This is a genomic window from Enterobacter sp. DVT3837, assembly GCF_056238685.1.
The window spans coordinates 1-115,343 of sequence record NZ_JBWDLA010000001.1 but is presented as its reverse complement, the minus strand read 5'-3'; the positions used below and the strand labels follow the sequence as shown (position 1 = coordinate 115,343).

The 115,343-nt window shown below is 54.7% G+C and carries 101 protein-coding genes, 5 tRNA genes, 4 pseudogenes and 1 riboswitch (1 of these 111 running past the window's edge); of the genes and pseudogenes, 63 read left to right on the top strand and 47 right to left on the bottom strand.

The window, feature by feature from the left end; all coding sequences use genetic code 11:
* Both sucC and sucD read left to right on the top strand, forming a co-directional pair.
* On the top strand, window positions 1–640 hold the 3' portion of the coding sequence (gene sucC / locus AC0XWG_RS00550) for an ADP-forming succinate--CoA ligase subunit beta (RefSeq protein WP_006809579.1). Its footprint begins 527 nt before the window's first position; only the last 640 of its 1,167 coding nucleotides appear in the window; its start codon lies beyond the left edge, outside the window; it ends in the stop codon at window positions 638–640.
* Window positions 640–1,509, top strand: a complete 870-nt coding sequence (sucD, locus tag AC0XWG_RS00545) for a succinate--CoA ligase subunit alpha (RefSeq protein ID WP_008501094.1) — start codon at window positions 640–642, stop codon at window positions 1,507–1,509. The genes sucC and sucD overlap by 1 nt, the downstream gene beginning before the upstream one ends.
* An 84-nt stretch (window positions 1,510–1,593) precedes the next feature.
* Here sucD and AC0XWG_RS00540 read toward each other — a convergent pair whose 3' ends face one another.
* From AC0XWG_RS00540 to AC0XWG_RS00525, 4 genes are read right to left on the bottom strand one after another with little or no spacing between them, the layout of a single operon-like run.
* The gene (locus tag AC0XWG_RS00540; protein ID WP_028019434.1) at window positions 1,594–1,917 is read right to left on the bottom strand and encodes a cupin domain-containing protein; all 324 of its coding nucleotides are present in this window, start codon (window positions 1,915–1,917) and stop codon (window positions 1,594–1,596) included.
* 47 nt (window positions 1,918–1,964) lie between these two features.
* Window positions 1,965–3,899: a heparinase II/III domain-containing protein gene (locus tag AC0XWG_RS00535; RefSeq protein WP_475680273.1), complete on the bottom strand. Its 1,935-nt coding sequence runs from the start codon at window positions 3,897–3,899 to the stop codon at window positions 1,965–1,967.
* Between the two features lie 28 nt (window positions 3,900–3,927).
* Entirely contained in the window at window positions 3,928–5,160 is a 1,233-nt protein-coding gene (locus tag AC0XWG_RS00530) for an alginate lyase family protein (RefSeq protein WP_475680272.1), read from the bottom strand.
* A gap of 30 nt (window positions 5,161–5,190) precedes the next feature.
* Window positions 5,191–6,447 (bottom strand): MFS transporter, encoded by a 1,257-nt coding sequence (locus AC0XWG_RS00525; protein WP_080351345.1) that lies wholly within the window; start codon window positions 6,445–6,447, stop codon window positions 5,191–5,193.
* A 416-nt stretch (window positions 6,448–6,863) separates the two neighbouring features.
* Here AC0XWG_RS00525 and AC0XWG_RS00520 point away from each other — a divergent pair, with 416 nt between their 5' ends.
* Window positions 6,864–7,619, top strand: coding sequence for an oligogalacturonate-specific porin KdgM family protein (locus tag AC0XWG_RS00520; protein WP_032667020.1), 756 nt, complete (start codon window positions 6,864–6,866; stop codon window positions 7,617–7,619).
* Window positions 7,620–7,677: 58 nt separating this feature from the next.
* Here AC0XWG_RS00520 and AC0XWG_RS00515 read toward each other — a convergent pair whose 3' ends face one another.
* Complete coding sequence (locus tag AC0XWG_RS00515) at window positions 7,678–8,394, bottom strand: GntR family transcriptional regulator (protein ID WP_028019430.1); 717 nt, start codon at window positions 8,392–8,394, stop codon at window positions 7,678–7,680.
* A 171-nt stretch (window positions 8,395–8,565) separates the two neighbouring features.
* On the opposite strand from AC0XWG_RS00515, the gene mngA reads away from it, so the two are divergent.
* The 20 genes from mngA (at window position 8,566) to pnuC (ending at window position 25,343) form a co-directional block, all read left to right on the top strand.
* Window positions 8,566–10,482, top strand: a complete 1,917-nt coding sequence (gene mngA / locus AC0XWG_RS00510; protein WP_475680271.1) for a PTS 2-O-a-mannosyl-D-glycerate transporter subunit IIABC — start codon at window positions 8,566–8,568, stop codon at window positions 10,480–10,482.
* 22 nt (window positions 10,483–10,504) lie between these two features.
* Window positions 10,505–13,138 carry a mannosylglycerate hydrolase gene (mngB, locus tag AC0XWG_RS00505; RefSeq protein ID WP_475680270.1) on the top strand — a complete coding sequence of 878 codons (2,634 nt, stop codon included), beginning with the start codon at window positions 10,505–10,507 and terminating at the stop codon, window positions 13,136–13,138.
* A gap of 675 nt (window positions 13,139–13,813) precedes the next feature.
* Window positions 13,814–15,382, top strand: a complete 1,569-nt coding sequence (gene cydA / locus AC0XWG_RS00500) for a cytochrome ubiquinol oxidase subunit I (RefSeq protein ID WP_028019427.1) — start codon at window positions 13,814–13,816, stop codon at window positions 15,380–15,382.
* A 15-nt stretch (window positions 15,383–15,397) separates the two neighbouring features.
* Window positions 15,398–16,537 (top strand): cytochrome d ubiquinol oxidase subunit II, encoded by a 1,140-nt coding sequence (gene cydB / locus AC0XWG_RS00495; protein ID WP_028019426.1) that lies wholly within the window; start codon window positions 15,398–15,400, stop codon window positions 16,535–16,537.
* 14 nt (window positions 16,538–16,551) lie between these two features.
* Entirely contained in the window at window positions 16,552–16,665 is a 114-nt protein-coding gene (gene cydX / locus AC0XWG_RS00490; RefSeq protein ID WP_003858598.1) for a cytochrome bd-I oxidase subunit CydX, read from the top strand.
* On the top strand, window positions 16,665–16,955 hold the full coding sequence (ybgE, locus tag AC0XWG_RS00485) for a cyd operon protein YbgE (protein WP_028019425.1): 291 nt from the start codon (window positions 16,665–16,667) through the stop codon (window positions 16,953–16,955). Before cydX ends, ybgE begins: the two co-directional genes overlap by 1 nt.
* A 148-nt stretch (window positions 16,956–17,103) precedes the next feature.
* Window positions 17,104–17,508, top strand: a complete 405-nt coding sequence (gene ybgC / locus AC0XWG_RS00480) for a tol-pal system-associated acyl-CoA thioesterase (RefSeq protein ID WP_003858593.1) — start codon at window positions 17,104–17,106, stop codon at window positions 17,506–17,508.
* On the top strand, window positions 17,505–18,197 hold the full coding sequence (gene tolQ, locus AC0XWG_RS00475) for a Tol-Pal system protein TolQ (protein ID WP_008501101.1): 693 nt from the start codon (window positions 17,505–17,507) through the stop codon (window positions 18,195–18,197). Before ybgC ends, tolQ begins: the two co-directional genes overlap by 4 nt.
* Window positions 18,198–18,200: 3 nt before the next feature.
* Window positions 18,201–18,629, top strand: a complete 429-nt coding sequence (gene tolR, locus AC0XWG_RS00470; protein ID WP_003858589.1) for a colicin uptake protein TolR — start codon at window positions 18,201–18,203, stop codon at window positions 18,627–18,629.
* Between the two features lie 28 nt (window positions 18,630–18,657).
* Window positions 18,658–19,959: a cell envelope integrity protein TolA gene (gene tolA / locus AC0XWG_RS00465; protein ID WP_028019424.1), complete on the top strand. Its 1,302-nt coding sequence runs from the start codon at window positions 18,658–18,660 to the stop codon at window positions 19,957–19,959.
* A 134-nt stretch (window positions 19,960–20,093) separates the two neighbouring features.
* Complete coding sequence (gene tolB / locus AC0XWG_RS00460) at window positions 20,094–21,386, top strand: Tol-Pal system beta propeller repeat protein TolB (protein ID WP_028019423.1); 1,293 nt, start codon at window positions 20,094–20,096, stop codon at window positions 21,384–21,386.
* A 35-nt stretch (window positions 21,387–21,421) separates the two neighbouring features.
* A complete protein-coding gene (gene pal / locus AC0XWG_RS00455) occupies window positions 21,422–21,943 on the top strand; it encodes a peptidoglycan-associated lipoprotein Pal (RefSeq protein WP_003858578.1) in 522 nt (173 codons plus the stop codon).
* 9 nt (window positions 21,944–21,952) lie between these two features.
* Window positions 21,953–22,753 (top strand): cell division protein CpoB, encoded by an 801-nt coding sequence (cpoB, locus tag AC0XWG_RS00450; RefSeq protein ID WP_108090576.1) that lies wholly within the window; start codon window positions 21,953–21,955, stop codon window positions 22,751–22,753.
* A 161-nt stretch (window positions 22,754–22,914) separates the two neighbouring features.
* Window positions 22,915–22,990 (top strand) — tRNA-Lys (locus tag AC0XWG_RS00445).
* A 27-nt stretch (window positions 22,991–23,017) separates the two neighbouring features.
* Window positions 23,018–23,093 (top strand) — tRNA-Val (locus AC0XWG_RS00440).
* Between the two features lie 3 nt (window positions 23,094–23,096).
* A tRNA-Lys gene (locus AC0XWG_RS00435) sits at window positions 23,097–23,172 on the top strand.
* A 46-nt stretch (window positions 23,173–23,218) separates the two neighbouring features.
* Window positions 23,219–23,294 (top strand) — tRNA-Lys (locus AC0XWG_RS00430).
* Between the two features lie 24 nt (window positions 23,295–23,318).
* Window positions 23,319–23,394: transfer RNA gene (locus AC0XWG_RS00425), tRNA-Lys, on the top strand.
* A 163-nt stretch (window positions 23,395–23,557) separates the two neighbouring features.
* Window positions 23,558–24,601, top strand: coding sequence for a quinolinate synthase NadA (nadA, locus tag AC0XWG_RS00420; RefSeq protein ID WP_128347826.1), 1,044 nt, complete (start codon window positions 23,558–23,560; stop codon window positions 24,599–24,601).
* Window positions 24,602–24,623: 22 nt separating this feature from the next.
* Window positions 24,624–25,343 (top strand): nicotinamide riboside transporter PnuC, encoded by a 720-nt coding sequence (pnuC, locus tag AC0XWG_RS00415; protein ID WP_475680269.1) that lies wholly within the window; start codon window positions 24,624–24,626, stop codon window positions 25,341–25,343.
* On the opposite strand, the gene zitB is transcribed toward pnuC, so the two are convergent.
* Window positions 25,340–26,269: a CDF family zinc transporter ZitB gene (gene zitB / locus AC0XWG_RS00410; RefSeq protein WP_049005796.1), complete on the bottom strand. Its 930-nt coding sequence runs from the start codon at window positions 26,267–26,269 to the stop codon at window positions 25,340–25,342. The two genes, pnuC and zitB, sit on opposite strands and share 4 nt — an antisense overlap.
* 183 nt (window positions 26,270–26,452) lie before the next feature.
* Between zitB and aroG the strand changes: the two genes are divergently transcribed.
* On the top strand, window positions 26,453–27,505 hold the full coding sequence (gene aroG / locus AC0XWG_RS00405; protein WP_134707325.1) for a 3-deoxy-7-phosphoheptulonate synthase AroG: 1,053 nt from the start codon (window positions 26,453–26,455) through the stop codon (window positions 27,503–27,505).
* A gap of 61 nt (window positions 27,506–27,566) precedes the next feature.
* Here aroG and gpmA read toward each other — a convergent pair whose 3' ends face one another.
* The 7 genes from gpmA to modE form a co-directional block, all read right to left on the bottom strand.
* The gene (gene gpmA / locus AC0XWG_RS00400) at window positions 27,567–28,319 is read right to left on the bottom strand and encodes a 2,3-diphosphoglycerate-dependent phosphoglycerate mutase (protein WP_028019417.1); all 753 of its coding nucleotides are present in this window, start codon (window positions 28,317–28,319) and stop codon (window positions 27,567–27,569) included.
* Window positions 28,320–28,525: 206 nt separating this feature from the next.
* Complete coding sequence (gene galM / locus AC0XWG_RS00395; RefSeq protein ID WP_475680268.1) at window positions 28,526–29,566, bottom strand: galactose-1-epimerase; 1,041 nt, start codon at window positions 29,564–29,566, stop codon at window positions 28,526–28,528.
* Complete coding sequence (gene galK, locus AC0XWG_RS00390; protein WP_475680267.1) at window positions 29,560–30,708, bottom strand: galactokinase; 1,149 nt, start codon at window positions 30,706–30,708, stop codon at window positions 29,560–29,562. The genes galM and galK overlap by 7 nt, the downstream gene beginning before the upstream one ends.
* A 4-nt stretch (window positions 30,709–30,712) precedes the next feature.
* Complete coding sequence (gene galT / locus AC0XWG_RS00385; protein WP_128347830.1) at window positions 30,713–31,759, bottom strand: galactose-1-phosphate uridylyltransferase; 1,047 nt, start codon at window positions 31,757–31,759, stop codon at window positions 30,713–30,715.
* A gap of 9 nt (window positions 31,760–31,768) precedes the next feature.
* Window positions 31,769–32,785, bottom strand: coding sequence for a UDP-glucose 4-epimerase GalE (galE, locus tag AC0XWG_RS00380; protein WP_128347831.1), 1,017 nt, complete (start codon window positions 32,783–32,785; stop codon window positions 31,769–31,771).
* A 201-nt stretch (window positions 32,786–32,986) separates the two neighbouring features.
* Window positions 32,987–34,459: a molybdate ABC transporter ATP-binding protein ModF gene (gene modF / locus AC0XWG_RS00375; RefSeq protein WP_208593813.1), complete on the bottom strand. Its 1,473-nt coding sequence runs from the start codon at window positions 34,457–34,459 to the stop codon at window positions 32,987–32,989.
* Between the two features lie 67 nt (window positions 34,460–34,526).
* Complete coding sequence (gene modE, locus AC0XWG_RS00370) at window positions 34,527–35,315, bottom strand: molybdenum-dependent transcriptional regulator (RefSeq protein WP_108090569.1); 789 nt, start codon at window positions 35,313–35,315, stop codon at window positions 34,527–34,529.
* Window positions 35,316–35,442: 127 nt separating this feature from the next.
* Here modE and AC0XWG_RS00365 point away from each other — a divergent pair, with 127 nt between their 5' ends.
* The 4 genes from AC0XWG_RS00365 (at window position 35,443) to modC (ending at window position 38,294) form a co-directional block, all read left to right on the top strand.
* Window positions 35,443–35,592: an AcrZ family multidrug efflux pump-associated protein gene (locus tag AC0XWG_RS00365; protein WP_008501118.1), complete on the top strand. Its 150-nt coding sequence runs from the start codon at window positions 35,443–35,445 to the stop codon at window positions 35,590–35,592.
* A gap of 178 nt (window positions 35,593–35,770) precedes the next feature.
* Window positions 35,771–36,544 carry a molybdate ABC transporter substrate-binding protein gene (modA, locus tag AC0XWG_RS00360; RefSeq protein WP_475680266.1) on the top strand — a complete coding sequence of 258 codons (774 nt, stop codon included), beginning with the start codon at window positions 35,771–35,773 and terminating at the stop codon, window positions 36,542–36,544.
* Window positions 36,544–37,233: a molybdate ABC transporter permease subunit gene (modB, locus tag AC0XWG_RS00355; RefSeq protein WP_028019409.1), complete on the top strand. Its 690-nt coding sequence runs from the start codon at window positions 36,544–36,546 to the stop codon at window positions 37,231–37,233. Before modA ends, modB begins: the two co-directional genes overlap by 1 nt.
* Before the next feature lie 2 nt (window positions 37,234–37,235).
* Window positions 37,236–38,294: a molybdenum ABC transporter ATP-binding protein ModC gene (modC, locus tag AC0XWG_RS00350; RefSeq protein ID WP_475680265.1), complete on the top strand. Its 1,059-nt coding sequence runs from the start codon at window positions 37,236–37,238 to the stop codon at window positions 38,292–38,294.
* On the opposite strand, the gene AC0XWG_RS00345 is transcribed toward modC, so the two are convergent.
* Complete coding sequence (locus AC0XWG_RS00345; RefSeq protein ID WP_475680264.1) at window positions 38,295–39,113, bottom strand: pyridoxal phosphatase; 819 nt, start codon at window positions 39,111–39,113, stop codon at window positions 38,295–38,297. It abuts the gene before it with no gap.
* 140 nt (window positions 39,114–39,253) lie between these two features.
* On the opposite strand from AC0XWG_RS00345, the gene pgl reads away from it, so the two are divergent.
* Together pgl and tisB are read left to right on the top strand one after the other, a co-directional pair.
* Window positions 39,254–40,249: a 6-phosphogluconolactonase gene (gene pgl / locus AC0XWG_RS00340; RefSeq protein WP_028019406.1), complete on the top strand. Its 996-nt coding sequence runs from the start codon at window positions 39,254–39,256 to the stop codon at window positions 40,247–40,249.
* Window positions 40,250–40,692: 443 nt separating this feature from the next.
* Window positions 40,693–40,782, top strand: a complete 90-nt coding sequence (gene tisB / locus AC0XWG_RS00335) for a type I toxin-antitoxin system toxin TisB (RefSeq protein WP_023332440.1) — start codon at window positions 40,693–40,695, stop codon at window positions 40,780–40,782.
* Between the two features lie 52 nt (window positions 40,783–40,834).
* Here the strand turns inward: tisB and AC0XWG_RS00330 are convergent, their stop codons facing one another.
* The gene (locus tag AC0XWG_RS00330; protein WP_475680263.1) at window positions 40,835–42,118 is read right to left on the bottom strand and encodes a putative acyl-CoA thioester hydrolase; all 1,284 of its coding nucleotides are present in this window, start codon (window positions 42,116–42,118) and stop codon (window positions 40,835–40,837) included.
* A gap of 224 nt (window positions 42,119–42,342) precedes the next feature.
* Between AC0XWG_RS00330 and hutI the strand changes: the two genes are divergently transcribed.
* The 5 genes from hutI (at window position 42,343) to hutH (ending at window position 48,588) form a co-directional block, all read left to right on the top strand.
* Window positions 42,343–43,566, top strand: coding sequence for an imidazolonepropionase (hutI, locus tag AC0XWG_RS00325; protein WP_475680262.1), 1,224 nt, complete (start codon window positions 42,343–42,345; stop codon window positions 43,564–43,566).
* A complete protein-coding gene (gene hutG, locus AC0XWG_RS00320; protein ID WP_475680261.1) occupies window positions 43,563–44,501 on the top strand; it encodes a formimidoylglutamase in 939 nt (312 codons plus the stop codon). Before hutI ends, hutG begins: the two co-directional genes overlap by 4 nt.
* A gap of 19 nt (window positions 44,502–44,520) precedes the next feature.
* A complete protein-coding gene (locus AC0XWG_RS00315; protein WP_336212808.1) occupies window positions 44,521–45,255 on the top strand; it encodes a histidine utilization repressor in 735 nt (244 codons plus the stop codon).
* Window positions 45,256–45,382: 127 nt separating this feature from the next.
* Complete coding sequence (gene hutU, locus AC0XWG_RS00310; protein WP_049005771.1) at window positions 45,383–47,071, top strand: urocanate hydratase; 1,689 nt, start codon at window positions 45,383–45,385, stop codon at window positions 47,069–47,071.
* The gene (gene hutH / locus AC0XWG_RS00305) at window positions 47,068–48,588 is read left to right on the top strand and encodes a histidine ammonia-lyase (protein ID WP_475680260.1); all 1,521 of its coding nucleotides are present in this window, start codon (window positions 47,068–47,070) and stop codon (window positions 48,586–48,588) included. The genes hutU and hutH overlap by 4 nt, the downstream gene beginning before the upstream one ends.
* Before the next feature lie 84 nt (window positions 48,589–48,672).
* Here hutH and AC0XWG_RS00300 read toward each other — a convergent pair whose 3' ends face one another.
* Both AC0XWG_RS00300 and bioA read right to left on the bottom strand, forming a co-directional pair.
* Window positions 48,673–49,149: a kinase inhibitor gene (locus tag AC0XWG_RS00300; RefSeq protein ID WP_108090560.1), complete on the bottom strand. Its 477-nt coding sequence runs from the start codon at window positions 49,147–49,149 to the stop codon at window positions 48,673–48,675.
* Between the two features lie 48 nt (window positions 49,150–49,197).
* Entirely contained in the window at window positions 49,198–50,487 is a 1,290-nt protein-coding gene (gene bioA / locus AC0XWG_RS00295) for an adenosylmethionine--8-amino-7-oxononanoate transaminase (RefSeq protein WP_475680259.1), read from the bottom strand.
* 86 nt (window positions 50,488–50,573) lie between these two features.
* On the opposite strand from bioA, the gene bioB reads away from it, so the two are divergent.
* Genes bioB through bioD form a run of 4 tightly spaced genes read left to right on the top strand, consistent with a single transcriptional unit; the run spans window position 50,574 to window position 54,201 of the window.
* Window positions 50,574–51,614, top strand: a complete 1,041-nt coding sequence (bioB, locus tag AC0XWG_RS00290; protein WP_108090558.1) for a biotin synthase BioB — start codon at window positions 50,574–50,576, stop codon at window positions 51,612–51,614.
* On the top strand, window positions 51,611–52,768 hold the full coding sequence (gene bioF, locus AC0XWG_RS00285) for an 8-amino-7-oxononanoate synthase (RefSeq protein ID WP_407220339.1): 1,158 nt from the start codon (window positions 51,611–51,613) through the stop codon (window positions 52,766–52,768). The genes bioB and bioF overlap by 4 nt, the downstream gene beginning before the upstream one ends.
* Entirely contained in the window at window positions 52,752–53,507 is a 756-nt protein-coding gene (gene bioC, locus AC0XWG_RS00280; RefSeq protein WP_049006461.1) for a malonyl-ACP O-methyltransferase BioC, read from the top strand. Before bioF ends, bioC begins: the two co-directional genes overlap by 17 nt.
* Window positions 53,500–54,201 carry a dethiobiotin synthase gene (bioD, locus tag AC0XWG_RS00275; RefSeq protein WP_407220340.1) on the top strand — a complete coding sequence of 234 codons (702 nt, stop codon included), beginning with the start codon at window positions 53,500–53,502 and terminating at the stop codon, window positions 54,199–54,201. Before bioC ends, bioD begins: the two co-directional genes overlap by 8 nt.
* Here bioD and AC0XWG_RS00270 read toward each other — a convergent pair.
* Window positions 54,164–54,886 carry an ABC transporter ATP-binding protein gene (locus tag AC0XWG_RS00270; protein ID WP_028019393.1) on the bottom strand — a complete coding sequence of 241 codons (723 nt, stop codon included), beginning with the start codon at window positions 54,884–54,886 and terminating at the stop codon, window positions 54,164–54,166. The genes bioD and AC0XWG_RS00270 overlap by 38 nt on opposite strands.
* A 753-nt stretch (window positions 54,887–55,639) precedes the next feature.
* Between AC0XWG_RS00270 and uvrB the strand changes: the two genes are divergently transcribed.
* On the top strand, window positions 55,640–57,655 hold the full coding sequence (gene uvrB, locus AC0XWG_RS00265) for an excinuclease ABC subunit UvrB (RefSeq protein WP_049006456.1): 2,016 nt from the start codon (window positions 55,640–55,642) through the stop codon (window positions 57,653–57,655).
* 41 nt (window positions 57,656–57,696) lie between these two features.
* Here the strand turns inward: uvrB and yvcK are convergent, their stop codons facing one another.
* The gene (yvcK, locus tag AC0XWG_RS00260) at window positions 57,697–58,605 is read right to left on the bottom strand and encodes a uridine diphosphate-N-acetylglucosamine-binding protein YvcK (protein WP_028019391.1); all 909 of its coding nucleotides are present in this window, start codon (window positions 58,603–58,605) and stop codon (window positions 57,697–57,699) included.
* 225 nt (window positions 58,606–58,830) lie between these two features.
* Window positions 58,831–58,965: riboswitch (molybdenum cofactor riboswitch) on the top strand.
* Here yvcK and moaA point away from each other — a divergent pair.
* The 6 genes from moaA to AC0XWG_RS00230 all read left to right on the top strand — a co-directional run bounded on the left by moaA (window position 58,953) and on the right by AC0XWG_RS00230 (window position 62,432).
* Window positions 58,953–59,942: a GTP 3',8-cyclase MoaA gene (gene moaA / locus AC0XWG_RS00255; protein WP_032667018.1), complete on the top strand. Its 990-nt coding sequence runs from the start codon at window positions 58,953–58,955 to the stop codon at window positions 59,940–59,942. (Overlaps the previous riboswitch by 13 nt.)
* Window positions 59,943–59,966: 24 nt before the next feature.
* Complete coding sequence (gene moaB, locus AC0XWG_RS00250; protein ID WP_475680258.1) at window positions 59,967–60,479, top strand: molybdenum cofactor biosynthesis protein B; 513 nt, start codon at window positions 59,967–59,969, stop codon at window positions 60,477–60,479.
* Window positions 60,480–60,482: 3 nt separating this feature from the next.
* Window positions 60,483–60,968 (top strand): cyclic pyranopterin monophosphate synthase MoaC, encoded by a 486-nt coding sequence (gene moaC / locus AC0XWG_RS00245; protein ID WP_049008689.1) that lies wholly within the window; start codon window positions 60,483–60,485, stop codon window positions 60,966–60,968.
* Window positions 60,961–61,206 (top strand): molybdopterin synthase sulfur carrier subunit, encoded by a 246-nt coding sequence (moaD, locus tag AC0XWG_RS00240; protein ID WP_023310854.1) that lies wholly within the window; start codon window positions 60,961–60,963, stop codon window positions 61,204–61,206. Before moaC ends, moaD begins: the two co-directional genes overlap by 8 nt.
* Window position 61,207: 1 nt before the next feature.
* The gene (gene moaE / locus AC0XWG_RS00235) at window positions 61,208–61,660 is read left to right on the top strand and encodes a molybdopterin synthase catalytic subunit MoaE (RefSeq protein WP_475680257.1); all 453 of its coding nucleotides are present in this window, start codon (window positions 61,208–61,210) and stop codon (window positions 61,658–61,660) included.
* A 64-nt stretch (window positions 61,661–61,724) separates the two neighbouring features.
* Window positions 61,725–62,432, top strand: a complete 708-nt coding sequence (locus AC0XWG_RS00230) for a Bax inhibitor-1/YccA family protein (RefSeq protein WP_475680256.1) — start codon at window positions 61,725–61,727, stop codon at window positions 62,430–62,432.
* 77 nt (window positions 62,433–62,509) lie between these two features.
* On the opposite strand, the gene AC0XWG_RS00225 is transcribed toward AC0XWG_RS00230, so the two are convergent.
* The 3 genes from AC0XWG_RS00225 to AC0XWG_RS00215 are packed head-to-tail and all read right to left on the bottom strand — an operon-like array spanning window position 62,510 to window position 65,468.
* On the bottom strand, window positions 62,510–63,472 hold the full coding sequence (locus AC0XWG_RS00225) for a lysylphosphatidylglycerol synthase transmembrane domain-containing protein (RefSeq protein WP_407220343.1): 963 nt from the start codon (window positions 63,470–63,472) through the stop codon (window positions 62,510–62,512).
* Window positions 63,472–64,710, bottom strand: a complete 1,239-nt coding sequence (gene clsB, locus AC0XWG_RS00220) for a cardiolipin synthase ClsB (RefSeq protein ID WP_475680255.1) — start codon at window positions 64,708–64,710, stop codon at window positions 63,472–63,474. The genes AC0XWG_RS00225 and clsB overlap by 1 nt, the downstream gene beginning before the upstream one ends.
* Complete coding sequence (locus AC0XWG_RS00215; protein WP_028019383.1) at window positions 64,707–65,468, bottom strand: endonuclease/exonuclease/phosphatase family protein; 762 nt, start codon at window positions 65,466–65,468, stop codon at window positions 64,707–64,709. Before AC0XWG_RS00215 ends, clsB begins: the two co-directional genes overlap by 4 nt.
* 133 nt (window positions 65,469–65,601) lie before the next feature.
* Here AC0XWG_RS00215 and AC0XWG_RS00210 point away from each other — a divergent pair, with 133 nt between their 5' ends.
* Window positions 65,602–66,012 carry a YbhQ family protein gene (locus AC0XWG_RS00210; protein WP_014883088.1) on the top strand — a complete coding sequence of 137 codons (411 nt, stop codon included), beginning with the start codon at window positions 65,602–65,604 and terminating at the stop codon, window positions 66,010–66,012.
* On the opposite strand, the gene AC0XWG_RS00205 is transcribed toward AC0XWG_RS00210, so the two are convergent.
* Genes AC0XWG_RS00205 through cecR form a run of 5 tightly spaced genes read right to left on the bottom strand, consistent with a single transcriptional unit; the run spans window position 65,974 to window position 71,614 of the window.
* Window positions 65,974–67,080, bottom strand: a complete 1,107-nt coding sequence (locus AC0XWG_RS00205) for an ABC transporter permease (RefSeq protein ID WP_028019382.1) — start codon at window positions 67,078–67,080, stop codon at window positions 65,974–65,976. The genes AC0XWG_RS00210 and AC0XWG_RS00205 overlap by 39 nt on opposite strands.
* A 9-nt stretch (window positions 67,081–67,089) precedes the next feature.
* The gene (locus tag AC0XWG_RS00200) at window positions 67,090–68,223 is read right to left on the bottom strand and encodes an ABC transporter permease (protein ID WP_028019381.1); all 1,134 of its coding nucleotides are present in this window, start codon (window positions 68,221–68,223) and stop codon (window positions 67,090–67,092) included.
* Entirely contained in the window at window positions 68,213–69,952 is a 1,740-nt protein-coding gene (locus tag AC0XWG_RS00195; RefSeq protein ID WP_049008680.1) for an ATP-binding cassette domain-containing protein, read from the bottom strand. Before AC0XWG_RS00195 ends, AC0XWG_RS00200 begins: the two co-directional genes overlap by 11 nt.
* Complete coding sequence (hlyD, locus tag AC0XWG_RS00190) at window positions 69,945–70,940, bottom strand: secretion protein HlyD (RefSeq protein ID WP_108090551.1); 996 nt, start codon at window positions 70,938–70,940, stop codon at window positions 69,945–69,947. Before hlyD ends, AC0XWG_RS00195 begins: the two co-directional genes overlap by 8 nt.
* A complete protein-coding gene (gene cecR / locus AC0XWG_RS00185) occupies window positions 70,937–71,614 on the bottom strand; it encodes a transcriptional regulator CecR (RefSeq protein ID WP_049008677.1) in 678 nt (225 codons plus the stop codon). Before cecR ends, hlyD begins: the two co-directional genes overlap by 4 nt.
* 236 nt (window positions 71,615–71,850) lie before the next feature.
* Here cecR and rhlE point away from each other — a divergent pair, with 236 nt between their 5' ends.
* Together rhlE and dinG are read left to right on the top strand one after the other, a co-directional pair.
* A complete protein-coding gene (gene rhlE, locus AC0XWG_RS00180; RefSeq protein ID WP_475680254.1) occupies window positions 71,851–73,230 on the top strand; it encodes an ATP-dependent RNA helicase RhlE in 1,380 nt (459 codons plus the stop codon).
* Window positions 73,231–73,327: 97 nt separating this feature from the next.
* Entirely contained in the window at window positions 73,328–75,505 is a 2,178-nt protein-coding gene (gene dinG, locus AC0XWG_RS00175; RefSeq protein ID WP_475680253.1) for an ATP-dependent DNA helicase DinG, read from the top strand.
* Here the strand turns inward: dinG and AC0XWG_RS00170 are convergent.
* The 8 genes and pseudogenes from AC0XWG_RS00170 to rhtA all read right to left on the bottom strand — a co-directional run bounded on the left by AC0XWG_RS00170 (window position 75,492) and on the right by rhtA (window position 83,072).
* Window positions 75,492–75,995: a fimbrial protein gene (locus tag AC0XWG_RS00170; protein ID WP_028019375.1), complete on the bottom strand. Its 504-nt coding sequence runs from the start codon at window positions 75,993–75,995 to the stop codon at window positions 75,492–75,494. The two genes, dinG and AC0XWG_RS00170, sit on opposite strands and share 14 nt — an antisense overlap.
* Complete coding sequence (locus tag AC0XWG_RS00165; RefSeq protein ID WP_028019374.1) at window positions 75,992–76,978, bottom strand: fimbrial protein; 987 nt, start codon at window positions 76,976–76,978, stop codon at window positions 75,992–75,994. The genes AC0XWG_RS00170 and AC0XWG_RS00165 overlap by 4 nt, the downstream gene beginning before the upstream one ends.
* Window positions 76,979–77,000: 22 nt before the next feature.
* The gene (locus tag AC0XWG_RS00160) at window positions 77,001–79,544 is read right to left on the bottom strand and encodes a fimbria/pilus outer membrane usher protein (RefSeq protein ID WP_475680252.1); all 2,544 of its coding nucleotides are present in this window, start codon (window positions 79,542–79,544) and stop codon (window positions 77,001–77,003) included.
* Between the two features lie 27 nt (window positions 79,545–79,571).
* Window positions 79,572–79,673, bottom strand: a pseudogene (locus AC0XWG_RS00155) (long polar fimbrial chaperone LpfB); the annotation flags it as partial.
* Between the two features lie 57 nt (window positions 79,674–79,730).
* Window positions 79,731–80,699 (bottom strand): IS5 family transposase, encoded by a 969-nt coding sequence (locus AC0XWG_RS00150; RefSeq protein WP_000654811.1) that lies wholly within the window; start codon window positions 80,697–80,699, stop codon window positions 79,731–79,733.
* A 32-nt stretch (window positions 80,700–80,731) separates the two neighbouring features.
* Window positions 80,732–81,019: pseudogene (locus AC0XWG_RS00145) on the bottom strand (transporter substrate-binding domain-containing protein); the annotation flags it as partial.
* A 362-nt stretch (window positions 81,020–81,381) separates the two neighbouring features.
* The gene (dps, locus tag AC0XWG_RS00140; RefSeq protein WP_010428924.1) at window positions 81,382–81,885 is read right to left on the bottom strand and encodes a DNA starvation/stationary phase protection protein Dps; all 504 of its coding nucleotides are present in this window, start codon (window positions 81,883–81,885) and stop codon (window positions 81,382–81,384) included.
* Window positions 81,886–82,184: 299 nt separating this feature from the next.
* The gene (rhtA, locus tag AC0XWG_RS00135; protein ID WP_128347857.1) at window positions 82,185–83,072 is read right to left on the bottom strand and encodes a threonine/homoserine exporter RhtA; all 888 of its coding nucleotides are present in this window, start codon (window positions 83,070–83,072) and stop codon (window positions 82,185–82,187) included.
* Between the two features lie 354 nt (window positions 83,073–83,426).
* On the opposite strand from rhtA, the gene ompX reads away from it, so the two are divergent.
* Window positions 83,427–83,945 (top strand): outer membrane protein OmpX, encoded by a 519-nt coding sequence (gene ompX / locus AC0XWG_RS00130; protein WP_028019363.1) that lies wholly within the window; start codon window positions 83,427–83,429, stop codon window positions 83,943–83,945.
* A 106-nt stretch (window positions 83,946–84,051) separates the two neighbouring features.
* On the opposite strand, the gene AC0XWG_RS00125 is transcribed toward ompX, so the two are convergent.
* A complete protein-coding gene (locus AC0XWG_RS00125) occupies window positions 84,052–85,635 on the bottom strand; it encodes a phosphoethanolamine transferase (RefSeq protein ID WP_028019362.1) in 1,584 nt (527 codons plus the stop codon).
* A 283-nt stretch (window positions 85,636–85,918) separates the two neighbouring features.
* Entirely contained in the window at window positions 85,919–86,047 is a 129-nt protein-coding gene (mntS, locus tag AC0XWG_RS00120) for a manganase accumulation protein MntS (RefSeq protein WP_032667017.1), read from the bottom strand.
* Window positions 86,048–86,230: 183 nt separating this feature from the next.
* Between mntS and mntR the strand changes: the two genes are divergently transcribed.
* The 6 genes and pseudogenes from mntR (at window position 86,231) to AC0XWG_RS00090 (ending at window position 92,573) form a co-directional block, all read left to right on the top strand.
* Window positions 86,231–86,704: a manganese-binding transcriptional regulator MntR gene (gene mntR / locus AC0XWG_RS00115; protein WP_028019361.1), complete on the top strand. Its 474-nt coding sequence runs from the start codon at window positions 86,231–86,233 to the stop codon at window positions 86,702–86,704.
* The gene (locus tag AC0XWG_RS00110) at window positions 86,701–87,801 is read left to right on the top strand and encodes an anion transporter (protein ID WP_128347859.1); all 1,101 of its coding nucleotides are present in this window, start codon (window positions 86,701–86,703) and stop codon (window positions 87,799–87,801) included. The genes mntR and AC0XWG_RS00110 overlap by 4 nt, the downstream gene beginning before the upstream one ends.
* Window positions 87,802–87,902: 101 nt before the next feature.
* A pseudogene (locus AC0XWG_RS00105) lies at window positions 87,903–88,943 on the top strand (aldo/keto reductase).
* Between the two features lie 147 nt (window positions 88,944–89,090).
* Window positions 89,091–90,467 carry a glycoside hydrolase family 1 protein gene (locus AC0XWG_RS00100; protein WP_128347861.1) on the top strand — a complete coding sequence of 459 codons (1,377 nt, stop codon included), beginning with the start codon at window positions 89,091–89,093 and terminating at the stop codon, window positions 90,465–90,467.
* A gap of 51 nt (window positions 90,468–90,518) precedes the next feature.
* Complete coding sequence (locus tag AC0XWG_RS00095) at window positions 90,519–91,841, top strand: PTS sugar transporter subunit IIC (protein WP_028019357.1); 1,323 nt, start codon at window positions 90,519–90,521, stop codon at window positions 91,839–91,841.
* Window positions 91,842–91,856: 15 nt separating this feature from the next.
* Window positions 91,857–92,573: a GntR family transcriptional regulator gene (locus tag AC0XWG_RS00090; RefSeq protein ID WP_028019356.1), complete on the top strand. Its 717-nt coding sequence runs from the start codon at window positions 91,857–91,859 to the stop codon at window positions 92,571–92,573.
* Between the two features lie 8 nt (window positions 92,574–92,581).
* Here AC0XWG_RS00090 and AC0XWG_RS00085 read toward each other — a convergent pair whose 3' ends face one another.
* Window positions 92,582–93,391, bottom strand: a complete 810-nt coding sequence (locus AC0XWG_RS00085; RefSeq protein ID WP_028019355.1) for a glycosyltransferase — start codon at window positions 93,389–93,391, stop codon at window positions 92,582–92,584.
* A 243-nt stretch (window positions 93,392–93,634) separates the two neighbouring features.
* On the bottom strand, window positions 93,635–94,555 hold the full coding sequence (gene ldtB, locus AC0XWG_RS00080; protein ID WP_028019354.1) for a L,D-transpeptidase: 921 nt from the start codon (window positions 94,553–94,555) through the stop codon (window positions 93,635–93,637).
* Between the two features lie 222 nt (window positions 94,556–94,777).
* On the opposite strand from ldtB, the gene AC0XWG_RS00075 reads away from it, so the two are divergent.
* A complete protein-coding gene (locus AC0XWG_RS00075; RefSeq protein WP_028021392.1) occupies window positions 94,778–96,373 on the top strand; it encodes an ABC-F family ATPase in 1,596 nt (531 codons plus the stop codon).
* An 82-nt stretch (window positions 96,374–96,455) separates the two neighbouring features.
* Here the strand turns inward: AC0XWG_RS00075 and AC0XWG_RS00070 are convergent, their stop codons facing one another.
* Window positions 96,456–98,819 (bottom strand): glycoside hydrolase family 31 protein, encoded by a 2,364-nt coding sequence (locus AC0XWG_RS00070; protein WP_128347862.1) that lies wholly within the window; start codon window positions 98,817–98,819, stop codon window positions 96,456–96,458.
* Window positions 98,820–98,836: 17 nt separating this feature from the next.
* Window positions 98,837–100,138: an MFS transporter gene (locus AC0XWG_RS00065; RefSeq protein ID WP_128347863.1), complete on the bottom strand. Its 1,302-nt coding sequence runs from the start codon at window positions 100,136–100,138 to the stop codon at window positions 98,837–98,839.
* A gap of 288 nt (window positions 100,139–100,426) precedes the next feature.
* Between AC0XWG_RS00065 and AC0XWG_RS00060 the strand changes: the two genes are divergently transcribed.
* Window positions 100,427–101,500, top strand: a complete 1,074-nt coding sequence (locus tag AC0XWG_RS00060; RefSeq protein WP_032667016.1) for a LacI family DNA-binding transcriptional regulator — start codon at window positions 100,427–100,429, stop codon at window positions 101,498–101,500.
* On the opposite strand, the gene AC0XWG_RS00055 is transcribed toward AC0XWG_RS00060, so the two are convergent.
* The 4 genes from AC0XWG_RS00055 to AC0XWG_RS00040 form a co-directional block, all read right to left on the bottom strand.
* Window positions 101,497–102,753 (bottom strand): DUF1479 domain-containing protein, encoded by a 1,257-nt coding sequence (locus AC0XWG_RS00055; RefSeq protein ID WP_049005400.1) that lies wholly within the window; start codon window positions 102,751–102,753, stop codon window positions 101,497–101,499. The genes AC0XWG_RS00060 and AC0XWG_RS00055 overlap by 4 nt on opposite strands.
* A 149-nt stretch (window positions 102,754–102,902) precedes the next feature.
* A complete protein-coding gene (locus AC0XWG_RS00050; RefSeq protein WP_049005401.1) occupies window positions 102,903–103,718 on the bottom strand; it encodes a Cof-type HAD-IIB family hydrolase in 816 nt (271 codons plus the stop codon).
* Between the two features lie 194 nt (window positions 103,719–103,912).
* On the bottom strand, window positions 103,913–106,345 hold the full coding sequence (locus AC0XWG_RS00045; protein WP_108090536.1) for a formate C-acetyltransferase/glycerol dehydratase family glycyl radical enzyme: 2,433 nt from the start codon (window positions 106,343–106,345) through the stop codon (window positions 103,913–103,915).
* A 4-nt stretch (window positions 106,346–106,349) separates the two neighbouring features.
* On the bottom strand, window positions 106,350–107,249 hold the full coding sequence (locus AC0XWG_RS00040; protein ID WP_128347864.1) for a glycyl-radical enzyme activating protein: 900 nt from the start codon (window positions 107,247–107,249) through the stop codon (window positions 106,350–106,352).
* Window positions 107,250–107,377: 128 nt separating this feature from the next.
* Here AC0XWG_RS00040 and fsa point away from each other — a divergent pair, with 128 nt between their 5' ends.
* Window positions 107,378–108,040 (top strand): fructose-6-phosphate aldolase, encoded by a 663-nt coding sequence (gene fsa, locus AC0XWG_RS00035; protein ID WP_023326972.1) that lies wholly within the window; start codon window positions 107,378–107,380, stop codon window positions 108,038–108,040.
* Between the two features lie 88 nt (window positions 108,041–108,128).
* On the opposite strand, the gene moeB is transcribed toward fsa, so the two are convergent.
* Window positions 108,129–108,881: a molybdopterin-synthase adenylyltransferase MoeB gene (moeB, locus tag AC0XWG_RS00030; protein ID WP_128347865.1), complete on the bottom strand. Its 753-nt coding sequence runs from the start codon at window positions 108,879–108,881 to the stop codon at window positions 108,129–108,131.
* A 1-nt stretch (window position 108,882) separates the two neighbouring features.
* Window positions 108,883–110,115, bottom strand: a complete 1,233-nt coding sequence (gene moeA, locus AC0XWG_RS00025; RefSeq protein ID WP_128347866.1) for a molybdopterin molybdotransferase MoeA — start codon at window positions 110,113–110,115, stop codon at window positions 108,883–108,885.
* A 188-nt stretch (window positions 110,116–110,303) separates the two neighbouring features.
* Between moeA and iaaA the strand changes: the two are divergent.
* From iaaA to AC0XWG_RS00005, 4 genes and pseudogenes are all read left to right on the top strand, one after another.
* A pseudogene (gene iaaA, locus AC0XWG_RS00020) lies at window positions 110,304–111,267 on the top strand (beta-aspartyl-peptidase).
* A complete protein-coding gene (gsiA, locus tag AC0XWG_RS00015) occupies window positions 111,254–113,125 on the top strand; it encodes a glutathione ABC transporter ATP-binding protein GsiA (RefSeq protein ID WP_475680251.1) in 1,872 nt (623 codons plus the stop codon). Before iaaA ends, gsiA begins: the two are co-directional and overlap by 14 nt.
* A 23-nt stretch (window positions 113,126–113,148) precedes the next feature.
* Window positions 113,149–114,687: a glutathione ABC transporter substrate-binding protein GsiB gene (gene gsiB, locus AC0XWG_RS00010; protein WP_475680250.1), complete on the top strand. Its 1,539-nt coding sequence runs from the start codon at window positions 113,149–113,151 to the stop codon at window positions 114,685–114,687.
* Between the two features lie 5 nt (window positions 114,688–114,692).
* Window positions 114,693–115,343, top strand: a 651-nt coding sequence (locus AC0XWG_RS00005; RefSeq protein WP_475680249.1) for an ABC transporter permease subunit, incomplete at its 3' end; no start/stop codon positions are given.

Genomic DNA, 115,343 nt, shown 5'->3' with positions numbered 1-115,343 from the left:
GTTCACCAAGATCTTCATGGGTCTGGCGACCATCTTCCTGGAGCGTGACCTGGCGCTGATCGAGATCAACCCGCTGGTGATCACCACTCAGGGCGATCTGATCTGCCTCGACGGTAAACTGGGCGCTGACGGCAACGCACTGTTCCGCCAGCCGGATCTGCGCGAAATGCGTGACCAGTCTCAGGAAGACCCGCGTGAAGCGCAGGCTGCACAGTGGGAACTGAACTATGTGGCGCTGGATGGCAACATCGGCTGCATGGTTAACGGTGCGGGCCTGGCAATGGGTACCATGGACATCGTTAAGCTGCACGGCGGTGAGCCAGCAAACTTCCTCGACGTAGGCGGTGGCGCAACCAAAGAGCGCGTAACCGAAGCGTTCAAAATCATCCTGTCTGACGACAACGTGAAGGCCGTTCTGGTTAACATCTTCGGCGGTATCGTGCGTTGTGACCTGATCGCCGACGGTATCATCGGTGCAGTGGAAGAAGTGGGTGTTAACGTTCCGGTGGTTGTGCGTCTGGAAGGTAACAACGCTGAACTCGGCGCGAAAAAACTGGCTGACAGCGGCCTGAATATTATTGCAGCGAAAAGTCTGACGGATGCAGCTCAGCAGGTTGTTGCCGCAGTGGAGGGGAAATAATGTCCGTTTTAATTAATAAAGATACCAAGGTTATCTGCCAGGGCTTCACCGGTAGCCAGGGGACTTTCCACTCCGAACAGGCGATTGCCTACGGTACGCAGATGGTTGGCGGCGTAACGCCAGGTAAAGGCGGCACCACGCATCTGGGTCTGCCAGTCTTCAACACCGTGCGCGAAGCGGTAGAAGCGACGGGCGCAACCGCGACCGTGATCTACGTTCCGGCACCGTTCTGCAAAGATTCCATCCTGGAAGCAATTGACGCAGGCATCAAACTGATTATCACCATCACTGAAGGCATCCCGACGCTGGATATGCTGACCGTGAAGGTTAAGCTGGATGAAGCTGGCGTGCGTATGATCGGCCCGAACTGCCCAGGCGTTATCACTCCAGGCGAATGCAAAATCGGTATCATGCCAGGCCACATTCACAAGCCGGGCAAAGTGGGCATCGTTTCCCGCTCCGGTACGCTGACCTATGAAGCGGTCAAACAGACCACCGATTACGGCTTCGGCCAGTCCACCTGTGTGGGCATCGGCGGTGACCCGATCCCGGGTTCTAACTTCATCGACATCCTGAAGCTGTTCCAGGAGGATCCACAGACCGAAGCGATCGTGATGATCGGTGAGATCGGTGGTAGCGCTGAAGAAGAAGCGGCTGCTTACATCAAAGAACACGTGACCAAGCCAGTTGTCGGTTACATCGCGGGTGTGACTGCGCCGAAAGGCAAGCGTATGGGTCACGCAGGTGCGATTATCGCGGGTGGTAAAGGTACGGCTGATGAGAAATTCGCAGCGCTGGAAGCCGCAGGCGTGAAAACCGTTCGCAGCCTGGCGGATATCGGCGAAGCACTGAAATCCATCATTAAGTAAATCCTCTCTGCTCTCTGCAAGGAGAGCGTTGAAATAAAAAAATGTCCGTTTCGACATGGTTGGCCGCTGTAAAGCGGCCTTTTTTTATTGCAGAAAATCCTCACGTATCGGCGTAAAGGTATCCAGCAGGGTTCCCGCCTTGTGACACACGCAGCCGTGCATAACATTGGGTTGTTTGTACAGCGTATCGCCTGCTCTGACGGTATGCGTTTCGTCGCCAATGGTAAATTCAAACTCACCGGAGAGAACATACGTCAACTGCTCGTGGGGATGGCTGTGCATGGGGCCGATGGCACCCTGCGCGAAATGTACTTCAACCGCCATCATATTGCCGGCATGGGCGAGGATCCGGCGGGTTACGCCATTCCCAGCCTCTTCCAGCTGGGTCTGATTGTGAAAAACAAACATCGTATTACCTCAGTTGTATAGTGAATGAGTGACTTCTGACCGAGCTGTCAGAGGCGGTATGTGCGGTTTAACGTCATGTCAATCACGGTTATTGTATCGTCGCTCTTCACGATATCGACTTTCCCGGTGCCCGTGAAATCTGTGACAAACACGAAGGAAATGCGCTTATCTCGGCTGCGTAATAGCAGGTAGTCGATCGTTGATGTCGAAGGGTTATTCGGTCCCTGAGCTTTGATTAACGCCGCATTGTTGGTCGAAAAGCAGGTGACAGAAACCGGGGCGTCGGCCTGGTAGTGAACCTCCATTTTACCCTTCAGCGGCTGTTCAGTTGCCTGCTTAACGTAGGGGTAGCAGATCCGGACGCCATTCTGTGGCGCCGTCGGTGTTGCTGAGGCGTTAATGTGGTAAACCGCATCGACGCACTGGTAGTGAGGATTATCGACGTCCCATTTATCAATCAGCAGGTTTTCCGTCACGACGATGCTACGGCGAAAAACGATATCCCGGTAGGACTCATCATTCCACTCCACGCGAGTTTTGCTGTCGGGTAACACAGCGGCGCTGCACCAGTCCACTTCGGCGATCAGCCGCGATTCTCCCTCCTGCTGCTGGTAATCGAGAACCCTGGGTAGTGCAGGGGGCTGGTTGAGTCCGTTGACGCACAGCGTATTGTGCGAAAACGTATTTTTGTAGTAGCCATAGTGCAGCGGTGCGCCATAGCCGGTTGTGCCCAGATCGGGGAACAGTGCGCTGTAGTTATTGAAGACGATAAGGTTGAGTCTGTCGTAGTGATCGTGCTCGCCGCCATAGGGGCCATGTTTAATGCATACGGCGCGGCCTGGCGCGTTGCGGATTATCGTAAATCCGGCGTCAGGATTATGCTCATTACCCTCCGGGGCGCTTAACGCCTGCGCCGGCAGCGGTTGCCCATAGAAAAGGGCATCAATGTTGTCGCGCGGTCCAGCGGTGTATAGCCAGGCTAACAGCTCGCCATATTGCGGGTTGCCATAATAGTTGAACGCAAATTCATAGATATCGGCGTGGCCGAGTCTCTCCTGGCCGTTCACGCAGTCGTTTACTTTAGGCAGGGTCATATTCGGCATCAGCAGCGTCAATGGCAGCGACAGCATGTTCGTATACCAGGGCTTATCCAGCAGGCTGAACGGACCATGTTGGGCGAATTTCTCAAAGCCCATGAACGCCTCAAGCGCGTAATAGTGGTAATGCAGCGAACCTTCGAACCATAAGCCGCCGGGCAGCAGGGCATGTTCCAGCTGATACCGCAGGCCGTAAGGGCTGTTAACGGCAAACGTCAGATAGCGATCGTCGTCGAGAATCGCGCCGATAATGCCGATGGTCGCGCTGATCTTCACCTCGTGGTTGTGGATTTGATTGCTACGGTGCTGCATCAGAAAATCGGCTCCGCTGCGCAGCAGGCGTCGGGAAATATACTCATACTGTTCTGTCGTCAGCGCGGCGCTGACGATATCGAATCCACGGGCAAAATCGGCATGACAGTTGGCTTCACACAGCGTCTGCGCGTTGGCTTTACCGGGACCGTTATAAGGAATACCGCCGTGTTCTTCGTAGTCAGGGTAGTATTTTGCGTAGTGCATCAGGATATCGGTAATTTTATTGAGGTATTTATTATCGTCCGTTAGCAGCCAGAGGATGCCCAGCTCATAGCACGCTTTAGCATTGAGCCCGTTAAGCCAGCGCCACCAGGCACCATAGTAAGGTTCACCGGTAAAGACGGCTCCATCAACCGGGCAACGGTGCTTATTGGGCGATTTCCGGTCCCAGAACAGCCGCACGCTGTGTTCCGGGCAGTAAAAATAGTGGTTCCAGGTGGCGCAGCCCGTTTGCGGAACCAGCGTGTCGTGGTTAAGGACGTCGCGGTTGTTTTCCTCCAGGCGGCGAAGGATCTCCGGCGTTACCCGGGCTTTTGCAGCGGCAATCTGTGCTTCTGTAAACTGTTTCATTATCTACCTGTATGCGTTGTCGTGGCGCTTACTTCACCAATACAGAGCCCGGGGTCAGGATGTTGATATCGGTGTCATTTGCCTGCGTCAATAGCGCGGCATTTTTGCTGAAGTCATTGTCTTTCCAGACTCTCGCTGCGGCGAGTAACGGACCAGTAGCCTCTTCAGGGTTGTATTTTATTTCCTGATACGGCCAGTCGCTGGCGTCTTTGCCGGTTTGCTGGCTGACGAAGGAAAAGGCTTTTTTCATGGTTCGCCCATCCAGTTCATAATTCCAGACATCATCACCGGTTATTTCACCGTAGCGCCCCATTCTGGCGTAGGCTGCCAGAGCAAAATTGGTGTAATGGAAGGAGCGAGTTCGTTCAAGCTCGGCCGGTAGTTCGCCTTTGACGTTCACCTGAGCAGCAAGGTGGCGATTTTTGAAAATATCGATTTGCCGACGAGCCTGTTTGACGTCACCGGAGAACAACGAAAAGGCGGTAACCTGCGCGTCATACCAGGCGCCGTGATTGTTATACCAGTTTCCCTCTTCCTGGCCGTTAGCGCTGGATAACAGCCATGTGGCATAGTCCGAATACCAGCTTTTGTAACCCTGAACCGCTTTATCCGAGAGGAAGCCCGCATGTTGCAGCAGGATGATGCTGTCAGCGACGTCGATCAACACGCGCGTATCAATAATGCCAATCCCCCGGCCATTCACTATGCCCGGAATTGCCTGGGCGTAACTGAGGTCAGGATTCATTCGGGTTTGCTTGTTCAGAAACCAGGTGTCCAGCATGATTTCTGCTTTTTGCGCATAGCGGGCGTCTGCGCTATAAAATGCGGCCAGTGAGAGCGCTCGGACGTCGTCAGAGAACTGCACCAGGCGTTTGCTGTCCGTATCGTCTGTCTTGGATGACGGGTTTATCTGGCCGTCTTTACGAATCCAGGGAAGATGGTCTTTGGTATCCGGGTTTGGCCACCAGTAGGGACCAAAACTGTAATAGTCATGCTTATTCCCGGACGCCGGTAACAATTTTTTATCGGTCACACTCCAGGGTTTATGTTCCAGCGCCTGGTCTGCTTTCTGCAGCAGATTTTTCCAGGCGGGAGCGTAGGTTTGATCTCCGCGCTGAATACTTTCTTTTATCTCAAGCATCTGCCTGCAATCGTACGTCAGGCAGTCGTCATTCGAGCCCTGAGGCAGTGTATTCCCACTCGCTGCTAACGCGGAGGTTGAGAACAGCGCGCTGATAAACGCAATGTAGCGATAATTCATCGGTATATTCCTTACATTTATACCCGTCATTCAGGCGATTACCGGTGTGACTTTTTCAGAAGGGAGCTTAATCAGCATCCACAGGAACAGGGCGCCAATCAAATCGAAAACACCCAGACCGATAAAGAAGATGTCGTAACCCACAACAGCGACCATGGCACCAAGGAAAATACTGAACAGGAAGTTCCCCATGCTGCCGGTGAAGGCGGCGAAACCGGTCGCGGTGGCGACTTTTTGTCTTGGGAACAGGTCGGATGACATGCTGATCACCGTAACGGACAGACACTGATGGGCGAACCCGGCAATACAGAACAGCGCAATGGCCACATAGACATTACTGACGAAACCAACGCCAGCCATCGACAGCATCAGCAGGGCGGCAAACGTAAAAGTGATGCGTTTGGCGTTAACAATATGCACGCCGCGGTTATTCAGAAACTTCGAAATGTAACCCGCAGCCAGGCAACCCAGGTCAGCGGTCAGGAAGGGGAGCCAGGCAAACATGGCGATTTCTTTCATGTTCATGTGGCGCACCGTCACCAGGTAGAGCGGCATCCAGTAGTGCAGCGTCCCCCATGCCGGATCGGCCATAAAACGCGGTAAGGAGATGGCCCACAAGCTTTTATCCTTGATCATGGACATCAGGGAGGCTTTCTCTTTAACCACTTCTATTTGATCGGCCATGACCTCTTCGTGCTCTTCCTTCAGCAGCGCAGGATGCGACTCCGGGGAGCGATAAAACACCGCCCACAGAATGGCCCAAACAACGCCGATGGCGCCGGTGACAACAAAAGACATTTCCCAGTTGTAGTTAACAATCGCCCAGACAACCAGTGGCGGGGCCAGCATGGCACCGACGGAGGTACCGAGGCTGTAAACGCCGCAGGCTAAGCCGCGCTCCTTTGCCGGAAACCACTCGGCGGTGACTTTCATACCCGCAGGGTTGAAGGCGGCTTCGGTCAGGCCCAGGCCCCCGCGCAATGCGGCAATGGGGAACCATGTGCTAAATAATGCCGTCAGCATGTTGCACAAAGACCACAGCGCGGCCAGTACAGCAAAACTGACTCGCAAGCCGAATTTATCGATCACAAAACCGCAGGCGATCCCGCCGATGGCATAGGTGAATGGAAAGACCGACACAATCCATGAGTACTGCTCGCTGGAGAGATTCAGCGTTTTCATCATTTCTGGTGCTGCGACGCCGAGCGTGCTCCTGGCTAAGTAGTTGATAATCGTACCTAACATGACGAGTGAGATAATGTACCAGCGCAGTTTTTTGATCTTCACAACATTCACCTTGTCCGTTGATAATTAGCTTTAGTTAAAATAAAACAATGTTTCATTTCATTTTATGGACTGGTGATGGAGGTGTTCATGATCTCGATCTCAGTTTTGAAACAATATTTCATTTTGTTTGGTTTGGGTGGTTGGAAGAGGATTCTGTTTGTTTTTGTTAACTGTTTTATAAGTCGATAAAACTTATATTTATTTGGTGAATAATTCATGGGAGGTCTTTATTTTACACTTTAAGTTATTAAAACTGTGTTTTGATAATTTTTATGATCACGATCTTGTTTGTGAAACAATGTTCGTGATTTTAATTTGTAGATAAATATGATTCTCGAAAATTGCGGGTTGATGGCTGTTGATTTTATTTGTTTATGGCAATGAGTTTTCTTTTCTTAAAAGGATGAAGGTCTGTTATGCAAAAAAATCCATTACGTTTTCTGATTCTCTTCGCTGCTGGGTTGCCGCTGGCGAGCCATGCGCTAACGTTTGATCTCCGGGGCGGCTATAAAACCGGGAGCCACTCCTATGAGTCGCGGTATAAGATCAGTGAGAGCTGGGCTAACGGCTGGTGGGCAAGCGCGGAGATGGATAATAAAAACAATAAAAATAACGGAAAGGGTACAAATGGTTCCGATAAGTCCGACAGTGCTCACTCTTTTGGTGACAGCACAACTGACTATAACGAGATAGAGACTAATTATACCTGGCGGTTTGCCGATAAGTGGAATCTACAACCCGGGGGGATTTACCACTGGAGCAGTAAAGGCACTCAGATTCGTCCCTATATCAGGGTCAACTATCTACCCGGAGCTGACTGGAGTCTCGGTTTGCGTTACCGATACGATTATAATACTTATGAGACTGTTAACGATGAGGGAGAGTCACATCGCGACAGCGTTAATCGTCTCGACATCTTTGTGGGTTATAAATTTAATCGCGAATGGAGTTTCTTATATCAGGGCACAGCATATAAGCATGCCAATGAGGATTACACCTATAAAAATAATAAAACCTGGGCAACTGAGAATGCATTTACACTGCGGTATAAGTGGAACGAATGGTTTAGTCCCTATGTTGAATACGACTATTTAGATCAGCAGGGCTACTATGAAGGTGAGGATAATGTCTCTGAGTCGCGCTATCGCATTGGTATGACGTTTACGCTTTAAACGCGATTATTACCCTGAAAACCCGGTTTAGCACCGGGTTTTTGTCATTCATGTACGTTTAGTGTCTACGTTTCGCTACGAGCGTAAATTTGTAGTCATCACTTTTGAAGGTATTACGGCTGTATTCAAATACGCGTCCATCACTGAGATAGCCGCGGGAGATTTTTTCGAGGACAGGTTTTGCCGCATCGATCCCCAGAGCATTCACGACCTCGGCAGAGGGCATCACGGGAATGACCTCCTGCTCACTGCGGTCGATAACCATCTTTTTAATCTGTTCGATGTAATGATATTTGGAGTTTTCCATCACGGCCCAGGTGAGGTCGTCGAACATTGCCAGCGGCATCCACGTCTCTTCCAGATTCACAGGTTTTTGCTTAATAAAACGCACGCGTTTGATATGCCAGACGTTGTCATCAGGGCGAATGTTCAGTTTTTCCGCGAGTTTCTCATCTGCTTTGATCACTTCGAATGTTTTGACGTCGCTATGGGTATCAACATTTCGATCCGCCAGTTTTTCGTAAAAGCCGGTGAGTTGATAAATGTCGTAATTAACGCGCTCCTCTTTGACGTAGGAGCCGCTGCCCTGAATGCTTTCGATAATGTGCTCTTCGGTGAGCAGCTTCAGCGCCTGTCTCACCGTTACCCGACTCACGCTAAAGGCGTCCTGCAGACTGGATTCCGTTGGTAACGCATCACCAGGTTTTAACTCACCGGCGTTGATTTGCTCGCGAAGCGCATCGGCTATCTGTCGGTACATCGGTTTGTTGCCCATATCATCTGCCTTTCTAATACCTTTTAACGGAATTATGCCCTCAGACTAAAATTTGTAAACAATACAAATTAAATACAAATAATGTTTTTTAGGTGAAAATGATCACATAAATGTATTGTTTTGTCTGCCACACTCGATCCCGAACAATAACCATTGAGTGTGAGGATCTTTATGGACCTGACGACCCTGACCCACCCCAGCGCAGTCTGCGTGCTGGCGCGGTATACCAGCCGTGATGAGGCAATACGCCAGCTCACTCAGCGGCTGGTGGCACTGGGCAAAATTGCGGACGGCGAGACATTTTTGACCGACGTCTTTCACCGGGAATCACTTGGCCCTACCGCGCTGGGAGAAGGCCTGGCGGTACCGCATGGCAAATCTGGCGCAGTGAAAGACGCCGCTTTTGCGGTGGCAACATTACGGGAGCCGCTGGCCTGGGAAGGCGTTGATGGCCCGGAAAACGTCGAGCTGATTGTCCTGCTCGCCATTCCCCCGGCTGAGGCGGGCTCAACGCATATTCAGGTGTTAACGGAGCTGACGTCTCGCCTGGCGGATGATGCCCTCCGGGCGCGGGTGATGGAGGCAACCACGGCAGAAGCGCTGATTGCCGCGTTAAATGATGCGCCACAGGATGAAGACGTTATCGCGTCAGAAGATGCGTCCACTGTTGTCTGTGTGACGGCGTGTCCGGCCGGGATTGCGCATACCTACATGGCTGCTGAGTACCTTGAAAAAGCCGGGCGCAAACTCGGCGTGAACGTGGTGGTTGAAAAACAGGGGGCGAACGGCATTGAAGGACGCCTTACCCCTGAGCAACTGCAGGAGGCTCGCGCCTGTATTTTTGCGACAGAGGTGGCTATCAAGGAAAGTGAGCGTTTTCAGGGGATTCCCTCGCTATCAGTGCCTGTCGCGGAACCGCTGCGACATGCTGAGGCGTTGATTGAGCGCGCGCTCGCATTACAGCCCTCACCGGTGGCGCGCCCTGTGCAAACAGAAACCGAGGCGAGAAAGAGCGTTAAAACGGAACTCAAGCAGGCGCTTCTCAGCGGGATCTCCTTTGCAGTGCCGCTTATTGTCGCCGGGGGCACTGTGCTGGCCGTCGCAGTGTTACTGGCGCAGATCTTTGGACTGCAGCATCTGTTCGATCAGGAAAATTCGTGGCTGTGGATGTACCGCAAACTTGGCGGCGGCATGCTCGGCATTTTGATGGTGCCTGTGCTGGCAGCCTACACCGCGTACTCGCTTGCGGATAAACCCGCGCTGGCTCCAGGCTTCGCTGCCGGTCTTGCTGCCAACATGATCGGTTCAGGTTTTTTGGGGGCGATCGCAGGTGGTTTGATTGCGGGTTATCTGATGCGTTGGGTGAAGAACCATATTCGTCTCAATAATCGCTACAACGGTTTCTTAACCTATTACCTCTACCCGGTTCTCGGTGTGCTGGGCGCGGGCAGCCTGATGCTGTTTGTGATTGGCGAGCCGGTGGCATGGCTGAACAACTCTCTGACGGCCTGGCTTAACGGTCTATCCGGCGCCAATGCGCTATTGCTCGGTACGCTCCTCGGTTTTATGTGTTCGTTCGATCTGGGCGGGCCTGTCAATAAAGCAGCGTACGCATTCTGTCTGGGGGCAATGGCCAACGGTGTATATGGCCCTTACGCCATTTTTGCCTCTGTAAAAATGGTATCGGCCTTTACCGTCACGGCGTCAACGATGCTGGCCCCGCACCTCTTCAAACAGTTTGAAATCGAAACCGGTAAATCAACGTGGCTTCTCGGGCTGGCGGGTATCACAGAAGGGGCGATCCCAATGGCGATTGAAGATCCTGTCCGGGTTATTGGTTCGTTTGTGCTTGGATCGATGGCAACGGGCGCAATAGTGGGTGCGATGGGGATCGGGTTGTCTACGCCAGGGGCGGGTATTTTCTCCCTCTTTTTACTTCATGACGCGGGGCTGGGTGGTGTGGTCGCTGCGGCAGGCTGGTTCGCTGCGGCATTGGCAGGTACCACCCTCTCTACGCTCGTTTTGCTGTTCTGGCGACGTCAGGCCGTCAGAAAGGGCAAATACATGACAGAAGACGTTACGCCTTAAAACTCACTAACAGGAAACGAAGATGAAAGCTGTATCTCGCGTTCATATTACGCCGCATATGCACTGGGACCGTGAGTGGTACTTCACCACCGAGGAGTCGCGTATTCTTCTGGTCAATAATATGGAAGAGATCCTGACCCGCCTCGAGCAGGATGACGAATATAAATATTATGTCCTTGATGGGCAGACGGCGGTACTGGAGGATTACTTCGCCGTGGTGCCTGAAAACCGGCCACGGGTGAAGGCGCTGGTCGAGCGTGGAAAGCTGATTATCGGTCCGTGGTATACCCAGACCGATACCACGATTGTCAGCGGTGAGTCGATTGTCCGTAACCTGATGTACGGCATTCGCGACTGTATGGCGTTCGGCGAGCCGATGAAAATCGGTTATCTGCCGGACTCGTTTGGTATGTCCGGGCAACTTCCGCATATCTACAACGGGTTTGGCATCACCCGTGCCCTGTTCTGGCGTGGGTGTTCTGAACGTCACGGAACCGATAAAACCGAGTTTTTATGGCAGAGTACAGACGGCAGTGAAGTGACGACACAGGTGCTGCCGTTGGGCTACGCGATTGGTAAGTACTTACCGGAGGACGAAGCCGGGCTGCGAAAACGGCTCGACAGCTATTTTGACGTGCTGGAAAACGCCTCCGTCACCAAAGAGATTTTGCTGCCTAACGGTCACGACCAGATGCCATTACAGCAGAATATTTTTGCGGTGATGGATAAGCTTCGTGAAATCTATCCGCAGCGTCAATTTGGAATGAGTCGGTTTGAGGACGTCTTTGAACATATTGAGGCACGCCGTGGGGAGTTGGCGACGCTGAAAGGGGAGTTTATTGACGGGAAATACATGCGCGTGCACCGGACAATCGGCTCGACACGCATGGACATCAAAATCGCCCATGCGCGCATTGAGAACAAAATCGTCAACATCCTTGAGCCGCTGGCGACGCTCGCCTGGGCGCTGGGCTTCGACTATCACCACGGTTTACTGGAAAAAATGTGGAAAGAGATCCTCAAAAACCACGCTCACGATAGCATCGGCTGCTGCTGCAGCGACAAGGTGCATCGAGAGATTGTCTCCCGGTTCGAACTGGCCGAAGACATGGCCGATAATCTGTCGCGTTTCTATATGCGCAAGATTGTCGACAACATGCCGCAAAGTGATACCGATAAGCTGGTCATGTTCAACCTGATGCCCTGGCCGCGTGAAGAGGTGATGAACACCACGATACGTCTGCGCGCGAGCCAGTTCCGTCTGCTTGATGAGAAAGGCAACGAGATACCATATTTCATCAGTAGTTCACGTGAACTCGACCCAGGTCTTATTGACCGGCAGATTGTCCATTATGGTAATTACGAACCGTTTATGGAGTTTGATATCCAGTTGAATCAAATCCTGCCGTCGATGGGGTATCGAACGCTGCTTATCGAACCTAACGTAGCAGGGAAGATGCTCTCTCCGCTGGAAAACACCGAGTCCCTACTTGAAAACGCCTTCTGGCAGATTGACTTAAATGACGACGGTACGCTGCGCCTGCGCGACAAAGAAACCGGGCTTATTTATGACCGCGTACTGGAAATCGAAGAGAGCTCTGATGATGGCGATGAATACGACTACTCGCCTTCTCGGGAAGAGTGGAGACTCACTTCAGCACAGGGCGAGCACGAAGTTGAGGTGGTGCATGAGGGTTGGCGGAGCAGGGCGATAATCCATCATCGGCTCGCCGTTCCGGCAAATCTGGCCGAGCGTTCGGCGCGTCAGCGAAAGGGGTCTCTTGACGTAGCGTTTGAAGTCACTCTCACGCACAACAGCAGGCGCATTGATGTTGACGTGCGTCTGGATAATCAGGCTGATGATCACCGTGTACGGGTGCTCATCCCTACGCCATTTACCACGCAAGAGGTGCTGTCTGATACGCAGTTTGGTTCGATCACCCGCCCGGTACAGGACCCGGCGATGGAAAACTGGCAGGAAGAGGGCTGGAAAGAAGCGCCGGTGCCCGTCTGGAATCTACTGAACTACGCCGTTCTTCGGGAAAGGCGAAACGGACTTGCGCTGTTCACTGAGGGTCTGCGCGAATTTGAGGTGGTGGGTGAGAACAAAAAAGCCTTTGCCTTGACCCTACTGCGCGGCGTGGGATTACTCGGCAAGGAGGATCTGTTGTTGCGGCCAGGCAGACCGTCGGGGATCAAACTGCCCGTTCCTGACTCTCAGGTGCGCGGCCGGTTAACCTGTCGTTTTAGCCTGTTCAGTTTCAGTGGAACGCCGGAAAACGCGGGTGTCGCGCAGCAGGCCAAATCGTGGTTAACGCCCGTGCAGTGCTACAACAAAATTCCCTGGGATGCGATGAAACTGAATTGTTCGTCGTTTACCACGCCGGAAAGTTACAGTCTGTTAGCTCTTTCGCCCACGGGATGCGTGCTCAGTGCCCTCAAGAAGGCGGAAGATCGGGACGAGCTTATTCTTCGCCTGTTCAACCCTTCGGCGTTCAGCGCATGTGACACGACGTTATCCGTGAACCCGACGGTGAAACGGTGCTGCGAGACGGATATGAATGAACGGATAACGGGCAGGGAAGAGGAGCAGGGCATTGTGGGGGCGTTTAGACCTGGGGAGTCGCGCACTTTTAGCTTCCTTATCGACCGATAGCGGTGATGCCTGAAAAGGCCACAGGTAATGTGGCCTTTTACACTAAATAGTTACGACGCGGTGTTAACTTATGGGGTAATAAAAGTGAATTAAATGTAATTTTGCGGTATTGCAGAAGAAAAATGGAAAAATAATTAGGGAAGACTATCCTTTAGTGTTTGCCTCTTCGTGAAATGGCATTGTTCCGCTGCGTTAATTAAAATCACTTCTGTTCATATTTTTTTCCGTCTTCGATAACCAATTACACTTTTGAATGCACATGTCATTAACAAGAATTTCACCATTCTTACCATGATTAAACATGGTTAACATTGAGGTTTGTTTTTGATTTAAATCAAAGTTTAATCCTTGGAAAAAGACGATGAAAAGCGCTAAATTGTCCCCGATCAAAATGGCCGAAAAGTGGTAATTTTGCTATAAATTGATCACCGTCGAAAAACGTAAATGTGATTCAATAAAAACCTGTTTATTGTAAGGGTTTTGCAGCGTATTATATTTGCGGGATCAATTTGAGTTTTTTATTAACGTATTTGTAACCTAACGTCATCGTTTTTATCCTTCCTCAGGGTAATAACGACGACAGGGATGCGAATAATTTGTATTGGGGCATGCGTGTGGATCTCTCTCTGACGGGGTTCACTCTCGGAGTCTTCATGCGATGAGCAAGGAGTCATGATGTTAGATATAGTCGAACTGTCGCGCTTACAGTTTGCCTTGACCGCGATGTACCACTTCCTGTTTGTGCCACTGACGCTCGGTATGGCGTTCCTGCTGGCCATCATGGAAACGGTATACGTTCTCTCCGGCAAACAGATTTATAAAGATATGACCAAGTTCTGGGGCAAGTTGTTTGGTATCAACTTCGCACTGGGCGTGGCAACCGGTCTGACCATGGAGTTCCAGTTCGGGACTAACTGGTCTTACTATTCCCACTATGTAGGGGATATCTTCGGTGCGCCGCTGGCCATTGAAGGTTTGATGGCCTTCTTCCTCGAATCCACCTTTGTAGGTCTGTTCTTCTTCGGTTGGGACCGTCTGGGTAAAGTCCAGCACATGGCAGTGACCTGGCTGGTGGCATTAGGTTCGAACCTGTCCGCGCTGTGGATCCTGGTGGCGAACGGCTGGATGCAAAACCCAATCGCGTCTGATTTCAACTTCGAAACTATGCGTATGGAGATGGTCAGCTTTGCCGAGCTGGTCCTGAACCCGGTTGCGCAGGTTAAATTCGTTCACACCGTGGCATCTGGCTATGTGTGCGGCGCGATGTTTATCCTGGGTATCAGTTCTTACTACATGCTGCGTGGTCGTGACTTTGCATTTGCTAAGCGCTCTTTCGCCATCGCTGCAAGTTTCGGTATGGCTGCAATCCTCTCTGTTATCGTCCTGGGTGATGAATCCGGTTACGAAATGGGTGACGTGCAGAAAACCAAGCTGGCTGCTATCGAAGCTGAATGGGAAACGCAACCGGCCCCTGCTGCCTTTACCCTGTTCGGTATCCCGGATCAGGATGCGCAGCAAAACCACTTCGCCATTCAAATTCCTTACGCGCTGGGTATCATCGCTACCCGTTCTGTTGACAAACAGGTGACGGGGCTGAAAGAGCTGATGGTGCAGCATGAAGGCCGTATCCGTAACGGTATGAAAGCTTACGCGCTGCTGGAACAGCTGCGTGCTGGCTCGACCGATCAGGCCGTCCGTGACCAGTTCAACGACGTGAAGAAAGATCTGGGTTACGGTTTGCTGCTGAAGCGCTATACCCCGAACGTGTCTGATGCGACGGAAGCACAGATCCAGATGGCAACCAAAGACTCCATTCCGCGTGTTGCACCGCTGTACTTCGCATTCCGTATCATGGTGGGCTGCGGCATCATCATGCTGCTGATCATTGCGGCGTCCTTCTGGTCTGTTATCCGCAACCGCATCGGCGAGAAGAAATGGCTGCTGCGTACCGCGCTGTACGGTATTCCGCTGCCGTGGATCGCAATTGAGTCCGGTTGGTTCGTTGCAGAATATGGCCGTCAGCCATGGGCGATTGGTGAGGTGCTGCCAACGGCGGTAGCGAACTCCTCCCTGACAGCAGGCGACCTGATCTTCTCCATGCTGCTGATTTGTGGTCTGTACACCCTGTTCCTGGTGGCTGAACTGTTCCTGATGTTCAAGTTCGCGCGCCTTGGCCCAAGCAGCCTGAAAACCGGTCGCTATCACTACGAGCAGTCCACTGCGACTACTCAGCCGGCACGCTAAGACAGGAGTCATCAAATGATCGATTATGAAGTATTGCGTTTTATCTGGTGGCTGTTGATCGGCGTTCTGCTGATCGGTTTCGCTGTCACGGATGGTTTCGACATGGGGGTGGGGATGCTCACCCGTTTCCTCGGTCGTAATGACACCGAGCGTCGAATCATGATCAACTCCATCGCCCCGCACTGGGACGGTAACCAGGTGTGGCTGATCACCGCAGGTGGCGCGCTGTTCGCTGCCTGGCCGATGGTCTACGCGGCTGCGTTCTCCGGTTTCTATGTGGCGATGATTCTGGTGCTGGCGTCTTTATTCTTCCGTCCGGTTGGTTTCGACTACCGCTCCAAGATTGAAGACACCCGCTGGCGCAACATGTGGGACTGGGGCATCTTCATTGGTAGCTTCGTTCCACCGCTGGTGATCGGCGTGGCGTTCGGTAACCTGTTGCAGGGCGTACCGTTCCACCTGGACGAATACATGCGTCTTTACTACACCGGTAACTTCTTCCAGTTGCTGAATCCGTTTGGTTTGCTGGCGGGTGTGGTGAGCGTAGCGATGATCATCACTCAGGGTGCAACCTATCTGCAGATGCGTACTGTCGGTGAATTGCACCTGCGTTCTCGCGCGACGGCTCAGGTTGCTGCGCTGGTTACGCTGGTCTGCTTCGCCCTGGCCGGTGTGTGGGTGGTGTACGGTATTGATGGTTACGTGGTGACATCTGCCATTAACCATACTGCGCCGTCTAACCCGCTGACCAAAGAAGTGGCGCGTCAGGCCGGTGCATGGCTGGTGAACTTCAACACGACGCCTGCACTGTGGGCTATCCCGGCTCTGGGCGTGCTGCTGCCGCTGCTGACGGTTCTGACGTCTCGTCTGGAAAAAGGTGCCCTGGCGTTTGTGTTCTCTTCACTGACCCTGGCGTGCATAATCCTGACCGCAGGTATTGCAATGTTCCCATTCGTCATGCCATCCAGCACCATGCTGAATGCTAGCTTGACCATGTGGGATGCGACTTCCAGCCATATGACGCTGAACTTAATGACCTATGTTGCTTGCGTATTCGTGCCGATTGTTCTGGCCTACACCATCTGGTGTTACTGGAAAATGTTCGGACGTATTACTAAAGAACATATCGAAAGCAACACCCACTCTATGTACTAAGTAAGGAGCTGAATATGTGGTATTTCGCATGGATTTTAGGGACGCTTCTTGCCTGTGCTTTTGGTGTCATCACTGCCCTGGCGCTTGAGCACGTTGAAGCGACTAAAGCGGGTGAAGAAAAACACTAATGAACATTATCGCAAGGTTATATGCGGTAATGGATAAGCGCCCGTTACGGGCGCTTTCTTTAGTGATGGCATTACTGCTGGCAGGTTGTATCTTCTGGGACCCTTCGCGCTTTGCAGCGAAAACCAGCGAGCTTGAAATCTGGCATGGTTTCCTCATTATGTGGGCGGTGTGCGCAGGTGTGATTCACGGCGTGGGCTTTCGTCCGAAAGCTGTTCACTGGCAGGGCATCTTCTGTCCGCTGATTGCCGATCTCGTTCTGCTTGCTGGATTGATTTTCTTCTTCTTCTGAATAAGAAATGTCCGTTAACGATATGGGCTTACCCGAGCCCATAAAAATTTACTCTCCGTTTACTTTCTCCCATTCCAAACCACCTTTCCCGCGCGTATAGTAGCGAAGTTTAAAAGAGTTAACTTTTATTGCATTACCGGGATGTAAAGTGAATACAACGCTGTTTCGATGGCCGGTTCGTGTCTACTACGAAGATACCGATGCCGGTGGTGTGGTTTACCACGCCAGCTACGTTGCTTTTTATGAACGGGCACGCACAGAGATGCTGCGCCATCATCACTTTAGTCAACAGGTGCTGTTGGCTGAGCGAGTTGCCTTCGTGGTACGCAAGATGACGCTTGAGTATTTTGCGCCTGCCAGACTCGACGATATGCTCGAAGTCCAAACTGAAATTACATCAATGCGCGGGACCTCACTGGTTTTCACGCAGCGGATAGTCAATGCAGAGAACACCGTACTGAACTCAGCTGAGGTACTGATTGTCTGTGTTGATCCAACCATAATGAAGCCTCGTGCGCTTCCTAAGTCTATTGTCGCGGAGTTTAAGCAGTGACTGACATGAATATCCTTGATTTGTTCCTGAAGGCAAGCCTTCTGGTTAAACTTATCATGTTGATTTTGATTGGTTTTTCAATCGCATCCTGGGCCATCATTATCCAGAGAACGCGTATCCTCAATGCCGCTGGCCGTGAAGCTGAAGCGTTTGAAGATAAGTTCTGGTCGGGTATCGAGCTTTCTCGTCTGTACCAGGAAAGCCAGGGACGCCGTGAAAACCTTACAGGCTCCGAGCAAATTTTCTATAGCGGTTTCAAAGAGTTTGCGCGTCTGCATCGTGCAAACAATCATGCGCCGGAAGCGGTTGTAGAAGGTGCCTCGCGTGCGATGCGTATCTCCATGAACCGTGAACTGGAAAACCTTGAAACGCACATTCCTTTCCTGGGGACTGTAGGTTCTATCAGCCCGTATATCGGTCTGTTTGGTACGGTGTGGGGGATCATGCACGCCTTCATCGCACTCGGTGCGGTGAAGCAGGCGACATTGCAGATGGTTGCCCCGGGTATTGCAGAAGCACTGATTGCGACCGCTATCGGTCTGTTTGCGGCAATCCCAGCGGTTATGGCGTACAACCGTCTGAACCAGCGCGTGAACAAACTGGAACTGAACTACGACAACTTTATGGAAGAGTTCACTGCGATTCTGCACCGTCAGGCGTTTACCAGCACCGAGAGTAACAAGGGGTAAACCATGGCCAGATCGCGTGGACGAGGTCGTCGCGAGCTCAAGTCCGAAATCAATATCGTTCCATTGCTGGACGTGCTGTTGGTTCTGCTGCTGATCTTCATGGCGACAGCGCCAATCATTACCCAGAGCGTGGAAGTGGATCTGCCGGATGCGACAGAATCACAGGCGGTGAGCACCAATGACGATCCTCCGGTCATCATTGAGGTTTCCGGCGTAGGGCAATACAGCGTGGTGGTAGAAAAAGATCGTATGGATCAGTTACCTCCTGAGCAGGTTATTGCTGAAGCACAGCGTCGCCTGGAGTCAAATCCGAAAACGGTCTTCTTAATCGGTGGCGCGAAAGACGTACCATACGATGAAATTATTAAAGCGCTGAACTTGCTACATAGTGCGGGTGTTAAGTCAGTTGGCTTAATGACTCAACCTATTTGATCATCCGCGTAGTTTTTGGGAACCGATAGTGTCAAAGGCAACCGAACAGAACGACAAGCTTAAGCGAGCGATAATCGTCTCCGCAGTGCTGCACGTTATTCTCTTTGCAGCGCTGATCTGGAGTTCGTTCGACGAGCATATTGATGCATCAGCCGGCGGCGGTGGAGGCTCTTCCATTGACGCCGTGATGGTGGATCCCGGTGCGGTAGTACAGAACTATAATCGCCAACAACAGCAGAAGGCGAGTGCCAAACGGGCTGAAGAGCAGCGTGAAAAACAGGCGCAACAGCAAGCGGAAGAACTGCGTGAAAAGCAGGCCGCAGAGCAGGAGCGTTTGAAGCAGCTTGAGAAAGAACGTTTGCAGGCGCAGGAAGCGGCGAAAGAGCAGGCACAGCAGCAGAAACAAGCTGAAGAGGCTGCGAAGAAAGCCCAGGAACAGCAAAAGCAGGCAGAAGAAGCGGCAGCAAAAGCCGCAGCGGACGCCAAAGCGCAGGCTGATGCCCAGGCCAAATTAGCGGCCGAAGCGGCGAAGAAAGCCGCTGCTGATGCTCAGAAGAAAGCTGAAGCGGAAGCCGCGAAGAAAGCCGCCGCAGATGCTCAGAAGAAAGCTGAAGCAGAAGCCGCGAAAAAAGCCGCCGCTGATGCTCAGAAGAAAGCTGAAGCAGAAGCCGCGAAGAAAGCCGCTGCTGATGCTCAGAAGAAAGCTGAAGCCGAAGCCGCTAAGAAAGCTGCTCAGGAAGCAGAGAAAAAAGCTGCTGCTGACGCCGCGAAGAAAGCCGCTGCCGCAGAGAAAGCCGCTGCAGAGAAAGCGGCAGCCGCTGAAAAGGCTGCAGCTGACAAAAAAGCTGCAGCAGAGAAGGCTGCTGCCGATAAGAAAGCCGCGGCTGAAAAGGCGGCTGCGAAAAAGGCTGCTGCTGCGGAGAAAGCCGCTGCCGCTGCGGGCGTTGACGACCTGCTGGGCGATCTCAGTTCTGGTAAGAATGCGCCGAAAACTGGTGGTGGGGCGAAAGGAAACAACGCAGCACCGACGGGAAGTGGTAACACTAAGAGTAACGGCGCGTCAGGAGCTGAAATCAACGGTTATGCCTCGCAGATTAAATCCGCTATTGAAAGCCGATTCTATGATGCGTCGTCTTATGCCGGCAAAACCTGTACGTTGCGTATAAAACTGGCTCCAGACGGCATGCTGTTAGATATTAAGTCTGAAGGTGGCGACCCGGCTTTATGTACTGCGGCTCTGGCGGCAGCGCGTCAGGCGAAGATGCCTAAACCGCCGTCTCAGGCAGTCTATGAAGTCTTCAAAAATGCACCGCTGGACTTCAAACCTTAAGTTACATTTTCCCCGTGCAAACGGGGAAAAATAGACCAGGTTTAGTCACAGGGTTCAGGTAGTTTTGTCTATTTGGGTTTGTTAACATTCTGCTAAATTATCGTGGGTAAGGTTACCCGGATAAGGGAGATATGATGAAGCAGGCATTACGTGTAGCATTTGGTTTTTTAATGCTGTGGGCAGCAGTACTGCACGCAGAAGTACGTATCGAGATCACCCAGGGGGTGGACTCGGCACGCCCAATCGGGGTTGTTCCGTTCCAGTGGGCCGGTCCTGGCGCTGCGCCTGAAGATGCTGGTGGCATCGTGGCGGCTGACCTGCGTAACAGCGGTAAATTCAACCCGTTAGACCGTTCTCGTCTGCCTCAGCAGCCGGGCAGTGCGCAGGAAGTACAGCCTGCTGCATGGTCTGCTCTGGGAATTGATGCCGTGGTTGTGGGTCAGGTTACGCCTAACCCGGACGGCTCTTACAACGTGGCCTGGCAACTGGTTGATACCGGTGGTGCGCCGGGTACCGTTCTGGCACAGAACTCCTACAAGGTCACTAAGCAGTACCTGCGCTACGCGGCTCACGCTGCCAGTGATGCGGTATTCGAAAAACTGACAGGCATTAAAGGTGCATTCCGTACCCGTATTGCCTATGTGGTTCAGACCAACGGTGGTCAGTTCCCTTACGAACTGCGCGTCTCTGACTACGACGGTTACAACCAGTTCCTGGTGAAACGTTCTTCCCAGCCTCTGATGTCTCCAGCATGGTCTCCGGACGGTTCTAAGCTGGCGTATGTAACCTTCGAAAGCGGCCGTTCAGCGCTGGTTATCCAGACACTGGCAAACGGTGCTGTTCGTCAGGTGGCGTCGTTCCCACGTCACAACGGTGCACCTTCATTCTCTCCGGATGGGTCTAAACTGGCGTTTGCGCTGTCTAAAACCGGTAGTCTGAACCTGTACGTGATGGACATTGGTTCTGGCCAGATTCGCCAGGTGACTGATGGTCGTAGCAACAATACCGAACCTTCATGGTTCCCGGACAGCCAAAATCTGGCATTTACCTCTGACCAGGCAGGCCGTCCGCAAATCTATAAAGTGAATGTCAACGGCGGTGCTCCGCAGCGTATTTCCTGGGAAGGTACACAGAACCAGAACGCAGACGTGAGCAGCGACGGTAAGTTTATGGTAATGGTGAGCTCCAACGGTGGGCAGCAGCACATTGCCAAACAAGATCTGGTAGCGGGTGGCGTGCAAGTTCTGTCGTCAACGTTCCTGGATGAAACGCCAAGTCTGGCACCTAACGGCACGATGGTAATCTACAGCTCTTCTCAGGGGATGGGATCTGTGCTGAATCTGGTTTCTACAGATGGGCGTTTCAAAGCGCGTATTCCGGCAACTGATGGACAGGTAAAATCACCTGCCTGGTCGCCGTATCTGTAAATAATAATTAATTGATTACTAAAGGAATCATAGAAATGCAACTGAACAAAGTGCTGAAGGGGCTGATGATCGCTCTGCCTGTAATGGCAATCGCAGCGTGTTCTTCCAACAAGAACGCAAGCAATGACCAGAGCGGCGAAGGCATGATGGGTGCCGGCACCGGTATGGACGCGAACGGCAATGGCAACATGTCTTCTGAAGAGCAAGCGCGTCTTCAGATGCAGCAGCTGCAGCAGAACAACATCGTTTACTTCGATCTGGATAAATACGACATCCGTTCTGACTTCGCTGCGATGCTGGATGCGCACGCTAACTTCCTGCGTAGCAACCCATCTTACAAAGTCACCGTAGAAGGTCACGCGGACGAACGTGGTACTCCTGAGTACAACATCTCCCTGGGTGAACGTCGTGCTAACGCTGTTAAAATGTACCTGCAGGGTAAAGGCGTTTCTGCTGACCAGATCTCCATCGTTTCTTACGGTAAAGAAAAACCTGCAGTACTGGGTCACGACGAAGCGGCTTACTCCAAAAACCGTCGTGCCGTACTGGTTTACTAAGAGAATTGCATGAGCAGTAACTTCAGACATCATCTGTTGAGTCTGTCGTTACTGGTTGGAATAGCGGCCCCCTGGGCCGCTTTTGCTCAGGCACCAATCAGTAGTGTCGGCTCAGGCTCGGTAGAAGACCGGGTCACTCAACTCGAGCGTATTTCTAACGCTCACAGCCAGCTTTTAACCCAACTCCAGCAACAACTTTCCGATAACCAAAACGATATTGACTCTCTCCGTGGGCAAATTCAGGAAAGCCAGTATCAGCTTAATCAGGTTGTGGAACGCCAGAAGCAAATCTTGTTGCAGATTGATAGCCTGAGCAGTGGTGGTGGTGCAGCACAAGCACAGCCGGCAGCAGGCGATCAGAGCGGAGCGGCGACTTCTGCGCCAGCCCCGGCGGCTGATGCTTCTGCTTCAACAGGAGCGCCTGTACAAAGCGGTGACGCGAATACAGACTATAACGCGGCCATTGCCCTGGTACAGGATCAATCTCGTCAGGATGACGCGATTGCGGCGTTTCAGAACTTTGTTAAGAAATACCCTGATTCCACTTATCAGCCAAATGCGAACTACTGGCTTGGTCAGCTGAATTACAACAAGGGTAAAAAGGACGATGCGGCGTTTTATTTTGCCTCTGTGGTGAAAAATTACCCGAAATCGCCAAAAGCGCCAGATGCGATGTATAAGGTCGGCGTGATCATGCAGGACAAAGGCGACACTGCGAAAGCCAAAGCGGTTTATCAGCAGGTGGTCTCAAAATTCCCGGGTACCGAAGGTGCTAAGCAGGCGCAAAAACGTCTGAATTCGATGGGATGATTATCGCATGACCAGAAATCGCGTTATTTCTGGTCGTGCAGCATGATTACTAAGCAGTTAAGTGATCTTCATCGAAATTTTTGTTGCGCTGAATTCTTAAATCAGTAATATATGCCGCCGTTGCCACGGGATATCAAACAACGTGAAAACAGCGTAAAAGTGGGTCGTTAGCTCAGTTGGTAGAGCAGTTGACTTTTAATCAATTGGTCGCAGGTTCGAATCCTGCACGACCCACCACTTAACGCATTACCGGCAGTACAGAGTGGGTGATTAGCTCAGTTGGTAGAGCATCTCCTTTACACGGAGGGGGTCGGCGGTTCGAGCCCGTCATCACCCACCACTCGGGTCGTTAGCTCAGTTGGTAGAGCAGTTGACTTTTAATCAATTGGTCGCAGGTTCGAATCCTGCACGACCCACCACTTTAAAGTGGCACCGAGTAAAAATCTTCGAAGTCAGCACCCGAATGGGTCGTTAGCTCAGTTGGTAGAGCAGTTGACTTTTAATCAATTGGTCGCAGGTTCGAATCCTGCACGACCCACCACTTCGAAGAAAAAATTCCCGCAAGGGGTCGTTAGCTCAGTTGGTAGAGCAGTTGACTTTTAATCAATTGGTCGCAGGTTCGAATCCTGCACGACCCACCAGTGTAAAAAGGCGCCCTAAAGGCGCCTTTTTGCTATCCATTCCGATGACATTTCCTCTCAAATTCGCTATCTTGTTTAGTATACAAAACACAATTGCCGTCCGTTTTGCTATGTCATGCAAAAGAAAGGCAATATTGTTAAGCCAGTAAAACGAGAAGCCATAATGAGTGTGATGTTTGATCCTGAAGCCGCAATCTATCCGTTTCCGCCAAAGCCTGTCCCGCTGAGCCTGGATGAAAAGCAATTCTACCGTGAGAAGATCAAGCGACTTCTCAAAGAGCGAGACGCGGTGATGGTGGCCCATTACTACACCGACCCGGAAATTCAGCAGCTGGCGGAAGAGACCGGAGGCTGTATTTCTGACTCACTGGAAATGGCACGCTTCGGTGCAAAACATCCCGCTTCGACGTTACTGGTTGCTGGCGTACGTTTTATGGGCGAAACGGCGAAGATCCTGAGCCCTGAAAAAACCATTCTGATGCCGACGCTTAATGCTGAGTGCTCACTCGATCTTGGCTGCCCGATTGACGAATTCGCGGCCTTCTGTGACGCCCATCCTGACCGGACCGTGGTGGTCTACGCTAATACCTCTGCGGCGGTAAAAGCGCGGGCTGACTGGGTGGTCACGTCAAGTATCGCCGTTGAGCTGATTGAACATCTGGACAGTCTGGGCGAGAAAATTATCTGGGCGCCCGATCGCCATCTCGGAAATTATGTCCAGAAGCAGACGGGGGCAGATGTTCTCTGCTGGCAGGGCGCCTGCATTGTGCACGATGAATTCAAAACCCAGGCACTGGCGCGCATGAAGGCGCTTTATCCTGACGCCGCCATTCTTGTTCACCCTGAATCACCGCAGTCTATTGTCGACATGGCGGATGCCGTGGGCTCAACCAGCCAGCTTATCAACGCGGCCAGGACGCTACCCAATAAACAGCTCATCGTGGCAACCGATCGCGGTATCTTCTATAAGATGCAGCAGGCCGTGCCGGAGAAAGAGCTTCTGGAAGCGCCTACAGCTGGTGAGGGAGCAACGTGTCGCAGCTGCGCGCATTGCCCATGGATGGCGATGAATGGCCTGAAGGCGATTGCTGAAGGGCTCGAGACAGGCGGTGCTGCACATGAAATCCATGTGGACGCTGCTCTGCGTGAAGGTGCGTTAATTCCGCTTAACCGCATGCTGGATTTTGCGGCTACACTACGTACTTAATTCAAAACGCCCTGGGGAAGAGATGGATTTTTTTAGCACACAGAACATTCTGGTTCATATACCGATTGGTGCAGGTGGCTATGACCTGTCATGGATTGAGGCCGTAGGCACGCTGGCTGGTTTACTCTGTATCTGGCTGGCAAGCCTTGAGAAGATCAGCAATTACGCGTTTGGGCTGATTAACGTCACGCTGTTTGCGATTATCTTCTTCCAGATCCAGCTATACGCCAGCCTGCTTTTGCAACTGTTCTTTTTCGCTGCCAACATTTACGGCTGGTACGCGTGGTCGCGTCAGAACAGCCAGCAGGAGGCCGAGCTGCAAATCCGCTGGCTGCCCTTGCCTAAAGCTATCGCCTGGTTTGTCGCCTGCGTGGTCGCCATTGGTTTAATGACTGTCTACATCAACCCGGTATTTGCTTTCCTGACCCGCATAGCGGTCTCGGTGATGTCTGGTATGGGGTTGAATGTGGCTATGCCTTCGCTTCAGCCAGATGCTTTCCCGTTCTGGGATTCCTGCATGATGGTGTTGTCGATTGCCGCGATGATCCTGATGACCCGTAAGTACGTTGAGAACTGGCTGCTATGGGTCATCATCAATGTCATCAGCGTGGTGATCTTCGCCCAGCAGGGCGTCTATGCGATGTCACTGGAATATCTGCTGCTGACCTTCATTGCGTTGAACGGTAGCCGGATGTGGATTAACAGCGCGCGTGAGCGAGGCTCTCACGCGCTTTCCAGCTAATGGTGATGATGTGAATGGCCGGACTGCGCCTCATTCAGGTGGCAGTCCGGCCCGTTACATGGCTGATACTCCATCTGGATGGTCGCATGACCAATCTCATAGTGATGTTCAAGAAAGTGCTGGATCCGTTCAAGCAGCGCATCATGGTCATGAGGTGGGATCACCTGAACGTGCAATGTCATAACCGGTTTCTCTCCCACCAGCCAGACGTGCACGTGATGCACATTGCGGACTTCCGGGACAGAGCGGTGCAGGTTACGTTTCAACTCAGCAATATCTATTGATGTTGGTGCACCTTCAAGCAGTTCATTGACGCTCTCCTTCAGCAGTCGCCAGGCGCTACGCAGCACCAGACACGACACCAGCACTGAAAGAATCGGGTCGGCAGGCGTCCAGCCGGTATAGAGGATTACCAGCGCGGCCACAATCGCGCCCACTGAACCGAGCAAATCACCCAGCACATGCAGGGCCGCCGCACGCACGTTGAGGTTCTTTTCCGTACTTCCTCGGTGCAAAATCCAGAAAGCCAGAATATTAGCCAACAGCCCTGCCACGGCGATGACCATCATTGTCATCCCCGCAACGGGTTGCGGGTGTCTGAAACGCTGGAAGGCCTCCCAGACGATAAGAACGGTAATGACCACCAGTGCAATGGCGTTAACAAACGCGGCGAGGGTGGTCAGCCTCAGCCAGCCGAAGGTGTGGCGCGCATTCGGTGGACGACGAGCGAACTGCACGGCCAGCAGGGCGAAGAGCAGGGCTGCGGCATCGGTCAGCATATGTCCGGCATCGGCCAGAAGCGCCAGAGAGCCGGAAACCAGGCCGCCAATGACCTCGATAATCATGAAGGTTGCGGTGACGCCAAAGGCTAGCATCAGTCGTTTAGCGTTTTCGTCCCCGGAAGCGTGAGAATGAGAGTGCGCCATATCTATTTTCCTGGTTCATTTTAGGTTAAGTGTAGAGTTTTTAATGTGTTAGACAAACCTATTTTTGGGTCTGTTTCTGCAAATCCGGGAGAGAGTGTAAAAGGCGGTTTACACTAAGCGGCGAGCAAGTTAGATTGAAAGGATTGCATTCACGACTAGAGTTATGGCAGAGCTGGAAAGAAAATGAATTATCAGAATGACGATTTACGTATCAAAGAGATCAACGAGTTATTACCTCCTGTAGCACTCCTTGAGAAATTCCCCGCCACTGAAAATGCCGCAAACACGGTTTCTCATGCTCGTAAAGCGATCCATAAGATCCTGAAAGGTAATGACGATCGTCTTCTGGTGGTGATTGGTCCTTGTTCTATTCACGACCCGGCAGCCGCGAAAGAGTACGCGGCCCGTTTGCTCACCTTGCGAGAAGAGTTGAAAGACGAGCTGGAAATCGTCATGCGCGTTTACTTTGAAAAACCGCGTACCACCGTGGGATGGAAAGGGCTGATTAACGATCCGCACATGGACAACAGCTTCCAGATTAACGACGGTCTGCGCATTGCGCGCAAGCTGCTGCTGGAGATCAACGACAGTGGCCTGCCGGCAGCCGGTGAGTTTCTGGACATGATCACGCCGCAATACCTGGCAGACCTGATGAGCTGGGGCGCAATTGGCGCACGTACCACGGAATCGCAGGTTCACCGCGAACTGGCGTCCGGTCTCTCTTGCCCGGTTGGGTTTAAAAACGGGACTGATGGCACTATCAAGGTAGCTATTGACGCTATCAACGCTGCCGGGGCACCGCACTGCTTCCTCTCTGTGACCAAATGGGGTCACTCCGCCATCGTTAACACCAGCGGTAACGGTGATTGCCATATCATTCTGCGCGGCGGCAAAGAGCCAAACTACAGTGCAAAACATGTGGCGGAAGTGAAAGTCGGTCTGGACAAGGCCGGGCTGCCACCGCAGGTGATGATCGACTTCAGCCACGCCAACTCCAGCAAGCAGTTTAAAAAGCAGATGGAAGTGGGGGCAGATGTCTGCCAGCAGATTGCCAGCGGTGAGAAGGCGGTGATTGGGGTGATGATCGAAAGCCATCTGGTTGAAGGTAACCAGAATCTGGAAGGCAGCGAGCCGCTTGTCTATGGCAAGAGCGTGACGGATGCCTGCATCGGCTGGGAAGATACCGACACGATCCTGCGTCAGCTGGCGAATGCGGTAAAAGCCCGTCGCGGCTGAATAATCAGGCACAAATAAAAAAGCGCGGAAGGTTCCGCGCTTTTTTTATGTCCGGCGAAAATTACTTCGCTTTACCCTGGTTCGCAACGGCCGCTGCTTTCGCCGCGATCTCTTCTGCGTTACCCAGATAGTAGTGTTTGATTGGCTTGAAGTTTTCGTCGAACTCATACACCAGCGGTACGCCAGTCGGGATGTTCAGTTCGAGGATTTCGTCTTCACCCATGTTATCAAGGTATTTCACCAGCGCACGCAGGGAGTTACCGTGAGCTGCGATGATCACGCGCTCGCCGCTTTTCAGGCGTGGCAGAATTGTTTCGTTCCAGTAAGGCACAACGCGATCGATGGTCAGCGCCAGGCTCTCGGTGGTTGGCAGCTCAGCGTCGGTCAGTTTCGCATAACGCGGGTCGTGACCCGGGTAACGCTCGTCATCTTTGCTCAGCTCTGGTGGGGTGATTGCGAAGCCACGACGCCACTGTTTAACCTGCTCGTCGCCATATTTCTCAGCAGTTTCCGCTTTGTTCAGGCCCTGCAGCGCACCGTAGTGACGCTCGTTCAGTTTCCAGGATTTCTCAACCGGCAGCCAGGCCTGATCCAGTTCGTCCAGCACGTTCCACAGGGTGTGGATGGCACGTTTCAGCACAGAGGTGTAAGCAAAATCAAAGCTGAAGCCTTCTTCCTTCAGCAGTTTACCTGCTGCTTTTGCTTCGCTTACGCCTTTCTCAGACAGATCAACGTCGTACCAACCGGTAAAGCGGTTTTCGTTGTTCCACTGGCTTTCGCCGTGACGCACCAGAACCAGCTTAGTAATAGCCATCTCTTACTCCTCAAGCATTTTTAGAATGATAACAATTCTCATTATATTGCCGTGGCGGTGCCACCAGCAACGCTTAACCCTAACCATAGCGAAAATAGTCTCTGAGTGTAAGATGCTTGTGAATCCAGGGTTATGATTTTGTCTGCGATCGGCGCTATTTTCAGCAAGGCGAGCAGAAAAAAGCCCTCCGACAGGAGGGCTGGAAATCAATGCGGGATAAAATGGTATTCCGTCACGCTGACGTACTCTTCTCCCGGGCGCAGCACACAGTCTGGCTGCGGCCATTCCGGATGATTGGGGCTGTCCGGCAGGAACTCGCTCTCCAGCGCCAGGCCTTGCCAGTCGCTATACTCATCGTGTTCGCGCGCCGTCGTGCCGCCAAGGTAGTTGCCTGAGTAGAATTGCAGTGCAGGGGCTGTGGTATACACCGTCATCTGCAGCTTCTCATCCGCAGACCAGACTTGTGCTGCAGGCTGGCTGATATCACTTTTTGCCTGCAGCAGGAAAGCGTGGTCGTAACCTTTCACCTTGCGCTGATCGTCATCGCTCAGGAAATCCTGGGCGATAGTCTTCGCGCTGCGGAAGTCAAAGCTGGTTCCGCTCACGTCTTTGAGGCCCTGATAAGGAATTCCCATCTCGTCAACCGGCAAATACGCATCCGCCAGGATCTGCAGCTTGTGGTTACGCACGTCGCACTGGTTACCGTCCAGATTAAAGTACGCGTGATTGGTCAGGTTGACCGGACACGGCTTGTCGACCGTCGCACGGTATTCAATGGCGATACGGTTGTCGTCGGTCAGCGTAAAGCGCGCGGAGGCGATAAGGTTCCCCGGGAAGCCCTGATCGCCATCAAGCGAATCCAGTGAGAACAACACTTCCCCATCGTTTTGCCGAACAATCTTCCAGCGGCGTTTATCAAACCCGTCCGGACCGCCGTGCAGCTGGTTCTCACCCTGGCTTGGAAGCAGAGAATACTCCACGCCGTCGAGTTCAAAATGGCTCTTCGCGATGCGGTTAGCGTAGCGCCCTACAGACGCGCCCAGATAGGCGGACTGATTGACATACTGTTCAGGCGAGGCACAGCCGAGCAGGGTTTCGCGCACGCTGCCGTCCGGCATCGGTACGCGGGCAGAAAGAAGGGTTGCACCCCAGTCCATCAGCGTAACCACCATCCCCGCGCTGTTGCGCAGGGTTAACAGGCGATACGGCAGACCATCCGGTGCAAGGGTAGGTGTTTCGTTTAGCACTGTCCGGCTCCTTGTGATGCTTTACACACGTAGAACGTTTCTTTAATACCTGTTTTCGCTTCGTATTGTTTCTCTACCGCCTGCTGGACGGCAGGAACCAGTTCTTCCGGCACCAGGGCAACAATGCAGCCACCGAAGCCACCGCCGGTCATACGCACGCCACCTTTCTCGCCGATGGTGGCTTTGACGATGTCCACCAGGGTGTCAATTTGCGGAACGGTGATCTCGAAATCATCGCGCATGGAGGCGTGCGATTCCGCCATCAACTCACCCATACGTTTCAGATCGCCTTTCGCCAGCGCGGACGCGGCTTCGACGGTTCGGGCGTTCTCCGTCAGCACGTGACGAACGCGTTTGGTGACGACCGGATCCAGCTCGTGGGCCACCTTATTGAATTCATTAAGCGTCACGTCGCGCAGGGCGGGTTGCTGGAAGAAGCGCGCACCGGTTTCGCACTGCTGGCGGCGGGTATTGTACTCGCTCCCCACCAGCGTGCGTTTAAAGTTGCTATTGATAATAATGACCGCGGCGCCTTTTGGCAGCGGAACGGCTTTGGTGCCAAGCGAGCGGCAGTCGATCAGCAGCGCGTGCTCTTTTTTGCCCAACGCGGAGATCAACTGATCCATAATGCCGCAGTTGCAGCCCACGAACTGGTTTTCTGCTTCCTGACCGTTCAGAGCGATTTGCGCGCCATCCAGCGGCAGATGATAAAGCTGCTGGAACACGGTTCCCACGGCGACTTCCAGAGAGGCAGAGGAGCTTAAGCCTGCCCCCTGTGGTACGTTGCCACTGATAACGAGATCGGCGCCGCCAAAGTTCTTGTTACGTTTCTGCAGGTGCTTCACCACGCCGCGTACGTAGTTAGACCACTGCTGGCTGTCGTGCGTCACAATCGGGGCATCGAGGGAAAACTCGTCCGTTTCATTATCATAATCCGCCGCAATCACGCGGACGTTGCGGTCGTTACGCTTTGCACAGCTGATGACGGTCTGGTAATCGATGGCGCACGGCAGCACGAAACCGTCGTTATAGTCGGTGTGTTCACCGATCAGGTTAACGCGGCCAGGTGCCTGGATAACGTGGGTGGCAGGGTAGCCAAATTTTTCAGCAAACAGGGATTGTGTTTTATCTTTCAGACTCATTTTTTTAGACTCCTGATTCGCGATAGTGGACGTCGCTAACGGCACGCAGACGTTCTGCCGCCTGTTCCGCCGTCAGGTCACGCTGCGTTTCCGCCAGCATTTCATAGCCCACCATAAATTTACGTACCGTCGCAGAACGCAGCAGCGGCGGATAGAAATGGGCATGCAACTGCCAGTGTTGATTCTCTTCGCCGTTAAACGGTGCGCCGTGCCAGCCCATGGAGTACGGGAAGGAGCACTGGAACAGATTGTCATAACGGCTGGTCAGTTTTTTCAGTGCCAGGGCAAGGTCGTCGCGCTGCACGTCGCTAAGATCCGTAATGCGCTGCACGTGAGCTTTTGGCAGCAACAGCGTTTCGAAGGGCCAGGCAGCCCAGTAAGGCACCACGGCCAGCCAGTGTTCGGTTTCCACCACGGTGCGGCTGCCATCGGCCAACTCACGTTGGGTGTAGTCCAGCAGCATCGGGGAACCGTTTTCCGCGTAATAGGCTTTTTGCAGGCGGTCTTCACGTTCGGCTTCGTTGGGCAGGAAGCTGTTCGCCCAGACCTGGCCGTGCGGATGGGGGTTCGAGCAGCCCATGGCCGCGCCTTTGTTTTCGAACACCTGCACCCACGGATAGCTCTGCCCAAGCTCGGCGGTTTGCGCCTGCCAGGTGCTGACGACTTCTTTCAGCGCGTCCACGCTCAGTTCTGGCAGCGTTTTGCTGTGATCGGGCGAGAAGCAGATCACGCGGCTGGTTCCGCGCGCGCTTTCGCAGCGCATCAGCGGATCGTGGCTTTCCGGCGCGTCCGGCGTGTCGGTCATCAGGGCGGCAAAATCGTTGGTAAAGACGAAGGTGCCTTTGTAGTCCGGGTTTTTATCTCCGGTGACGCGGGTGTTGCCCGGACACAGGAAGCAGTCCGGGTCATGCTGTGGCAGCGTCTGTTTCGCAGGCGTCTCTTGCGCCCCCTGCCAGGGGCGCTTGGCGCGATGCGGAGAAACTAAAATCCATTGCCCGCTTAACGGGTTAAAACGACGATGCGGATGATCGACGGGATTAAATGAAGTCATGACGGATCCTTAGTCCGGATAACCTTGTGGGTGGCGGGACTGCCAGTGCCAGGTATCCTGTGCCATTTCATCCAGCGTGCGGGTCACACGCCAGTTAAGCTCTTTATCGGCTTTGGTGGCATCGGCCCAGTAAGCAGGGAGGTCACCCTCACGACGCGGTGCGAAGTGATAATTGACCGGCTTACCGCAGGCTTTGCTGAAGGCGTTAACCACATCCAGCACGCTGCTGCCAATACCGGCGCCGAGATTGTAAATATGCACGCCTGGCTTATTTGCCAGTTGCTGCATGGCCGCCACGTGCCCGTCGGCCAGATCCATAACGTGGATGTAATCACGCACGCCGGTGCCATCTTCGGTTGGATAGTCGTTACCAAAAATCGCAAGTGAGTCACGACGGCCCACCGCTACCTGCGCAATATACGGCATCAGGTTATTCGGAATGCCCTGTGGATCTTCACCCATATCGCCTGACGGATGGGCGCCGACCGGGTTGAAGTAGCGCAGCAACGCGATGCTCCATTCCGGCTGCGCTTTTTGCAGATCGGTCAGGATCTGTTCCACCATCAGTTTGCTTTTGCCATACGGACTTTGCGGCGTACCGGTTGGGAAGCTTTCAACGTAAGGGATTTTTGGCTGGTCACCATAGACGGTGGCGGATGAGCTGAAGATAAAGTTTTTAACGTTTGCCGCACGCATGGCGGAGATAAGACGCAAGGTGCCGTTGACGTTGTTGTCGTAATACTCCAGCGGTTTCGCAACGGATTCGCCGACCGCTTTCAGACCGGCGAAGTGGATCACCGTTTCAATGGCGTGGTCGTGAAGGATCTCGGTCATCAGCGCTTCATTGCGGATGTCGCCTTCCACGAACGTTGGCTGTTTCCCGCCAAGACGTTCAATCACAGGCAGCACGCTGCGCTTACTATTGCACAGGTTGTCGAGGATTATGACATCATGACCATTTTGCAGCAGTTGCACACAGGTATGACTTCCTATGTAACCGCTACCACCTGTTACCAGAACTCGCATATTTCGCTCCATTGGGCTTATGGTATGTAATAACCATAGCATAACAGAGTCGCTAAAAGTGTGACATGGGATAAAATAGTGGAATCGTTTACACTGTTTTTAAATACCGATTTTCTGATGTCGTGTGGCATTGTAGATCAAAGGGATAGAGATGTCTTAATGCAGGTTATCTGAAAAACGGAGGGCGGCGCCCTCCGGAGTTTAGTCGATTTTGCTTAGCAGATAATCATAGCGTTCACCGTCAGGGACAAACTCCAGGCGGTGCGTGATGCAGGAGGGGGCATCTTCGGCATGGTGTGAAACAAACAGCAGTTGCGTTTCGCCTTCACTAATGAGGACATCCACAAAGCGGCGGATTAACTGTCGGTTCAGCGGGTCCAGTCCCTGCAGGGGTTCATCGAGGATCAGAAGCGTAGGATGTTTCACCAGGGCGCGAACGATCAGCGCCAGCCGCTGCTGCCCCCACGACAGGCTATGAAACGGCGCGTCAGCGACCCGGGTATCCATTCCAAGAATATCCAGCCATTGCTGAGCCAGCTTGTGCTGTTTGTCCGATACCGCCTGATAAATGCCGATGGAATCAAAATACCCGGAGAGGATCACATTGCGCACCGTTGTGCTGACCCGGTAATCGAGATGCAGGCTGCTGCTGACATAACCGATATGCTTTTTGATATCCCAGATGGTTTCGCCGCTGCCGCGACGCCGGCCAAACAGCGTGAGATCGTTACTGTAACCCTGCGGGTGATCCCCGGTGATCAGGCTCAGTAGCGTTGATTTACCCGCACCATTAGGGCCAACAATCTGCCAGTGCTCGCCAGGATTGACCGTCCAGCTGAGATGGTTAAGGATCGGGCGATCGTCATAAGAGACAAGGCCATCACACAGCACGATGCGCGGCTGGTGGGGATCAAGCGCATGACGAGCTGAAGGCGCGTCGGGTTCCGGAAGCGTGATTCCATCAAGCTGTTCACTGTGTGCGAGTTGCGCAATTAATGCCTGCTTAAGTAGTACTGATTTTTCGCCTGTTTCAGTCAAATTACAGTCGGCCAGCACACCTGCATTCTGGATGAAATCCGGAATTTCATCGAAGCGGTTAAGCACCAGCACAACGGTATACCCCTGCTGGTTAAGCGAAGCCAGCAGCGTTGCCAGCTGGGCGCGAGACTGCACGTCAAGACCATCGAACGGTTCGTCAAGGATCAACAACTCTGGTTCGCTCATCAAAGCCTGACAAAGCAGCGTTTTCCGCGTCTCGCCGGTTGAAAGGTATTTAAAGCGCCGGTCCAGCAGGGCGGTGATGCCGAACTGTTCTGCCAGGTGCTGGCAACGGGCGGGATCGTTCACCTCATCCTGAATAATTTCTGCCGTCGTACGGCCGGTATCTTCTTCGCCAGGGCTGAGTAAATCGGTGTTGTTACGCTGCCATTCGTCACTGACCAGCTTTTGCAGTTGTTCAAATGACAGACGTGTCAGGCGCGTAAAATGGCGCTGATATTCACCCTTGAGGAGAGGGAGCTCGCCGGCTAACGCGCGGGCAAGGGCTGATTTACCGCTCCCGTTCGTGCCGACAAATGCCCAGCTTTCACCTGCGCGAATTGCCAAATCGGCAATCGTCAGTGTTCGGGTATCGCTAAGACGAAACGTGCCTTGCGAAATATGCAATGATGACATGATTTATCCCATTTTTTGCAGCAACAGATGTCAGGGATACTCACTGTCGGTACGATTGTCAATGTGCTCAGCACAATGTGGCGATAATCACCCGGTCTGCGTTGAAATATGCGGTGACTACAGCACCTTCCTCTAATCCGTCAGCCTCGCTGAGCGGTACCGTCGCGCAGAGCATTTGTCCGTCCGCCAGGGTCATCAGCACTTCACACTGTTCCTCACCGCGTTCAATATGGGTGATTGCACCGTGAAGCTGGTTATCGGCTGCCTTAGCTGTATCGGGATTGCTCGTGATATTGACCCACGGCGCTTTCAGTAACACCAGCACCTCTTTACCTTCATCCAGCTCAAGACGTTTTGCACTCTGCGCCGTTATTGCGGCTTTCAGGCGGGTAGTCCCATCGGCAAGCAGGATCTCGATATGCTGCTGCACCTGGAGATTATCGCGTGCCGTTACCGTACCAAACCACTGGTTACGGGCGCTGGTTTGTAACGAGAAACGGGATATGGCAGCCAGCAAACTGTCCAGCGGGAGATTGTCGTCATCACTCAACACATCAAACGCTTTTTGCTGGATCTGGGCCAGGAGATCGTAAAGCTGAATCAGACGCTGCCCAAAACGCGTAACCACTGCACCGCCGCCGCCTTTGCCGCCTGTAGCTCTGTCCACCAGCGGTTGCTCGCTCAGGGTGTTCATCTCGTTGATGGCATCCCAGGCACTTTTGTAACTGATACCGGCGTTTTTTGCCCCCTGGCTAATCGAGCCTGTTTGTTCTATCTGTTTAAGCAGGGTGATACGACGCGGATCGGCGAAAAGCTTTTGCTGAAGTCGGAGAGTGAGGAGAATTTCGGCCTGCATAACAGTATCCTGGCAAAAAGAGTATTGTGACCCAAATGGTGCAGGGCGCAAAGGGTACCGCACAAAAGGGGATGTTTTTCTCACTTGAAAGGGTAGAATAAGCTATTCACAATCTCTGGAGAAAACCATGTTAGAGTTGTTAAAAAGTCTGGTATTTGCCGTGATCATGGTACCAGTAGTGATGGCCATCATCCTCGGTGCCATCTACGGCCTGGGTGAAGTGTTCAACGTCTTCTCGAACATTGGTCACCGAGACCAGGCTAAAAAGCAGCATTAATTCCCCACAAAACGCCCGGCCAGTCCGGGCGTTTTGCTCTCAAGATTTTCCCGTTTTCGCCGATAATATTTAACGTATCACACTGGTTTACCTCTTCAGCGGTACGATTTAACGCTGGGATCTCCCTGAAGTTATCGTTATATTAATGTGTATATAACGCTACTCACAGGAGTTAAAAATGGCAAGTACCTGGGTACGCCTTTTCGCAGGGGCAACGCTGACGCTTTCACTTACCGGCCACGCGCTGGCGGACGAGGGTAAAATTACGGTCTTTGCGGCGGCGTCGCTGACCAATGCGCTGCAGGATATCGCGGCGGCATATAAAAAAGAGAGAAACGTCGAGGTTGTCTCCTCTTTTGCGTCTTCCTCAACGCTGGCACGTCAGATAGAAGCGGGTGCGCCAGCGGATCTGTTCATCTCGGCTGACCAGAAGTGGATGGATTACGCGGTGGAGAAGAAAGCGATTGATGCGGCGACCCGCGAAACGCTGCTGGGGAATAGCCTGGTAGTGGTGGCGCCAAAAGCCAGCGCGCAGGCTGACATCACCATCAACAAAGAGACCAACTGGATCAGCCTGCTAAACGGTGGCCGCCTGGCGGTGGGGGATCCTGAGCACGTTCCTGCCGGGATCTACGCCAAAGAAGCACTGCAAAAACTGGGCGCATGGGAGACATTGTCACCGAAACTGGCCCCGGCTGAAGATGTCCGCGGTGCGCTGGCGCTGGTGGAACGCAACGAAGCTCCACTGGGTATTGTCTACGGTTCCGATGCCGTTGCCAGCAAAGGTGTCAAAGTAGTAGGTACCTTCCCGGAAGACTCCCACAAGAAAGTGGAATACCCTGTTGCGATTGTTGATGGACATAAAAATGCGACGGTTTCTGCCTTTTATGATTATCTGAAAGGACCAGAAGCCTCTGCAATCTTTAAACTTTATGGATTTACAACTCACTGATGATATTGACCGATCCTGAATGGCAGGCCGTGCTGCTGAGCCTTAAAGTCTCTTCCCTGGCAGTCGTGCTGAGTTTGCCCTTTGGGATCTTCTTTGCCTGGTTACTGGTCCGCTGTAAGTTTCCAGGCAAAGCCCTGCTGGACAGTGTGCTTCATCTTCCCCTCGTGTTGCCGCCCGTGGTGGTCGGTTATCTGTTACTGATTTCAATGGGACGTCGCGGTTTTATCGGTGAGAAACTCTATGACTGGTTTGGGCTGACGTTCGCTTTTAGCTGGCGCGGAGCGGTGCTGGCGGCGGCTGTGATGTCATTCCCTCTGATGGTCAGGGCTATCCGTCTGGCGCTGGAAGGGGTGGATCTCAAACTGGAACAGGCGGCCCGCACGCTGGGCGCCGGGCGCTGGCGCGTCTTCTTTACCATTACGCTACCGCTAACATTACCCGGTATTATTGTCGGTACGGTGCTGGCTTTTGCCCGCTCGCTGGGCGAGTTTGGTGCGACCATTACCTTTGTGTCGAACATCCCCGGTGAGACGCGAACAATTCCGTCGGCCATGTATACCCTGATTCAGACGCCAGGTGGAGAAAACGCCGCAGCGCGACTGTGCATCATCTCAATCGTATTAGCGCTGGTATCATTGCTGGTGTCGGAATGGCTGGCGCGACTCAGTCGTGAGCGGATGGGGAAATAGTCATGCTGGAGCTTCAATTTACCCAGATGCTGGGAAATCATACCCTGACGATTAACGAGACGCTGCCAGCCAGCGGCATTACCGCCATCTTTGGCGTGTCTGGCGCGGGGAAAACGTCGTTGATTAATGCGATCAGCGGCCTGACCCGCCCGCAATCAGGGCGCATTGTATTAAATAACCGCGTCTTAAATGACGTGGAAAATAAGGTATATCTTTCGCCGGATAAACGCCGTATCGGCTATGTTTTTCAGGATGCACGATTATTCCCGCACTACAGCGTGCGCGGGAATCTGCGTTACGGCATGGCGAAAAGCATGGCCGGGCAGTTTGATAAGCTGGTGACCCTTTTAGGGATTGAACAGCTGCTAGACAGGCTGCCATCCTCGCTTTCCGGCGGTGAGAAACAGCGTGTGGCGATTGGCCGCGCGTTGCTGACCGCGCCAGAGTTGCTGTTGCTCGATGAACCGCTGGCCTCGCTGGATATTCCGCGTAAACGTGAACTCCTGCCGTATCTGCAGCGCCTGACGCGCGAAATTAATATTCCGATGCTCTACGTTAGCCACTCGCTGGATGAGATCCTGCATCTGGCTGATAAAGTGCTGGTGCTGGAAGAGGGCAGCGTTAAGGCCTTCGGCAACCTGGAAAAGGTGTGGGGCAGCAGCGTGATGCACCCCTGGTTACCCCGGGAGCAGCAGAGCAGCATCCTCAAAGTCAGTGTGCTGGAACACCATCCACATTACGCAATGACCGCGCTGGCACTGGGCGATCAGCATCTGTGGGTCAACAAAATCGACAAACCGCTGCAGTCTGCGCTACGTATTCGCATTCAGGCGTCGGATGTTTCGCTGGTGCTGCAACCGCCGTTGCAGACCAGTATTCGAAATATTCTGCGTGCGAAAGTGGCGGAGTGTTTTGATGATAACGGCCAGGTAGAAGTAAAGCTTGAGGTCGGCAGCAGGACGCTCTGGGCGCGTATCAGCCCGTGGGCCAGAGATGAATTAGGGATCAAACCCGGCCTGTGGCTTTACGCGCAAATTAAGAGCGTCTCGATCACCGCCTGATTACAGCAGGTGGGTATAAATGTACTGCGCGATGCTGTCAGTGGTGTTATCGCCAATCACCACGTTAGCGCGCGCTTTCACTGCATCATCGGCATTGCCCATCGCCACGCCGGTTCCGGCGGCTTCCAGCATGCTGATGTCGTTGTAGTTGTCGCCGAAGGCGATCACGTCACGCATCGACCACCCCTGAGATTCCACATACTGTGTCAGACGCTTGCCTTTGCTGTTACCTTTGCGGGCGATATCAACCTGGTCATGCCAGGACCATTCACACTCCAGGCCAAGAGTTTCTTCCACATGTTTTGCGAAGGTATTCAGTTTGGTGGTGTCTTCATCCGTCAGCGCGAATTTCCAGATAGCATCAACATCCTGCGCGGCCTGGCGCAGCGAGGATACCTGGGTAAAGACCGGACGCTGGGCTTCAGGCAGGGACTGCGCCCAGTTGCTGGTGCGGATCACATGTCCGGTCGGGCGTTCATAGACCATCGCGTTATCCACATACATCAGGCCGTGTACGGCGTGTTCATCCAGCAGATCAATCAATTGCAGCGCCTGAGGAACCGGCAGCGGGTCGGATGCCAGAACATTTTTTGCCTGATAATCATACAAATAAGTGCCATTACAACAAATTGCAGGTGTATCTAACGCCAGTGCCTGATAAAAAGGGTGAATGGCAACGTGATGTCGACCCGTTACGATAAGGAGTTGATATCCCACTTCCTGCGCGCGTTTAAGCGCTTCAAGGGAGGAGGGGAGAAGGGTTTTTTGCGGCGTCAGTAAGGTACCGTCTAAATCCAGAGCAATCACACGCGAGGTCATTTGTTTTTCCGGGTTAATATTGAATTTACGTTTTGATGGGATGGTACACCGAGAGGCGGACGCTTCAAAATTCCTGTCGACAATTCAGCATTCACCGTCAAAAGTTAACTACTTTCATGCGCAGTGAGGAGTGAATATTCATGAAACAAACCGTTTATACCGCCAGTCCTGAGAGCCAGCAGATCCATGTCTGGCGTTTAAATACCGAAGGGTCACTCACGCTGGTGCAGGTTGTTGATGTCCCTGGGCAGGTGCAGCCGATGGTCATCAGTCCGGATAAACGTTTCTTGTACGTGGGTGTGCGCCCGGAGTTTCGCGTGCTGGCCTACCGCATCTCTCCGGACGACGGCGCGCTGACTTACACTGCCGAAGCGCCATTGCCGGGCAGCCCAACCCATATCTCTACCGATCGTAAAGGCAATTTTGTCTTTAGTGGCTCGTATAACGCAGGCTGTGTCAGCGTAACGCGTCTGGAAAACGGTATTCCGGTTGAAACTGTCGATGTGGTGGAAGGGCTGGAAGGTTGCCACTCGGCGAATATCACGCCGGATAACCGTACACTGTGGGTACCTGCATTGAAGCAGGATCGCATCTGCCTGTTTACGTTGAGTGACGATGGTCACCTGGTGGCGCAGACTCCTGCTGAAGTCACTACCGTTGAAGGCGCGGGCCCGCGTCATATGGTTTTCCATCCGAACCAGCAGTACGCCTATGTGGTCAATGAACTGAACAGCTCGGTGGACGTCTGGGAACTGAAAGATCCTAACGGCCAGATTGAGTGCGTGCAGACGCTGGATATGATGCCGTCTGACTTCTCTGACACCCGTTGGGCTGCGGATATTCACATTACGCCAAATGGCCGCCATCTGTACGCCTGTGACCGTACCTCCAGCCTGATTACCGTGTTTAGCGTCTCGGAAGATGGCAGCGTGCTGGCGATTGAAGGCTTCCAGCCAACGGAGACCCAGCCGCGCGGTTTTAATATCGACCACAGCGGTAAATATCTGATCGCAGCAGGGCAGAAATCCCACCACATTGCGCTGTATGAAATCAAAGGCGAACAGGGCCTGCTGGAAGAGAAAGGGCGCTATGCGGTCGGCCAGGGGCCTATGTGGGTGGTGGTTAACGCCCACTAAGCGGCTTAAAACAAAAAACCTCGCGAATGCGAGGTTTTTTTATGCCCGGTGGTCGCCGGGTGAGCACATCAAAACGTAACCAACTTAATCATCATAATATTGGCTTAAGGCGATGTAAATTCATCGTCAACGAAGAAAAGAGAACATGGAATGATTAGAGATTATTATTTATATAATAATCAGTGGTTTATGTGTTTTTGCTTTATGAATTCCTAAACTGATTTTATCTGTTTTTATGTACAGTGGTGATTTGATATCATTCTGTCCGTTGGCTTGATGTGTTGCAGTTCCGCAATTCAGGATCCTTTTTAAGTCCTGGCTGTCGGGTGGTGCCGACGGTGCCTAAACTGCGGAGCACATCAAAACATAACCAACACACCTCTGGTGACAGGCAGCGGAAAGGTAAATCAGAGGAGAAGTGCTCTATACCAAAGGAGTGGCGTATGAGCGGTGTGGAATGGGCAATTCTGTTCCTGCAACTCATGGTTGCGATTATGCAACTATTGGATGCGTATCTTAAGTTTGGTGCCTGACGCATTCAGTCGCAGTAAAAAGGGGGATTAAACTCCCCCTTTTACTCTCATCTTACTGCTTCGGCTCAGCAACCACTTTGCTACCCAGACCGCGGTTGTTGTATTCCCACATGCGGTTGAAGTTAGCGTCGTTCAGGTTGCGCTGCACGTTTCCTTTATCGTCCACCGCACCGGTATTGCCGGAGAACGGACGTTTGGAGATCGCGGCATCCGCCCACGGCTTCGCCATGTTAAAGCCTTCGTTGATCACGCTGTCGCGGATCACCACCTGACCGTTGGTTGCAGAGTCCACATCCAGGGAGCGGCCCAGCTGCGCCACGCCGTCACCGGCAGCGTTAAAGCGGCTGTTTACGGCCAGGAAACCGAAGAACAGGTTAGACTGCGTCGCTGGTGCAAAGACATAGCCTTCCTGCTGAGTACGCGAGTTCACCACGCGGAAGTCGGTGTTATCGAACACCACCGCGCCACGACCGGATACCAGGTCAACATCACCTTCGACGTAGCTGTTAGTCACCAGCGTACGGGTCAGGCGGTTGTTCTGCAGGGTGTTCTGTACACCGCTGTTGGTCACGAAGAAGGTGTTCTGACGGCCGAGAATGTTCACGTTGTTGATCTGTACTTTATCACCATCGCTACGCAGCGCGACGGCCTGATGGTTACCTGCATCGACGCTGTCACCCAGGGTGTTCTGAATGGTCAGGTTTTGCAGCTGCAAGCCATTATTCTGAGACCAGAATACCGCTGAGCACATCACACCAATGGTGGCAGAACGTTTGCTCTGGCAGTTATCAAACATGTACCACGCAGGTTTGCCCGGCATATATTTACCGGCTGGGTTCACCATGTGACGCCAGGCGTTGCTGTCGATTTCTGAATCAATCGCCAGGCCAATTTTTACATCGATCGCTTTTTCGCCCAGACCGTAAAGGGTAATGCTGCCTGGTGCCGCCGGAACGTAAACGGTGCCTTCATATTCGCCTGGCAGGATCGCGATGTACTGGCGAGAAGCGCTGTGCTTCGTGATGGCAGCATCAACCGCAGCCTGAATAGAGGTATGCGTTACACCCTGCGCACCTGCCGGCCCAACGACGAAGTCAGGCTGTTTTGGCAGGTTAATAGAAGACGGTGTCCACGGCGCAGCGTTGGGTTCCATCGCCGAGAAGTAGTGTGCACGGTCGAAGTTCTTCGCTTCATCAGCGGACAAAATCGGACGGGAGGCGGTACCCGGTGCTACCTGCTCAGAAGGCAGCTGATCCGGTGGTGTTGAACTGCATGCGGATAATGTCACGCCAAAGGCGAGTGCTAACGCCAGACGGGAAATCCTGGAAATGTTCAAGGTAAAGCTCCTGGGTATGCAAGTCTTAACGGGATAGACGAAATAGCCTGCTTTTTTATACTAAGTTGAGCGAAACGGGAAGTTAAAAAGGGTAAAAGTTGCATTTTTTGCCCTCGGGGGGCGGGAAAGTCATCACAAATAAATAACATTTTCCATCAGGACGGTTGACAGCGGGCAGTGGATGAAAATAAATGTCTATACAACCCATGACAAGTGGAATACCCATGCAGCAGCTTCATCCCGACGATGTAATATGGCGAAATGCGCGACTGGCAACGATGGATCCGGAAGGCACCGCGCCGTATGGCCTGAAAGAGCAACACGCTCTGGTGGTGCGCGGCCAAACCATTCAGGCCGTGATCCCTGAATCTGAAATACCTTCAGGACACCGTCACAGCGTCGATCTTCAGGGACGTCTGGTTACGCCTGGTCTGATTGACTGCCACACCCATCTGGTATTTGGCGGCGATCGCGCGGCAGAATGGGAGCAGCGTCTGAACGGTGTCTCTTATCAAACAATCAGCGCCCAGGGAGGCGGGATTAACGCTACCGTGACGGCGACGCGCAGCAGTTCACCGGAAACCCTGCTGAAACTGGCGCAACAGCGGCTGCAGCGTTTGATGAATGAAGGTGTCACCACGGTTGAAATCAAGTCCGGATACGGGCTAAACGCCGATGCCGAAGAGAAGATGCTGCAGGTTGCACGCCAACTGAACCTCAATAATCCGGTTGATATCAGCCCAACGCTGCTGGCGGCTCATGCGGTTCCGCCGGAATTCCGACAGGATCCGGATGCGTACCTCACGCTGGTCTGTGAGCAGATATTGCCCGTGCTGTGGCAAAAAGAATTGTTTGAAGCTGTCGACGTATTTTGCGAAAACGTCGGCTTTACCCCGTCGCAAACCGAGCGCCTCTTTAAGGCGGCAACCGCGCTCGGTATCCCGGTGAAGGGGCATGTTGAACAGCTCTCAAATCTGGGTGGCGCAGCGCTTGTCAGCCGATATAAGGGGCTGTCGGCCGATCATATCGAATACCTGGATGATGCAGGCGTTCAGGCGATGGCGCAAAGCGGGACCGTTGCCGTATTGTTGCCGGGCGCGTTCTATTTTCTTCAGGAGCGCCAGCGTCCGCCGGTTGAACAGCTCAGAAAACAGGGGGTACCGATGGCGGTCGCGACCGACTATAACCCCGGCACCAGCCCGTTTGCCAGCCTGCACCTGGCGATGAACATGGCCTGCGTCCAGTTTGGGTTGACTCCTGAAGAGGCCTGGGCTGGCGTCACGCGCCATGCCGCGCAGGCGCTGGGCCGTGGCGCAACCCACGGACAGCTGCGGGCAGGGTTTGTCGCCGATTTTATCGTCTGGGATGCTCGCCATCCGGTTGAGATGGTCTACGAGCCGGGACGCAATCCGCTGTATCAGCGTATTTTCCGTGGGGAGGCAGTATGAGGTTATGGCGGCCGGTAGCCGAAACGGTCTGGCAGGGGCGCGACGACAGCGCCGAGGCCAGCAATGCAATGCGCATTTTCCAGACGATAAAGCAGCAGGGGCAGTTCACGCCGCTTCCATCCGGCATCGCGCTGATAGGCTTTGAATGTGATGAAGGGGTTAAACGCAATCAGGGCAGGCCCGGCGCCGTGCAGGCACCGGATATGCTGCGGAAAGCGCTGGCGAATATGGCAAGCCATCAGGGGCACGAACGGCTGGCGGATATGGGCTCGTTTTATGTTGAAGGCGACAAGCTGGAAGCGGCACAGCAGGCGTTAAGCGATGCCGTCACGACCTGCCAGCAGTCCGGAATGCGTACGCTGGTCTTTGGCGGCGGTCATGAGACCGCGTGGGCGCACGGTCGGGGCATTCTGGATGCGTTCCCGAACGAGCGCGTGGTGGTGATCAATCTTGATGCCCATCTTGACCTGCGCAAGGCCGACCGGGCGACGTCCGGCACCCCGTTTCGCCAGCTGGCGCATTACTGCGATGAGCGCGGGCGGGAGTTTCAGTACGCCTGCTTTGGCGTGAGCCGGGCGGCGAACACGCTGGCGCTGTGGGATGAGGCCGAACGCCTGAACGTCACGCTGGTGGAAGATCTCCATTTCAGGCGCGATGCGCTACCCGCACTGGAAAAGGTGCTGGCGCAGGCCGATCGTATCTATCTGACGATCGATCTGGACGTCCTCCCCGCGAGCGAAATGCCTGCCGTGTCCGCACCGGCCGCGTTAGGCATACCGGTGCTGGATCTTCTGCCGGTTATCGAACAAATCTGCCGCAGCGGTAAGCTACATGCCGCCGATCTGGTAGAGTTTAACCCGCAGTACGATCGGGACGGACAGGGCGCAAAGCTTGCCGCCCGTCTGGCCTGGCAAATTGCTCACTGGTGGGCATAACACTATTCAAGGAGTCACGATGTTTTCACGCTCACCTCTGCCGCAGTCGAGCCCTCCCGCACCTTTCTACGAAAAGGTGAAGCAGGCGATAAGCGAAAAAATCGCCACCGGCGTCTGGCGGCCGCACGACCGTATTCCCTCGGAGGCCGATCTGGTGGCGCAGTTTGGTTTTAGCCGGATGACCGTCAACCGGGCGCTGCGCGAACTGACCGACGAAGGGCTTCTGGTGCGCTTGCAGGGGGTCGGAACGTTCGTGGCGGAACCGAAAGGGCAATCTGCCCTGTTTGAAATCCGCAGTATTGCCGATGAGATCACCGCGCGAAACCATCAGCACCGCTGTGAGGTGCTGGTGCTCGAAGAGACCCAGGCCAGCGCCGAGCAGGCCGTAGAGCTGAATGTCAAAGAGGGGAGCCGGATCTTCCACTCCGTGATGGTGCATTTCGAAAACGACATTCCGGTGCAGATTGAAGATCGCTGCGTTAACGCCGAACGGATACCGGACTACCTGAACCAGGATTACACCCACACCACGCCGCACGCCTACCTTTCGCTTGTTGCACCGCTGACGGAAGGGGAGCACATTGTGGAGGCCGTGCGCGCCACGCCGCAGGAGTGTGAACGGTTGCGCATTAAAGAGCACGATCCATGCCTGCTGATCCGTCGTCGTACATGGTCGTCATCGCAAATTGTGTCGCATGCCCGGCTGCTTTTCCCGGGTAACCGTTACCGGCTGCAGGGCCACTTTATGTCATAAGTTTTAAAAGCGTGATAGCTAACGCAATATAACAAAATTGTATCTTTTTTGTTAAAACTGACCTTGTGTGTGCTTGTCTATACAAGTATATCTAAATGCATCATCTGTCCCGTATGAGGAGCACACAATGTCGTCAGGTAAATACCGCCAGCAGGATGTCCGCGCTCCGCGCGGCACCACCCTTACCGCAAAAAGCTGGCTCACCGAAGCCCCGCTGCGCATGTTGATGAACAACCTTGATCCTGAGGTCGCGGAAAACCCCCACGAGCTGGTGGTCTACGGCGGCATAGGCCGTGCCGCGCGCAACTGGGAGTGCTATGACGCAATTGTAAAATCTCTGACTCACCTCGAACACGACGAAACCCTGCTGGTGCAGTCCGGCAAACCGGTTGGCGTATTCAAAACGCACAAGAACGCGCCACGCGTGCTGATTGCTAACTCTAACCTCGTGCCGCACTGGGCCACCTGGGAACATTTTAACGAGCTGGACGCTAAAGGGCTGGCGATGTATGGCCAGATGACCGCGGGTAGCTGGATCTACATCGGCAGCCAGGGGATTGTGCAGGGCACCTACGAGACCTTCGTGGAAGCCGGTCGCCAGCACTATAACGGCTCGCTGAAAGGCCGCTGGGTGCTGACCGCGGGTCTGGGCGGCATGGGCGGCGCGCAGCCGCTGGCCGCCACGCTTGCCGGCGCGTGCTCGCTCAACATTGAGTGCCAGCAGAGCCGCATTGATTTCCGTCTGCGTACCCGTTACGTCGACGAACAGGCAACCAGCCTGGACGATGCGCTGGCGCGTATCAAAAAATACACGTCTGAAGGCAAAGCGGTGTCGATTGCCCTGTGCGGCAACGCGGCAGATATTCTTCCTGAACTCGTCGCCCGCGGCGTCCGTCCGGATCTGGTTACCGACCAGACCAGCGCTCATGATCCTTTGCACGGTTACCTGCCAAAAGGCTGGACGTGGGAAGCCTACCAGCAAAAAGCGGAAACCGACCCGGAAGGCACGGTGCTTGCTGCCAAACGTTCCATGGCCGAGCACGTCTCCGCCATGCTCGCCTTTAGCAAGATGGGCATTCCTACCTTTGATTACGGCAACAACATCCGCCAGATGGCGAAAGAGATGGGCGTGAATAATGCCTTCGACTTCCCGGGGTTCGTTCCTGCTTATATTCGCCCGCTGTTCTGCCGCGGTATCGGTCCGTTCCGCTGGGTTGCCCTGTCCGGTGACCCGGAGGATATCTACAAAACCGACGCCAAAGTGAAAGAGATTGTCGCGGATGACGAACACCTGCACCACTGGCTGGATATGGCCCGCGAGCGCATCAACTTCCAGGGCTTACCGGCGCGCATCTGCTGGGTAGGGCTGGAGTGGCGGCAAAAACTGGGTCTGGCCTTTAACGAAATGGTGCGCAGCGGCGAAGTCTCCGCGCCGATTGTGATTGGCCGTGACCATCTGGACTCCGGTTCTGTTGCCAGCCCTAACCGTGAAACCGAAGCCATGCGCGACGGTTCGGATGCAGTCTCCGACTGGCCTTTGCTGAACGCCTTACTGAATACGGCCAGCGGCGCGACCTGGGTATCGCTGCACCACGGTGGCGGCGTGGGGATGGGCTTCTCCCAGCATTCCGGGATGGTCATTGTCTGTGATGGAACGGATGAAGCTGCTGCGCGTATCGCTCGCGTGCTGCACAACGACCCGGCAACCGGCGTGATGCGTCACGCAGACGCTGGTTACGAGATTGCCATTGAATGTGCCAAAGAGCAGGGGCTAAACCTGCCGATGATCGCTGCCACACAAGGAAATCATGAATGAACGCCTTAACACTCACCCCCGGCTCACTGACGCTCAAACAACTGCGTAGCGTCTGGCGTCAACCGGTCACGCTCTCGCTTGATGAAAGTGCCCACGCCGCGATCAACGACAGCGTTGCCTGCGTCGAAGCCATTGTTGCCGAAGGGCGCACCGCCTACGGGATTAACACTGGTTTTGGGCTGCTGGCGCAGACACGTATTGCGACACACGATCTGGAGAACTTACAGCGTTCGCTGGTGCTTTCACACGCGGCGGGGGTTGGTCAGCCGCTGGATGATGAGATTGTCCGCCTGATGATGGTGCTAAAAATCAACAGCCTGGCGCGCGGTTTCTCGGGCATTCGCCTGAGCGTGATCCAGGCGTTGATGGCGCTGGTGAACGCAGAAGTCTATCCGTGGATCCCGGCAAAAGGTTCTGTCGGTGCATCCGGCGATCTCGCGCCGCTGGCGCACATGTCGCTGCTGCTGCTCGGTGAAGGGCAGGCGCGCTGGCAGGGTGCGTGGCTTCCTGCGAAAGAGGCGCTGAAAAAAGCCGGGTTGAACCCGATCACCCTGGCGGCAAAAGAGGGGCTGGCGCTGCTGAACGGTACTCAGGCGTCGACGGCATTCGCTTTACGCGGCCTGTTTGAGGCTGAAGATCTGTTCGCCTCAGCAGTGGTGTGCGGTGCCCTGACGACTGAAGCCGTACTGGGCTCGCGTCGCCCGTTTGACGCGCGTATTCACGAGGTGCGCGGCCAGCGTGGGCAAATTGATGCCGCCGCGATGTACCGTCATGTTCTCACCGAAACCAGTGGTATTGCAGATTCACACCACAACTGTGAAAAGGTGCAGGATCCATATTCCCTGCGTTGCCAGCCGCAGGTAATGGGCGCGTGCCTGACGCAACTGCGCCAGGCGGCAGAGGTGTTGCTGGTGGAAGCCAACGCGGTGTCCGATAACCCACTTGTATTCGCGCAGGAAAATGAAGTGGTGTCCGGGGGCAACTTCCACGCTGAGCCGGTGGCAATGGCGGCGGATAACATTGCCCTGGCGATTGCTGAAGTCGGTGCGTTGTCTGAACGTCGCATTGCGTTGATGATGGATAAGCACATGTCTCAGCTGCCACCGTTCCTGGTACGTAACGGCGGGGTTAACTCGGGCTTTATGATTGCCCAGGTGACGGCGGCGGCGCTGGCGAGCGAGAACAAAGCCCTGTCGCACCCGCACAGCGTGGACAGCCTGCCAACGTCAGCGAACCAGGAAGATCACGTTTCGATGGCACCGGCTGCCGGACGTCGTCTCTGGGAAATGGCATCCAACACCCGTGGCGTGCTGGCCGTGGAATGGCTGGCGGCGTGTCAGGGAATCGATCTGCGCGAAGGGCTGAAGTCCAGTCCGCTGCTGGAGCAGGCGCGTCATACGCTGCGCGAGCATGTATCGCATTATGACGACGACCGCTTCTTTGCGCCGGATATTGATAAAGCGATGGCGCTTCTGGAAGAAGGACGGCTGGTGGGGTTGTTGCCTTCGGTGCTGTGATTTTTTGCCCGGTGGCGCTGCGCTTACCGGGCCTACGAGTGCGAAATGTAGGCCGGGTAAGGCGTAGCCGCCACCCGGCTTTTTTTATGAATACATCGCCGTAATCGACGCGCTGCCAAGCGTATGGAAATGCACGTTAAAGCCCACCATCGCGCCGCTCGCCCCTTCATCCACCTCAATCTTGTCCACATCCAGCGCATGCACCGTGAAGATATAGCGGTGGGTTTCCCCTTTTGGCGGCGCTGCGCCACCGTAACCCGCTTTACCAAAATCGGTACGGGTCTGAATCGCGCCTTCAGGCAGAGCAACCAGGCCTGAGCCGGAACCCTGTGGCAGTACGCGTGTGTCGGCGGGCAGGTTCGCCACAATCCAGTGCCACCAGCCTGAGCCTGTCGGTGCATCCGGGTCGTAACAGGTGACCACAAAACTTTTGGTTCCGGCCGGAACCTCGTCCCACGCAAGGTGCGGGGAGATATTATCCCCCTGGTACCCCATGCCGTTGAAAACATGACGCTCCGGCAGTTTTTCACCGTCGCGCAGATCTTTACTGATGATTTTCATACGATTTACCCTCGTTAATCACTCGTGCAGAAAGTGTAATGCATAGGGTTAAATCGCGAAATGCGCGGGAATGTTAACGGCTTCGACGACCGCGTCGGTGAGCTTCCGCAACTGAACGGGCGTAATGATATACGGCGGCATCAGGTAGATAAGCTTACCGAAGGGGCGAACCCAGACGCCACGTTCGACAAAGAAGCGCTGTAGTGCGGCCATATTCACCGGATGGGTGGTTTCAATCACACCAATCGCGCCCAGCACGCGTACGTCCGCCACAAAATTCGCACCCGAGGCGGCGCTCAGCTCTTCTTTCAACTGCGTCTCTATCGCCGCAACCTGCGTTTTCCACTCGCCGCTTTCCAGAATGGCAAGGCTTTCGCTCGCCACCGCGCAGGCCAGCGGATTACCCATAAACGTCGGGCCGTGCATAAAGCAGCCCGCTTCACCGTCGCTTATGGTGTCGGCAACGTGACGGGTGGTGAGTGTGGCGGAAAGCGTCATCGTACCGCCGGTGAGCGCTTTACCCAGACACAGAATATCTGGCGCGATGCCCGCATGTTCACAGGCAAACAGCTTACCCGTACGGCCAAAACCGGTGGCGATCTCATCGGCAATCAGCAGAATGCCCTCGCGATCGCACATCTTGCGGATACGCTTAAGCCACTCCGGGTGGTACATCCGCATCCCGCCGGCGCCCTGCACAATAGGCTCCAGGATCACCGCGGCGATTTCGTGACGATGCGCCGCCATCAGGCGGGCGAAACCGACCATGTCCATCTCGTTCCACTCGCCGTCGAAGCGGCTCTGCGGGGCAGGAGCAAACAGGTTTTCCGGCAGATACCCCTTCCACAGGCTGTGCATGGAGTTGTCCGGATCGCACACCGACATCGCCCCGAAGGTATCCCCGTGATAGCCGTTGCGGAAGGTCAGGAACCGCTGGCGCGTTTCGCCCTTCGCGTGCCAGTACTGCAGCGCCATTTTCATCGCCACTTCCACCGCCACGGAGCCGGAGTCGGCCAGGAACACGCACTCCAGCGATTCAGGCGTCATCGCCACCAGCCGACGGCATAAATCCACCGCGGGCTGATGGGTTATCCCGCCAAACATCACGTGCGACATCTGGTCAATCTGCGCTTTCATCGCCGCATTCAGGCGCGGGTGGTTGTACCCGTGAATGGCCGCCCACCAGGAGGACATTCCGTCAACCAGCGGCTCACCGCTGGCGAGGTGTAGCTCGCAACCGCGTGCCGAAGCCACCGGGTAGACGGGAAGAGGGCGGGTGGTGGAGGTGTAAGGGTGCCAGATATGCTGCTTGTCGAAGGCGAGATCGTCCTGGGTCATAATCGACTTGTAAACCATTTTGAAAAGTTTTAGGTTTACGAGTATAAACCGAACCGAAAATTAACAAAACCCTTTGGAGAAGCCCAATGGCTCACCACGCACGCTGGACGATGTCGCAAGTCACTGAATTATTTAATAAGCCTTTCCTTGAGCTGATGTTTGAAGCCCAGCAGGTACATCGTCAGCACTTCGACCCCCGCCATGTACAGGTCAGTACGCTGCTGTCGATCAAGACCGGTGCCTGCCCGGAAGATTGCAAATATTGCCCACAGAGCGCGCGTTATAAAACCGGTCTGGAATCTGAACGACTGATGGAAGTCGAGCAGGTGCTCGACTCCGCCCGTAAGGCGAAAAACGCGGGCTCGACCCGCTTCTGCATGGGTGCCGCGTGGAAAAACCCGCACGATCGCGATATGCCGTATCTGGAGCAGATGGTGAAGGGCGTTAAGGAGATGGGACTCGAAGCCTGTATGACCCTTGGCACGCTGAATGAAGAGCAGGCGCAGCGCCTCTCTGCGGCAGGGCTGGATTACTACAACCACAACCTCGACACGTCGCCAGAGTTTTACGGCAATATCATCACCACGCGAACCTACCAGGAGCGTCTGGACACGCTGGATAAAGTCCGTGATGCCGGTATTAAGGTCTGTTCAGGCGGTATTGTGGGCTTAGGTGAAACGGTGAAAGATCGCGCGGGCCTTCTGCTGCAGCTGGCGAACCTGCCAACGCCGCCGGAAAGCGTGCCGATCAACATGCTGGTGAAGGTCAAAGGCACGCCGCTGGCGGATAACGAAGACGTGGATGCATTTGACTTTATCCGCACCATTGCGGTGGCGCGTATCATGATGCCGACCTCTTTCGTTCGCCTCTCCGCAGGTCGCGAGCAGATGAACGAACAGACCCAGGCGATGTGCTTTATGGCCGGGGCCAACTCCATCTTCTACGGCTGCAAGCTGCTGACCACACCGAACCCGGAAGAGGATAAAGACGTTCAGCTGTTCCGTAAGCTGGGGCTTAACCCGCATCAGACCGAGGTGCTGACGGGTGATAACGAGCAACAGCAGCAGCTGGAGCAGCAGATATTCAACGCCGACACCGACCAGTTCTACAACGCGGCAGCCGTATGACCTGGCAGGCACGTATCCATTCCGCGCTGGAAGAGCGCCTGGCGGCAGAGGCGTTTCGCGTCCGCAGGGTGGTTGAAAACGGTGCAGGCCGTTTTCTTACCCGTGATAACCGGCAGTTTTGTAATTTCTCCAGCAATGATTATCTCGGGCTGAGCCAGCATCCGGCCATCGTTCGCGCCTGGCAGCAGGGGGCGGAGCGATTTGGCGTGGGCAGCGGCGGTTCAGGACATGTCAGCGGATACACTACAGCGCATCAGGCGCTGGAGGAGGAGCTTGCGGACTGGCTGGGTTACCCGCGTGCATTGCTGTTTATCTCGGGTTTTGCGGCCAATCAGGCGGTTATCGCTGCCCTGATGGGAAAAGATGACCGCATTGTTGCCGACCGTTTAAGCCACGCCTCGCTGCTGGAGGCGGCAAATTTAAGCCCGGCTCAGCTGCGCCGTTTTGCCCATAACGATGCGGGACAGCTTGCTATGCTGCTGGATAAACCCTGCGACGGGCAACAGCTGGCGGTCACGGAAGGGGTGTTCAGCATGGACGGCGACAGCGCGCCGCTTGCCGCGCTGCACGAGGCAGCAAAAAGGCAAAACGCCTGGCTGTTGGTCGACGATGCCCACGGTATTGGTGTGATGGGGGATGAAGGGCGCGGCAGCGCGCACCAGCAAGGCGTGAAGCCGGAACTGCTGATTGTGACCTTCGGCAAAGGCTTTGGCGTGAGCGGAGCCGCCGTGTTGTGCAGTGAGTCCGTTGCTGACTATCTGCTGCAGTTCGCCCGGCATTTGATCTACAGCACCAGCATGCCACCCGCCCAGGCCGTGGCGTTATCTGCGTCAATGGCGGTGATCCGCAGCCAGGAAGGCAAAGAACGTCGTGCGCGTCTGGCGGAGCATATTCAGCGTTTTCGTCAGGGGTTGTGCCATCTTCCTTTCCGCAGTACCGATTCGCAAAGCGCCATCCAGCCGGTGATCGTGGGTGAAAACAGTCTGGCGCTCACGCTGGCAGAGACGTTGCGCGAGAAGGGAATGTGGGTCACTGCCATCCGCCCACCTACCGTACCGCCGGGCACGGCGCGTTTGCGTCTGACGCTGACGGCGGCGCACGAAGCAGAGGACATTTCGGCACTTCTGGAGGCTCTGTATGTCGCCAGTCAATAAACAGGCCATTGCGGCAGCGTTTGGCCGGGCGGCACGCAGCTATTCGCAGCATGATGAACTCCAGCGCCAGAGTGCACGGGGGTTACTGGCTTTACTCGGCGCGAGCCGTTTTGAGCAGGTGCTGGATGCCGGATGTGGTCCCGGCGGGAATAGTCGATACTGGCGCGAGTCGGGAAGCCACGTTACGGCCATTGACCTGTCATCAGACATGCTTGATGAGGCGCGTCATCAGCAGGCTGCGCACCACTATCTGGTGGCGGATATCGAGGCCATTCCGTTGGCTGAGGCACAATTTGATCTGGTCTGGAGCCATCTGGCAGTGCAATGGTGTAACAGCCTGCCACTGGCGTTAAGCGAGCTTTATCGCGTGGCGCGTCCGGGTGGCAAGGTGGCCTTTACCACGCTGCTGGAAAGCTCGCTACCGGAGCTGGATCAGGCGTGGCGAGCAGTTGATGAACAGCCGCATGCCAACCGATTTTTATCGCATGATCAGGTCACGCAGGCGCTGGCAGGCTGGCGCTATCGAAGCACGGTGCAGGTCATCACCCTCAATTTCAGCGATGCCGTCAGTGCCATGCGCTCGCTCAAGGGCATTGGTGCCACGCACCTGCATGCCGGACGCGAGAAAAAGCCTCTCACTCGTGGGCAGTTGCAACACCTGGAGCTGGCCTGGCCACAGCAGCGGGGGCATTTCCCGCTCTCTTATCAACTTTTTCATGGGATTATCGAACGTGACTGAACGGTATTTTGTCACCGGAACGGATACGGAAGTGGGCAAAACAGTTGCCAGTTCTGCACTGTTACAGGCGGCGCGTCAGAGGGGAAAAACAACTGCTGGCTATAAGCCAGTTGCCTCCGGCAGCGAGATGACTGCGGAAGGGTTACGCAACACCGACGCGCTGGCGCTGCAGCGTAACAGCACCCTTAAACTCGACTATTCAGCGGTGAATCCCTACACCTTCGCCGAGCCGACGTCGCCGCACATTATCAGCGCCGATGAAGGCCGACCGATTGATTTCGCCGTGCTGTCTGCCGGGTTGCGGACACTGGAAAACCAGGCAAACTGGGTGCTGGTGGAGGGGGCAGGCGGCTGGTTTACGCCGCTTTCGGACACGCAGACGTTTGCTGACTGGGTACAGGCTGAGCGGCTCCCGGTCATTCTTGTTGTCGGCGTCAAGCTGGGCTGCATCAATCACGCTATGTTGACCGCACAGGCCGTACAGCAGGCTGGACTGCGTCTGGCGGGCTGGATTGCCAACGACGTAGTTGAACCCGGTAAACGACACCAGGAGTATCTGGCTACGCTCAGGCGTGTCCTTCCCGCGCCGTGCCTCGGGGAAATTCCCTGGCTTGCTGACGGCGCGGAAAATGCCGAAACGGGTCATTATCTCGATCTCAGCGTCTTGCTTCCCGCGACATCCAGTGAGCGATGAGCTCGTCATCCAGTTCCTTAACGTGGCCCTGCGCCACGTTACGCCCGCGATAGAGCATACAGAAACGGTCCGCAACCCGGCGGATAAACGACAGCTGCTGTTCAGCTAATAACACCGTCATACCTAACTCCCGGTTTAAGCGCGCCAGCAGCTGCCCCAGCTTCTGTGCAAAGCCATGACCTGCACCATGCATGGGTTCATCCAGAATCAGCATTTGCGGGCGATTCACCAGCGCATTGGCCAGAGCCAACTGATACTGGTCGTCCGGTAAGAGCGCGTTGGCGCGGGTCTGTCGCAGCGCGTAGAGCTCCGGGAAAAGGTCGTAAACATCGCTTTTTGCTTCCGGGTCGGGTTTTCCCGTTGCCCGCATGGCAATATGCAGATTCTCCTCGATCGTTAACTGGGAGAAAATCCGCCTGTCCTGCGGGACATAGCCTATTTTCGGGTCTGAACGTTGTTCTGATGGCGGGTTGAGCAAATCACATGGCGGGGCCCCTGCTTCATGCCAGATAATCGTGCCGCTCTCGACGGGCAATTTGCCGGCGATGCAATTCATGAGCGTGGTTTTTCCCATTCCCGGCAGGCCAACTACACCTGTACACATCCCCTGCGGAAAATCTAAATCCACGTTCCATAGCGTATGTTGGCTTCCGTAAAACTGATTCACTGCACGCAGACTCAACATCTTTCTCTCCTTAAAAATGTGTGTAGGTGAGGCTCGTTTTTGATTCTGCAAAACTCCTGCCATAAACCTGAAAGTGATTAAAAAAAGAGCTTTTTTAGGAGTAAGCCTCAACGTTGCGGGATGACAAATTGACGATTTGCACATCGACGGTGCCGGAGATGTTGAGTTGTGGTGCAAGGCAGGAAATGACGGAAATGTGAGCAAGATCCCATCGGTTGGTTATGAATGACGCAACTGTTAATCATCAAAAAATAGCTATAAAAATTTTTTGTTGCTGTCTCATGGGAAAATCCGGGAATTTGCTGAGCGGCAGTCTGCACGGGCTGGAAGCAGTTATCCACTATTCCTGTGGATAACCATGTGCATTAGAGTTAGAAAACACGCGATAAGCGAGAGAAGACGCGGCTTACGCCCAAATTGGCGCGAAACGCGGCTTTAGGAAATATCGCTTATTATTTAATTGGTTAGATAAAAGCAATTCCCGTAATGAAAGTGTCACCGGTTGCCATAAAACTATCATTACCTGGCTTGACAAATGTTAAAAAATAAAAAGTTCTGGGGATAACCTGGCCCGGGTGGTGTTTTATGTTGTCAGAGTCCAAACTTTGACCGCTATTGCGCTAATCATTCAGACGCTACTCTAAATATCCTGACATGCTACTGGTTTTTCATCCAGTGTTTTTTACTGGCATTCCTGGCAACAAGGAGTAAAATTACTCACCTGCCGCTTATAACGTCATCAGGTTGTCGCCCATGAGTAAACCGTTCAAATTGAATTCTGCTTTCCGTCCATCTGGCGATCAGCCTGAGGCGATCCGTCGTCTGGAGGAGGGGCTGGAAGATGGGCTGGCGCACCAGACGCTGCTGGGGGTAACCGGCTCGGGCAAAACGTTTACCATTGCCAACGTTATCGCGGACCTCCAGCGTCCCACAATGGTGCTTGCCCCCAACAAAACCCTGGCCGCGCAGCTTTATGGTGAGATGAAAGAGTTCTTCCCGGATAACGCGGTGGAATATTTTGTCTCCTACTACGATTACTACCAGCCTGAAGCCTATGTGCCGAGCTCTGACACCTTCATTGAGAAAGATGCCTCGGTAAACGAACACATTGAGCAGATGCGTCTTTCCGCAACGAAGGCGCTGCTTGAGCGTCGTGATGTGGTGGTGGTGGCGTCTGTTTCTGCGATCTACGGTCTGGGCGATCCGGATCTGTATCTCAAGATGATGCTGCACCTGACGCAGGGGATGATCATCGATCAGCGTGCGATTTTACGCCGTCTCGCAGAGCTGCAGTACACCCGCAACGACCAGGCGTTCCAGCGTGGCACCTTCCGCGTACGCGGCGAGGTGATCGACATCTTCCCGGCAGAATCGGACGACATGGCGCTGCGCGTCGAGCTGTTTGACGAAGAGGTTGAACGCCTGTCGCTATTTGACCCGCTGACCGGCCACATCGAGTCGGTGATCCAGCGCTTCACCATCTACCCGAAAACGCACTACGTCACGCCACGCGAGCGTATTGTGCAGGCGATGGAGGAGATCAAAGTGGAGCTGGCCGAGCGCCGTAAGGTGCTGCTGGCGAACAATAAGCTGCTGGAAGAGCAACGTCTGAGCCAGCGAACCCAGTTTGATCTGGAGATGATGAACGAGCTGGGTTACTGCTCCGGCATCGAAAACTACTCACGCTTCCTCTCCGGGCGCGGGCCGGGCGAGCCGCCGCCGACGCTGTTTGATTACCTCCCGGCAGACGGTTTGCTGGTGATCGACGAATCCCACGTCACTATCCCACAGATCGGCGGGATGTACCGCGGTGACCGCGCGCGTAAAGAGACGCTGGTGGAGTATGGTTTCCGACTGCCATCGGCGCTGGATAACCGTCCGATGAAGTTTGAAGAGTTCGAGGCGCTAGCGCCGCAAACCATTTACGTGTCGGCAACGCCAGGCAACTACGAGCTGGAGAAATCAGGCGACGAGGTGGTTGATCAGGTGGTGCGTCCAACAGGGCTGCTGGACCCGGTCATTGAAGTCCGGCCGGTGGCAACTCAGGTGGATGACCTGCTTTCCGAGATCCGCGCCCGTTCCGCAATTAACGAGCGCGTGCTGGTGACCACGCTCACCAAACGCATGGCAGAAGACCTTACCGAGTATCTGGAAGAGCACGGTGAGAAGGTGCGTTACCTGCACTCGGATATTGATACGGTTGAGCGTATGGAGATTATCCGCGATCTGCGTCTGGGTGAGTTCGACGTGCTGGTGGGGATCAACCTGTTGCGAGAAGGTCTGGATATGCCGGAAGTCTCGCTGGTGGCGATTCTGGATGCAGACAAAGAGGGCTTCCTGCGTTCTGAGCGTTCGCTGATTCAGACCATTGGCCGCGCCGCGCGTAACGTTAACGGTAAAGCGATTCTGTACGGCGACAAAATTACGCCGTCGATGGCGAAAGCGATTGGTGAAACGGAGCGCCGCCGCGAGAAGCAGCAGCGCTACAACGAAGAGCACGGCATCATCCCTCAGGGGCTGAACAAGAAGGTGGTGGATATCCTGGCGCTGGGTCAGAACATTGCGAAGACCAAAACGAAAGGTCGCGGCAAGGCGCGTTCAGTGGTGGAAGAGGATACCGTCGTGCTGACGCCAAAAGCGTTGCAGCAGAAAATCCACGAACTGGAAGGGCAGATGATGCAGCACGCGCAGAATCTTGAGTTCGAAGAGGCGGCGCAGATCCGCGACCAGTTGCATCAATTGCGGGATCTTTTCATCGCGGCATCGTAGTGGATTTTGCCCGGTGGCGCAGCGCCACCGGGGATATTTGGTTATCCCAGCGCCTGAATCGCTTTCTCCAGCGCCTCACGCAGCAGGTGGCGGTCATGGCGGTATTTGATGTCTGTGGCCTCCAGCGGCTCCTGCACTACCAGACGATCGCCGATACCGGATACATCAACTTTCGGCCCGACTACCACACCGTCAATGATCTTCTTCCCGACGTAATGCTCCATTAAATTCAGTTTGTCCGGCAGTGACAAGCTCGCCGCTGCAGGGCTCAGCTCACGGCCCAGGTTACCGATGTAAACCATCGGGGCAGGGGTGCGTCGCAGCGCCTGTGCCAGCTCTTTCACCAGCAGAATCGGCATCAGGCTGGTATAAAAACTGCCCGGACCGATCAGGATAAGATCCGCTTCCCCGATTGCCTCCACCGCTTCTCGCGTGGCGGGTACGCTCGGGTAGGTCATTAACTCTGTTGGCGGCAGGACGAGTTGGTCAATATTCACCTCGCCGTAAACTTCATGTCCTTCGGCATCGATTGCCATCAAGTCAACCGGTTGTTCAGACATAGGGATCAGGAATGCATCCACTTTAAGCAGATTACGGATTAAATTGATGGCTTCCAGAGGCCGTACGCTCAGGTGATCAAGCGCCTTTAACATCAAGTTTCCGAGGTTATGCCCGGAAAGTTCGCCATTACCGCCAAAACGGTACTCAAACATCGCCGAAGCAACGCTCGGTTCAGTAATTAACTGGTTCAGACAGTTGCGCATGTCTCCCCAGGCAATGCCGCCTTCGGCACGACGGATGCGTCCGGTTGAGCCACCGTTATCGGTGGTGGTTACTATCCCTGTCAACCTTGAGCCGAGCGACGACAAAGAGGACATCACCCGACCCAGACCGTGGCCTCCGCCAAGAGCGACTACCCGGTCAAGATCCGCAAAAGTGCGATTGCGCATACGTATTCCTTATCACGTTTGATCGCGTAACAGTAACCTAACTACCCCTAAAAGACGATGCCTCAGCCGATGCAAAATGACGTATATCAATGTGAAAGTGCGGTTTTTAGGTATTCTGTAGTGAAAATGCAGGATTGATTCGTTATATAGATGATTATATAGCGAAAAGCGATAATGGCGCAGTCAGAATTTCCGCGCTACTATCGCCATAACCACGTTTTCAAAATTGAAAACATACACTCTAGCCCTTGTGCCTGTGTCGAAAGATATGGCGCTCTGGCCGTGGCGAATTTGCCACCAGGGTACAGAAAGAAATGACTGTGCCTCCCGTATCTGGAAAGGTGTACATGGCTTCACAACTTACTGATGCTTTCGCGCGTAAGTTTTATTACTTACGTCTGTCGATTACCGACGTGTGCAACTTCCGTTGCACCTACTGTCTGCCCGATGGCTACAAACCGGGCAGCGTCACCAATAACGGCTTTCTCTCCGTGGATGAAGTGCGGCGCGTGACGCGTGCATTCTCTGAACTCGGCACGGAAAAAGTGCGTCTGACCGGGGGCGAGCCCTCGCTGCGTCGCGACTTCCCCGACATCATTGCCGCCGTGCGTGAAAACGAACGTATCCGCCAGATTGCGGTCACCACCAACGGCTACCGCATGGCCCGCGATGTGGCGAATTGGCGTGACGCTGGCCTGACGGCGATTAACGTCAGCGTCGATAGCCTGGACGCCCGTCAGTTCCACGCCATTACCGGGCAGGATAAATTCCAGCAGGTCATGGACGGTATCGACGCCGCGTTCACGGCCGGCTTTGAAAAAGTCAAAGTCAACACGGTGCTGATGCGCGATGTAAACCATCATCAGCTGGACACCTTCTTGGCGTGGATCAAATCCCGTCCCATTCAACTGCGCTTTATCGAGCTGATGGAAACCGGCGAGGGCAGCGAGCTGTTCCGTCGTCATCACATCTCCGGCATGGTGCTGCGCGACGAGCTGCTGAAACGCGGCTGGCTCCATCAGATCCGCCAGCGCAGCGACGGCCCGGCGCAGGTCTTCTGTCACCCGGATTACGAAGGGGAGATTGGGCTTATCATGCCCTATGAGAAAGACTTCTGCGCCAGCTGCAACCGTCTTCGCGTCTCCTCCGTGGGCAAACTCCATCTCTGCCTGTTCGGCGATGGCGGCGTGGACCTTCGCGATCTGCTGGAAGACGATGCGCAGCAGGATGCGCTTGAAGCACGCATCTCTGAAGCCCTGACGCATAAAAAACAGACCCACTTCCTGCACCAGGGCAACACCGGTATTACTCAAAACCTGTCCTATATTGGCGGGTAATCAGGCTTAAGAGGGAATCAGAAGATGAGTCAGGTAAGCGCAGAATTTATCCCGACACGTATTGCCATTCTTACCGTTTCCGACCGCCGTGGCGAAGAGGATGATACCTCCGGCCACTGGTTGCGTGATGCAGCCCACGAAGCGGGCCATAAGATCGTTGATAAAGCGATTGTGAAAGAGAACCGCTACGCCATTCGCGCGCAGGTTTCTCAGTGGATCGCCAGCGATGACGTGCAGGTGGTGTTGGTTACCGGTGGTACGGGTTTCACGGCGGGCGATCAGGCCCCCGAGGCGCTGGTCCCACTGTTCGATCGCGAAGTGGAAGGCTTCGGTGAAGTGTTCCGTATGCTCTCGTTTGAAGAGATTGGTACCTCCACGCTGCAGTCGCGTGCGGTAGCGGGTGTCGCGAATAACACCCTGATTTTCGCCATACCCGGATCGACGAAAGCCTGCCGCACCGCGTGGGAAAACATTATCGCCCCGCAGCTGGATGCCCGAACCCGTCCGTGTAATTTCCATCCTCATTTAAAGAAATAAGCTATGTCGCAACTGACCCACATAAACGCCGCTGGCGAAGCGCATATGGTGGATGTTTCCGCCAAAGCCGAAACGGTGCGCGAGGCGCGCGCGGAAGCGTTCGTCACCATGCTGCCGGAGACCCTGGCGATGATTATCGACGGTAGCCACCATAAGGGCGACGTCTTTGCCACCGCCCGCATCGCCGGGATTCAGGCCGCCAAACGGACCTGGGATCTTATCCCGCTGTGCCATCCGCTGATGCTGAGCAAGGTGGAAGTGAATCTGCAGGCGCAGCCAGAGCACAGCCGCGTGCGCATTGAATCACTCTGCCGCTTAACCGGCAAAACGGGCGTGGAGATGGAAGCCCTGACGGCGGCCTCCGTTGCCGCACTGACTATCTACGACATGTGTAAAGCGGTGCAAAAAGATATGGTGATTGGCCCGGTTCGCCTGCTGGCGAAAAGCGGCGGAAAATCCGGCGATTTTAAGGTGGACAGCCATGATTAAGGTGCTCTTTTTTGCGCAGGTGCGCGAGCTGGTGAATACCGACAGCCTGACGCTGGATGCGTCCTTCGAAAACGTTGCCGCCCTGCGCGCGCATCTTGCCGCACAAAGCGACCGCTGGGCGCTGGCGCTGGACGAAGGCAAGCTGCTGGCCGCCGTGAATCAGACGCTGGTGGAATTCACCCATCCGCTGAACGCAGGGGATGAAGTGGCGTTCTTCCCACCGGTGACCGGGGGCTAAAATGGCAGAAACCCGAATTCTGGTAGGTCTTGAGCGCTTCAGCGTCGGTACAGAATATAGCTGGCTGGCCGAGCGTGATGAAGACGGTGCGGTGGTGACCTTCACCGGCAAAGTGCGTAACCACAACCTGGGTGACAGCGTGAAAGCACTGACCCTGGAGCACTATCCTGGCATGACGGAAAAATCGCTGGCGGCGATTGTGGAAGAAGCGCGCGGGCGCTGGCCGCTCGGACGCGTAACGGTGATTCACCGCATCGGCGAGATGTGGCCTGGCGAGGAGATTGTCTTCGTCGGGGTGACCAGCGCACACCGTGGCAGCGCGTTTGCGGCAGGGGAGTTCATTATGGATTACCTCAAAACCAAAGCGCCGTTCTGGAAGCGTGAAGCCACGCCGGAAGGTGACCGCTGGGTTGAATCTCGTGATAGCGACAAACACGCCGCCAGCCGTTGGTAGTCGGTTTACGTGGATGTGTTAATCTTAACGTGTGTGTCAACTTAAACTTAATCAGGAGTGAATCATGGACCGATTTCCGCGTTCCGATTCAATAGTACAGCAGACCCGTAGCGGCCTGCAGACGTATATGGCTCAGGTGTATGGCTGGATGACGGTTGGCCTGTTGCTGACCGCGTTTATCGCGTGGTATGCGGCCAATACACCGGAGCTGATGATGTTTATCTTCTCCAGCAAAATTACCTTCTTTGGGCTGATTATTGCCCAGCTAGCGTTGGTGTTCGTCCTTTCAGGCCTGGTGCAAAAGCTCAGCGCCGGCATGGCGACCACGCTGTTTATGCTCTACTCGGCGCTGACCGGGCTGACGCTTTCCAGCATTTTCATCGTTTACACTTACTCTTCCATCGCCAGTACCTTTGTGGTGACCGGCGGGATGTTTGGGACGATGAGCCTCTACGGTTACACCACCAAACGCGATCTGAGCGGCTTTGGCAGTATGCTGTTTATGGGGCTGATTGGGATTGTGCTGGCGTCTCTGGTGAACCTGTGGCTGAAAAGTGAAGCGCTGATGTGGGCGGTGACCTATATCGGGGTGGTGATCTTTGTTGGGTTGACGGCGTATGACACCCAGAAGCTGAAAAACATTGGTGAGCAGATCGACGTACGCGACAGTTCGAACCTGCGTAAATACGCGATTCTGGGCGCGCTGACGCTGTATCTGGACTTTATCAACCTGTTCCTGATGCTGCTGCGTATCCTCGGCAACCGTCGTTAAGGTTGTTTTGCCGGGTGGCGGCTGCGCCTTACCCGGTATACGAAACTAAAAACGGCAACCTGGTTGCCGTTTTGCTTTTATTTTGCCAACGCCTTCTCGTTCTTCGCTCTCAGCTTTTTCGCCCGACTCTCCAGCATCAGATAACAGACCGTTGCCAGCACCAGCGGCAGGAAGTAATACAGCATGCGGTAGGCCAGCAGGGCAGCGATAATTGTCCCCTGAGAGACATGTTCCCCGGCCAGCAGCGCGATAAACACCGCCTCCAGCACGCCGATCCCTGCCGGAATATGGACAATCACCCCGGCAATACTGCTCACCAGCAACACGCCCAGCACGAAGAAGTAGTTCACATTTTCGCCAATCAACAGCCAGATAATCGCCCCCATCGCCATCCAGTTGGCGCTGGATACCGCCATCTGCAACACCGCGAAGCGCCATGAAGGTAATACCAGTTTTTGCCCTTTAATGGTCATATGACGGCGTTTAGCGAAGGCGCAGGCCCACAGATAAAAAGCGATAATCAGCAGCAACACGATGCCGAGAATACGCAGCGTGGCCTCATCGATATACCAGTGCGCGGGCAACTGCACCACGCCGAGGGTAAAAATCACCCCGCCGAGCAGAATATACCCCAGCCAGTTGGTGGTAATGCTGAGCGAGAAAATGCGCGTGATGGTTCCGCCCGGTAGTCCCAGCCGCGAATAGAGGCGATAGCGCATGCCAATCCCCCCGACCCAGGTGCTTAGCGTCAGGTTAAAGGCATAACATATGAACGACACCAGCATAACCTGGCGTTTAGCCAGCTTGTGGCCGCAATAGGCGCGGCCCAGCAGGTCATAGCAGCCGTACATCAGATAGCTGATAATGACCAACCCAACTGCACCCAGCAGTACCAGCCGGTTGTAGTTGCGGATAACTTTCCACACCTCTTCCCAGTCAACTTTCTGCGCGTACACCACCAGCAGCACGGCGACTGCAACAAAGAAGATCCAGGTGAGGATTTTTTTTGCCAGCCGCCAGCGCGGATGTGATTTTGACATCAGGTTTTCCCTCCGTCTTGCGCTTCAACGCGATCCTGGGTTTCCATTTCAGGTTGTACAGGCGGCTCCACGAGCGCCAGTTTTGGCGTATGTGCCGGCAGCCAGCCGACCATCGCCGGGAAATGGCGCAGGAAGTGGAACACCACCACGCTGATACCCAGGTTCCACCAGGTGCGTTTGGGCACCATAGATTCATCCACGCGCACGCAGTCGTTGACGATCAACGCCTGCAGGTTATCCCGCAGGGTCTGGTTAAACTGGCGATCGTAAATGATCAGGTTCGCTTCAAGATTGAGCGATAAACTTAGCGGATCAAGGTTACTGGAGCCCACGGTTGCCCAGTGATCGTCCATCAGCGCAACTTTGCCGTGCAGCGGGCGACGGCGGTATTCGTAAATCTGCACGCCGCCTTTCACCAGATAGTGATACAGCAGCCGTGCGCCGACTTTGACTATCGGCATATCCGGCTCGCCCTGCACAATCAGCTTCACACGCACACCCCGTCGGGCCGCATTGCGCATGGCATGCAGAAGACGATACCCCGGGAAAAAGTAGGCGTTGGCGATGATCACTTCACGCTTCGCGTTGGCGAGCATCTTCAGATAATGACGCTCAATGTCGTTTCTGTGCTCGGCGTTATCCCGCCAGACGAACAGCGCCTGCGCTTCGCCGGGATTCCGGTTCTCTTCCGGACGATGGCGGCGTTTCCACCAGCGACGTGCAACCTCTTTACCGGGCAAGTTTTCCAGTTCGAACTGCAGGATATCCTGAACCACAGGCCCTTCGATGCGGATCGCATAATCCTGTTTCGCTTCCGGGCCGTAATCGGACATATGTTCAGCGGAGTAGTTAATGCCGCCAACAAACGCCACCGTCTCATCCACCACCACAATTTTGCGGTGCATCCGACGGAAAAGGTTGGTACGCATGCCTAACAGGCGAGTGCCGGGATCGTAGTAGCGGAAGATCACACCTGCTGAAGTGAGTTCATTGACGAAGGCGTCGCTGAGATCCGGTGAACCATAGCCGTCCAGGAGGACTTCAATATTGACACCACGCCGGGCGGCGCGCAGCAGCACGCTGTGCAATTGTTTACCGACCTCGTCTTCGAACCAGATAAAGGTTTCGAGGATCACTTTCTGCTTTGCATGGTCAATCGCTTTGAACACGGCCGGGTAATACTCGTCGCCATTAACCAGCAGCGTGATCCGGTTGCCATCTTGCCAGGAACATTTCATAAGTGGATCTCCGCACTCAGCGGGGCATGGTCGGAGAGATGTCGCCAGTTGAGTAACGCCAGGGCGGTCGGACTGCTGGCGTGAGCATTTTTCACGTAGATCCGGTCAAGACGCAGCAAGGGGAAACGTACCGGAAAGGTGCGCGCGGGTCTGCCGGTCGCGCGGGTGAAAATTTCTTCCAGCCCGGCATTCACTTTCAACGGATGGTTCGCCCGCTGTCGCCAGTCGTTGAAATCACCGGCCACGATCACCGGTTCACCTTCGGGAAGTGCATTAGCCCACTCGGCCAGCATGTTCAGCTGCGCCTGGCGATGGGCTTCGCGCAGACCGAGATGAACACAGCCGACATGGAGGGGAAGCTCAAGGTCGGGCGGAGTGATACGGCAGTAAAGCAGGCCGCGTTTTTCGCTTTCCCCTACGGAAACATCGCGGTTCTCGTAATATTCAATCGGGAAACGTGACAGCACCGCGTTGCCGTGATGGCCTTCCGGATAGACCGCGTTGCGTCCGTAAGCGTAATCACTCCACATGGTGTCGGCCAGAAATTCGTAGTGGGGCGTGTCGGGCCAGTTCTCAACGTGGAGCGGATGCACTTCGTGTGCGCCCATTACCTCCTGCAGGCAAACAATGTCCGCATTGACGGTGCGTACCGCGTCGCGCAGCTCCGGTAAAATGAAGCGGCGGTTAAATGCTGTGAAGCCTTTATGAATGTTTATTGTCAGCACGTTAAGCGAGAAATGCTGCATTTTTGGCGTCATAAGCTCCTTCCTGAGTGTCTATCCCGATGAAAATAAAGTGTAGTCGGCGTCACAAAAAGATGCGGTGTTACGGAATTTTCCGTAAAGTGCGGTAGTCTGAATAAGCAGAGAAAAATCCTTCAGGAGAGAAGCCATGAAGTGGCAACAACGTGTTCGTGTCGCAACTGGCCTCAGTTGCTGGCAGATAATGTTGCATTTACTGGTCGTGGCCGTACTGGTGATGGGCTGGATGAGCGGCACGCTGGTGCGTGTTGGCCTGGGACTGTGCGTCCTCTACGGCGTCACCGTACTGTCGATGTTGTTCTTACAGCGCCACCATGAAGCACGCTGGCGTGAGGTGGGTGATGTGCTCGAAGAGCTCACCACCACCTGGTACTTTGGTGCCGCGATGATTGTGCTTTGGTTGTTGTCCCGTGTGCTGCAAAACAACCTGCTGCTGGCCCTGGCCGGTCTGGCAATCCTCGCAGGGCCTGCGGTGGTCTCGTTACTGACCAAAGAGAAAAAGCTACGCAATGTTGCGTCTAAACATCGCGTACGCCACTGAGCCCGTCGTGGCCGCTATGACCAGTAGCGGCCACAAACTTCCCCACACAATATCCAGACTCGCATCCTTCAGATAAATTTGCTTGGTGATATCCGTAAAGTGTCGAATCGGGTTTATCCACGTTAAATCCTGCAACCACACCGGCATGTTCTCGACAGGGGAAACATACCCCGAAAGCAAAATCGCTGGCATCATAAAGACGAACACCCCGATGAACGCCTGCTGTTGCGTGGAGCAGAGCGCTGAAATCAGCAGTCCAAATCCCACCAGTGACAGACCATAAATCACCATCGTGAAGTAAAACAGCGCCAGCGATCCGGCGAAGGGGATCTGGTACGCCCAAATACCCACGCCCAGTACAATGGTGGCCTGAAAGGTGGCAACAATCAGGGCCGGAACCGCTTTACCGACGAAAATTTGCCAGGTGGCGAGCGGAGAAACCAGCAGCTGATCCAGTGTCCCTTGTTCGCGCTCGCGGGCGACGGACAGAGAGGTGACGATCATCACCCCAATGGTGGTGATCATGGCGATCAGCGACGGTACCACAAACCATTTGTAATCCAGATTCGGGTTATACCAGTTACGCACCACCAGCTCGCTGTTATTGGGTTTGGGTTTGCCCTCCATCAGCTCCTGCTGGTAATTCTTGACCACCTGTTGCAGGTAGTTGGCCGCGATCTGGGCGCTGTTGGAGTTACGTCCGTCGAGGATCAACTGCATGGGGGCGGTCTGGAAAGTGTCCAGGTTACGGGAGAAATCTGCCGGGAATCTCACCAGCAGCAGCGCTTTTTGCGTGTCGATAGTGGGCTGGATTTCCTGCGGACTTTTCAGCAGCAGAATATGGGTAAAGGCTTTTGCGCGTGCAAAACGCTGCGTCAGCTCAACGGCGTGTTTACCGTTGTCTTCGTTGTAGATAGCAATGGTGGCGTTCGTCACCTCAAGCGTGGCGGCAAACGGAAACAGTAAAACCTGAATAAGTACCGGCAACACCAGAATGGCGCGGGTTTGCGGCTCGCGCAGCAGCGATTGCAGCTCTTTGCGGATCAATGTCCATAAACGGTGAAACATGTTCGCTCCTTAATCCAGCCGCCGTTTGGTTTTTATCCACGTCAGGCCAATAAACATCGTTGCCGACGCCATCAGGAACAGCGTGTTGATAATCAGCACCACCGGAATATTTCCCGCGAGGAACAGGCTTTGCAGCGTGCTCACGAAGTAGCGCGCCGGAATAATGTAGGTCACGGCGCGGATCACGGCGGGCATGCTGTCGATCTGGAAAATAAACCCGGACAGCATAATCGACGGTAAAAAAGCGGCGTTGAGCGCCACCTGGGCGGCGTTAAACTGGTTGCGGGTGACGGTGGAGATAAGCAGCCCCATGCCGAGCGTGCTGAGCAGAAACAGGCTGGTGATAAAGAACAGCACGACCAGCGAGCCGCGGTACGGCACACCGAGAATAAATACCGACACAAGCATACAGAGCAGCATCGCCAGCATGCCGAGGAAGTAGTAGGGGATAAGTTTGCACAGCAGCAGCTCGACACGCGTCACTTCGGTAGAAAGCAGCGCCTCCATGGTGCCGCGCTCCCACTCGCGGGCGATCACCAGCGAGGTCAGGATCGCGCCAATTACCGTCATGATAATCGTCACCGCGCCAGGAATAATAAAGTGCTGACTGATGGCGGCGGGGTTAAACCAGTAGCGGGTCTGCACGTCGATCAGAGGGTCGAACGTTTCCCCCCGGTCTTCAGCGCGCTGCATCTGCCACAGCTGCCAGATACCCTCCACGTAACCCTGCACAAAGTTCGCGGTGTTTGGCTCGCTGCCGTCGGTGATCACCTGGATCGGTGCATCGGTATTTGCCCGCGCCATATTGGCGGCAAAATCCACCGGAATGACGATCAGACCGCGAATCTTCCCGGCCTGCATCTTCTGGATCAGTTCCTGACGATTGTCGCTGATGGTGGCGTCAATATAGGGCGAACCGGTCATGGCGTGGGTAAAGTCCAGCGCATCCTCACTCTGCTGCTCCAGCAAAATCCCGACCCGCAGCTTGCTGGAATCCAGGTTAATACCGTAGCCAAAGATAAACAGCAATAGCAGGGGGATCACTACCGCAATCAGCCAGCTGCTGGGGTCACGCACGATCTGGCGTGTCTCTTTGATGCACAGCGCGCGCACCCTGCGCCAGGAAATGGCGTTATTGCGCATGGGCATTCTCCTTATCCCAGTCATGGATGAGGGTGATAAATGCCTGTTCCATCGTCGGGTCCGGGACTTCATCGTCGGCGGCCTGTGCTTTCAGATCATCTGGCGTACCGTGGGCAATCAGTTTGCCGCGATAGACCAGCCCGATACGGTCGCAGTACTCAGCCTCATCCATAAAGTGGGTTGTCACCATCACGGTAACCCCTTTTTCAACCATGCTGTTGATATGTAGCCAGAACTCGCGACGGGTGAGGGGGTCAACGCCGGACGTAGGCTCATCAAGAAACAGAATATCGGGCTCATGCATCAGCGAGCAGGCCAGCGCCAGCCGCTGTTTGAAGCCGAGCGGCAGTTCATCCGTTGCGTGAGAGGCAATGCTGGTTAGCCCGAAGGCGTCGCTCATACGGCGGATTTTCTCGTTCTGTGCCCGCCCGCGCAGGCCGTACACGCCGGAGAAAAAGCGCAGATTCTGTTCGACCGTCAGGTTGCCATAGAGGGAGAACTTCTGCGCCATATAGCCCAGATGCTGACGCGCTTTGCCGGAACTGATCTTCAGGTCCATGTCCAGTACCAGCGCTTTACCGGCGGTAGGTACCAGCAAACCGCACATCATCTTAAAGGTGGTGGATTTCCCGGCACCATTCGGCCCGAGCAGGCCAAAAATCTCACCGCGCTTCACCGCGAAATTCACGTTATCGGTGGCGGCGAAATCACCAAACTTTTTAGTGAGGGATTTAGCTTCAATCACCGTTTCGCCCGGCGTACCTTCAACCGTGTGCAGGATCGCCCCGAGGGGAGATTCTGACGTTCCCGCGCCACCCAGCAGATCGATAAACGCATCTTCGAAGCGCGGTGCGGTCTCTTCCATCTCGATCTCAGGCATACCTTGCGCACGGCGAATGTCGTCGACGGTTGCCTCTTTCTTGAGGATCACGCGTACCGAACGGCCCTGAATCATCCCGTCACTGACCTGCGGCAATTTCAGCACCCGCTGTAACAGCTTGCGGTTGGATTCCTGCGGGCTGTGCAACAGAAAACTGCGCCCGGCCATACTTTGTGTCAGTGTCGTCGGCTCGCCCTGATAAAGCAGTTCACCTTCGTTCATCAGCAGCACATCCCGGCACTGCTCCGCTTCGTCAAGGTAGGAGGTGCTCCAGAGGATCAGCATCCCGTCGCCTGCCAGTTCGTGCACCATCTGCCACAATTCACGGCGAGAGATGGGGTCAACGCCGACACCCGGTTCATCCAGAAGCAGAACTTTCGGTTCACCGACCAGCGTACAGGCCAGTCCTAGCTTCTGTTTCATGCCGCCGGAGAGCTTGCCCGCCAGCCTGTCGGTGAACGGGCCGAGGGAGGTGAATTCCAGCAGGCGCGCGAAGGTTTTCTGTCGCGTTTCGCCGGTGACGCTGCGCAGGTCCGCGTACAGGTTCAGGTTTTCCATTACCGTCAGATCTTCATACAGACCAAACTTCTGCGGCATATAGCCGAGCATGGCATGGAGCGCGCTGTCATCCTTGATCGGGTCGAGCCCGAGCACGCTGGCGGTTCCGTCATCCGGCTTAAGCAGCCCCGCCAGCATTCGCATTAGCGTGGTTTTGCCGGCACCGTCCGGACCGACCAGTCCGGTGACATAGCCCTTCTGAATGGTGCAATTCAGCGGTGCGACGGCCGGTTTGTCCATTCCCGGGAAGCGTTTGACCAGATTGCTGAGCTCAATAACCGCGTCATTCATGTCGTTCCCCGTTGTTTACTTTTACGGTGACAGGCATGCCTTGACGCAGCGCGTCGTCCGCATCAGTCACGATGATACGCAGGCGATAGACCAGGTCGGTACGCAGGTCCGGCGTTTCAACGGTTTTCGGTGTGAATTCGGCGGTTGGGGAAACGAAGCCCACCTTGCCGTGATACGGCTTGTCCGGTCGACCATCGGTATAGAGCAACAGCTCGCGTCCCGGCTGCATCTGGCCGAGATTCGGCTCGTCGATGTACGCACGCACCCACACCGGACGGGTCAGGGAGAGCGTTAAAACGGTGCTGCCCGCGCTGAGCATGCTGCCTGGCTCCACGGCGCGGGTCATCAGCGTACCGTCAGACGGTGCAACCAGAGTGGTATCGTGAAGATCCAGTTCGGCCTGGGCAAGTTGCGCCTGAGCCTGTTCAAGGCTGGCTTTCGCCTGGGCAATGTCCTGCGGGCGATTACCGGTGTGGTACTGACTCAGTTTGTCCTGGGCGGATTTCAGCGTGGCCTGGGCCTGATCGCGTGATGAACGGGCGTTTTCCAGATCGTTGGCTGAAATGGTGCGGCTTTTCCACAGCCCCTGCTGACGGGCATAGAAGTTTTGTGCGTAGTCGTAAGCCGCCTGCGCCTGTTTGACCGCTGCGGCGGCCTGCGCAATCTCTTCATCGCGATAACCCGCCAGCATCAGGTCATATTGTGCCTGGGCGACAGATACGCCTGCCTTTGCCTGCATCAGCGCGTTCTCGTAAGGGGATTTATCCAGCATACCCAGCGTCTGGCCGCGCGTAATTGTGTCGCCTTCATCAACGTTAAGCGATGCCAGACGCCCCCCCACGCGGAAGCTCATATTCACTGTGCGAATATCAACGTTACCGTACAGCGTCAGGCCTTTATCCTGATGGCTCTGATACCACAGCCAGCCACCGACTCCTGCAGCAAGCAAAACAACAACCACCAGAATGATGGCGACAGGTTTTTTCATGACTTCAGGCTCCTTTGCGTTAAACCTTGCAGGATCAGATCGAGATGACAGGTGATGACCTGAATAATCTGCGCGGCTTTATCCTCATCAAATTGTGTCCAGCCGGTGCGTAACAGGATAGTCTCCCGCCCCAGACGGAAGGCGAGGATTTCACCCAGCAGGGCATGGGTATGCAAAATTGTCTCGGTATCGTTGGCATCCCGCCCGGTATAGGCGGCGATCAGCCGGGTCAGGTGAGTATGCATCGGGGCAATCACCTGATCGTGCACGAGCTGGTACGCGGCAGTAGGGGAGAGTTGCTCGCGGGAAATAAATTTACTCAGGTTGAGCGTATCGTCGTGCGTCAGCAGGCGGATCATATTGTGGCAGGCGTTGAGAATTAGCTGGCGAATGGCGGCGCGATCGGGCGAAGGCTGGCTTAACAGCCCGCTGGCTTCTTCAACGTGCGGGCGAAATTGCGTGCCGATGAAATCGGCGATCCACTGGGCACAGGCGAGGTATAAATCCTCTTTTGAGCCAAAATAGTAGGGTATGGCTGCAATGTTCTGCCCGGCCAGGGCCGCAATATCGCGCGTCGTGGCATGCAAACCATACTCGCCAAACTGTGCCAGAGCGGCGGCGATAAGCTGGCTTTTAGCCTGTTCACCTTTGGTTGTTGTCGGGGTTGTATTCATAGCAGCATTAAAAATTAATCAATCGATTGATTAACATTATGCCCGGTTCACCATTTTGTCCAGTTGTCTCCCTGCCGGGAAATATTTCGTTGATGAATGGCTGAGGGATATTTTATGCGCCACGTCACAAAAGCTGCTACACTCCGCTGCTTCACGACATTGTGGTTTTTGTCCTTACCATTGTTATATCTCCCTGAAAACTACACCTGTGATGGTCGGGGCGGTTCGGAGTTTTTATGTCTTTTGATTCCCTTGGCCTGAACCCGGAAATTCTGCGTGCGATTGCAGAGCAGGGCTACGTCGAGCCAACCCCAATCCAGCAGCAGGCTATCCCCGCCGTCTTGCAGGGTCGCGATCTGATGGCCAGCGCCCAGACCGGTACCGGTAAAACCGCCGGTTTTACCCTGCCGCTGTTAGAGCTGCTGGTAAAGAACCAGCCGCATGCTAAAGGCCGTCGTCCGGTTCGTGCGCTGATCCTCACTCCAACCCGTGAGCTCGCAGCCCAGATTGGCGAGAACGTGCGTGACTACAGCCGCTATCTCAACATTCGCTCGCTGGTGGTTTTCGGTGGTGTAAGCATTAACCCGCAGATGATGAAGTTGCGCGGCGGTGTGGACGTGCTGGTGGCAACGCCGGGTCGTCTGCTGGATCTGGAACACCAGAACGCGGTGAAACTGGATAACGTCGAAATTCTGGTGCTGGACGAAGCCGACCGCATGCTCGACATGGGCTTTATTCACGACATTCGCCGCGTGCTGGCTAAACTGCCACCGCGTCGTCAGAATCTGCTCTTCTCCGCGACCTTCTCCGACGAGATCAAGGCGCTGGCAGAAAAGCTGCTGCATAACCCGCTGGAAGTGGAAGTGGCGCGTCGCAACACCGCCTCCGAGCAGGTGACCCAGCACGTTCACTTCGTTGACAAAAAGCGTAAGCGGGAACTGCTCTCCCAGATGATCGGCCAGGGCAACTGGCAGCAGGTGCTGGTCTTTACCCGCACCAAGCACGGCGCGAACCACCTGGCGGAACAGCTGAATAAAGATGGCATCCGCAGTGCCGCCATTCACGGTAACAAGAGCCAGGGGGCACGTACCCGCGCGCTGGCGGACTTCAAATCTAGCGACATCCGCGTGCTGGTGGCGACCGACATTGCTGCCCGTGGTCTCGACATTGAAGAGCTGCCGCACGTGGTGAACTACGAGCTGCCAAATGTGCCGGAAGATTATGTCCACCGTATCGGCCGTACCGGTCGTGCGGCGGCAACGGGTGAAGCGCTTTCTCTGGTTTGCGTGGATGAGCACAAGCTGCTGCGTGATATCGAACGCCTGCTGAAGAAAGAGATCCCGCGCATTCAAACGCCGGGCTATGAAGTTGACCCGTCGATTAAAGCTGAGCCGATTCAGAACGGTCGTCAGGGGGGGCGTGGTCAGGGCGGCGGCGGTCGCGGTCAGCAGCCGCGTCGTGCCGACGGTGGTGCACCGAAATCAGCGGGCAAACCGCCGCGTCGTAGCAACGAAGCCAAACCCGCCGGTGAAAACCCGTGGCGCAGCGGCGAAGGCAAGCCAGCAGGGGAAGGGCAGCGCCGACGCCGCCCGCGTAAACCTGCTAACCCGCAGTAATCTGGAAGCCCGGTCGTAGAGCCGGGCTTTTCTTTTTGCGACAACAAAGAGAAAGTGCCACAATAGTGGCTGTTTATACAGTATTTCAGGTTTTCCAATGGCTTTAACCGCGGCGCTCAAGGCGCAAATTGGCGCATGGTATAAGGCGCTACAGCAGCAGATACCCGACTTTATCCCCCGAGCGCCGCAGCGGCAGATGATTGCTGACGTGGCAAAAACGCTCGCCGGGGACGACGGGCGACATCTGGCGATTGAAGCCCCGACCGGCGTCGGGAAAACCTTGTCGTATCTCATTCCCGGCATCGCGATTGCGCGGGAAGAGGACAAAACGCTGGTAGTCAGCACAGCCAACGTGGCGCTGCAGGATCAGATCTTCAGCAAAGATTTACCGCTGCTGCGCAAAATCATCCCCGATCTGCGTTTTACGGCCGCTTTCGGACGCGGGCGCTACGTCTGCCCGCGTAACCTGGCGGCACTTGCCAGCAGCGAGCCTAATCAGCAAGATTTGCTGGCGTTTCTCGATGACGAACTGACGCCGAACAACAAGGCCGAGCAGGAACAGTGTGCAAAGCTAAAAGCCGATCTCGATGGCTACAAATGGGATGGTCTGCGCGATCACTCCAGCCAGGCAATTAGCGATGACTTATGGCGCAGGCTCAGCACCGATAAAGCGAGTTGTCTGAACCGCAACTGCCACTACTATCGGGAGTGCCCGTTCTTTGTCGCCCGACGTGAAATTCAGGAAGCGGAAGTGGTGGTCGCCAACCATGCGCTGGTGATGGCGGCGCTCGAGAGCGAAGCGGTGCTGCCGGAGCCCAAAAACCTGCTTCTGGTGCTTGATGAAGGTCACCATCTGCCGGACGTGGCGCGGGACGCGCTGGAAATGAGTGCCGAAATTACCGCACCGTGGTTCCGCCTGCAGCTGGATCTCTTTTGCAAGCTGGTGGCGACCTGCATGGAGCAGTTCCGCCCGAAAACCACGCCACCGCTGGCGGTGCCTGAGCGTCTTAGCGAACACTGCGAAGAGGTGTATAGCCTTATTGCCTCACTCAATAACATCCTCAATCTCTGGCTTCCGGCAACGCAGGAGGCTGAACACCGCTTTGCGATGGGCGAACTCCCGGATGAAGTGATGGAGATTTGTCAGCAGCTGGCGAAGCATCTTGAAAAGCTGCGCGGACTGGCGGAGATGTTTTTAAACGATCTCAGTGAGAAAACCGGTTCACACGATGTGGTGCGATTGCACCGCATATTGCTCCAGATGAACCGCGCACTCGGTATGTTTGAAGCGCAAAGCAAGCTGTGGCGGCTGGCGTCGATGGCGCAGGCGTCGGGTGCCCCCGTCACCAAATGGGCCACCCGCGAAGTGCGTGACGGACAAGTGCACCTCTTTTTCCACTGCGTAGGTATTCGCGTGGCCGATCAGCTGGAAAAACTTATCTGGCGAAGCGTGCCGCATGTGGTGGTCACATCGGCCACACTGCGTTCCCTGAACAGTTTTTCGCGTTTGCAGGAGATGAGCGGCCTGAAAGAGAAAGCGGGCGATCGCTTTGTGGCGCTGGACTCACCGTTTAACCACTGTGAGCAGGGCAAGTTGGTGATCCCGCGCATGAAGTATGAGCCGCTTATCGACAACGAAGAGCAGCATATTGCCGAGATGGCAGCCTACTTCCGCGAGCAGGTTGAAAGCAAAAAGTATCCCGGGATGTTAGTGCTGTTTGCCAGTGGGCGTGCGATGCAGCGCTTCCTGGAACATGTTACCGACCTGCGGTTGTTGCTGCTGGTGCAGGGCGATCAGCCGCGCTATCGGTTGGTGGAGACGCACCGTAAACGCATTGATAACGGTGAGCGCAGCGTGCTGGTAGGTTTGCAGTCGTTTGCTGAAGGTCTGGATTTGAAAGGGGACTACCTGACGCAGGTGCATATCCATAAAATCGCCTTCCCGCCGATCGACAGCCCGGTAGTGATCACCGAAGGGGAATGGCTGAAAAGCCTTAACCGCTATCCGTTTGAGGTGCAGAGCTTACCCGCGGCATCGTTTAACCTGATCCAGCAGGTGGGGCGTCTGATCCGTAGCCATGGTTGTTGGGGTGAGGTGGTGATTTACGACAAACGCTTGCTCACCAAAAATTACGGTCAGCGGCTGTTGAATGCTTTGCCCGTTTTCCCCATCGAACAACCGGAAGTGCCTGAGGTAAAAAAACGCCCGGCCAAATTGCCTGTCGGGCGCAAGAAAAGCCTCCGTGCTAAGGGGCGCGGTCCTACTGGTAAGTGAAGGTCACCTGCACGACGCTGTTGAACGTGCCGGCGGTGACGGGCATTGAGGTGGCGTAGTAACGCGCAGCTAAGGGGAAGTCTGCCGTATGATCGCTTTGATTGATCAGTACGCTAAAGCTGGCCTGAGGAGCGATAAGGATGTGATCCTGACGATCGGCAAGTTCGAGAGCCAGGCCGCCAGCCGTGCCGTTATTCGCAAATTTTGTCGGATGTGCGCCATCCGCCTGTCCGTGAAACGTGGCGGTGGCGAGGGTTGTGGTGGCCGGGCATTTCGAGAGCGTCAGATCTACGTTTTTCCATACCCCCGTGTCGCCGATGTCTTTAAAATCACCTGACGTCGCCTGACCGAGATCGACAGTTAAATTCTGGCTGGCGCTGTCAACGGAACAGGTATTGGCAAAAATATTTCCCTGCATGAGCACCTGAATTTCGTCTGCAAAGGCATGAGATGCCAGGCCAAACAGCAAAATCGGAAGATATTTTGTCATTTATACCCCAGCGTGATAGTGGCAATACTGTTGGCGCTGCCTGGTGTGACGTCGGCTGCGGTTTGCTCGTAACGAACCTGAAAAGGAATCGCCAGCGTTTCATTGGCTTGCGCAATTCCGGCAGTATTCCTGTATGTACCAAAGTCAGGGATCTCTCCGTCAAATAGCATTTGAACCCCTATACCCGTTGCGACACCGGTTTCCTGAGTCAAGTTGATGACGCCCGGGAAGTTCGTATCATAGCCATTTGCACTCGTGATCATCGCTTCAGGTTGCACGGTGTCGTTGCAGTTGATGTTAACGTCGAATGTATGAGGCGACGTCAGGGTTCCTGTCCCGGTGAAGTCGCTGACCGGAAAATCACCCAGCGTCACGGTGAGACTTTTGGGGGAAACGGAGCAGGTGACTTCTTTCAGGATCACATTACCGGCGTAAGAGATCGTGTTAGGGCTGCCGATCCCTTCATGCTGGTAGACCCCAATCCCGAATTTTGTTTGATCCTGCGCAAGCGTACCGGACGTGACGGTATTGCTCGTTTTCACCAGTTCAAGGGTGACGTCAAAGCTGAACGTTCGCTGATCGTTATCCGAGACATAGCCCAGCGGCGTGCTGGTGGAATTGCAGTACACCCCGCCTGCGCCGGTGATACGCTGACCTTTGTCGTTCATCAGCGCAACGCCAATCCCCTGGACACCGGACTCGTAGACGCCAGTGAGTCCAGAAATTTCATTCCCGGTCCCGTAGTAGCAGGAAACAATGGGCAAACCGTTGTCATCCGGGCTGGTACAGTTCCCTGAAATGTGCACCGTTTGCTCGGTTCCGGGAATGGTCGCACCGACAGCAAGCGAGGTGGAGACTGAAATTGAGGCGACGTTGATCTGCTTGGGCAAATCTGTTGAGTTACAGGTCGCCTTCGCATGTGGCATGAACAGCGCTGCTGTCGCCAGAATCAAAAAGAAAAAACACTGTTTTACTATCTGCATTGTCAAAAGCCTGTACGATGGATCAGTTACACTGCGCGGCAGCGTTAATGACGGAGTTCTTGTTTTTATCTTCCGGTAGCACGTATTGCGCGACGCAATGTTCGCTGGCTTCCTGGCCCCATGAGACCGAGAGTGTGCCGTGTTGAGCCAGGCCAGAGAGATAGGTCTGGCCGTCGCTGCCCACAATGAACTCGCTGTCCTTATCGTCGGTGGTGACGGTTGCGCCAAAGGGAAGCGGTTTACCGTTTTGCGTCAACGTCATCAATACCCGACGTCCCACACGGGTGTTGAAGCTCGCCCGAACGACTGCCCCACGTGTCGGGGTGACAATCTGCGCGGCGTGGGTCACGTCGGCATCCTCTGGTAGCGTTTCGGTGTCCAGCGAAATGGTGTTATGGCGATAGGCAGTGACAAATGGCACAACGGTATAGCCACGGAAATCGGTCTCGACTCCCGTCTGGTTGGTGATATGCGTGCCATGGGTCCCCGGCGCTTTTACCAGAGCGATGGTTTCCCCTAGCGGCTGACTTAACGTGATGCCGTTAGCATGCGCCACGACGCCACCCTGCAGACCCATGTTCACCGTGCGCTGATATTTATCCTGACTAATACCGCCGCTCACTTCGCCATAGGTTGCCTTATAGTCGGCATTCGCACTGGTGGAATTACCGCTGCCGGTTGTGCTCAACCCTTCCTGAATATTCCAGTTGAGATTCTCCTCCTTCAGCGCCGTGCCGTTCAGGCCAATATTCTGCGTGGTACCCTCTTTGGTGTTATTCAGATTGTACGTAGCCCATGTGTTGTGCATCCAGTGGTCAAGCGGAACGGAGACACTCAGAGAGAACTGGTTGTCGTTTGTGACTGACTCCCCGTTCTCGTCGCTGTCGTCAGTATTTTTGTTCATGCTGTAGCTCAGGCTGTAGCTCACTCCATGCCAGCTGTTGTTGTAGCTGACGCTCATGGAGGTCATGTCCTGACTCTGGCTCCAGTAGGTCTCTTTCACCATGCTCAGGGTGACGGACCCCCACCCTTTGGGCAGCGTCTGGTCGATGGTGGCTTCAGTCCGCGCGCGACGCTGTTGTGGGGCAGACCAGTCGTCCGAGCGGGTCCAGGACTCTATGGTGTCTTCCAGGGTGTAAAACCCTTTGCTGTTGTAGCGATAGCCCGCGAGAGAGAAGTTGGTACCGGAGCCTGCAAAATCTTTGCTGTAACGCACACGCCAGGACTGGCCTTTGCTGGCCTGTTGCTTTTTAAGCAGGGCTTTTGCACGGGTCACGTCGATGGAAAAGGCGCCTAAATCACCCATGTTTTTCCCCACGCCCAGCGCCTGGGACTGATAATGGTTACTCTGCTGAACCCCACCATAGGCAGTGAAACCATACGGTAAACCATAAATTGCGCTGCCCTGGGCAAACGGCGTTTTCTCTACATCGCTGTCATATGATCGATAACGGCCAGCAGTGACGCTATAGCGCAGGTTATGTTCACGCTGGAGTACCGGTACTGAAGCGTAGGGCACCACGAAATGGCTTTCGCTGCCGTCGGTTTCTTTTACCGTCACCTGAAGATCGCCGCTGCTGCCCGTCGGGTAGAGGTCGTTGATCTCAAACGCACCGGGCGCAACGGTATTTTGATAAATGACGTAACCGTTCTGTCGCACCATCACCAGAGCGTTACTGTGTGCTGTACCGCGAATAATCGGGGCATACCCTTTCTCGCTGTCCGGGAGCATGTCGCTGTCGGAGTTAAGCTGTACGCCGGTATAAGGCACGCTATCAAACACGTCGGCAGGGGAAGAACTTTGTCCGACCGTCAGGCTGCTTTTCATCGCCACAATATCGCGCTGGGCGTAGGTATAAATGGATGAAAACGTCTGCTGTTGTTCTTTACCCGTGGTGCTGCGGTTCCATGTCGAGTAGTTTCTCAACCGCCATGCGCCAATGTTAAGGCCAGGCCGGAGATTGACGTACTGGCTGCTGGTATCCTGTTCACCCTGTTGTAGCGCGTGGCTTTGGCTCGCGGTCGCACTGTAATTGAGCAGACCAGCCGTGATCCCTTCATCGAACTCTTTTGGGTCGATATAGCCCCGTGGAACCTGGCCTAGTGCCAGTTGCGGAACACTGAGCAGCAGCTGTTGATTGCGAACGTGGAACGACGCTGAGGCTGCCGGGATGGTGTTTAAATCAGCGCACTGGCCTTTTGCCATCAGCTCTGGATATTTTTGGGTTTTGATACCCAGGCTTTTTAAGTCGCTCAGACTAAAGCAGGGCTGAAGAGAGTTATTACCTTGCGGATCTTTTTGTAATTTGAACGTGACGTCACGTGTATCAATTTTATTGTTATTAATAAAAATGGCGACCTGATATTTTCCCGGTGCCTGCCCTGGTCCTTTTTCGTAAACGGACAGATCGGTCTTTCCCTGTTGAGGATTATCAATATCCAGTAATGCCGGGTTAAAATAATCATCAGCCATAACCTGCTGTGCAAAGATCGCCAGCGCCAGGCCACATAAAATGACCAGCAGTGATGAAATTTGGCAGGTGAACGGCTTTTTATGGCTGTACATGATTATAGTAATTGTCTGCGCGTAATATTAGTGGACTGATTTCGACCATGTCTGGCTGATACTGCCGTAATCCGTAATAATGGAATACGCGACAGTGGAACCGCTGACGTTGCCAGGTAAGGCAAAATGTGGGCTTTGTTGAATAAATAAGATTTCGTGCGAACGACCCTGTAGCTGGCTGGATTTTCAGGCAATACGCACGCTTTCTGGCATCCCAGCCTTTGTCATCCTGTTCAACGCACGCACCATGGCCATAGCTTCCGCTACCTGACCATCGTAGTCACGCAGCGTCAGTGAATCTCCCAACAACTGCTTCATTCTGTACATTGCCGTTTCCGCTATCGAGCGACGGTTATATTCCGTTGTCCATTTCCACCGTGCATTGCTTCCGCTCAGCCGCTGATTAGCAACGGCACGGTTGCGGTCTGCGTACTCACCGGGCCAGTAACCTGCTCCTTTTCGGGGAGGAATAAGCGCGCTGATTTTTTTGCGGCGCAGTTCATCGTGACAGAGCCGGGTATCGTAAGCCCCGTCTGCCGCGGCTGCCCTGATTTTTCTGTGAGTCTGCCGGATAAGGCCCGGGAAGGCTTCTGAGTCCGTGACGTTATTCAGCGACAGGTCTGCACAGACAACTTCATGTGTGTTGCTGTCAACAGCAAGATGCAACTTTCGCCAGATACGACGGCGCTCTTTGCCGTGCTTTCTGACTTTCCATTCGCCTTCACCAAAGACCTTCAGCCCGGTGGAATCAATCACCAGGTGTGCGATTTCACCCCGGGTGGACGTTTTGAAACTGACATTAACCGACTTTGCCCGCTTACTGACACTGGTGTAATCCGGGCAGCGCAACGGAACGTTCATCAGGGCAAAAATGGAATCAATAAAACCCTGCGCAGCCCGCAGGGTCAGCCGGAATACGCGTTTAATCACCAGAACGGTGGTGATGGCGAGATCAGAATAGCGCTGGGGCCTTCCTCGTGATGAAGGCGTTGCCGACTCATACCAGGCCTGAATCGCCTCATCATCCAGCCAGAAAGTGAGGGAGCCACGGTTGATGAGAGCTTTGTTGTAGGTGGACCAGTTGGTGATTCTGAACTTTTGCTTTGCCACGGAATGGTCTGTGTTGTCGGGAGGATGCGTGATCTGATCCTTCAACTCAGCAAAAGTTCGATTTATTCAACAAAGCCACGTTCATCGGTAATGGTGATGCCTGCCAGCGCCAGATCAACGTTCTTGGTTTGCAGTGCCGGGATGATGCCGCTGAAGTCCATTGGCTTCAGGGTGTAATCCAGTTTGAGTTCTTTTGCGACAGCGGCCCACAGATCCACATCAAAACCAACGTATTTATCACCCTGTTTGAATTCAAACGGAACGAACGCCGTGTCGGTCGCCACAACCAGTTTGTCGGCAGCCTGAGAGGACACCGCAAAAGCCAGGGTAAGTGCAGCCAGTGAAACTTTTAATACAGACTTCATAGCATTTCCTTTTATATCCACGGGGCGATCCCCTGCGAGAACAGGTGGCACAATGAAAAAATCGTGCCAACTTTACAAGCTATTGTTTTGCAAAGGGGATGATGTCATGCATTGCACAATAAATGGGGCAATGATGGCTTATTGCACCAAAGTGAAGCACCGTTTTGGTGCGTCTCGTTTGGCTCAACTGACGGGGAGATATTTAGCGTAAATTCTGACGAAAAAACAATCTTCCGTTAACGGTTGTGTGAGGTGATTATTACAATTTCTTCACTTTTGCACGAACTCAGGCAAAAAACGTGCACCATAGATGTGCAAAACCCTCACCGAAGGGCGAGGGTTGGATAGAAAATTCGTATGAATTACTCGATGTTAGATTCGATGAACCACAGGAACTGATCCAAATCACGCGACGCGGCGGTGAAAATGTCCGCGGTATCTTCGTCTTTCGCTTCGCCAATCGCTTTACGTACATCGTTTGCGACTATCGCGTAGCGGTCTGCCAGCTCTTTCAGGTGATCCTGAACGGTATGGATATCCAGCGGATAACTTTTCAGCGGGGTTTTACTGTTGATCACCTGCGTGGTGCCCAGCGCCACGCCGCCTAGCTGAACCGCACGTTCCGCCATCGTGTCAAGGTGGGTAACCAGTGCTGTGCGGAAGCCATCCAGCATTTCATGAACGGCAATAAAGTTTGCACCGCGCATATTCCAGTGGGCCTGTTTGGTGATCAGCGAAAGATCGATGAACTGGATCACCTGGCGATTCAACAACTCAATGGTCGCTTTTTTGTCGCTATCCGATACATCGTTACGGGTATAAAGCAGATTAGACGCTTTCGTTTTCACCAGTTTAGCGGTACTCATAATCTCATATCCTCTTGATGTTTATGTCCCAGGTAATTACGGAACTAAGTATAGCACCGGTTTTTTTGTCTGCGGTTTGGCTATACCTATCAGTTTAATAGCAAGAAGAAGGTTGAGTATTTAATATATTGAAATTAAATAGAAATCTTCTATTCAATACAGATTGATCTTAATTTTTACTGGGGTGTAAGAGTGTGGAAAGATATTTCGATAATATGACAAACTGTGAATGAAATTATAAATCCTGGCGAGTTGAGCTTTATTCTGCATGGCGCGGAAGCCATGCAGAATATATGGCCTTAGTTGATATCGACCTTTTCAACTTTAGGTTCAGAACGCATGGTCAGCGTCGAACCCATTGAGGCCGCTATAATCGAGCAGAGCGCCAGCGTCTGGGTCAATGTCAGGGTTTCGCCAAGAAACACCATCCCGGAGATTGCGGCAAGCGCAGGCTCCATACTCATCAGGGTGCCGAAAATACGCGTCGGCAGGCGCGTAAGGGCGATCATTTCCAGAGAATAGGGGAGAGCGGTCGAGAGAATAGCGACCGCCAGACCAATCGGCATGACTGACCATTGCCAGATAGATTCCGTTGCCTGGGCCATACCGATGGGCACAAACACGATGGCTGCAATCAATGAACCCAATGCGACGGTCGCCGGGCCATGCTCTTCCCCAGCGCGCTGACCGGTGAGTATATAGATAGCCCAGCAGGCACCGGCGCCTAAGGCCAGCGCCGCACCTGTCAGATCAATCTCAGAAACATTCTGACCCAACGGCAGCAAGAACCATAGCCCCAGAACGGCTAATACGACCCAGATAAAATCAACAGGGCGGCGCGAGGAGAAGAGCGCCACGGCCAGCGGGCCGGTAAATTCCAGCGCAACGGCAATCCCCAGCGGGATCGTCTGGATGGAGAGATAGAACAGGTAGTTCATCGCTCCCAGGGAAAGCCCATAAAACAGCAAGGGTAAACGCTGCTCTTTTTTGAAGCGTAAACGCCAGGGTTTGAAAATAACCACCAGTATCGCCGTTCCCAACACGATGCGCAGGGCAGTGACCCCAGGGGCACCAACCAGCGGAAAAAGAGATTTTGCCAGCGAGGCACCACTTTGAATGGACAACATTGCAATGAGTATGACTGCTACCGGCAACCAGACCGACGATGTGCGGGATAACCCAGGCATCCTTTCTCCTGTCAGCTTATGTCAAATGAAGTAAAGGTTGCAGTGTAAAGGAATTATGCTGCAACGGTTGAGACGCCGTTGAAAAAAAACCATGTGAAATCCGTAAAATGGTTAAGCGTTGTTGGATTTATCGCCTGTCAGATTAGGAATAATCTGGATGAATGTAACAGCACAGGCGCGCACTATGGGCGTTTTGTAGTGAAAATTACATGTGATTTGAAAGAGATAGCTGAAGCTGGAAACGTTCTGTTACAGGAAAGGAACCTTTAGACATCACGAATCACAAAGAGTTTCGCAAATTTTTTTGATATATTTAAAACTTACGGACTTACTTGAAGCACATTTGAGGTGGTTATGAAAAAAATTGCATGTCTTTCAGCACTGGCCGCTGTACTGGCTGTTTCCGCAGGTACCGCTGTAGCTGCGACTTCTACCGTTACCGGTGGTTACGCTCAGAGCGACTATCAGGGCGTGATGAACAAAGCTAACGGTTTCAACCTGAAGTACCGCTACGAGCAGGACAACAACCCACTGGGCGTGATCGGTTCTTTCACCTACACCGAGAAAGATCGTTCTGACAACGGCGCGTACAATAAAAGCCAGTACTACGGCATCACTGCTGGTCCAGCTTACCGTCTGAACGACTGGGCAAGCATCTACGGTGTTGTAGGTGTTGGCTACGGTAAATTCCAGCAGACCGAAAACCAGGGTGCGAACCGCACTGCAAGCAACAGCGACTACGGCTTCTCCTATGGCGCAGGCCTGCAGTTCAACCCAATCCAGGACGTTGCTCTGGACTTCTCTTATGAGCAGAGCCGTATCCGCAACGTTGACGTTGGCACCTGGATCGCGGGCGTAGGTTACCGCTTCTAATCACTCCGGTGAGCTAATAAAAAATCCGCCCAATGTGGCGGATTTTTTTTATCTTCGTTCCCACTTCTTGTTGAAGATAGTCAGGATGAGGGCATTACCGCTCAGCTTACTTACTCTTAATATCGAAGATATCCGTACCCAGATGGTTGTAGTCAACTTTCTGTAACTTGAAGTTGGTAACGTAAACTGGGGGGGCCTTCTTACCTGAGACAAAGGGGTACCCCGTTTTTATCTGCTCAGCAGAGATCCCCGTCCACTGCGAGAAGAACTGCAGAAAATCATTAGCCGAACGTCGGGCTTTAATGACGCGATGCGTTTTATCGTCACTCGACAGCACCATAAAGGGTACCTGGAAGTTCTGCTGGAACTTGTCATCGTGCGCCAGATACTGCACCTCTTTTCCACGTTCTTTAAAGGCCAGCCCGTGATCTGAGAAATAGACCAGCGAGAAGCTGTCACCCGTATTGCGTAACTGCTCATACAGCTTGCTGAGCAAGTCGTCGGTTTGCGTCATGGTATAGAGATAACAAGAAGTCTCTTTGGACTGCACGAACTCGGCGTACTTCCCTCCAGTGCGATCGCAGGCCTGAGGATGCGATCCCATCAGGTGCAGGACAATCAACTGAGGCTGAGTACGCGGGGTGGCAAAGACCTGCGACGTCATTTTCAGCAGCGCTTCGTCTTTCGTATTTTTGTCGGCTTCAAAGTCGCCGCTTTTCAGGAACTGCACTTCATCAGCACGCTTAGCGATACTGGCAATGGCCGTATCGTATTCACCAATTTGCCCCTGATTGGAGAACCACCATGTCTGAAAACCCGCGCGGTTTGCCAGGGTGACAAAGTTATCCTGATATTGTGGCTTGCCATCAACCACACGGTTGAGCGTCAGGCCGAGCGATTTCTGCGTTGAACCGCTGGCCGCGACATAATCGGTAAACAGTGTGCCATTAACCGAACTGGCAAACGGCGTGTTATCCCAGTGTCCTCCAAACGCCCCCATGGCATCCCGACGTGCACTTTCGCCAATCACCACCACATAGGTGTGATATTTCGGCTTAACGGCCAACACGTTCCAGGTGTCTTTCATATTGGAGAGTTCAGCCATGCGGGCCTGCTCGTCGAGAACCTCTTTATTATTTACAACGACGTCTTTCACGAAGCGGAAAACCGGATAGCCGATATTGATGAGCCTTAGCTTACCGTCCCAGGGAATATTCTGGATGGGGGCAACAAACGCCACGGCAATGCTGAACACCAGACAGAGTATTTCGATCTTACCCCAGGATTTTTTTTCGCCCGACTGACGACGGATGGCGATAACGCCCAACGCGAAAATAAAGAGCCCAACCACGTAGCTGTACCACGGGAAGATCGTCAGGATCTCTGTCGACTCTTCCATGTTGGTCGAGTGCAGCGCCAGCAGGGTGTTAAAGTTTGGTGAGCCGTAAGCCTGACCAAACGGGAAATAGAGCGCAGCGACCAGGGAACAGATCCCGATTACCGTTTTTTGCGCGCGCGGTGCGGCTCGCCACAGCAAATGCAAAATGCAGGTGAAAGCGACCGCATAGAGCAGACTAAAGGGATAGCCAAGCGCAAAGTTAATCAGCAATGACTGCAAAAAGTAAAACCCCGTCCACGGGCTTAAGGCCCGGCTGCGGGTAACAACGGTATCTATCAGGGTTAAATTCATAGGTCACTATCATGGATAAAAACGCCATGTGCTCACCCTGGCGTCAAGGGTCATAACCTGCCTGACAGTGCGTGGAGAGGGAATGAGGGTCCGCTTCAGCGAGCCGCAAATTGTGCAGGGCTGCAAGAAGATAGTGCGAGTAGTAAATAATATCAACAGTTGCTAAGCAGATGTTTTGCGAAGGGGATTGCAAATCCGTAAAAAAGATCGGGAATAAGGCGGCTAAACGCCATTGTACAGAGGGATTGTGACGGAAAAATGAAGCGGCGTACCGCAACGCCGCTTAGTGAGAAGGTTTGTCGTCCTGTTGCGGTTTGTTGTTAAACATATCGCACAGCATGTTCAACAGCATTAAGCGCACTTTGAAGGGGGAGTGAGTAAACACGGTCATACACCTCTTGAATTCGTTCATAAGACCTCCTGATTTTAGATCCCTTCGATCCGTGAAGGGTGACTGCATTACATACAGATATAGCACAGGCTATATTGTATAGCTATGGCTATTTCGTTAATTTTTTGTGCTTACAGAGTGATGGTTTACAATGTGCGCTCTCGATACCGGGCGCTGGAAGCGTCACCCCACTGAGGAAGTACAATGAACCGTCGCGCAGGTAAGCCAACGATGAGAAAAACGACGCAACTGGTGAATGTTGAAGAGCACGTTGAAGGGTTCCGCCAGGTACGTGAAGCGCACCGGCGTGAACTGATTGATGATTATGTGGAGCTGATTTCCGATCTGATCCGTGAGGTCGGGGAAGCACGTCAGGTTGATATGGCTGCCAGACTGGGGGTTTCGCAACCTACCGTTGCTAAAATGTTAAAGCGACTGGCTTCTGTGGGGCTCATTGAAATGATTCCCTGGCGCGGTGTTTTTCTGACGCCGGAGGGGGAGAAGCTTGCGCAGGAGAGCCGCGAGCGTCACCAGCTCGTTGAGAACTTTTTACTGGTGCTGGGCGTTAGCCCGGAGATCGCCCGCCGGGATGCGGAAGGAATGGAACACCACGTTAGCGAAGAGACGCTGGTTAAGTTCCGTGAATTTACTCTTAAATATGGTTCCTCCGCTGAATGAACATTCCTGGATTACAGGCCCTGGCACGCGACCGTTTCTTTCATCTCTTATTAATTGTTGGCGCAGGGTTAAGTCTCTTTGTCCCTTTTGCGCCACATGCCTGGCCTGCGGCGATTGACTGGCGAACCATCATTACCCTGAGCGGTTTAATGATGCTCACCAAAGGTGTTGAGCTGAGCGGCTATTTTGACGTACTGGGACGCAAAATGGTGCGCCGCTTTGCTACCGAGCGTAAGTTGTCACTGTTTATGGTCTTCTCCGCCGCGGTGCTGTCGACCTTTTTGACCAACGACGTAGCACTGTTTATCATCGTGCCCCTCACGCTCACGCTGCGAAAGCTTTGTGAGATCCCGGTAAGCAGGTTGATCATCTTTGAAGCGCTGGCCGTGAATGCCGGTTCTCTTTTGACCCCCATTGGTAACCCACAAAATATCCTCCTCTGGGGACGTTCCGGTCTGTCGTTCGCCGCCTTTACCTGGCAGATGGCCCCACTGGCGCTGGCGATGATGCTGTCGCTACTGGCGGTTTGCTGGTTTGCTTTTCCTGATAAAAAACTGCAATACCACAGCGGAACCACGGGCCCGCAGTGGCAGCCTCGACTGGTCTGGAGCTGCCTGGGACTGTATATCGTCTTTCTGTTCGCGCTGGAGCTGAAATATGAGCTGGTTGGCGTCCTGCTCGTGGCCGCGGGGTTTGTCGTCCTGGCGCGGCGCGTTCTGGTGAGCGTGGACTGGACGTTGCTGCTGGTCTTCATGGCGATGTTTATTGATGTGCATCTCCTTATCCAGCTTCCGGTACTGCAAAACGTGCTTCACAGTGTCAGCACGCTTTCCCAGCCTGGATTGTGGCTGACGGCGATTGGCCTGTCTCAGTTTATCAGTAATGTGCCTGCTACCATCCTGCTGCTCAACTATGTGCCACCTGACACGCTTCTGGCCTGGGCAGTAAACATCGGCGGATTTGGGCTCCTGCCCGGTTCACTGGCCAATCTGATTGCCCTGCGTATGGCTAACGATCGCCGTATCTGGTGGCGCTTCCATGTCTGGTCGATCCCAATGTTGATTTGGGCGGCACTGGCAGGCTTTTTACTGCTTTAGAGAAATGGGCAAGAAATAGACAGAAACGACACATTCGCAATGAGAACCAGAGAGGTATAACTCTCTGGTCGCCATTGGATGAACATTGCGAGGTGTGTCGTATGCGTTATCAAAAACTGGGCAATACCGGTCTGTTTGTTTCCGAACTGTGCCTCGGCACCATGACCTTCGGCGGAGAAGGGGGGATGTGGGGCAAAATTGGTCAACTGCAGTAACGCGACGCCGAGCAGCTTGTAGGCCGCGCGCTGGATGCCGGGATCAACTTTATCGACACCGCGGACGTTTACTCTGAAGGGCGGTCAGAGGAGATCACCGGTCAGGCGCTGAAAAACCTGAAAGTACCGCGCGAGAACGTGGTGGTTGCCACCAAAGTGTTCGGTGAAACGGGCACGGCAGGGGTGAACTCACGCGGCAGTTCCCGCTATCACATCATCAGCAGCGTAAAAGAGAGCCTGCGCCGCCTCCAGCTCGATCATATCGATCTCTATCAGCTACACGGTTTCGACCCTGCAACACCCATCGAAGAGACGCTCTATGCGCTGGATAATCTGGTGCAGCAAGGTCATGTACGTTATATCGGCGTCTCGAACTGGGCGGCGTGGCAAATTACCAAAGCGCTCGGTATGTCTGAACGTCTTGGGCTGGCGCGTTTCGCGTCACTGCAGGCGTATTACACCATTGCCGGACGCGATCTTGAACGTGAGCTGGTACCGATGATGCAGAGCGAAGGGGTCGGGCTGATGGTCTGGAGCCCGCTGGCTGGCGGCCTGCTGAGCGGAAAATATGGCCGCGACGGGCAGAGCGAAACAGGTGGCCGTCGTCTGGAGTTCGACTTCCCGCCGGTGAATAAAGAGCGCGCCTTCGACTGCGTGGACGTGATGCGCACTATCGCCGAAAGCAAGGGCGTCTCCGTCGCGCAAATCGCGCTGGCGTGGCTGCTGCATCAAAAAGCCGTGACCAGCGTGATAATTGGTGCCAAACGTGTTGAGCAACTGGACGATAATATTGCCGCGACCGGGATCAGCCTGAGCGAACCAGAGCTAAAACAGCTCGATGCCGTAAGCGCGTTGCCACGCGAATATCCTGGCTGGATGCTGGAGCGGCAGGGAGAATATCGCCGCAATCAGTTAATGCAACAGTAACCTTTCTTATCCCGGTGACAGTTTGCTCACCGGTTTTTTTTTCCTGCATTGCTCACAAAAAACGATCCTCCTCTTTGATTGATTTTTCATCTTCGCCTATATGACTAGTCATGAAATTTTAAATGACTAGTCATAAGAGAGGGGACGATGAATCAATTACTGCCAGCCAACTTTTTATGGGGTAACTCGGTATCGAGCATGCAGACGGAAGGCGCATGGAACGAGGGCGGGAAGGGGATGTCGGTATATGACATTCGTGAGGCCGGAGAAAACGTCTCTGACTGGAAAGTCGCAACGGACTCTTACCACCGTTATCGGGAAGATTTCGATCTGATGCAGGATCTGGGCATGAATTGCTATCGCTTTCAGATCGCCTGGAGCCGCGTCTGCCCGCAGGGTGATGGTGACTTTAATGACGAAGGTATCGCCTTTTATGACCGCTTTATTGACGATCTGATTGCTCGTGGTATTGAGCCGATGATTTGTCTCTACCACTTCGATATGCCGCTGGCGCTGGCGCAGGAGTACAACGGTTTTAACGATCGCCATGTGATGGATGCCTTTATTCGCTATGGCAAAAAGATGATCGACTGCTTCGGCGATCGCGTGAAGTACTGGCTGACCTTCAACGAGCAGAACATCTTCCATATGCCGGAAGCCTTCCGGATATCCGGCTACATGAAAGGGGAGAAAACCCTGCGCGAGCTTTACGAGCTACAGCACCATACAATGGTGGCGCACATGGCGTTGACTGAGTATCTGCACCAGACCAAACCGGGGAAATTGATGGGCGGCATGCTGGCGCATCAGCTGATCTATCCGGCCACCTGCAAACCGCGCGATATATTCTGTGCACAACAATACGATGAATTCCTCAACCAAAACCTGCTGCGAGTGTTTGCCGGTCAGGGCTACAGCCCGGCGGTGTTGGCAGTGGTGGAGCAGGAAGGCTTTAGTGACATCTACCGTGCCGACGATCTCCAGCTTCTGGCGCGCACTAAAAACGACTTCATGGCGTTCAGCTATTACGCCAGCAAAACCCTGGACAGTGATGCAATCCCCGAAGGCACACCGGTGAACTATTACCTGCTGCACGGCGAGAAAAACAACCCGTACCTGAAGGCCACCGAGTGGAACTGGCAGATCGATCCGCTGGGCTTCCGCACCATCATCACCCGCTACGCCAACGACTGGCGCCTGCCGGTGTTCCCGATCGAGAACGGCATTGGGGTGATTGAGTCCTGGGACGGCGTGAACCCGATTGATGACGCCTACCGTATCGACTACCACCGGGCGCATATCGAGGCCATGAAGGAGGCGATGTTCGAGGACGGGGCGGAGGTGATCGGCTATCTCGGCTGGGGCCTCATCGACATTCTCAGCTCTCAGGGGGACATGCGTAAACGCTACGGTGTGGTTTACGTCAACCGTGAAAACCATGACCTGAAAGACCTGAAACGTGTGCCCAAGAAAAGTTACGCGTGGTTAAAACAGGTTATTCATACCAACGGACGCGAGATGTAAGTTGTACGCTGCCGGGCCGTTTTTGTGACTGATTGATGGGAAATATCCGCTATGTCTGAAACAAAAATAACACCGCATATGCAGTCCTTTGTCGATAAATTTGTAGAGTTCTCGGCGCGTCTGGCAAACCAGGTGCACCTGCGTTCCCTGCGCGATGCTTTCGCCACGGTAATGCCAATTTTCATCCTCGCGGGTCTGGCGGTGCTGGTGAATAACGTGGTCTTTCCGTGGATCTTTGAAGGCGACACGCTGGCACAATGTAAGCTGTGGGGGGAGGCGATAATCAACGGCACGCTGAATATCGCTGCGCTGCTATTGGCTCCAATGATTGCCTGGTCGCTGGCGCGCAACAAAGATTTCGACAATCCGGTCTCGGCAGTGGTTATCGCCGTCAGCAGTTTTATCATCATGATGCCGATGCGCTTACAGCTCACGCCCGTCGGCAGCGATACCACGGTGAACGTCACCCAGGTGCTGACGTTTGCCAATATCGGCTCCACCGGGATTTTCGCCGGGGTGTTGATTGGTTTGCTTTCAACGGAGTTGTTTATTGCTATTTCGCGCCTGAAAGCACTGCATATTTCGCTCGGAGAGAATGTGCCACCTGCGGTGAGTAAATCGTTTACCGCGCTGATCCCAACTATTCTCACGCTCTCTCTGTTTGCGGTACTGGCGGCTCTGCTGGCAAGCGTGCTGCATACGGATTTGATCCACCTGATCACGACCTTTATTCAGCAGCCACTTCGACTCATCAACACCAGTCTGCCGGGCACGATCTTTATCTACAGTTTTGGTAATTTCCTGTTTACGCTCGGTATTCATCAGTCGGTGGTCAATAGCGTGGTGCTGGAGCCGTTCCTGCTGATCAACACCAATGAGAACATGCTGGCCTTTGCTAACGGTCAGCCAATCCCACACATCATCAATAACATCTTCGTGCCGACGTTTGGCATGGTGGGTGGCACGGGCAGCACCATTTCCCTGTTGATAGCTATTTTTATCTTCTCACGCCAAAAATCGGCGAAACAGGTGGCGCGCCTGTCGCTGGCGCCAGGCCTGTTTAACATCAACGAGCCGGTCATTTTTGGCTTGCCGATAGTGTTTAACCTGCCGTTGATGATCCCCTTTGTACTTTTGCCTGCCATTGGCATCTACTTTGCCTGGCTCTGTACCACGCTGGGATTAATGTCGCGTTGTGTAGTGATGATTCCCTGGACAACGCCACCCATCCTGAGTGCCTGGCTGGCGACAGCAGGAGACTGGCGAGCGGTGGTGGTGCAGTTGGCAATCATTGTTTTTGGTGTATTCTTCTACCTGCCTTTCCTCAAAATTGCCGAGAGAGTGGCGTTGAAAAACAGCGGGATAGAAAACTAGCAGAAAGGAAGGACGATGGCGGCGAAGTACATCACCATAGCGCGGGAAATTAAGAAACGCATTATCAGTCAGCAGTATGCCGCCAATGAACCGCTGCCGGATCAGTTTGCGCTGGCGGCGGAGTTCAACTCCAGCCGGATGACCATCCAGCAGGCAATGCGGCAGCTGATTGTGGAAGGACTGGTTTATACCCGCCAGGGGCAGGGGACATTCATCCGCAAAAATTTCCTCCAGCTTTCACAGTGGGATCTCTCCGGCAGTGATTACTTTGGGGCGACTAAAACGTGGGAACATTTGGGAACGGTGACCAGCCAGGTGGTTCACTTTGAGCTACGTTTCCCGAACGAGAAAGAGCAGGCATCGCTGATGATTAACGCTGATGCGCCTGTCTATGACTTTATTCGTTTACGTTTGCTCAACGGTGAACCCATGTCGCTTGATTCAACTGTGATGCCAATGAACCTGGTCCCCGGACTGACGAAAAGCCATCTTGAGGGCTCGGTATTTCAGTACGTCCAGGAGACGCTGGGGCTGAAAATTATGGGGTCGTACCGGATTGTACGGGCGTTAAAACCCAATACGCTGGACAGACAACATCTTGTCTGCGAGCAGACCGATCCCGTACTGGAAGTGGAGCAGGTTATTTATCTGGAAGATGGCACACCACTGGAGTATGCCCACTGTCACTATCGTTACGATCACGGCGGGATTGTGATCGTCAATAACGGCTAGCTACTCTGTCAGGCGCACGATTCGAAATAGCTGTCGGTGTCTTGTATATAAAGATCGTTCTGGCACAGATGCTGGATTTGACCTGGCTTAAATGTAAAACGGACTTTTTGAAGCCAGGAACGTTTTATTTTGCTGGTATTGTCACGTGATAATCCGTAGTCATGGATTATCTCATGAACAAAACGAATGCTTTGTGCAGAAACATAGACAGGTGTTTTGGTTAGCTGAATCAGTTTACTGATCCAAATATCATCCGCTCGAGGACAAACCTTAATGAAGTCCTCGTTATAATGGAAATATTCCGGGATCATTCTCTTCTTGAGTACAACGCCACCGAGACCTGTGATGATATAGTTCTGTTCAACGACTTTTGGGACCGTGATAAGCGGGAAATTACGATAGGTATCAAGAAGATCTTTCTTCTTTTTTACCGTTTCTCGCACACGCGCAGCCACCACAAATTCCTGATTGTGGCGGTAAAAATCATCCAGCAGTGTTTCCGCCCAAATTTCGTTGTAGATAGCGTCATCGTCAGCATAAATCAGAATATCGTCTTCCGTTGCTGCTTGTAGCGCCGGAAACAATTTCCGATATGGTCCGGTATTTTTAACCCATTTAAAGACCAGATTGGTGCCCGTCTGGCGAATTTTCTGCGCCCATTCAGGCTCTTCAGTGATGCCTTCGTCACTGAGATAAGGTGTACTGGAGACCCACACAACAATTTGATCGACCTTTTTACTCTGGTTCGCCAGTGACCACACTGTTTGCGAACAGAGATAAAGGCGCGATTTTGTCGTTGTTAAGTTAATACTGATCATCAAACTGAGCGGGCTCCAGGAAATAAAAAAAACCTGATAAATACAGATTAAACTGATTTTACAAGTACGCGCATCATAACATTTAGAGGGGCGGATGTAACCCCGCCGGGTTAGCAGAAAATGGCAAGAATGGGACTTATGGCAAAATGGCTATTAAGACATGATGAGAGTGTTCGGTTTTGGAAAGCAAAAAGACCCCGATAATTCGGGGTCTTTTTAAGAGACTTATGTGGAGCAGGTTGATTAGTTCAAACGCACCGGCATACCGGAGCGGTTCTGCACGGCCTGGTCAACAATCGTCGTCTCTACGTCCGGTTGAGAGGTTACTGACTGCACTGCGCTGTTCAGCGTAACCGGTACGATTTCGTTGTTGTTGATCTGATCTTCGCTGGTGGACAGCGGGTTGTGCACTTCAATATAACGGCTGCCATCAGGCTCAGACGTGGCTTTCACCGGTTCGTTGATGAACTGCACGCGCGTGCCGACAGGTACGTTTTCGAACAAGAATTTGATGTCTTCGTTACGCAGGCGCACACAACCGTGGCTAACGCGCAGGCCAATACCGAAGTTAGCGTTGGTACCGTGGATCGCATACAGACGGCCAATGTACAGCGCGTATAGACCCATCGGGTTATCCGGGCCTGCCGGTACAACCGCTGGCAGCGGTTCGCCCGCAGCGATGTATTCCGCGTGCATTTTGGCCGTCGGCGTCCAGGTTGGGCCTGCTTTCTTACGCTCAACTTTGGTCGTCCAGTTCATTGGCGTGTCTTTGCCCAACTGGCCGATACCGATTGGCAGCACAATAACGGTGTTGGTGCCTTTCGGGTAGTAATACAGACGCATTTCCGCGCTGTTAATGACGATACCTTCGTGAACGGTATCCGGCAGGATCAGCTGCTGTGGAATATTCAGCACGGTACCCGCTTTCGGCAGATACGGGTCAACGCCCGGGTTCGCTTCCAGCATGTTAGACAGGCCAAGCTGGTACTGTGCAGCGAAATACTCCAGTGGCTGAGAGTTACCTTCTGGTACCGTCACCACCTGGTTCTGGCCTACCAGACGGCTACCGTCTGTTGGCAGGGGATACGTCACCGCAGACGCGGTCTTACAAAAACCTACTACGGCTAACGCCGCCGCAAAAAGCGTTGTTAATTTCATGTTCATGTTGTGCGAGGTATCTAAGCCATTCTGGCGATGAGTTGATAAGTCTGAATCTGTGATGGGAGCGCATTATATGTGCATTCCCGCTAACAGGGAATTCAGATGTGTACGAAATCACACTTTTTTCGATTTTGTTAAAGTTTAGTGGATTGCGGCAACGCGGGATCTCAATTCGGAATTGTGGCATAATGCCGTGTTTATCACACTTTTCGCAGGAATCTCTCCGTGTTAGTTACCAGCAACGTCACTATGCAGTTTGGCAGTAAGCCGCTGTTCGAAAACATTTCCGTCAAATTTGGCGGCGGCAACCGTTACGGCCTGATTGGTGCCAACGGTAGCGGTAAATCCACCTTTATGAAGATCCTCGGCGGTGACCTGGAGCCGACGCTCGGCAACGTATCGCTCGATCCCAACGAGCGTATCGGTAAGCTGCGTCAGGATCAGTTCGCCTTCGAAGAATTCACCGTGCTCGACACGGTGATCATGGGACACGCGGAGCTGTGGGAAGTAAAACAAGAGCGCGACCGTATTTACGCGCTGGCCGAGATGAGCGAAGAAGACGGCTATAAAGTGGCCGAACTGGAAACGCAATACGGTGAGATGGACGGTTATTCTGCGGAAGCACGTGCAGGTGAACTGCTGCTGGGCGTTGGCATTCCGGTAGAACAACACTACGGCCCGATGAGCGAAGTCGCGCCAGGCTGGAAACTGCGTGTGCTGCTGGCGCAGGCCCTGTTCTCCAACCCGGACATCCTGCTGCTCGATGAACCGACAAACAACCTGGACATTGACACCATTCGCTGGCTGGAGCAGACGCTGAACGATCGCGACAGCACCATGATCATCATTTCGCACGACCGTCACTTCCTGAATATGGTGTGTACGCACATGGCGGATCTGGATTACGGCGAGCTGCGCGTTTATCCGGGCAACTACGATGAGTACATGACGGCTGCAACCCAGGCGCGTGAACGTCTGCTGGCCGATAACGCCAAGAAGAAAGCGCAAATTGCTGACCTGCAGTCCTTCGTCAGCCGCTTTAGCGCTAACGCCTCTAAATCCCGTCAGGCGACCTCGCGTGCGCGCCAGATCGATAAAATCAAGCTGGAAGAAGTCAAAGCGTCCAGCCGTCAGAACCCGTTCATTCGTTTCGAGCAGGATAAGAAACTGTTCCGTAACGCGCTGGAAGTGGAAGCCCTTACTAAAGGTTTCGATGAAGGTCCGCTGTTCAAAAACTTCAATTTACTGCTGGAAGTGGGTGAGAAGATTGCCATCCTCGGTGCCAACGGCGTGGGTAAATCCACCATGCTCAAAACCCTGGTCGGCGAACTGCAGCCGGACAATGGCACCGTGAAGTGGTCTGAAAACGCGCAGATTGGTTATTACGCGCAGGATCACGAATACGAGTTCGAAAACGACCTGACCGTCTTTGACTGGATGAGCCAGTGGAAGCAGGAAGGCGACGACGAGCAGGCGGTACGCAGTATTCTGGGCCGTCTGCTGTTCAGCCAGGACGACATCAAAAAACCAGCCAAAGTGCTCTCCGGTGGTGAGAAAGGGCGTATGCTGTTTGGCAAGCTGATGATGGAAAAGCCAAATATCCTGGTGATGGACGAACCGACTAACCACCTGGATATGGAATCGATTGAATCGCTGAACATGGCGCTGGAGATGTACCAGGGTACTCTGATCTTCGTCTCTCACGACCGTGAATTCGTCAGCTCGCTGGCGACCCGCGTGATCGAAATTACGCCAGAACGCGTGGTGGACTTCACCGGTAACTACGAAGATTACCTGCGCAGTAAAGGTATCGAGAACTAAAAAAAGCCCGGTGGCGCTACGCTTACCGGGCCTACGAGTCAGTTTGTAGGCCGGGTAAGGCGAAGCCGCCACCCGGCAATGCTCAAAGCACCCACTCACCCCCTTCAACCCCGTTCACCCGCAGCGTACGTTTTTCCCCTACAGGCAGCGACACCTTCAGCGCTTTCCACGCCGGACGATAATCCCCGCGCGCGTTTACCTTCAGGTTGATGGATGCGCCATCGCACACCATTTCCCATTCCACCCACAGTGCATTGCCGTTCTGGTAGCCCCAGCTTTCACCATCGTCTTCAAACAGCATGCCCGAGGTGGTCCCGACGCCCTTCACCGGGAACAGCTTCAGCTCGCGGGTATCGTCTTTTTCAGCGGACACGTGGGTAATGCGTTCGCTGAGCGGCAGACCGGCACCGGCGCGCACCAGCATCGGCAGTTTTTCCAGCGGTGCGTCGAGGACGATCGACTGGCCGCCAGCAAACCACGCGTGGGTGTAAAAATCATACCAGCCGGTGTCGTTATCCGGCAGCCAGACACGGCGCTCGCGTTGACCGGCTTCGACCACGCTGGCCACCAGCAGGTCGCGGCCCAGCAGGAACTCATCGCACTCTTCGAAGGTTTGCGCATCGTGTTCGTGGTCGAGGAACGTCGGGCGCAGCATCGGCTCGTCGTCAGCGTGCGCCTGCCAGAGCAGGGTGTAGAGATACGGCAGCAGACGATAGCGCAGCTCAATGGCGCTACGAATGGCTGGCGTGACGCCAGGGTACATCCACGGCTCGTTCACCGTGTGATCGTCATTCCACGAGTGAATGGTAAAGCGCGGATGCATCACGCCGTTCTGCACCCAGCGCACGAACAGCTCGGCGTCCGGCTTGTCGCCGGAGAAACCGCCCACGTCGTGACCGACGTTGAACAGCCCGGACAGGCTCATGCCAAGCCCCATGCGGATGTTATAGCGCAGGGTGTCCCAGTTGGTGCGGTTGTCGCCGCTCCAGGTCTGAACGTAGCGCTGCATCCCGGCGCAGCCGGAGCGGGAGATCAGATACGGACGTTTTTCCGGCGCGAAACGCTGCTGCGCTTCCAGCGAGGCGCGCATCATCAGCAGCGGCATCACCGGGCGAATATGCTTGATGGCGATCTCCTTACCGAAGCCATAACAGCGGGCTTCACCGTCCCATACCTCATACTCATTATTGTCGTTCCAGGTGGAGTCGATGCCCATTTCCAGCAGTTGCGTGGTCACGCCTTCCTGCCACCATTGCACCGTCTGCGGGTTGGTAAAATCGAGGTGCGAGCCTTCGTCATCCCAGAAGCTGGAACGTTCAGGTGCATCGGTTTCTGAATCACGAATGAACAGGCCGCTTTCCGCCACTTCGTTATAGCGCGGATGATCCTGCAGCAGGCACGGCTTGATGTTCGCGGCAAGTTTCAGCCCTGCGTCGTGGAATGCCTGGCTCATCACCTTCGGCTGGGGCACCTTGTCGTAGTTCCAGTTAAAGACGTAACGTTTGCCGTTAATCGACGTATAGCCCGACGAGAGCTGGAACGAGTCGCATGGAATGGCGTGCTCTTCACACAGGCGAATGAAGTTCATCAGCTGGTTTTGCGCGTCCGGCGCGTCGGTGTAGTGCATGGTCGAGCCGCTGTACCCGAGGCTCCATTTTGGCCCGAACAGCGTTTTCCCGGTCAGGCGTACAAACGCTTTGGTAACGTCCAGAACGCGTTTACCGGTGAAGATGTAGTAATCAATATCACCCGCTTCCGCCTGCCAGCGACGATAGGCGGTGTGGTAGTTGTCGATTTCGTTACCCAGATCCAGCCAGCAGCTGCTCAGGTTGTCGTAGAACAGGCCGTAACTCACGTCATCGCGACGGGCGATAGTGAAGGGAATATGCTTGTACAGCGGGTCGGTGCTGGCTGCGTTATAACCCATTGCGTCGAGGTTGCGCATCTCGTAGCGCTTGCCGTTGCGCTGTAAATCACCGGCTTTTTCGCCCAGGCCGTAAAAGCGCTCGTCCTTACGACGGCTCAGGTAGTGCGCCACGCCGTCGCCGTGGGCGTTCAGCAGGTAAGCGCTGGTCGGACGGTCATTCACCAGCGGTTGCCATTCACCTGCATCGTTACGGTAGTGCCATTCGAGCCACAGCGGCTGGTGTACGGTCACGCGCAGCTGTTCGGTTGCCACGGTTAACGTCTCATCCTGCTGCGTCAGCGTCCAGACAGGACAAGTGAAACCGCTTAAATCATCGCGACGGCGACCTTCCCACGGCACGTCATGCTCCGGGGCAATGCTCCAGGTACGGTCCAGCGTCAGTTCGCCTTTGCGTTTGATCAGTACGCGGAACAGATTCTCTTCCAGCACATACAGGCACAAGCGGTGCTGGTTATCGACCAGCAGTTCCAGATGGTTTGCCGACTGCGTATCAATGGTCCAGTTTTTCAGGGTTTTCATAATCACTACATCCACTATCAGGCGCGCTTGGCGCGACGTTCAGCAATAAATGCTACCAGGAAGACAGCGCCAATCAGGTCAAAGAAGCCCATGGCAATAAAGAGCGGGTTAAAGCCGATTTTGTCGGCGGTTACACCGATTAACAGCGAGAACAGGAAGCTGGCGATCCACGCCGCCGAGCCGCGCATGCCGTTGACGGTCGCCATCTGGCCTTTGTCGAACGACTCAACAACCAGGGCGCTGAGCATGCAGGAGATAATCTGGTGCCCGAAGCCGCCGATGGAGATCAGCACGATGGTGATATACGGGTCGCGGGTAATAGCCACGATGCCCAGAGAGATCATCAGGAACGCGCCCGTCACGGAGCTTGCAACCACCGAGTTAACGCGGGAGCAGCCGAACAGTCGAGTATACAGACGCGTCAGGTAGCCGCTCGCCACGCTACCGAGATCCGCGGCGAGGAACGGCAGCCAGGCAAACATCGCAATCTGCTTCAGATCCATGCCGTGCTCTTTGGCGAGGTACAGCGGCACCCAGAAGCTCAGTACCGCCCAGGCGGGTTCCGCCATAAAGGCCGGAATGGCGATGCCGTAGAAACGTTTGTTCTTCGAGACGGTTTTCAGCGCGGTCAGGAAGGGCTGTTTCACCGCAGGCGGTTCGTTATCCTGCTTGATAAACGCCAGCTCGTCCTTGCTTAGGTTCGGGTGCTGCTCCGGGTTATGGTAGAACACCCACCACAGGATCACCCACAGCAGCGCCAGCACGCCGGTAAACATAAACGCGCCCTGCCAGCCGAACGAGGCGTGCGCGAAGTAGATAATAGGCGGGGCCAGCATCGCGCCGATGGAGAAGCCCACGCCCGCCCAACCGGCGGCAACAGGTCGCTCTGATTTCGGGAACCATTCACCGATGGTTTTGGCGTTCGCCGGGGTAGCTGCGGCTTCAGAGGCACCCATAAAGAAGCGCAGAATAGCCAGGTGCAGCCAGCTTCCGGCACCTGCATGGAAAATACACATCAGCGCCCAGATCCCGGCGCAGACCATAAAGCCAATCTTCAGGCCGATGACGTCAATTAACCAGCCGCACAGAGGCTGGAAAATGGTGTAGGCGATCTGGAATGCTCCCACGATCCAGGAGTATTGCTCGGTGGTGATCCCGAGGCTCTCTTTCAGTTCCGGGGCGAGGATCCCTAATGAGTTTCGGGTGATGTAGTTAACGGTGACGCCAAGTAAGAACAGCACCAGCACGTACCAGCGCAGGTTCTTGATGACGCGACGGGTTTTGCTTGCCGCAACAGTGTTATTGATGTCCTGACTCATTTTACTCTCCACAAGACGGACGGTAAGGGGACGGAGGTTCAGGTGTCACACAGTTTTTTATGGCTTTGATTTATATCCGGTTATACTGCCTCAATTGGTATACAACTAGTATGGAAGTTGTGTGACAAGTTCACCTTAAGGGAGAAAATGAGTGGGCAATAGTGGATTTTGTGCAAAATTTCTCATAACTGACCTGAACCCTCTGGCATGATGGCTTTTATGTCAGTTACTGCCTGATAGATACGCTATGAAAATTTTTTCATTTCGCAAATGGAGCCAGATCACAAAATGGACAAAAGGCTAAAAATCACCGAAATCGCCGCCCGAACGCAGCTCTCAATCAGCACCGTATCGCGTGTGCTGGCGGGAAAAGCGAATACCAGCGAAAAAGCGCGTACAAAGGTGCTGGCGTGCGCGCGCGAGCTGGGGGTAATGGACGGCATGGCGGCAGGGCGTCTGCTGCTTAATAGCCTGGTGGTTTTTGCCCCCCAGAGGGCTTTTGACGAGCGGTCCGACATCTTTTACTACCGTGTGATCCAGAGTGTAGGTAAAGGGCTGGCATCCCATGAAGTGCGGTTACGCTACTGCGCGCTGGAAGAGAACGACAGCGACGCGCAACTTTTTCTGGCACGCATGAACGAACCGGATACCCAGGCAGCCATTCTGCTCGGCATTGACGATCCGCATATCCACGATCTGGCGGTGGATGTGGGTAAACCCTGCATGCTGATTAACTGTCGTGACCGCCATATGCGTCTGCCAGCCGTCGCGCCGGATCATCGCGCCATTGGCGAGCGGGCGGCGGAATATCTGTTCGAGATGGGACACCGTGAGGTGATGAACGTGCTGTGTCTGCGACGCTACACCATGGAGCAGCGCCTGTCAGGGATCCGCGATGCGTGGCTGTCCCATAACCTGAAGTTCAGCGATAAACATGACCTGCTGGTGGTGCCCAGCTTCAGCGCCCGCGAAACGGAACAGCTGGTCAGCAGCTGGCTCGACGACATGCAGGGGAAGGATTTACCTACCGCGTTTTTGGTGGGCGGCGACTTTATGGCGGCGGGCACCATCAGCGCGCTGCAAAACCACGGCTTGCGCGTGCCGCAGGACGTGTCGGTGATGAGTATCGACGGGTTTAATCTGGCGGCGATTCAGGATGTGCCTCTGACGGCCGTGCATGTTCCGCGTGATGAACTGGGAACGGAAGCGGTACATATGCTTCAGCAGCGGCTGATGCGACCGGACGCGCCTGTAGGAACATTGCTGCTCAACGGCACGCTGACCGTGCGGGAATCGGTACGGCGGATACGTCAGGGGAAACGACGCACCGCCGTTGAGCGGGAAGGGCTATACGACAGTTAGACCATGCCCAGCGCACGCTTGCCGTGGATGTTGAGATCGTTCACGGTAAAGCGGTCCTGCCAGCTTTTTTCATAATCTTCACGCGGGAAATCGCCCGGTGACGCGCCGGTTTCCAGCGCTTCCTTGACCTTCTTCGCATAGGCGAGGTTTTTCTCGCACATCGGTGCGGCAGGAATGTACATCACGTTGCCCCAGCCCTGCTGGTTTTCCACCGGTGCGACGGAGTGAATAACATCACAGTGCCACCATACGGAATCGCCCGCTTCGAGTGCCGGGATGCTGGTCAGCGCCTCGATCAGCAGCGGGTGCCACTTCTCTGAAACCGGCAGCACGCGCCCCGGAGCCACGCCGCACAGTTCATCTTCCGGCACGTCATCCAGCAGCGGACGCAGCAGAATATAAGCCATCGCTTCCGGGATCGGCACCACGTGCAGCAACCCCTGACCCGGAATCATGTCCGACAGCGCCGTCCAGCCCTGGAAGGTACGGAACACCGAACATTTGGTGGTGTTATCGACGGTGTACTCTTCCACTTCGGTACGGTGCGCGGCGTTCCACGGATCGTATTTATCGACGTTGCCGTCGAAGACTCGGGCAAACACCTGCTGATAGGCCGGTAACAGCCAGCGCTCCAGCGCGCCGGAGTCAGTATGTGCGCCCAGTCCTTTCGAGGTGGTTCCCGGCGGGCGGCGGCGGATGCGGTCCGGGTAAATCACACTCACGTCCGGGTCGAACCACTGTTTGCCGTTGCTCTCGAATGTCCATAAACGGTTCAGGAACGACTGCACCTGCGCCATCTCTTCGCTCTGGCGCGCCTGCATTTGTGCCTGCGACCAGTAGATCGGGTAAATTTCCGGGCGAGAAGCCGTCAAGGTGCCGAAGAAGTTATCGCCTGGTCCTTTATATACCTCGTCAAACTTGTTCAAATCGAGGTAGTCGAGCATCGACTGATCCCACGCCAGCGCCTGCTCGCGCGGGAAGTGATTCTTGATGACCGCACAGCCACGACGTTTAACGGCTTCACGCTGTTCCGCACCAATCGTGCCGTTTTTTACATCGGCAAATGGGATCACCGGCCAGACGGTTTCGCCTTTGTTCTTCAGCGCGTTGATTTCCGCCACGCGGGTGGCGATTTTATCGCTGAGCTTGTTGAATACTGCCTGAACGTCGCCAATCTGGGCGCGTAATTCACGCTTCATCTGGCGAATTGCTGCTTTGTGATCTGCTGGCAAAATTTCACTGGTAAACGTCATAACCGCCTCGCATCTTTCATTCGAAAGTAAAAATATCTACAAGTGATACTTTAAGTTAAAAATAAGTTAATGCAAGTTTAAAAACTTGACGTGTGCCACAGGATGGAAAAGAAGGGAAAAGCCGGAGCAAAGCCCCGGCAAGGAGAGGATTACGCGTCGAAAGGAGAATGGTCGTCGAGCACTGCCTGAATGACATTCAGCGCACCCTGATGATTGTTATCGTCGGTGCTGTAGCGGCTGATCTCTTTGATGCTTTCTGCCGCGTTGCCCATCGCAAAGGAGTATTTCACCAGCTTCAGCATCTCGGCATCGTTGCCGCTGTCGCCAATAGCCACGCACTCCTGAGGGGAGATCTTCCAGCGCTTCAGCAGACGGCTGATGCCGTTAGCCTTGTGCAGGCCGGGGATAATCAAATCGACAAAACCAAAGCCGCTGGTGACGGGCTTCATAATGCCATCCAGCGACACATGCAGTTTGTCGATAAGATTCGGGATATCGCTGTCCGGCAGGTTCAGGGAGAACTTAAACAGCACGTCGTCGATTTCGTGGTAGTCACTGATGCGTTTTAAACGGTGATAGTGCTTTGACATTAGCGCCACGAACGCGTCCGGAGCTTTGTCGCTAACGTAAGCACTCTCCAGCCCGCAGGCCACAAAGTTCAGCCCTTTGTCTTTCAGCAGTTCGCCAATCACGATTTGCGATTCATGACGCGTCAGCTCGCCGTGGAAAATCTGCTCGCCGTGGTCGAACACCAGTGCACCGTTTTCGGCCACGAAGGATATCTGATCTTTCAGCTCCGGAAAGAAGGAGATGAGCTGGTAATACTGGTTGCCGCTGGCGACAACGAATTCAATATCACGGGCTTTAAGCTGTTCAAACTGCGCCTGGAAGCGGTCACGATCGTACTGCTTGGCATCATTAAGGAAAGTTCCGTCCATATCGGTGACGATAACTTTTACGGTCATACATTGCGCTCCTGGATCACTGCGTTTGAAACATTCTAATAACAAGGTGACGGAGAGCACAAATTTAATTTCATTCGAAAGTAAAAGCAAAACGGCAACCAGGGTTGCCGTTTTTAGTGTTTTCTCCCTCTCCCCGTGGGAGAGGGGCGGGGTGAGGGCATCAGCCTGCGCATTTCCCCTTAGAGGATGCACCGTTACAGCGTATGTTCAGTACGCGCAATAATATCGTCCTGCGCATCCGGCGACAGGGCGGTGAAGAACGCCGAGTAGCCTGCCACGCGCACGACCAGGTCACGATACTGGTCAGGATGTTTCTTCGCTTCCAGCAGCGTTTCGCGCGAGACGATGTTGTACTGAATATGCCAGCCTTTATGCACCTCAAAGAAGGTGCGCAGCAGCACCATCAGCTTCTGGCGATCGCTGTCGTTTTCCAGCGTCGACGGGTTCAGCTTCTGGTTTAACAGTACACCACCGAGAATCGCTTCCGTCGGCAGTTTACCCACGGAGCCGATCACCGCCGTCGGGCCAAGGTGGTCCGTACCGGAGGCCGGGCTTGCCCCTTCTGCCAGCGGGGTGTGCGCCTTACGTCCGTCCGGGGTCGCCATCGTTGCCGCACCAAACGGCACGTTTGCGGAGATGGAAGACGTACCTGCGTAGTAATTACCGCCAATCGGGCCGCGACCATAGCGCGGGTTGTGGTACTGCTTCAGCTCTTCAATGTAGGTCTGATAGGCACGCGTCAGCAGCATGTCCACGCTGTCATCGTCGTTGCCGTACTTCGGCGCACTGTTGATCAGGCGCTGTCGCAGCTGCTCGTGGGTCAGCCCGTCGAAATCATCTGCCAGGGCGGCGGCAAGCTGCTGCTGACCAATCGTACCCTGCTCGAAGACCAGTTTCTTCACCGCCGCCAGGCTGTTGCCGAGGTTGGCGATCCCCACCTGCAGGCCGGAAACCCAGTCATACTTTGCGCCGCCCTGCTTGATGCTTTTCGCACGCTCGATGCAGTCGTCCACCAGAGCCGAGCAGAGAATGTCGTGAACATTTTCTTCCAGCATCGTATCCACCACATACTCAATCTCAATAGATTTACGGGTGTAGTAGCGGATCTGGCTATCCCATGCCGCCATCACTTCGTCGAAGTTATCGAAATTACCGGCAGAGAGCGCTTTCTCCTGCGGCAGGAAGACTTTGCCGCTGGTGGCATCGCGACCGCCTTCCAGCGCGGCGAGCATCACGCGGGCAAAGTTAATGAAACTCATGCCGGTGCAGCGATAACCCCACTTGCCGCCCACCGCTGTTTCGATACAGCCGATTGCCGCATAGTCGTAAGCATCGTCTCGTTCAACGCCGAGCTTGATGAATTCCGGGATCACGATTTCATCGTTGTTGAACGCGGGCATACCGAAGCCGCAGCGGATCACCTGCACGCAGGCGTCGAGGAAGTCGTTGCTCATGCCCGCGTGGTAACGCACGCTTAGGTTCGGCTGGGTGGAGCGCAGACGACCGCAGGATTCCAGAATGGCATAGGAGAGCGGGTTCACCGCGTCCATCGGCTCACCGTTCACCAGCTTCTGGCCGCCGATAGTGACGTTCTGGTAAAGCGGGCTGCCGGCAGAGGCTTTAGAGTGCGAGCCGGAGCGGATCTTGTTCACTTCGAGCAATTTCAGCCAGCAGCTGTGGAGCAGTTCGATCGCGTGCTCGCGGTCAAGACTCTGGTTCAGCTCCACGTCGCGACGGTAGTACGGATAGAGATACTGATCCATACGCGCGAAGGAGACGGAGTGGCCGTTGGACTCGATCTGCAGGATCAGCTGAATGAAGTAGCACAGCTGCAGCGCCTGCCAGAAGGTTTTTGGCGGCTCGTGAGCAATCACGTCACAGTTTTCTGCCATCGCCAGTAGCTCGTCGCGGCGGCTTTCGCGGGTCTCGGTAGAGGCCATCTCGCGCGCCAGATCGGCGAAGCGTTTGATGTGCAGGCTTACCGCTTCCAGCACAATATCAATCGCCTTCAGGAACTGATCGCCGTGCAGGTCTTCCAGCACCGTCAGGTTGATGCGCGTGCGGCGTTCGGCCACCTTGGCGCGCAGGCCGTCGAGACCTTTCTCCAGCACCAGCGGGAAGTTAACGGCCAGGTGCGCGTCGCCGGAGGTCATGTTGCCTTCGGCTTTGATAATGCCGGTTTCCAGCAGGCCTTTCTGCTCGTCGGTGAACATGCCGTAGCAGCGATCCTGTACTGTCTGCCCGCGCCACCATGGGCAGATTTCATGCAGCACGCGTTTGTTCTCTTCGCTTACCGCAAAGCCCGCGCCCGGGCGGTCTGCCAGATCGTCGATCTCTTTCTCAATCCACGAGACGGTGTATTCCGGGAAAATCGGCGCGGCGCGCACTTCGCTTGCCTGGTTACCGATGATCAGCTCATCGTGTTTGATCCAGATAGTACGTTCCGCCAGGTGATGTGCCAGCGCAAGAGCACGGCGCACCGGGATCGGTTTGTCCATATGCTGCTGGTACATTTCGGTGTAATGCTGGGCGCGCTCGGTACAGACCGGCGGCTTAACGATATGTACGAGGGCATTTTTGTGCGCTTTAATGCGCTCGCTAAGGGTGTTGAGATTCAGGGTCGTCATAGGTTTATCCTCGTAAGGTCGCGGTTAACCCTTTCTGGCAGGCGTACTGCTGAGCGAAGTCCAGTAGCGCAGGGTTATCAAGCGGTTTGTCAGGGGCAGAGTAGGGTTGGCCGAGCAGGGTGTATTTGTTCATGCCCAGCGTGTGGTATGGCAGAAAATGAATATCGTCGACGCCGAGTTCGTCGGCGGCAAAGTTGGTAATGGCGGTAATAGATGCTTCATCGGCGTTGAAGCCCTGAATCAGCGGCACGCGAATGGTGATTTCTTTCCCGGCAGCGGCCAGGCGTTTCAGGTTGTTCAGGATCCGTTTGGCCGAGCCGTCCGTCCACTGTTTGAATACCTCGCCATCCACATGCTTCAGGTCGGCCAGAAACAGATCAACATACGGTAATGAGGGCTCGATATAGTGCCACGGCACGTGAAGGCAGGTTTCAACGGCGGTGTGGATCCCCTGTTCGTGGCAAGCTTTAAACAGAGCCTGAGCCAGCTCAGGGTTCATAAACGGCTCGCCGCCGGAAAGCGTGATCCCGCCGCCGCTGCGATCATAAAAGGGTTTGTCGCGCAGCACGGTTGCCATAATTTCTTCCACCTGCTTCTCTTCACCGCAGACGGTGAGTGCCTGCGTCGGGCAGCAGTTGGTAAGGGCGTTGACCGTGGCTTCATCAAGCTTCTCACGGTGGATGACCAGGCCATTCAGCGCACGCTCGATACAGCCCGGTGCCGCCTGCTGACACAGGTCGCAGCCGTCCAGGCAAAGGCGCGCATCAAACAGCACGTCCCGGCTGCGGGAGCGGCTTTCCGGGTTCTGGCACCAGCGACAGCCCAGCGAGCAGCCTTTCAGGAACACCACGGTACGAATACCGGGGCCATCGTGGGTGGAGTAACGCTGAATATTGAAGATCATGTTTTCGCCTCTCGTCTTGCATACGAAGATTAAATTACTTTCGAATGAAAGCGATCTTGATGCAGGTCAACTACTGAGCAGGTTTTGCTGTGATAGGGTAAGTGCAGGCTAATTTTGAGGGTGACATCATGGAACTTTATCTCGACACATCTGACGTTGCGGCAGTCAAAAAGCTGGCGCGTATCTTCCCGCTGGCGGGCGTGACCACTAATCCAAGCATTGTGGCGGCAGGTAAAACCCCGCTGGACGAGCTGCTGCCAGCGCTGCACGACGCGCTGGGCGGCAAAGGCCGTCTGTTCGCTCAGGTGATGGCGACTACCGCGGAAGGTATGGTGGAAGATGCGCGTAAGCTGCGCGCCATCATTAACGACCTGGTGGTGAAAGTGCCGGTGACCGCAGAAGGGCTGGCGGCAATCAAAATGCTGAAAGCGGAAGGGATCCCGACGCTGGGTACGGCGGTCTACGGCGCTGCACAGGGGATGCTGTCGGCGCTGGCGGGCGCAGAGTATGTTGCCCCTTACGTTAATCGCGTGGACGCGCAGGGCGGGGACGGGATCCAGACCGTAGTGGAATTACAGCAGCTGCTGACGCTGCACGCGCCACAGTCAAAAGTGCTGGCCGCCAGTTTTAAAACCCCGCGTCAGGCGCTGGATTGCCTGCTGGCGGGCTGCGAGTCTATTACTCTGCCGCTGGACGTGGCGCAGCAGTTTATTACCTCTCCGGCAGTGGATGCGGCGATTGTGAAGTTTGAGCAGGACTGGCAGGGGGCGTTTGGGCGGACGTCTATCTGACAGGGCGGCCTGATGCCCTCACCCCAACCCTCTCCCGACGGGAGAGGGAGCAAACACTAAAACGGCAACCTGAAGGTTGCCGTTTGCTTTAACCTCCGCAAACCTCACACCCCGGATTGCGCATCAGCTTCATCTCGCGAAACTGACAGGTCATCGCGTCATACATCACGATTTTCCCTGCTGCAGGCGTGCCGTAGTGCGTCAGCACTTTGATCGCTTCCATCGCCTGCAATGAGCCGATCACGCCGACTAATGGCGCCATCACTCCCGCTTCGACGCAGGTCAGCGCGTTCTCGCCAAACAGACGGCTCAGGCAACGGTAGCAGGGTTCTCCCTCAGCGTAAGTGAAGACGCTGATTTGCCCCTCCATGCGGATCGCCGCGCCGGAAACCAGCGGGGTTTTATGGACAAAACAGTCTGCATTTAGCTGATTACGGATAGCCACGTTATCGGTGCAGTCGAGTACCAAATCGTGCTGCGCAATCTGGGCGCGCAACGCGTCGTCATCCAGTATCGCGTTAATCAGGGTGAACTGAACGTTGGGGTTGATGCGCGCCAGCGCCGTGCGGGCAGAGTCCACTTTCGGCTGGCCAATTGTCGCATCGCTGTGCAGCGTCTGGCGCTGCAGATTAGACACTGACACGGTATCAAAATCCAGCAGCGTCATCCTGCCCACGCCCGCCGCGGCAAGATACTGCGCGGCGGCGCAGCCCAGACCGCCAAGACCGACGACCAGCACGCTGGCCGCCTTGAGCGCTTCCTGGCCCTCGAAATCAAAACCACGCAGCACAATCTGGCGGTTGTAGCGCATCATCTCCTGGTCGGTCAGTTCCCCCGTCATCTTAGCCTCCGAACAGGTGGTTAAAGCGCTCAACCTCAACCCATTCACCGGCTTCCACGTTGCCACGTTCGCGCTCCAGCACGATAAAGCAGTTGCCCTGGCTGAAGGAACTGAAGATGTGCGAACCCTGGTGTCCGGTGGTGCTCACTTCCAGTTCACCGTCCGCGTTGCGCGCCAGAATACCGCGCTGGAAATCGAGACGACCCGGTGATTTTTTCAGGCGCGTGGCGGCACGTACGCGCTGGCGCATCGGCAGCGGGCTGGCGTGGTTGCCCGAAAGTTTTGCCAGCAGCGGGATCACCAGCTGGTAGAAGGTCAACGCGGCAGAGACCGGGTTACCCGGCAGGCCGCAGAACCAGCTGTGCGTGAGCTTGCCAAACGCGAACGGTTTGCCTGGCTTGATAGCCAGCTTCCAGAAGGCGATCTCGCCCAGCTCTTCAAGAATGGTTTTGGTGTAATCCGCTTCGCCCACGGAGACGCCGCCGGAACTGATGACCACGTCGGCAGATTTATCCGCCTCGATAAACGCCGCGCGAAGTTGTTCCGGATCGTCTGGAATAATCCCGAGGTTAATCACTTCACAGCCCAGTTGCTCCAGCATCAGGTGTACCGCCAGACGGTTGGTGTCATAAATCTGGCCGTTCTGCAGCGGCTGGCCCGGAAGCTGCAGCTCGTCGCCAGTGGAGAATACAGCGACGCGCACCTTGCGAACGACGTCGATTTCCGCGATGCCGAGCGAGGCCAGCACCGGCAGCTCCGCCACCGTCAGCTTTTGCCCGGCGGCAAAAACGGTCGCACCGAGGGTGATGTCTTCGCCCGCGCGGCGGATATTCTGACCCGCTTTAACGCAAGCGATAAAGCGTACGCCGTCGTCCGTCTGCTCAGCCTCTTCCTGCATCACTACCGCCTCGCAGCCTGCCGGAACGGGTGCTCCGGTCATGATGCGCACGCAGGTGCCCGCAGGCCATTCACCGCTAAACGGCTGACCCGCAAAGGCTTTACCTGCCACCGGCAGGGCGTTACCCGTCTGGAGATCCACCAGGCGTACCGCGTAACCGTCCATCGCGGAGTTATCGAATCCCGGCACGTTAAGCGGAGAGACGATATCGCGCGCGGCAATACGGCCAAAACAGCGCACGAGGGGCAATGTTTCAACGTCATGCAGCGGGGAAAGTCGGTCAAGCATCTGCGTAAGTGCCGTCTCAAGCGGCATCAGTCCGGCGGTAAAATCCATGGTGGGCTCCTGCACAGTAACAACGAAAGCGCTCATTATGGCAGAAAAGTGCGGCTAACTGTATGACCCGATGGGTGTACGCTTTACATCACAGTTGCGTCTTTCTATATTCAAAAATCATCTGAAGTTTCATCGACGATAATGATATTTATAGAAAAAGCCGCGAATCAGGCTAACGGGTGATGCGAATGGGTAATGCGGTAATCGCAATTCATGGCGGCGCCGGGGCAATCACCCGTGCACAGCTTAGTCCCGAACAGGAAAAGCGCTATATAGACGCGCTGTATGCCATTGTGGAAACAGGCCAGAAAATGCTGGCAGCGGGCGAAAGCGCGCTGGATGTGGTCACCGAGGCGGTTCGTCTGCTGGAAGAGTGCCCGTTATTTAACGCGGGGATCGGTTCAGTCTTTACCCGGGATGAAACGCACGAACTGGATGCCTGCGTGATGGACGGTATTACCCTGAAAGCAGGGGCCGTGGCAGGTGTCAGCCATCTACGGAACCCGGTGCTGGCTGCGCGTCTGGTCATGGAAGAGAGTCCGCATGTGCTGCTGACGGGCGCAGGCGCGGAAAAATTTGCCATGGAACATGGGATGGAATCTGTTTCTCCTGACCTGTTTTCAACGCCGGAGCGTTACCAGCAGCTTCTGGAAGCCCGTTCGGCGGGCATGACGCAGCTTGACCACACTACACCGCTCGATGAAACCACCAAAATGGGCACGGTTGGCGCGGTGGCACTCGATAAAGCCGGGAACCTCGCTGCAGCCACCTCCACGGGTGGAATGACCAACAAACTGCCGGGACGTGTCGGCGACAGTCCATTGCCCGGTGCCGGCTGCTATGCCAATAACGCGACGGCGGCCGTATCGTGTACCGGAACCGGGGAAGTGTTTATTCGCGCGCTCGCGGCCTATGACATCACCGCGCTGATGGATTACGGTGGTTTAAGTCTGGCTGAGGCCTGCGAGCGGGTAGTCATGGAAAAACTGCCTGCGCTCGGCGGCGTCGGCGGGCTCATTGCGGTGGATCGTGAGGGCAATGTGGCATTGCCGTTCAACAGCGAAGGCATGTACCGCGCATGGGGATATGCCGGTGATGAACCCAGTACCGGGATCTATCGTGAATAAGGGGGCAACACGTGCCGCACAGTGAAGAGCTGGACAACCGCGAAGTGCTGGCTGTCCATCAACTGAATATTGCGTTTCAGGAAGAGCGGCAGTTCATCCCCGCAGTACAGAATTTATCGTTCACGCTCAGGCGCGGCGAAACGCTGGCCATTGTCGGTGAATCCGGTTCCGGAAAATCGGTCACCGCGCTGGCATTGATGCGCCTGCTGGAACAGACAGGTGGGCAAATCAGCAGCGAGAAAATACTCCTGCGCCGTCGCAACCGCCAGGTGATTGATTTAAACACGCTGAGCGGCGCCCAGATGCAGGGCGTGCGCGGGGCGGATATTGCGATGATCTTCCAGGAGCCGATGACCTCCCTGAACCCGGTCTTCCCGGTCGGGGAACAGATTGCCGAATCCATCCGGTTACATCAGGACTTGAGCGGCGATGAAGCACTCAAAGAAGCCAGACGGATGCTTGAGCTGGTGCGCATTCCGGAGGCACAGACCATTCTGGCACGTTATCCGCATCAACTTTCTGGCGGCATGCGCCAGCGGGTGATGATTGCGATGGCGCTCTCCTGTCGCCCGGCAGTGCTGATCGCCGATGAACCGACCACGGCGCTGGACGTGACGATCCAGGCGCAGATCCTGCAGCTCATCAAGGTGCTGCAACAGGAGATGGAAATGGGGGTGATTTTCATCACCCACGATATGGGCGTGGTCGCCGATATTGCCGATCGCGTTCTGGTGATGCACAAGGGCAATGCGGTGGAAACCGGTACGGTTGAGCAAATCTTCCACGCGCCCGTTCACCCTTACACCAAAGCGCTGCTGGCGGCGGTCCCGCGTCTTGGGGCCATGAACGGCAGTGATTTACCGCGCCGCTTCCCGTTGATTTCCCCTGAAACAACAGGGCCGGAAGTGGAGGAACGCGAGCAGGACACGGTGGTGCCCGGCAAGCCTATTCTGGAGGTGCGCGATCTGGTCACCCGTTTTCCACTGCGCAGCGGCATTCTTAATCGCGTGAAGCGCGAAGTGCATGCAGTGGAAAACGTCAGTTTTGATTTATGGCCAGGCGAAACGCTGGCGCTGGTGGGAGAGTCAGGCTGTGGGAAATCCACTACCGGGCGCGCGTTGCTCCGGCTGGTGGAATCTCAGGAAGGTAGCATTACCTTTAACGGCGAACGCATTGATACGTTGCCAGACAGTAAGCTGCAGACGATAAGGCGGGATATCCAGTTTATATTCCAGGATCCGTACGCTTCCCTCGATCCACGCCATACGGTGGGATACTCGATTATGGAGCCGCTGCGGGTACATAACCTGCTCGATGGCGACGCGGCACAGCATCGCGTGGCCTGGCTGCTGGAACGCGTCGGCCTGAAGCCGGAACATGCCTGGCGTTATCCGCACGAGTTTTCCGGCGGTCAGCGGCAACGTATTTGCATTGCCCGTGCGCTGGCGTTAAACCCGAAAGTGGTGATTGCCGATGAGTCCGTCTCGGCGCTGGATGTCTCTATCCGCGCGCAAATCATCAATTTATTGCTCGATTTACAGCGAGATATGGGCATCGCCTTCCTGTTTATCTCACACGATATGGCGGTGGTAGAACGTATCAGCCATCGCGTGGCAGTGATGTTGATGGGGCAAATCGTGGAGATTGGTCCGCGAAGGGCGGTGTTTGAGAACCCACAGCATCCGTACACGCGCAAGCTCATCGCTGCTGTACCGGTTGCCGATCCGGCGCATCGTCACGGCCAGCGCGTGCTGCTGCAGGATGAAATGCCGGGTAATATTCGTAAACGCGGCGAGGTCGTAGAGCGAGTCACGCTGCGTGAAGTCGGTCCGGGCCATTTTGTGGCCCCCCCGCGTCAGGACAACGCCTTTTCGCGGCTATAACTTACAACAGGCAGGAGAACACAATGGTTAAATTTGTCGCGCGTAGATGGGTGTTAGCTGTGAGCGTGACGGCAGCCCTGGCCGCTAGCCCCGCGTTCGCTGCCAAAGATGTGGTGGTGGCCGTCGGCTCCAATTTCACCACGCTGGATCCGTATGACGCCAACGACACGCTCTCTCAGGCGGTGGCGAAATCGTTCTATCAGGGACTCTTCGGCCTGGATAAAGAGATGAAGCTCAAAAACGTGCTGGCTGAGGGGTACACCGTGTCCGACGACGGGCTGGTGTATACCATCACGCTCAGAACCGGCGTGAAATTCCAGGATGGTACAGATTTCAATGCGGAGGCGGTAAAGGTTAACCTCGACCGCGCCAGTAATCCGGAAAATAGCCTCAAGCGCTATAACCTGTATAAAAACATCGCCAGCACCGAGGTGGTCAACCCGACGACGGTAAAAATCACCCTGAAAGAGCCGTTCTCCGCGTTTATCAATATTCTGGCGCATCCGGCGACGGCAATGATTTCCCCTGCCGCACTGAAAAAATACGGTAAAGAGATCGGCTTCCATCCGGTAGGCACCGACCCTTACGAACTGCTGACCTGGAACCAGACCGATTTTGTGAAGGTGAAGAAATTCGCCGGATACTGGCAGCAGGGATTGCCGAAGCTGGACACCATTACCTGGCGCCCGGTGGTGGACAACAACACCCGCGCGGCGATGCTGCAAACCGGCGAGGCGCAGTTTGCTTTCCCGATCCCGTATGAGCAGGCCGCCATTTTGCAGAAAAACAGCAAGCTGGAGCTGGTGGCCAGCCCGTCCATCATGCAGCGCTACATCAGCATGAACGTGACGCAAAAGCCGTTCGATAACCCGAAGGTACGGGAGGCAATCAACTATGCCATTAACCGTCAGGCGCTGGTGAAAGTCGCTTTTGCCGGCTATGCCATTCCGGCGACCGGCGTGCTGCCACCGGCTATCGCGTATGCGCAAAGCTATCAGCCGTGGCCGTACGATCCGGCCAAAGCGCGCGAGCTGCTGAAAGAGGCGGGTTTCCCGAACGGGTTTAGCACCACGCTGTGGTCGTCGCACAACCACAGTACCGCGCAGAAGGTGCTGCAGTTCACCCAGCAGCAGCTGGCGCAGGTCGGGATTAAGGTGCAGGTCACCGCGATGGATGCCGGACAGCGTGCGGCTGAAGTGGAAGGTAAAGGGCAAAAAGAGAGCGGCGTGCGGATGTTCTACACCGGCTGGACGGCCTCGACCGGTGAAGCCGACTGGGCGTTATCACCGTTGTTTGCTTCGCAGAACTGGCCGCCAACCCTGTTCAATACCGCGTTCTACAGTAACCCGCAGGTGGACAAAGACCTGGCCGATGCCCTGAAAACCACCAAACCGGAAGAGAAGGCCCGCCTATACAAAGATGCGCAGGATATCATCTGGAAAGAGTCACCGTGGGTGCCGCTGGTGGTCGAGAAACTGGTGTCAGCCCATAACAAAGCGTTGACCGGTTTCTACATCATGCCGGACACCGGCTTTAGCTTTGACGATGCGGATATAAAATAACACTCATGCTGAATTATGTTTGTAAACGCCTGCTGGGGCTTATCCCGACGCTGCTGATTGTGGCGGTGCTGGTGTTTTTGTTTGTCCATATGCTGCCGGGCGATCCGGCGCGCCTGGTTGCGGGGCCTGAAGCGGATGCCGCCGTCATTGACCTGGTGCGAAAACAACTTGGGCTCGATCAACCTTTGTATATGCAGTTTCTCCATTATATCTGCAACGTTTTGCAGGGGGATTTTGGTACCTCGATGGTGTCGCGTCGTCCCGTATCGGAAGAGATTGCCAGCCGCTTTATGCCGACGTTCTGGTTAACGATAGCCAGTATGAGCTGGGCGGTGCTGTTTGGGCTGGGGGCCGGAATTGTCGCGGCCGTCTGGCGCAACCGCTGGCCGGATAAGCTCGGTATGGCGCTGGCGGTGACCGGTATCTCTTTCCCGGCGTTCGCGCTGGGGATGCTGCTGATGCAGATCTTCTCCGTCGAACTGGGCTGGCTGCCGACGGTCGGCGCCGATACCTGGAAGCATTACATCCTGCCTTCCATGACGCTGGGGGCTGCCGTTGCGGCGGTGATGGCCCGCTTTACCCGCGCTTCGTTCGTTGACGTACTTAGCGAAGATTATATCCGCACCGCGCGGGCGAAGGGGGTTAGCGAGAAGTGG

Excerpts from the sequence above, each read along its gene's own strand:
- sucD (WP_008501094.1), top strand. The coding sequence starts at position 640 with ATGTCCGTTTTAATTAATAAAGATACCAAGGTTATCTGCCAGGGCTTC.
- AC0XWG_RS00540 (WP_028019434.1), bottom strand. The coding sequence starts at position 1,917 with ATGTTTGTTTTTCACAATCAGACCCAGCTGGAAGAGGCTGGGAATGGC.
- AC0XWG_RS00535 (WP_475680273.1), bottom strand. The coding sequence starts at position 3,899 with ATGAAACAGTTTACAGAAGCACAGATTGCCGCTGCAAAAGCCCGGGTA.
- AC0XWG_RS00530 (WP_475680272.1), bottom strand. The coding sequence starts at position 5,160 with ATGAATTATCGCTACATTGCGTTTATCAGCGCGCTGTTCTCAACCTCC.
- AC0XWG_RS00520 (WP_032667020.1), top strand. The coding sequence starts at position 6,864 with ATGCAAAAAAATCCATTACGTTTTCTGATTCTCTTCGCTGCTGGGTTG.
- AC0XWG_RS00515 (WP_028019430.1), bottom strand. The coding sequence starts at position 8,394 with ATGGGCAACAAACCGATGTACCGACAGATAGCCGATGCGCTTCGCGAG.
- mngA (WP_475680271.1), top strand. The coding sequence starts at position 8,566 with ATGGACCTGACGACCCTGACCCACCCCAGCGCAGTCTGCGTGCTGGCG.
- mngB (WP_475680270.1), top strand. The coding sequence starts at position 10,505 with ATGAAAGCTGTATCTCGCGTTCATATTACGCCGCATATGCACTGGGAC.
- cydA (WP_028019427.1), top strand. The coding sequence starts at position 13,814 with ATGTTAGATATAGTCGAACTGTCGCGCTTACAGTTTGCCTTGACCGCG.
- cydB (WP_028019426.1), top strand. The coding sequence starts at position 15,398 with ATGATCGATTATGAAGTATTGCGTTTTATCTGGTGGCTGTTGATCGGC.
- cydX (WP_003858598.1), top strand. The coding sequence starts at position 16,552 with ATGTGGTATTTCGCATGGATTTTAGGGACGCTTCTTGCCTGTGCTTTT.
- ybgE (WP_028019425.1), top strand. The coding sequence starts at position 16,665 with ATGAACATTATCGCAAGGTTATATGCGGTAATGGATAAGCGCCCGTTA.
- tolR (WP_003858589.1), top strand. The coding sequence starts at position 18,201 with ATGGCCAGATCGCGTGGACGAGGTCGTCGCGAGCTCAAGTCCGAAATC.
- tolB (WP_028019423.1), top strand. The coding sequence starts at position 20,094 with ATGAAGCAGGCATTACGTGTAGCATTTGGTTTTTTAATGCTGTGGGCA.
- pal (WP_003858578.1), top strand. The coding sequence starts at position 21,422 with ATGCAACTGAACAAAGTGCTGAAGGGGCTGATGATCGCTCTGCCTGTA.
- cpoB (WP_108090576.1), top strand. The coding sequence starts at position 21,953 with ATGAGCAGTAACTTCAGACATCATCTGTTGAGTCTGTCGTTACTGGTT.
- nadA (WP_128347826.1), top strand. The coding sequence starts at position 23,558 with ATGAGTGTGATGTTTGATCCTGAAGCCGCAATCTATCCGTTTCCGCCA.
- pnuC (WP_475680269.1), top strand. The coding sequence starts at position 24,624 with ATGGATTTTTTTAGCACACAGAACATTCTGGTTCATATACCGATTGGT.
- zitB (WP_049005796.1), bottom strand. The coding sequence starts at position 26,269 with ATGGCGCACTCTCATTCTCACGCTTCCGGGGACGAAAACGCTAAACGA.
- aroG (WP_134707325.1), top strand. The coding sequence starts at position 26,453 with ATGAATTATCAGAATGACGATTTACGTATCAAAGAGATCAACGAGTTA.
- gpmA (WP_028019417.1), bottom strand. The coding sequence starts at position 28,319 with ATGGCTATTACTAAGCTGGTTCTGGTGCGTCACGGCGAAAGCCAGTGG.
- galK (WP_475680267.1), bottom strand. The coding sequence starts at position 30,708 with ATGAGTCTGAAAGATAAAACACAATCCCTGTTTGCTGAAAAATTTGGC.
- galT (WP_128347830.1), bottom strand. The coding sequence starts at position 31,759 with ATGACTTCATTTAATCCCGTCGATCATCCGCATCGTCGTTTTAACCCG.
- galE (WP_128347831.1), bottom strand. The coding sequence starts at position 32,785 with ATGCGAGTTCTGGTAACAGGTGGTAGCGGTTACATAGGAAGTCATACC.
- modF (WP_208593813.1), bottom strand. The coding sequence starts at position 34,459 with ATGTCATCATTGCATATTTCGCAAGGCACGTTTCGTCTTAGCGATACC.
- modE (WP_108090569.1), bottom strand. The coding sequence starts at position 35,315 with ATGCAGGCCGAAATTCTCCTCACTCTCCGACTTCAGCAAAAGCTTTTC.
- AC0XWG_RS00365 (WP_008501118.1), top strand. The coding sequence starts at position 35,443 with ATGTTAGAGTTGTTAAAAAGTCTGGTATTTGCCGTGATCATGGTACCA.
- modA (WP_475680266.1), top strand. The coding sequence starts at position 35,771 with ATGGCAAGTACCTGGGTACGCCTTTTCGCAGGGGCAACGCTGACGCTT.
- modB (WP_028019409.1), top strand. The coding sequence starts at position 36,544 with ATGATATTGACCGATCCTGAATGGCAGGCCGTGCTGCTGAGCCTTAAA.
- modC (WP_475680265.1), top strand. The coding sequence starts at position 37,236 with ATGCTGGAGCTTCAATTTACCCAGATGCTGGGAAATCATACCCTGACG.
- AC0XWG_RS00345 (WP_475680264.1), bottom strand. The coding sequence starts at position 39,113 with ATGACCTCGCGTGTGATTGCTCTGGATTTAGACGGTACCTTACTGACG.
- pgl (WP_028019406.1), top strand. The coding sequence starts at position 39,254 with ATGAAACAAACCGTTTATACCGCCAGTCCTGAGAGCCAGCAGATCCAT.
- tisB (WP_023332440.1), top strand. The coding sequence starts at position 40,693 with ATGAGCGGTGTGGAATGGGCAATTCTGTTCCTGCAACTCATGGTTGCG.
- hutI (WP_475680262.1), top strand. The coding sequence starts at position 42,343 with ATGCAGCAGCTTCATCCCGACGATGTAATATGGCGAAATGCGCGACTG.
- hutG (WP_475680261.1), top strand. The coding sequence starts at position 43,563 with ATGAGGTTATGGCGGCCGGTAGCCGAAACGGTCTGGCAGGGGCGCGAC.
- AC0XWG_RS00315 (WP_336212808.1), top strand. The coding sequence starts at position 44,521 with ATGTTTTCACGCTCACCTCTGCCGCAGTCGAGCCCTCCCGCACCTTTC.
- hutU (WP_049005771.1), top strand. The coding sequence starts at position 45,383 with ATGTCGTCAGGTAAATACCGCCAGCAGGATGTCCGCGCTCCGCGCGGC.
- hutH (WP_475680260.1), top strand. The coding sequence starts at position 47,068 with ATGAACGCCTTAACACTCACCCCCGGCTCACTGACGCTCAAACAACTG.
- AC0XWG_RS00300 (WP_108090560.1), bottom strand. The coding sequence starts at position 49,149 with ATGAAAATCATCAGTAAAGATCTGCGCGACGGTGAAAAACTGCCGGAG.
- bioA (WP_475680259.1), bottom strand. The coding sequence starts at position 50,487 with ATGACCCAGGACGATCTCGCCTTCGACAAGCAGCATATCTGGCACCCT.
- bioB (WP_108090558.1), top strand. The coding sequence starts at position 50,574 with ATGGCTCACCACGCACGCTGGACGATGTCGCAAGTCACTGAATTATTT.
- bioF (WP_407220339.1), top strand. The coding sequence starts at position 51,611 with ATGACCTGGCAGGCACGTATCCATTCCGCGCTGGAAGAGCGCCTGGCG.
- bioC (WP_049006461.1), top strand. The coding sequence starts at position 52,752 with ATGTCGCCAGTCAATAAACAGGCCATTGCGGCAGCGTTTGGCCGGGCG.
- AC0XWG_RS00270 (WP_028019393.1), bottom strand. The coding sequence starts at position 54,886 with ATGTTGAGTCTGCGTGCAGTGAATCAGTTTTACGGAAGCCAACATACG.
- uvrB (WP_049006456.1), top strand. The coding sequence starts at position 55,640 with ATGAGTAAACCGTTCAAATTGAATTCTGCTTTCCGTCCATCTGGCGAT.
- yvcK (WP_028019391.1), bottom strand. The coding sequence starts at position 58,605 with ATGCGCAATCGCACTTTTGCGGATCTTGACCGGGTAGTCGCTCTTGGC.
- moaA (WP_032667018.1), top strand. The coding sequence starts at position 58,953 with ATGGCTTCACAACTTACTGATGCTTTCGCGCGTAAGTTTTATTACTTA.
- moaB (WP_475680258.1), top strand. The coding sequence starts at position 59,967 with ATGAGTCAGGTAAGCGCAGAATTTATCCCGACACGTATTGCCATTCTT.
- moaC (WP_049008689.1), top strand. The coding sequence starts at position 60,483 with ATGTCGCAACTGACCCACATAAACGCCGCTGGCGAAGCGCATATGGTG.
- moaD (WP_023310854.1), top strand. The coding sequence starts at position 60,961 with ATGATTAAGGTGCTCTTTTTTGCGCAGGTGCGCGAGCTGGTGAATACC.
- moaE (WP_475680257.1), top strand. The coding sequence starts at position 61,208 with ATGGCAGAAACCCGAATTCTGGTAGGTCTTGAGCGCTTCAGCGTCGGT.
- AC0XWG_RS00230 (WP_475680256.1), top strand. The coding sequence starts at position 61,725 with ATGGACCGATTTCCGCGTTCCGATTCAATAGTACAGCAGACCCGTAGC.
- AC0XWG_RS00225 (WP_407220343.1), bottom strand. The coding sequence starts at position 63,472 with ATGTCAAAATCACATCCGCGCTGGCGGCTGGCAAAAAAAATCCTCACC.
- clsB (WP_475680255.1), bottom strand. The coding sequence starts at position 64,710 with ATGAAATGTTCCTGGCAAGATGGCAACCGGATCACGCTGCTGGTTAAT.
- AC0XWG_RS00215 (WP_028019383.1), bottom strand. The coding sequence starts at position 65,468 with ATGACGCCAAAAATGCAGCATTTCTCGCTTAACGTGCTGACAATAAAC.
- AC0XWG_RS00210 (WP_014883088.1), top strand. The coding sequence starts at position 65,602 with ATGAAGTGGCAACAACGTGTTCGTGTCGCAACTGGCCTCAGTTGCTGG.
- AC0XWG_RS00205 (WP_028019382.1), bottom strand. The coding sequence starts at position 67,080 with ATGTTTCACCGTTTATGGACATTGATCCGCAAAGAGCTGCAATCGCTG.
- AC0XWG_RS00200 (WP_028019381.1), bottom strand. The coding sequence starts at position 68,223 with ATGCGCAATAACGCCATTTCCTGGCGCAGGGTGCGCGCGCTGTGCATC.
- AC0XWG_RS00195 (WP_049008680.1), bottom strand. The coding sequence starts at position 69,952 with ATGAATGACGCGGTTATTGAGCTCAGCAATCTGGTCAAACGCTTCCCG.
- hlyD (WP_108090551.1), bottom strand. The coding sequence starts at position 70,940 with ATGAAAAAACCTGTCGCCATCATTCTGGTGGTTGTTGTTTTGCTTGCT.
- cecR (WP_049008677.1), bottom strand. The coding sequence starts at position 71,614 with ATGAATACAACCCCGACAACAACCAAAGGTGAACAGGCTAAAAGCCAG.
- rhlE (WP_475680254.1), top strand. The coding sequence starts at position 71,851 with ATGTCTTTTGATTCCCTTGGCCTGAACCCGGAAATTCTGCGTGCGATT.
- dinG (WP_475680253.1), top strand. The coding sequence starts at position 73,328 with ATGGCTTTAACCGCGGCGCTCAAGGCGCAAATTGGCGCATGGTATAAG.
- AC0XWG_RS00170 (WP_028019375.1), bottom strand. The coding sequence starts at position 75,995 with ATGACAAAATATCTTCCGATTTTGCTGTTTGGCCTGGCATCTCATGCC.
- AC0XWG_RS00165 (WP_028019374.1), bottom strand. The coding sequence starts at position 76,978 with ATGCAGATAGTAAAACAGTGTTTTTTCTTTTTGATTCTGGCGACAGCA.
- AC0XWG_RS00160 (WP_475680252.1), bottom strand. The coding sequence starts at position 79,544 with ATGTACAGCCATAAAAAGCCGTTCACCTGCCAAATTTCATCACTGCTG.
- dps (WP_010428924.1), bottom strand. The coding sequence starts at position 81,885 with ATGAGTACCGCTAAACTGGTGAAAACGAAAGCGTCTAATCTGCTTTAT.
- rhtA (WP_128347857.1), bottom strand. The coding sequence starts at position 83,072 with ATGCCTGGGTTATCCCGCACATCGTCGGTCTGGTTGCCGGTAGCAGTC.
- ompX (WP_028019363.1), top strand. The coding sequence starts at position 83,427 with ATGAAAAAAATTGCATGTCTTTCAGCACTGGCCGCTGTACTGGCTGTT.
- AC0XWG_RS00125 (WP_028019362.1), bottom strand. The coding sequence starts at position 85,635 with ATGAATTTAACCCTGATAGATACCGTTGTTACCCGCAGCCGGGCCTTA.
- mntS (WP_032667017.1), bottom strand. The coding sequence starts at position 86,047 with ATGAACGAATTCAAGAGGTGTATGACCGTGTTTACTCACTCCCCCTTC.
- mntR (WP_028019361.1), top strand. The coding sequence starts at position 86,231 with ATGAACCGTCGCGCAGGTAAGCCAACGATGAGAAAAACGACGCAACTG.
- AC0XWG_RS00110 (WP_128347859.1), top strand. The coding sequence starts at position 86,701 with ATGAACATTCCTGGATTACAGGCCCTGGCACGCGACCGTTTCTTTCAT.
- AC0XWG_RS00100 (WP_128347861.1), top strand. The coding sequence starts at position 89,091 with ATGAATCAATTACTGCCAGCCAACTTTTTATGGGGTAACTCGGTATCG.
- AC0XWG_RS00095 (WP_028019357.1), top strand. The coding sequence starts at position 90,519 with ATGTCTGAAACAAAAATAACACCGCATATGCAGTCCTTTGTCGATAAA.
- AC0XWG_RS00090 (WP_028019356.1), top strand. The coding sequence starts at position 91,857 with ATGGCGGCGAAGTACATCACCATAGCGCGGGAAATTAAGAAACGCATT.
- AC0XWG_RS00085 (WP_028019355.1), bottom strand. The coding sequence starts at position 93,391 with ATGATCAGTATTAACTTAACAACGACAAAATCGCGCCTTTATCTCTGT.
- ldtB (WP_028019354.1), bottom strand. The coding sequence starts at position 94,555 with ATGAACATGAAATTAACAACGCTTTTTGCGGCGGCGTTAGCCGTAGTA.
- AC0XWG_RS00070 (WP_128347862.1), bottom strand. The coding sequence starts at position 98,819 with ATGAAAACCCTGAAAAACTGGACCATTGATACGCAGTCGGCAAACCAT.
- AC0XWG_RS00065 (WP_128347863.1), bottom strand. The coding sequence starts at position 100,138 with ATGAGTCAGGACATCAATAACACTGTTGCGGCAAGCAAAACCCGTCGC.
- AC0XWG_RS00060 (WP_032667016.1), top strand. The coding sequence starts at position 100,427 with ATGGACAAAAGGCTAAAAATCACCGAAATCGCCGCCCGAACGCAGCTC.
- AC0XWG_RS00055 (WP_049005400.1), bottom strand. The coding sequence starts at position 102,753 with ATGACGTTTACCAGTGAAATTTTGCCAGCAGATCACAAAGCAGCAATT.
- AC0XWG_RS00050 (WP_049005401.1), bottom strand. The coding sequence starts at position 103,718 with ATGACCGTAAAAGTTATCGTCACCGATATGGACGGAACTTTCCTTAAT.
- AC0XWG_RS00045 (WP_108090536.1), bottom strand. The coding sequence starts at position 106,345 with ATGACGACCCTGAATCTCAACACCCTTAGCGAGCGCATTAAAGCGCAC.
- AC0XWG_RS00040 (WP_128347864.1), bottom strand. The coding sequence starts at position 107,249 with ATGATCTTCAATATTCAGCGTTACTCCACCCACGATGGCCCCGGTATT.
- fsa (WP_023326972.1), top strand. The coding sequence starts at position 107,378 with ATGGAACTTTATCTCGACACATCTGACGTTGCGGCAGTCAAAAAGCTG.
- moeB (WP_128347865.1), bottom strand. The coding sequence starts at position 108,881 with ATGACGGGGGAACTGACCGACCAGGAGATGATGCGCTACAACCGCCAG.
- moeA (WP_128347866.1), bottom strand. The coding sequence starts at position 110,115 with ATGGATTTTACCGCCGGACTGATGCCGCTTGAGACGGCACTTACGCAG.
- gsiB (WP_475680250.1), top strand. The coding sequence starts at position 113,149 with ATGGTTAAATTTGTCGCGCGTAGATGGGTGTTAGCTGTGAGCGTGACG.